This is a genomic window from Vibrio albus (genome assembly GCF_003144035.1).
Classification (GTDB): Bacteria; Pseudomonadota; Gammaproteobacteria; order Enterobacterales; family Vibrionaceae; genus Vibrio; species Vibrio albus.
The window spans coordinates 57,672-173,014 of the sequence record NZ_QFWT01000008.1 but is presented as its reverse complement, the minus strand read 5'-3'; the positions used below and the strand labels follow the sequence as shown (position 1 = coordinate 173,014).

Here is a 115,343-nt window from a genome sequence, read left to right as displayed (position 1 = left end):
TACTGATCGAGTTTTATGATGCGGACGCAATAAAAGTCAGTCGCAGTATAAAAGCGGATTTGACCCCGGATTGTACGGAGTGGCAACTGGATGGTGTTACAGAGAAAAACGCAGCCTATGGTCACTCTGTAGCCGATATTAAAGGCTGTTCGGTTAACGAAAACAATGAAATCAAAACGAAGCTGGGGGTCTACAATAAACAGAACCTGCTCGCTTATTTCAAACGTCAGCTTCCTATGTATGATGTGGAAGTTCACTCGACACTGATTCCATTTGATCCAAGCTTTACTATCGCGATCAAAGAGAAGAAAGTGCACTACTGAAAATAACCGTAAGCTAGCTCCGAAAAACGCGTAATAAAGAAGCCCGAAATATTCGGGCTTCAATATTTTAATTTTCAAATAAAACAGACCATTACGGCAAAACCGTCAGTGCCTGTTCAAGTGTCACGCTACTGCCATCAGGGTTGGTCACTGTGATATCCCAGTACCGGGCACGTGGCGGCCCTCCGGCTTTGGCAAGCACGCTCGCCGTAATCGTTTGTCCATCAGCCGAAACCACCACACCGCTCACTTCCGGTGTCGGACCACTGCCTCCGCTGAAACTGATATTGGCACCATTCAGAAAACCACTGCCAGATACAGTAAGCTCAACAGAGGAGCCACTATTGATGGTATCAGGAGTCATGCCGGAAATAGTCAGTCCGGGATCAACAGGCTGAGTAACCGATACCGTCTTACTGACAGAGTCCGATGCTCCGTCATTGTCGGTAACCGTCAGTGTCACGGTGTAGTTACCCTGAGCGGTATAAGCATGGACCGGCTGTTGTTCAGAAGAGCCATAACCGTTACCAAAATCCCAACTCCACCCCACAATACTACCGTCAGAATCAACAGAGTTATCGGTAAAGGTACAGACCAAATCCGAGCAACTGAACCCAAAGTCTGCATTCGGGGCAACATTATTGCTGTCACCGGTACTGACCAGCACCGGCACGATACTGCTTACATCCAGCAAGGGTTCCTGTTTACCGTCACCAGAATCATCGGTCCAGTCATTATTACTGGCGGCCACCAGCCCACTGAATACAGCCGCAACACCATTTCCGTCAGTTGGAGGATTCGCACCACTCACTAACAGAGCCGCGGCCCCGGCAACATGCGGTGCCGCCATCGAAGTGCCACTAAGCACACCATAAGAACCATATTCAAGAGGAACCGTTGAATTAATACAGGAGCCCGGAGCGGCGATATCGACAGCACTACCCCAGTTACTGTAGTAAGCCAGTGTATCGTCTTCCCCGGAGTAACAACCTGACTGAGCCAGATACCCCGGTAATCCGTCAAAATCTTCTAGTGCCGATACGGTAATCGCACTCGGTACAAAAGCAGGAGAATAATAATTTGCATCATCACTCTCGTTACCTGCTGCCACTACAACGACAACCCCATTCGCCACCGCACTATCAATAGCATCTTTAAAGGCTGTACTGACTCCGGGTCCACCGATACTCATGTTAATGACTTCAATATCACCATGGTCGATGACCCAGTCAATACCCGCAATAATACCGGAGTCATAACCAGAACCGCCTGAATCCAGAATTTTAACCGCCCAGAGCCGCACACCCGGAGCCACACCGACCACGCCGACATTATTATCCAGTGCGCCAATAATACCAGCGACATGCGTACCGTGATAATGGTCATCATCACTGCTGACATTAGAATCACAGTAATAGGTACGTCGCCATGGAGGACCACCACCCGTAGTTTGCAGACAGTTCGCGCCACCCACGACATTTAAATCTCCATGCTGGAAATCTATCCCCGTATCCAACACAGCGACATCGCTGTCTACCCGGAAATCATCAACCGCATCAATACTCAGAGCAGCGTTACTGTCAGCAAATATTCTTCTGATGCCGGATGGAACAGATTGAGCAGACAACGTAACCTGCCGGTCAGGTTCGATATAATCCACATTAGGATTGTTTATGATGCCTGTTACCGCCTGGGGAGGAACGGTAATGGAGAAACCACTGAACACATGCTTATAAATATACCCCACCCGACCATGAGTCGTTGTGGCAACCTCTCTGGCTACCATTTCTGAGCCAGTTCCCGCTTTCAGAACCACAATATATCGTTCTGATGGAGGATTCTCTGCTGCCATCAACAAGCCCGGCCAAAAAAGGCAACTTAATAACACATAGATAAGAGTCCGCAACATGCTGATACTCCTTTATCCTGGGTAATAGTATGTCTGTAAAAACAGACCCGTTACCTGAATTCTAGTGTAAATACCAAGGAGTAATGCCAGGAGAACAGCCGCTTTCCAACCGTTCCGGATAAACGGTAAGAGCTTTTATCAGAAAAAACAGATAAGTAACATTGAGTTAATAAGCACTTATAAAACCAGACACTTATACTGATAGAAATGCAGACAAGGCACAATAAATTGTGCCTTGTCTTAAAGATGAGAATAAAATTGAGAATTAAACGCCAGCACGTTTCAGCAGACCAGCCATCAGAGGAGAGCTGGTTCGCACCTGCTTCGACTTATTCTGCAGAGCCTTAGCAAGGTTGCCATCACCAATATTCTTCGCGATATATGCCATAGAATGATAGAAATTCCCTCCGGTTGCGCTCGACTTTTCCTGTTGTAACGGAGACAACAACTGAGACATCTCTGATCCGGTCATTTTTTGCTTAATCGCATAAGCTTCAACAGAGTTGAGCAATCGATCAAAATCTTCCGTTGCTTCTGTGCTCTCCGCACCCAGCTTTTTCATCTCTTTCAGGTTACGTCTGCGAATTTGTTTAATCACAAAACGAGGGGTATTCAGTTTCTTCACACCAAAATACCCGGCAGCAGCCACAAGAAGAATTCCACCGAACGTATAACCCCAACCGGAGTTAAGCGTATCTAATACAGTCTGCATTATTGGTGTGGTGTTGGTTACATTTGTTGATACATCAGACATCAATCATTCCAGCCTTTTACTTACTACTTCAAAATACCCATTGGTAACGTACATTGCCCTGATAAGACCCACATTGCTATACATCAGGGTTTTGCTATTTAGCAATGTGTCTGTTACTCATTTCTTGGGATGACCCGACCACAATACAAAGGGAATGGAAAAATAAATAGGACTTTATATACAAAAGTGAGAAGTTGGTTACGAAACAATTGAACGAAAGCGTCCCATGTTTGTTTTCTGCACCAAAAGCATAGTGATCGTTACATATACCACGGTTCAATGATGACTATTCATCATCGACATTCGACCAGGCCAGTACACCGCGTACGGCGCGTCTCCAGCCGTTATAACGCTGAGCTTGTTTCTCCTGATCCTGAGCCGGAGTAAAGATTCTGTCGATTTCAGCCTTACCGGACACTTCTTCGAGGCTGCCCCAGAAACCCACCGCCAGACCAGCCAGATAAGCCGCCCCTAATGCGGTGACTTCCGTTACCTTAGGCCGTAGTACATCGGTCTGCAGAATGTCAGACTGGAACTGCATGAGGAAATCATTGGCCACAGCGCCGCCATCCACTCGCAGTGACGCCAGCTTAATGCCAGAGTCTGCCTGCATAGCGTCAATCACATCCCGGCTCTGATACGCAATACTTTCCAGTGTGGCCCGGATAATGTGATTCACCCCGGTACCACGGGTCATTCCGACGATCGTACCTCGGGCATAGGCATCCCAGTATGGCGCGCCCAATCCGGTAAAGGCCGGCACCACATACACACCGTTAGACGACTCCACTTTGGTCGCGAAATATTCAGAATCTTTCGCATCAACCAGCAGTTTCATTTCGTCCCTCAGCCACTGAATCGAAGCTCCGCCCATAAAGACAGACCCTTCCAGCGCATACACCACTTCACCTTTCGGCCCACAACCCAGCGTGGTCAGCAGACCATTTTTTGAGGTCACTTTTTCTTTACCGGTATTCATCAGCAGAAAACAGCCCGTACCATAGGTATTCTTCGCCTGACCCGGTTCCACACACATTTGCCCGAACAGCGCCGCCTGCTGATCCCCGGCAATACCTGCAATAGGAATACGGGTTCCCCCTTTACCACCGATATTGGTTTTGCCATAGATTTCTGAAGATGCCCTTACGTCCGGCATCATTGATAGCGGAATATCCAGCTCTTCTAGGATTTTTTCATCCCATTGCAGCGTATTTATATTGAACAGCAGGGTGCGGGAAGCATTCGTATAATCCGTCACATGCACCCGGCCCTGGGTCATTTTCCACACCAGCCAGGTATCAACCGTGCCAAACAAGAGCTTACCAGCGTTCGCCTGCTCTCTGGCACCTTCTACATTATCCAGAATCCACTTCACCTTAGTACCGGAAAAATAAGGATCCAGCAGCAGACCGGTGTTTTCTCTGACGTAATCCTCAAGACCCGCTCTGGTTTTCAGTTCAGCACAAATATCGGCGGTACGACGGCACTGCCAGACAATGGCATTATAAACCGGCTGGCCCGTTTCTTTATTCCAGACAATCGTGGTTTCACGCTGGTTCGTAATACCAATACCGGCCACCTGATCTGACCGGATACCTTTCTGTTCAAGGGCTTCAATCAGGGTCGAACTTTGGGTGGCATAAATTTCCAGAGGGTCATGCTCTACCCAGCCGGCTTCCGGATAGATCTGAGTGAACTCACGCTGAGCCACACTGACAATATTGGCATCGTGATCCAGCACAACGGCTCGTGAACTCGTGGTCCCCTGATCAAGGGCAACGATATATTGATTATTCATTGGTAGATCCTTGTTTCACTCTGGAGAGTTTGCGGTTTACTCACAATAAAACCAACCCAGAGCTGACATAAAATAGAATAACCAGACATTTATTATTTTATGCTGATTTATCCATTGGAATAATCAGCATATCAACATCTATAACCTCAGTATGGCAACCAAGATGTGCTTATAACTCATAATACATTCTCCATATCGGTTGTCAGGTAATTACAATTTAAGCGTAGTCGTTAATTTAGAATCTTATAAACTTTATTTAATTATTAATTAGTTATGATGTATATGAACTTCAAATTAATGAAATATATCATCTATCTTGGGGATGATTTTTTAATATAAGGGATGCTAGGGCACGCCCTAGATAAGTACGGCATGGCAGTAGTGCCTGAACTTGGTTCAATACCAGTGTCAATATCCTGCCTTCTGGAAAAATCCATCAGATATGCGAACCTTTCTCATTCATAGACACATTTTTAGTGCCACACTATAAAGATGAACTCTACTGGCGAGGTGGCAATGAAACCGACAGTACACTATGAAACCGACGTTGTTATCATCGGTGGCGGCGCAACAGGCACCGGCATAATGCGCGATTGCGCACTACGGGGTATCGACTGTATTTTACTGGAAAAAGACGACCTGGCATCCGGTACCACCGGACGCAACCATGGTCTGCTCCATTCAGGTGCCCGATACGCAGTGACCGATCAGCATTCAGCCAGAGAGTGTATACAGGAAAACCGGATACTGAAGAGCATCGCCCGGCACTGTGTTGAAGACACCTCTGGGCTGTTCATCACTCTGCCGGAAGATGACCCCGGTTTTCAGGGAACCTTTATTAACGCCTGTGCGTCCGCCGGTATTGAAACAGAGCAGCTTTCCCCTAAAGAAGCGCTCGCGTTAGAGCCAAATGCCAACCCTGGATTGACCGGAGCCGTGAAAGTACCGGACGGCACTCTGGATCCTTTCCGGCTGTGTGCTTCCAACGTACTGGATGCCAAAGAACACGGTGCCCGCCTGTTCAGCCATACAAGGGTCACCTCCCTGATCCGGGAGCGGGATCAGATCATCGGTGTCAACTGTATGCATGCCAGCACCAGACAGACCTTTCAGGTATTTGCCCATGAAGTGATCAATGCCGCCGGGATCTGGGGACAAGGCATCTGCGAATATGCCGATCTGGATATTAAAATGTTCCCGGCCAAAGGCTCACTCCTGGTCCTCGACTACCGAATCAACAACCTGGTGATCAACCGCTGCCGCAAACCATCAGATGCGGATATTCTGGTGCCGGGGGATACGATTTCACTGATTGGCACCACTTCAGAAGAGATTGACTACGACAAAATAGATGACCTGCATGTCACCGCCAGAGAAGTCGATTTGCTGCTGGAAGAAGGCATTAAGCTCGCCCCTATCATGGAAAATACCCGGGTACTCAGAGCCTATGCCGGTGTTCGTCCCCTGGTCTCCCTCGGCAGTGACAGTAGCGGACGGAGTATCAGCCGCGGTATTGTTTTGTTGGACCATGCTGAACGTGACGGTCTGAAAGGCTTTACCACGATCACCGGTGGTAAACTGATGACCTACCGTCTGATGGCAGAACAGGCTACCGATGTGGTTACCGGAAAACTCGGTAATACCACCCCTTGCACTACCCATAAAATCCCGCTTCCCGGCTCGGTGGAGTCACCCAAACAGGTCAGAAAAAATGCCAGTATCGCTAAACCAGTGTATGAATCCGCCATTGACCGCCACGGCGAACGGGCGCTTTCTTTCCTTTCCGAACAGCCCAAAAGCCAGACCATCATCTGTGAATGTGAAATGGTCACTGCCGGTGAAATCGAATATGCGATAAAAAAACTCGATGTGCGTAATCTGATCGACCTCCGCCGCCGAACACGGCTGGGCATGGGCCCGTGTCAGGGTGAACTCTGCGCCTACCGCGCCGCCAGCCTGTTTGAGGAATACGGTAGCCAATCCGGGTATGACTCCGGGCAGATGCTGGTCGAATTTCTGGAAGAGCGCTGGAAAGGTACCAAACCCATATTCTGGGGAGACGCACTCAGGGAGGCCGAATTCAGCTACTGGATATACGAAGGGCTGTTTGGTTGTAGTCATCTGACAGCACCACCCTCATCAGAACAACATACCAACAGGCAAAAAAACAAGAAAGAGGGGCAGGAATAGTATGCTGAATTATGATGTTATCGTTATTGGCAGCGGCATAGCCGGCTATTCCGCCGCCCTGAGATGTCTGGAACAGGGTCTGCGTACCGCCATTATCAGCAGCGGACAAAGCGCCCTGCATTTTTCATCCGGTTCCATCGATCTGTTATCCCACTCACCGGTCACCCATGAGCCAGTGCGGGATCCCTGGCAGGAAATCGAGAACTTGCCGGCCACGCTTCCACACCACCCGTATGCCAGGCTGGGTATAAGGGCAGTTCGTAATGGACTGAGCTGGTATCAGTCTCTGATGGACAAACAGGGGCTGCCGATGAGCAGCCTGAACTCACAGGAAAACCACTATCGGATCACGACTCTGGGAACGCTGAAATCAACCTGGCTTTCTCAGCCGTTTGTGAAGAAAATCGATGTCGACTTCCGCAATACCAGCCATATCAAACGGATTGTGATGATTTCTATCGACGGGTTCAGAGACTTTCAGCCCCAAATAGCTCAGGGAAACCTCCAGCATAATAATGCGTTTAACGATATCCCGGTTAAAACAGCGAAAGTGACGCTTTCCGCGTTCAGCAGGGTAAACCGGAACCCGCATGATTTCCGCTCCATCGATATTTCCAGAATTCTGCGTGACGACAACCCGTTTAAGGAATTCGCCGACCAACTGACTGCTGTCGCCACACCGGACGACCTGGTTATGATACCATCGATTCTCGGTAACGGAGACGGCCTGGAGCTGATGTACAAACTGACCCAATATACCAAGCTTCAGTTTCACGAAGTCCCTACCATGCCCCCCTCGTTACTGGGTATCCGTATTGAAGACACTATGATGCATACCTTCATCAGTCAGGGCGGCGCTCTGCTCAAAGGGGATCAAGTACTCGGCGGAGAATTCCGGGAAGACAACGGTGCGCTGACCCTGACCCACATTACAACGAAAAAAATGGCTGAAATCGGATTAAAAGCCAGACATTACGTTCTGGCGTCAGGCAGCTTCTTTAGCAAGGGGCTGATCGCGCACCAGAAAGATATCGAGGAGCCAATTTTCGGTCTGGATACCTCTGCCACAGGAGAACGAGCCAACTGGCATCAGGTCGGTTTTTTCAGCAAAACCCCGCACGCGTTCATGTCTTTTGGCGTAACGACCGACAACCGTTTTTTGCCATCCGTTAATGGCCGGACAGTAAATAACCTGTTCTGTGCCGGCTCCATTCTTTCCGGGTATAACCCGGTTGCACACGGTTGCGGAGGCGGCGTTGCCATCAGTACCGGCTATTTTGCTGCACAACAGATACTGGCTGAGCTACGGCAGGAAATGCAAATGAAGGAGGTGAGAGCATGAATATCGCCAGCAAAGACACCACCTTTGACCAGTGTATAAAGTGCACCGTCTGCACCGTGTACTGTCCGGTCGCCAAGGTCAATCCGGACTTTCCGGGGCCCAAACAGTGTGGCCCTGACGGCGAACGCCTAAGAATCAAAAGTCCCGAATATTATGATGATATGCTGAATTACTGCACCAACTGCAAACGGTGCGAAACCGCCTGTCCGTCAGGGGTTCGGATTGGGGATATTATTGCGGTAGCACGCGGCAAATACGGTAAGCGACCAAAGAATCCGAAACTGATCCGGGACTTTATTCTCAGCCATACCGATCTGCTTGGTTCTATTGCGACACCTGTCGCCCCGGTGGTCAATGCCACCACCCGTCTGCCACTGGTGAAAAAGCTGATGCATAAAACCATCGGTGTGCATGACCACAAATCACTGCCCCAATATTCCCACGGCACGTTCAGAAGCTGGTTTAAGAAAAACGCACCGGATCAGTCCGGTTTTCAGAAAGTTGTGAGCTATTTCCACGGTTGTTATGTGAATTACAACCACCCTCAGTTAGGTAAAGATTTCCTGCGGGTAATGAATGCCATGGGCATTGGCGTGTGTCTTCTGGACAAAGAAAAGTGCTGTGGTGTCCCCATGATAGCAAACGGATTTCATGATAAAGCCCGTAAAAATGCCGAGTTTAACGTCCGTCATCTGGAAGGTGCCATACAACAGAACAGCATCGCCGTACTCTCTACGTCCTCCACCTGTTCGTTCACGTTGCAGGAAGAGTATCCGCATGTTTTGGGTGTTGATAATGAAACTGTCGCAGACAAAATCCACTATGTTAGCCGGTTCCTGCTCAAGGAATTTATGAACGGTAACATACCCCCACTAAAACCGCTCAACAAGCGTATTGTTTATCATACCCCCTGTCATCTGGAACGCAGTGGTGGTTCTATTTTTACCATTGAAATGCTGAGGATGATCCCCGGGCTTGAGGTAATAGTGCTCGACAGTGAATGCTGTGGTCTGGCAGGTACCTATGGTTTTAAAGAGGAGAACTATGAGACCTCGATAAAAATCGGTGAAGACCTGTTCAGTAAAATCAACAACTCTGATGCTGATTACGCCATCACCGACTGTGAAACCTGTAAATGGCAGATAGAAGAGAATACAAAGCTGAGCTGTATCCACCCGGTCAGCCTGCTGGCAGAAGCACTGGCCTGATTTGTATTCTTCCACAAACATAAGCAGGCCTTACCCTATTCGGGTAAGGCCTGCTTATGTTGATAAAAATGAATGGCTGTTGATAGAAATTAATGGATATCGCTGATATTTTCCTTGGCCCACAGCAGTGCCTGCAAACGGTTTTTCGCGTTTATTTTTTTGAACACGTTATGCAAATGCGTTTTAACGGTATTTTCACTCACAAAGAGTTTGTCAGCAATCTGATGGTTAGAGTCGCCATGCCCCAGCAGTTTAATGATCTGCTGCTCTCTTTTCGTCAGGCTGTTATAGGCATGGCTGGTAGCCGCGGTATGCCTTCCTCTGAAGTATAAGATATATTCCTGCGACAACTTACGGCTCAGCCACATCTCACCCTGCATTATTTTGTCGATGCCACGGGTGAGTAAGTCCAGGTCATCAGAGACATAGAACACCCCTATAAGATGCCCCCACTGGGCCAGATCCTGATAGCACACATCTGTTTTGCAGTTAATCAACACCTCTTCCGCATCAGGAAAATACAGTGACCGATGGTCAGCATACGTCTCATGCATTTGACTGGAATAGACGGACATATCGATAATCACGATATCACTGACCGCCCCTGCCGTCTCAGACTCTTCATTTTTCATTACCGTTAAAGGGGTCAGTTTAATAATGACATTAAGGTGTTTTTCCAGAGATTCTTTGAGCAAAGATGCCTGTAAACTGTCCTCAGTAATGAGAGTAATCACTCTTTTTTCATTTTTTTTACCATCCATAACACCCTGCTTTATCATTGATTTTATCAAATTATCAAACACTCGAAGGTTTACCTAAAAAAGCAATTACTATTCAGCGAGAAACACTGATAATGATCATGATATACACTCTTTAAGCTAGCCTAAACACTAGCACTGTCAAGGAATGAGGAGGACTAAGACTAAGGTATTAGAGAAGTGATAAATCTATCTATAGGAGATCTATAAGGATATTTCAATATTCTCATATACAAGAATACCGAAAAATAGTTTCCCACTTTTGATCTCGGCTGTTCTAAGGCTTTTGGGTGAACTGTAGAGCCTTAACGTTGAAACAGGATTGAAGAGAAAAATAAAGCCGCCAACGGCGACTTTACTGTATCGAGTATAGAGAACTGATTTACACCATCAGAACTTAATGAACTGGCACGTCAGTTTCTGAGAAGAACTGGCCAAAGTGTTTTTCCAGCACTTCCGGTGTCAGCTTACCTTCCGCTTCAAGTTTTTTAAGCTCAGCAACGATCGCCTGTTGCTCTTCCAGACTTGGTAGTTTTACCTCTGGCTCATCTTGTGGCATCTGAGACAGTTGCTCCAGTTCTTTTTCAAAATCGCTCATTATCTTCACCTGATCCGTTAAAACTGGCACGAGTTTACCCATTTCATTCCTCTGATTCCAGAAAGAGTTTCTTACTGAATTCACCTGCCTATCTCCCAAACATCACAGGCAGGACCCTAACTGTCTGAAACTTATGCCACATTCCCACTGGATGGTGACATATCTGATTCACCTGCTTCTGAATAGTTTTGCAGCCACCCGGTTTGAACAGTAGGACTATTCACTTCAGACAATCGTGCTATCCGCTTCAGACAGTAATACCATTAGCGATGGAAGCCTCACAATTATATTCATTTCAACAGGCTACCTTGACAATGCTCTGGATATCCCCATATATAAACAGGTCAATACAGGAGTCTCAGGAATGCATTCGGATACCTTTCAACAGTTACAGCAGTATCTCAATTCTCAGATTATCGGGCAGAGCGAGCTGGTTAAACAATTGCTGGTCGCACTTCTGGCTGACGGGCATATTCTGGTTGAAGGTCCACCGGGACTCGCCAAAACCAGAGCGGTAAAAACGCTGTCTGACTGCATTGAAGGCGACTACCATCGCATTCAGTTTACCCCGGACCTGCTTCCGGCCGATTTAACCGGTACCGACATCTATCGCCCGGAAACCGGGGAGTTCACCTTCCAGCAAGGCCCGGTATTCAATTCGCTGATCCTGGCTGATGAGATAAACCGAGCACCAGCCAAAGTCCAGGCTGCCATGCTGGAAGCCATGGCAGAAAAACAGATCACCGCCGGACGAAAAACCTATCCGTTGCCGGAACTGTTTCTGGTGATGGCGACGCAGAACCCGATTGAACAGGAAGGTACCTACCCACTTCCGGAAGCTCAGTTGGATCGGTTCTTACTCCATCTGGAAGTCAGCTATCCGGATGCCGAAAGCGAGCTGGCGATATTGCGCCTGAACCGGGGTGAAGCGCTTGGTGAAACGCCACAGGAAAAAGTGTTTATTTCCCAGCAAGAGATATTCCAGGCGCGTGAAAGTGCACTTGCTGTACATATGGCAGAAGGCATCGAGCAGTATATCGTTCGTCTGGTGCTTGCCACCCGCGTGCCGGACAAATACAGCAAGCAGCTCTCAGATCAGCTGGAAATGGGCGTCAGTCCGCGGGCCAGTATCGCGCTGGACCGCTGTTCCCGGGCTCACGCCTGGCTAAACGGCCGGGACTATGTTACCCCAGAAGATGTACAAACGATGGCCTTTCCGGTGCTACGTCACCGCCTGCTGCTCAGCTATCAGGCTCAGGCTGAAGGGATACACCCGAATCAAATTGTGCAACAACTGATTTCTCTGGTGGGCAGCGCCTGAATAATGACCGCCAGATAAATCAGATTGAAACCAGAGATCCGATAACGGAACCAAAAACCAGGTTAGCAGGGAATACAGATGCAATATGCTTCATCTCATCCGGAAAAACTGCCTGAACATACCGACGGTGTCACACTGACGCTGAACGAGCTTCTGCAGTACAAAAGCCAGACGGTACGCTGGCTGCCACCCGGAAAAAGCCTCTGGTCACAATTGAGCGGTCAGCATCATAGCCGTCAGAAAGGTCGCGGTATGAACTTCTCTGAAGTGCGAAAATATCAGCCCGGCGATGATATCCGCAGCATAGACTGGCGGGTCACGGCAAGAACCGGAAAACCTCACACTAAACTGTTCACAGAAGAGCGTGAGCGTCCGGTTATTCTGTATCTGGACTTCAGTGCCTCCATGCGCTTTGGCTCGGTACTGATGTTAAAATCCGTACAGATGGCCCATATGGCCAGCCTGATCAGTTGGCTGGCTACCACCCAGAATGACCGTATCGGAGCCGTGCTGGACAGCGGCACACAACTTACCGAATTGCGTCCAACCTCCAGAAACAAAGGCTCGCTCCAGCTATTACATACCCTGACGGAACAGCACAACGACGCTTTACAGACATCACAAGAAGAACAGCAGCCCCTTGAGGCCGGCCTGAAGGCTCTGCAGAAATTATGCCCGAAAGGCAGCGACATCATTATACTGAGTGACTTTACCCGCTATAGCCCGGACGACAAGACAATACTGAGCCAGCTAAGGCGACATAACCAGCTACAATTTATCCATATTTATGATCCTCTGGAAACAGGCAATACCCGTTACCGGGGAACAGAAAAAGTGACGAATAATAACAGTGTACGGTGGCTGAACTTTTCAGCCCTGTCCACCCGAAAGCAACTGGAACAGGCTTTTCTCCGCGGACAGAACGACCTTCAGTCGCTCTGTGCCTCACTGGCCATCCCATATTATTCAATTTCCAGTGCTCAACCTTTAATCTCTCAAATCGTCGGAAAAACAGAATGACAGACATTGCATCAACGGTCAGCAAGCTATTACCTCTCGAAGCTCTTCACCTGCCGGCTCCACCCGGCTTCTGGCCTCTTGCCTGGGGATGGTGGAGCCTGCTGCTGACCATTATCCTGACTCTTCTTTTTGTCATACTGCTATGGAAATGGCGTAAAAAACGTCTCGCCCCCAAAAGAGCGGCCATTGCACTGCTGACTCTGGAAAGGCACACCATCAGCCCGTCCGGAGCCATGGAAATTGTCCGTCAGGCTGCCCTGAGCTATTACCCGAGACAGAGAGTCGCGCATCTTTCAGGCACAAAGTGGCTGGACTTTCTGGACTCACAGATAAATGGGCCTCTGTTCAAAACCAGTGAACGGGAATGGCTGAAAGCTTTGTATGAAAAACAACCGGAAATCGAGACTGAGCCCCTGATTGAACAATGTCAGGAATGGCTGACTCTGGCACTGCCCCCGAAAAAAGGTGGGAAACGTGGCTAGCCTGTTGCCCCACTTTGAGCTGGTCTGGTGGTGGATGCTGTTTCTGTTGCCTCTGCCTCTGCTGGTTTACTTTCTGGCACCTCCGGTAAAAGAGCGCTCTGCCGTTTATCTTCCCTACCTGCCGGATTCTGCCGCCGATCACGTTCCTGCGCACCTGCTGCCAAAAATACTGGCGACCCTTATCTGGGTGGCTCTCGTTACTGCAGCAGCCCGGCCGGTATGGTACGGCGACCCTATACAGAACCAGCCGAAACACCGGGACATGATGCTGGTCGTTGATCTTTCCGGCTCCATGGAGCAGAAAGATATGCTATCAGAAGATGATCAGTATATTGACCGTCTCAGTACTGTGAAGCTGGTATTGCATGACTTTGTGCAAAAACGAAAAGGCGACCGGCTGGGGCTGGTACTGTTTGCAGACCATGCTTACCTGCAGACCCCGCTGACGCTAGACATAAACACCATTACCACCCAAATCCGCCAGATGGTGCTGGGTCTCGTGGGTCGAAATACTGCCATTGGAGAAGGAATAGGCCTGGCCACTAAAACCTTTGTAGACAGTGATGCCCCACAGCGAGTGATGATCCTGCTGACCGACGGCATGAATACCGCCGGTGTACTGAAACCTGTTGAAGCGGCGGAGATAGCGCAGAAATATCACACCACCATCTATACCATCGGTGTCGGAGCCGGAGAGATGATAGTGAGAGATTTTCTCTTCCGCCGTAAGGTGGATACCGCCAAAGATCTGGACGAAGAGACCTTGCAAAAGATCGCGACTATGACTGGTGGACGATATTTCCGGGCCAGGAATAAACTGGAGCTGCAAAACATCTATGACACCATCAATCAACTGGAACCAGTAAGCCGGGCCAAACAACTCTGGCGACCACAAACAGAGTGGTTTTACGTACCGCTAACACTCGCTCTGATTTTTTCCTCAATACTGGTTTTTCTGAGAAGACATGATTAGTGAGAAACCCGACCATGGCTGACTTTGTTTTTCTTTATCCTTTCTGGTTTCTGGCACTGTTCCCTCTGGGACTTGTGCTATACCTGTTCGCGAAAAGCCGCCGTTCATCCGGGCTGATCGCCTCTCATATTGCCTCACGGCTGGGTATACAAACAACTACAGGTAAAACCACAGCCATAACGCTGATCAGCATCACCTGGGGGCTGGGAGTGTTCGCTCTGGCTGGTCCCAGTTTTCAGCACAGCACCGTTCCAGTGTTCAGTACCAGTGGAGCCAGAGTGCTGGTTCTGGATATGTCGCGCTCTGTCTATGCCCGTGATGTGAGGCCAGACCGGTTAACCCAAATCAAATACAAAGCACTGGATATGCTGCCGCAGTGGCAGGAAGGCAGTACCGGGCTTGTGGCCTACGCAGGCGATGCCTATACCATCAGCCCACTGACTTCGGATGCGGACACGCTTGCAAACCTGATCAAAAACCTCAGTCCTGAGGTGATGCCTTATCCGGGGGCCGATGCCGGTGCTGCTGTCAGGCTAGCCATCAGCACACTGACTCAGGCCGGCCACCAGCGCGGTGACGTCATACTGATTGCGGATGATATTGATGATAGGGAACGGTCTGCTATTGCATCTCTGCTGGATTCCACACCATGGCGGCTTTCCATACTGGCGGTCGGCACAGAAAGCGGGGCCCCGATTTCACTGCCTGATGGCTCTCTGCTCAGTAATCACGCTGGTACTCCCGTCGTCGCCAGAACCCATATGAAGAATATGCAGACATTGACGCTACAATCGGGCGGGGTCTTTGCCCCGCTGCAGAACGACAATAGCGATATAGAATCTATCACCGCGCTCTCCGTCACCCACTCTGCTGACACTGCCAAACAGCAGGGTCAGCACATCCAGAAACGAATTAACAATGGCTTCTGGCTGATACCCCTATTATTGATCCCCGGTGTACTGCTGTTCCGTAAGGGGGTGATTTTTCTTTGTATGTTAACACTTACTTATTCTTTACTGCCTACCCATGCTGAAGCATCTGCCTGGAAAACCGATAATCAGGCTGGCTATGAAGCGTATCAAAACAACGAATACCAACAGGCAGCAGACTTGTTCAGTGACGCAAAATGGAAAGGTATCGCTGCCTATCAAGCAGGTAATTTCCCTGCCGCTATTGAAGCCTTACAAGGGCAGAAAGATACCGAGTCCCGGTACAATCTGGCGAATGCCTATGCCCAGAATGGCAACCTGAAGAAAGCGCAAAAACTGTACGAAGATATTCTTACTCAGCACCCTGACTTTGCCGATGCAAAAACCAATCTGGATATTGTGAAAAAAGCACAACAGCAACAGCAACAGCAACAGCAACAGCAACAGCAACAGCAACAGCAACAGCAACAGCAACAGCAACAGCAACAGCAACAGCAACAGCAACAGCAACAAAATCAAAACAGTCAGGCAAACCAATCACAACCCGAACAGAGTACATCCGGCTCCAATCCCTCAGACCAAACATCAAAACCCGCTGACCAGGCCCCGTCTTCCCCTTCGAAACCACAACAGGATAGACAGTCAGCAGGCAAACCGGAGAATAAACAGCCACCCACACCTTCTTCCGATCCAGCCAGCAAACCTGAAAAAGAAGGTAAAACCGGTGAACAGCAAACCGCACAGACCAAAGAGCGGAACGATACCAGCTCTTATCCTCAAAGCGGCCAACGAGCAGAACACGAACGGCAGCAAGGACAGGCACAAACAGAATCGTTACCCCCTTCGGCCAATAGCCAGCCGGTTGACCCTGAATTTCGTAAACTTGAACAGGTTGAAAACGCCCGGGACCCTAGCCGCCTGATCAGAGCGCAGATACTTTTACAGGCCAGAGACAAAGGGGCCCCGGCACAACAAGATAAATCCTGGTAATCAACAGAATTAACGTAAAGATGACTATGATCAGAATAACACGCCCACTGTGGATACAAGCCCTGCTGTTACTGTCCGGGCTATTCAGCACCAGCCTTTATGCGGCCAGCGCCAGCGTTACGTCCAATAAAGTGGTACAGGACGAAGTCTTTCAGCTCAGAATTACGGCAGAAGAGCAGCTGGATTCTGATGCTGTCGACTTTTCCGTATTGAGTAAAGACTTCTATCTTGGGCGTCCTAACTTTGGCTCCTACACCAATTATGTGAATGGAGTAAAATCAGTACGCAGTGAATGGACTATTGCTCTGGCTCCTCTGAAAGCCGGTACTGTCACTATTCCGACCTTTCAGGTGGGCAGTGAAACCACCGAGCCAATACAACTGACGGTGACAACCGACGCAGATTCCTCGACCAAACCGGAAGATTTGGTTGAGTATCAGGTGACGATCAGCCGCCAGGAACTGTATCCGGGAGAAACCGCCCACCTTGATACCCGCCTGCTGATTAAAACAGAATTAAGACAGCTTAAAGACGCGAAAATCATTCAGCCGAAAATCGAAGGCGCGGATCAACAGGCAATTGAGTTAAAACCAAAAGGCAAAGCCAGCCAGTATCAGAGTATCCTCAACGGTGTTGAAGTAACCGTGGTCGACCAGAGCTACGACCTAATCGCAAAGCAAACCGGTAAATACATTATCAATGGCCCGCAGTTAAAAGGGGCGATCATTGCCCAAACGACTAATGGCAGCGCAAAACTGATGCCGGTGACCACCCAGCAAAAACTGCTGGTGATTGACGTATTAGACAAGCCAGAAAATTATCAGGGAGCCTGGTTACCCAGCCCGAACCTGACGCTCACACAACAATGGCTGGACGAAAACGGCAACGTTCTGGCTGCCGGAACCGACACCCAGCCCCTAAATGTAGGTATACCTCTCACCCGACAAATTACACTAACGGTAGAGGGGGTAGAGCAGGCGCAATTACCTGACATTCAGGTCACCTACCCCGAAACACTTCGGCTGTATGAAGAAAAACCGGTCTTCCATAAAGAGGAAAACCGGATAGTAATGACCGTAAAACAAGTACTGATACCGAAGCAGGAAGGCGAAATTAACTTACCGGACATTTCCGTTCCCTGGTGGAATACACGCGATAAACATCAGGCGACAGCCAAGGTTAAGGGCCTTCATCTCTCCGTAGAAAAGAGTAACACTCCGGCTCTGAGTATCAGCACACCTCAACCCACCCAACCAGCCAGGGAAGTGGTAAAAACCGAAACCATTACGGTTAATGATCCTGGTTACTGGCCTTACCTGACGGTACTGTTTGCTGTTCTCTGGCTGCTCTTTACCGGACTATGGTTTAACACCTGGCGCCAGAACAAGCAACGCCGGAAAACAGAAAAATCAGCAGATGATATCCCAGTTCTGACTCTGCTTACCAACGCGATAAAACAGAATGATACCATTCAGGCTCAGGCTCTGTTCCGGCGATGGGAAACCGAACCTTACAATCAGAATCAGACACTCCGGCAAAACATCCGAAAGGAAATGGAATTAATGATGGCGGCTGCCTATGATCCGTCTGGGAAGGAATGGAATAACCAGGATCTGCTGCGCTTGTTAAAAACAGCCTCTAAAGTCAGTCAGAAACGACAGGAAAAAGAGGGACTGGCCCCGCTATAGTCTACTAAGGTGAAGTCTACTGGGCTGAAACCTGCCGCGATGATAGTGTGGCTTTATAGTATTGAAAAAATGATAATAAACTCAATATGTCAGGAAAACCGACATATACTTATAACACACCCTTACAGAATTGATGGTATAAAATGAACATTGTCGCTGTTACATCTTGTATTAGTGGTGTTGCCTACACTTATATGGCCGCAGAACTGCTTGAACAGCAATGCCAGCAAAAAGGCATGAATATCTCGATAGAAACTCAGGGAGCATTTAGTTCAGGGGTAAGCCTCACAGACGAAGAAATACACAATGCCGATGTGGTTGTCATCATTACCGACACTGAAATCAAAGGCATGCAGAGATTTGCTGACTGCCGCCAGATAAAAACCGATATCACTGGCTTTTTAAGAAACCAGATTCCGGTTTTACAGGCCATCGAAAAGATTCTGGAGACGCCTCCGAATACTGTCAAAACAGTGTAAAAAGGAGATTATTACCCATTAAATCATTGCAAACATTGTGTATTCCGGAAAATTCTGGCTACACTGTATAGTGCTCTGCAATACAACAAACGCAAACAAATAAATATAGAAACAAGGAGTTTTTATGAACAAGACGTTATTATTAGCAGCAGGTCTCAGCTCAATGGTTTTATTAGCGGGCTGTTCATCTGCTCCTAGTGAATCAACCATGCAGGTCAGTCAGTTATCAGAGCAGGTAAACCAGTTAAGTCAGGATGTTGCTGCTCTGCAAAACAGTCTGTCCCGCACTGAAATGGCTGCACGAGAAGCACAAGATGCAGCAATGTCAGCGAAAGACGCCGCGATGTCAGCACAAGACGAAGCCGCCCGGGCAAACGAGCGCATTGATAACATTGCTCAGTCTTACACCAAGTAATGTAATAGTTTTCAGGGTGTGTTGATCTTTCATCACGCCCTAAGGTAGCTGGGCCCCGGGTTTGGCTACCTCTATCGGCACACCACTTTGAACGTAGATGGCCGCTCTTGCTTTATTCTCCGGCACATTGAACTCAGACATCCACCACTCAAGCTCCTGTGGTACCTTCAGCGCTTCCTGAACACCGTTGCTACGGGTAAGAGGTTCATGCGCCTCCAGAAACACACTTCTGTCTGGTTCCAGCGTCACCTTAACCGGATTGTTGACCACCCGAACCTTTTCTCCTCGATCGACCTGCTGAAACAGCCAGCGGATATCTTTCGGTTCCATCCGGATACAGCCTGAACTGACCCGAAGACCAATACCGAAATTCTTATTGGTACCATGGATAAGATAATCTCCGGCCCCATACCCCAGCCGTAAAGCAAATTCTCCTAACGGGTTGTCCGGCCCGGCAGGAACCACATCAGGCAGAGTCACGCCTTTACGGGCATATTCATTGCGGATGGACTGCGGAGGCGTCCAGGTCGGATTGGGGATCTTCTGGCTTATGTATGATTGCATCACCGGTGTATCCCGCCCAATGCGCCCTATACCGACCGGAAAAACATGCACGTTCTGACCATCTTTATCAAAATAGTACAGGCGTAACTCGGCAAGATTGATCACGATCCCCTGCCTGTCTTCCGTAGGCAGAATGAAGCGGGTCGGGATAGTCAATACAGACCCCGGCTGCGGAAGAAAAGGATCAATACCTTTATTCGCCGCCATCACGGCCAGCAACCCGACATCATACTGGCTGGCGATTTCTGCCATACTCTCGCCTTCTTCGACGACATGATACTGAATCTTCCCCACCAGCTTACTGTCGCCTTCAGGTAACTGATAACGACCGGCTGAACAGAAAAAACTGAATAGGATTCCTGCTGTCAGTACTAACGTCCGCATCATATACACTCACTTAATCTTGTTGTTCTCTTGCACTCTTGTACAGGGATAACGCTATCTCCCGCTGCTGCTTATGATCAACCATCGGGGGATAATAATCCAGTGTATCACAGTCACTCCATAACCAGGGCTTATGCAGGAACCGTCCGGGAACTCTCGACAGTTCCGGAAGCCAGTGGCGCACAAACGTACCGTCTGGATCAAACTTCTCCCCCTGGCTGACCGGATTAAAAATCCGGAAATAAGGCTGTCCGTCACATCCGGTTGATGCTGACCACTGCCACCCACCGTTGTTGGCGGCGAAATCTCCGTCCACCAGCCGCTGCATAAAATAGGCTTCTCCCCAGCGCCAGTCGATATGCAGATCCTTGGTCAAAAAGCTGGCCACCACCATTCTGAGCCGGTTATGCATCCAGCCAGTCCGGTTCAACTGTCTCATCGCAGCATCGACTATCGGGTAGCCGGTTTCGCCCCGTTTCCATTTTTCAAACCAATCAGGGTTATTACGCCAGACAAGCTGATCGCCCCATGCATGAAATGACGCTTCCCGGCTGATCCGTGGCTCCAGAGCACACAGGTGCTGATAAAATTCTCGCCAAATCAGTTCATTGAGCCAGGTTTCCGCTCCACTCTCAAACTCCCCTATCTGTACTTCCCGCATGGCCGCAACACACTGACGGGGAGATAATGCTCCGATAGCCAGGTAAGGAGATAGCTGGCTGGTACCGGAAAGGGCCGGAAAATCTCGCCTTGTGGCATACTCAGACAACGACACGCAGCAGTATTGCCGTAACCTTTGCAGAATATCCTCGGTAGCAGAGAAATAATCACTGCTGTTACAGCGTGGATAACTGAACGGAGACTGAGCAGTAAAGCGGGAAAAGCCAGCAGCGTATAGGACATCAGAGAACGACTCGATATCGAAAACGGACGCAATCGCAGGACAGCAAACTTCAGAAGACATACTGTAAAATTGCTTCAGCCACTGCTTTTTAAACGGCGTAAAGACCTTAAAATAGTGTTGTTGCTGGTTAAGCACACTACCCGGTGGCAACAGGCAGCGGTCATGAGAGAGGTGAACAGCAATGTGATGAGACTCCGCTAAACTGACCAGAACCTGATCACGAAGCTGCTCATTCAACTCATACTCCCGATTGGCAAACAGTCTACCCGCACCAAGCTGGGCGGCTAGCCTTAGCACCGCATGCACGCTTTTACGATAATCCGCCGTTTCGGTATACAGCAACGGAATATTCAGCTCTGCCAGTTCCTGCTGCAGGGCAAAAAGCCGGCGGACAATCAGATCGGCCTGTATCGGAGCCAAATTATGATGTTGCCACTGCTCAGGAGTGGCAACATACACAGCCACAACAGGCTGGCCATTCTCAGTCGCGGCTGACAGTGCCGGGTTATCCAGGGTACGTAAATCTCTTCTGAACCATACAAGCTGCATCATATCTGCACCAGACGATAAGTAAGTATTGACTGACATCACTCAAGCTGTGCGCCGGAGTGCTCAATCAGCCCTGAACAAATCACTGGGACAGACAATGCGGTCTCCAGCGCCTGAATATGCTCAGCTATCCGGGATGGAAGTGTCCGGTTCGCGAACAGCCGTATCTGTTGATAGTGCTCTTCTATCCCAGTCATGGTCGCCAGCCCGGAGACCTCTTCAACGCCATCAAGAAAAGTCACCCTCAAACCTTTCTCGGCCACTTCGGCGGCGGCAAACAACGCTCCAACGCTGCCCGGCCCGTCCAGGCTGACAAACAACACTGAACCTTTACCGGCGGCCCGGTTTTCGGCTTCAATCGCTGCGTGTAACAGGCGGTGAAGCAGTGCCTGAAACAGACCATTCTGCAGCGTTCGCCACGGGCTTTTCACACTGGCAAGAGCTCGCTGAACAGGCTCGACACACTGGCTCAGAACAATAGAGAAAGGGTACTCTTTAAGTACATTCGCCATAACCGACTCAGCTTTCCGTCCATTGAGTGCAGCAAGAGCCTCTAGCAGCACGGCCGTTTCTTCCAGCTCATCCGAGACGATGTTACTCTCCGCCTGCCGCTCATTCTCCAGCAGAGCTTTTACCTTGCCAATCGACACCCCTTTTGCCAGCCAGCCCTGTATATCACGTATCCGTTCCAGGTTTTCTTCCGAATACATTCTGTGTCCGGTCTCTGTTCTCTGAGGCTGGATTAAGCCATATCGTCTTTGCCACGCTCTGAGTGTCACGGGTTTAATGCCTGTCATTTCTGACACGTCCCGGATAGCGTATAACTTCATCTGCTGTCCTTTTATAAGTTGTACCGTAAACGTAATGCCTGTGGATAAGGCTCCAGATACCGCTGCTGCTGTAAGTAGTTATTCGGGTAGGCCTGCAGATAATGTTTGATCAGCGTTATAGGAGCAAGCACGGGCAGCTCTCCTATACGGTAATCCTGTATGACCCGCGCCAGCTCCTGCTTTTCCTGCCGCGACAGCATCCGCTTAAAATACCCCTGAATGTGCATCAGCACATTCGTCTGGTTATTTCGGCTGGCCCGGTAAGTTAACGCCTGCATCAATCCGAGACGGTAATCATAGAAAAACCGTTCGGGCTCGTAATCTCTGAACGTAGCCACCATCTGACCAAGCTGTTTGTACATTCGGGGGTTATGAGCCATCAGAGTCAGTTTATACCGGGAGTGGAAAGCCACCACATCCGCCGCATTTATCTTACTGGCTTCAGTTTCATACCCCACAGACTGATAGAAATCATGCAGGCAGTATATTCGGCTGACAAAGTTTTCCCTCAGGTAGGGGTCATTAAGCCTGCCGTCTTCTTCAACCGGCAGCCACGGCATTTGTGTCATCAGTTCGCGGGCAAATAAACCAACCCCTTCTTTATCCGCCCGGTTATGTTTGTACACCTTAACTCTTTCCATCCCACAAGTCGGTGATTTGGCACAGACAATATAGCCGCACAGAGCATGCTGACTCAGTTCTGCGACTTTCTGTCGGGCGTAATGCTGCATAGGAGCAGTAAAATCATTATCCGGATTTTTCGCCTCCACTAATGCAATACGCTGCTGATCAGAAATCAGGCGAATCGCAGGGCGAGGGACTGGCAGCCCGATACCGACTTCCGGACAAACAGGCAAAAACGAGAAATGACGCGTCAGCTCGTTGGCAACAAACCGGTTTAGTTTATGCCCGGAATCGAAACGAACTTTTTCACCGAGAACACAAGCACTGATACCGACATTGATCGTTGTACTTTTCATTGCAGTCACCCTATACAAAAAATAACCTTGTATAATTTTTAGCACAAGAGCTCACGTTGTACAAATAAAAATCTCGTATAACCACGATAGAACATCAATGTTCGTTCCAGCACAAAAATGCCAAAACAATGACGTCTTTATATTCCAATCATGGCATAAATTATGCTAAAAATAACGAATTAGGCTGGAGATAGCCAAAATCGGTATTCCACGAACATAACGGGTATAAACATTGGATAAAGCTCAGGTACAACTGGACAGTGAATTAGAGCGTCTGACTTCCCTTGTCGAAAAAGAGCCTGACACAACCTTATCTCAAGCTCAGCAGAGTCAAATCAGAGCCGATCAGACACTGTATCAGGAAGGAGGCATTCAGGCCGGTATTATCATTTCCCGTTGTTACTGGGAGCTGTCAGATTACCGCAGCGGGTTAAAAGCTATTAAAGATGTTCACACCCGCCTGAACCAACTGGATACCGACCAGTTTCTTCCTGAAATATTACATATCCATGCTCAGCATTACTGGGGACAAGAAAAATACATTTCCGCCCAACAGTATTGGATTAATGCTCTGGAACAAGCGGCTCTGGTTGGTGAAACTGACATTGAAATTGAAAGCCTGATCGGTCTGGGCAACGTCTGGCGCATCAGTCGCGAATACAAACTGGCCATGTCTACCCATACTCTTGCAGTAAATGTCGCCAACAATGCCCGTATCAACTGGCTGGAAGGTAAAGCTCGTATTGCCCTGGCGTGGGATCATTACCTGCTCAATGACTTCACTGAAATGTTATCGGTTCTGGACGGTGCAGAAGAGGTACTCAAACACTATCCAAACGATGCCTGGAAAGCTGAAATATGGGATTTCCGTGCCCTGGCACTGCTTGGCCTGGAGCGTCTGGAAGATGCTGAAAATGCCAGTGTCAGAGCCTATAAGCTGGCCGTCAAAGAAAACATCTCCTGGATGAAAACCCATTCTTTTATCAGCCGGGCCCGACTCGAGCTTATTCGGGGTAACCTGGACAGTGCTGAGCAAAGCCTGGCTCAGGCAGAGCGATCGGCTAAAAAGTTTGACAATGGTGAACTGCTTTCTCAGATTTGTTTCCAGCAATCTATTGTCGCAGAAAAGCAAAATGATTATGAAACCGCTCTGACCGCTTTCCGAAAATACCGCAAACACTCGGTAAAGCTTCTGAAAGATCAGACAAACCGGCTCAGTACCGATAAAGCACACAGCTCTAAACGTCAGCTTGATCAACGGGCAAGAAAGCTGATTAACCGGATACGTGGCCAGGTCGAGTTCCGCAATGATGGTAATGGTTACTCAAACCAGGTGTCAGAAACCTACTGGTGGGAGCAACTGGTTCTGTTCAAAAGTGAACTGAAGGCCACCACACATGTTGTAGTACTGATTTCTCATCAGGTTTCAGATTATCTGGACATCTGCATTGAGCTGGCACAATGCGTCTGTAACCGTAATGACCTGATAGCCAGACTGAGTGAAGACCGGGTCGGCATGCTGGTAGCAGAGAAAGGAGAAGCGGCTGATAAGCTTTTCCAGTTCTTAAAACAAATGATAAACAATTACCCATGGGACAGGCGCGGTCTGACAGGCCCTCAGCCAAAAGTCAGCCAGCATGACATTCTCACATTTCCGTTTACGCTCGAGCAACTGGAAGAAGACATGCATCAACCTGTAGAAGAAGAGAGTGATGGATAGATTACTAAAAAAAATTTCTGACGCCGGACTAGATCCGTCTTCGGTATCCGGAGAAGAAGCCATCACTTTCTGGGAACACATACGGCAGCATATTGCCGTATCACCGCAGGAAAAAGCCCGTTGTTACCTGATCAGTGCTGAGTACCGGAATAAATTCCGCCAGAACCAGTTAAGCATTGATGAGCTAAAAAACGCCCTCGCGCTGCTCAACCTTCCGGACGATGCTGAAGATATCATCACGATAAAAAATAACCTGTGTGACAGGCTGGTCGAACACGGCCACTACAGTGATGCTTTGCAGGAATACATTGAAATATCCACTCTCGCGGTAAAGTACAGCTCAATTGATGATTATGCATTGGCCGTGTTGGGGATGGGTAACCTCTGTGATGCTTACGGCGATCATGCCAGAGCACTTCGCTATTATCAAAAAATAGACAGTATCGATCATGCCCTCAGTAGCCGGACCTTAAGGCTGAGATATAAGCTATACATGGTGGCCTGCCTGACTTATCTAAACCGTATTTCAGCAGCAGAGAGTCTGCTTAAAGAGTGTGATGAGCTGAGTATTCTGGTCAGCGATAAGGTTCTGACAGGTCAGGTGATCCTGTACACCGTCCAGATCCTGAGACGTAAAAAGCAATATATGCAAGCTCTGCACACCCTGGCCAATGCCCATCTGTCCATAGGTGGTATCAGAGCTTCCTGGCTATCTAATATGTTGCGTCTGGAACAAGTTCTCTGCCTGAGTAAAATAGGCAAAATTGAGCTGGCGAGTATGCTGCTGGCCAGTACCACCAATCGTATACAGCAAAATGCATCTCCGGTCCTGTTGAAAAAACTTTATGATACGCTGAGTTATATTTTTACTCAGCAAAAAGCGTTTGCTCAGGCTTTAACCTATGAGAAAAAAAGCTACCGTATTGAAGCTGACCTTATCAAAAGCATCCCTATCAGTGATCTGGGTTCATTCCAGCTGCGACGTCTGGCACGTTTTGAGCTTCAACTGAAACTGATCATGTCAGAGCAGGAAAATCGCGAGCTAAAAGAAACCACTGAGAATCAAAAAAATGCCGTAGCCCAGTTACAACAGGATGTATTTACCGATCCTCTGACTCAACTGCATAACCGACGCTGGCTGGAGGTAAAACTAAAAGATTTACTGCTGCATGAAACGCCGTTTGCTTTTCTGGTTATCGATATTGATCATTTTAAATCCATCAACGACGAACTCAGCCACCTTGTCGGGGACAAAGTCATTGTTAATGTTGCTCAGGAGCTAAAAAACCAGTTTAAGTTTAAAGGGGCATCCTGCGTCCGGTTCGGGGGGGAAGAGTTTCTGATCATAGTAGAAGATTCCACACTTGAACGGGCTGAGATGCTGGCAGAACAACTGAGAGAAAGAATTTTCCAGTTCAGATGGTATGACATTCTCGGTGAACGCGGACTTACCATTAGTATCGGGGTAACCCTTCACAAATCAGGAGAAAATACCCAGAGAACCTTTTATCGTGCAGATAAAGCGTTGTACCGCGCCAAAGCGAATGGCCGGAATCAAGTATGCTGTGAATGAGACTAAAACCATACCAACAGATAAAACTCAGCCCTATCCGGTTGCAAAACTGCCGTTTTTAGATTTTTATTATAATAATAAATAACTAAGCCATTATCGCTAAACTCACAGCTACGGATATAGACCTGATGCCCCTGATAAATTCTGACTATAATGCATTTCTCATTCTTTCCGTTGTGTGCGGAGGGCTGATCATTGTGATCAGTCTGTGTTATATCCATATTCTCAGATCACAGATACAACAAAAAAGTCGGGCGCTCACAAAGCAGGCTCAAACCAACCCTCAAACCAGCCTTTATAATCGCACTAAGATAGAGTCAGTTATTGCTGACGAGCTCAGACGCTATCAACGATATCAGCGTGTGTTTTCCGTTATTTTACTGAATATTGATCCCCTGACGCCGCCAAATCACTCAGACAAGCAAGCCGGTGATGAAGTCTTACTTAGTCTGGCTTCACTGCTTACTGTCAATATCCGTGCGACCGATAACATTGGTCACCTGAATAGCGAAACATTTATCATTGTCTGTCCCGAGACCACCCAGCAACAAGCAATGAAACTGGCGGAGAACCTGCAAAAAGCCGTCGCATCCTGCCAGAATCCGCAAAACAAGCCATGCAGCTCCAATGTTGGCGTTACTCAGGTTATGTCAGACGATAACTGTCATACACTGCTTCTTCGGGCAGAAAATACACTGGCGCTATCGAAAGATAAGAAAAATAGCCGGGCGAAATCTGCCCCCACCATGTCCTGATAACACCGGACGTGGCGGAAGCGGCGCTCTGTAACAAACCATGACGACTAAAATGCTCTGCTACAACGGATTCGCTTTTTTCTCGATACTGAACTTATCGGCATTAAGCCCACACTTCCAGTAACCTACGGCATGTATACAGGTACGAGCAATACCGAACTCTTCCTGCAATACCGGACGCAGGCTACGAATGTTTTTGGCTTCCAACCCCATAAAGACTTCGGTATCTTCTGGCAGGTCCTTACCTATCTCTCTGACCATGTCGACGACAGAAATATCCATCTCATCTTCCACTAACCAGTGCACGCTGTGCATGTCTTCAATATCAAGCGCGATCGCATCGTCCCGTGTCGGTACAATAATGATCACCTGAACATTGGCGTCCTGATTAATTCGGGGAACATACCCGTTAATGGCATTCACAGAAGTGATATCGCCAATAAGAAGATAATTCTGAGCATCGAAATGGGTCAGTTTGACAGGGCCGGGACCGGCAATACCGACATAGTCGCCTTCTTTTGCGGTTTGAGCCCAGTTGGTCGCAGGACCGCTATGACGGTTGACCACAAAATCCATCACCAGCCTCTTATGCTCTGAATCAAATGAGCGAATGGTATAAGAGCGCATCACGGGTTTTTCCGGTCCCTCAAGATCCAGGCATGGCATCTCTTCCCCTTCTTTCGGCGGAATAACTTTGACGTAGGCCCCTTCCTGGCCCACAGGAAAACCAGCCAGGCTTTCTCCGGATACAGCGATTCTTCTCAAATGCGGTGAGAGTTCAATCACTTCGACTACCTGAGTCAGACGAGCCTTTCGTTTCATATACATTCCTTTTTTTATAAATATTATACTTTACTAATATCTGTATTATGACGTAAAAAATCCGGTTTGACGACAGCTAATGAGTTTTATTCTCAAATAGAAATAATACCAACATATACAAAAAGAATAGCAGCTCTCAGCCTGACTCAGAATTTGAATATAATTTGATTCTATACGGGAAAGAGACTTAGAATTTCGCTAGTATTGTTATTAATCGTATAGATAAGATAGATAGGCTCCTATTCCTTTGGCGTTGGTATGAATAAAGAAGAATTCCAAAAATCGACCGAGAACCTGCGTAAGGCTGTGCCTCTGATGATTAAAAATCAGGTACCGACAACTCCAACCAACTATGCCCTGTGGTATACCTATGTTGACGAAGCACAACCAGAATTAAATCTTGAGCTTGATAAAATTGTCACGGAATACGGCCTGTGTCCGCCCAGCAGCTGTGAGTATCTTTACAAACACTTTATCGCCGATAAAGCAGAAACCGACGTGCAGGAGCTTCGATCTAATCTGGAGATTCTGGTCAATGAGATATTCATGTCGATGAAAGATACACTGGCTAACACTCAGGATTTTCAGGACATGCTTGATAAGCATCTGGGTAGCCTGGAACAGGTTGATCGGGAAAGCGTGTCATTCGAAGAAGTGATCGGCCTGTTACAGAACTTCGTGTCCGAATCTCATGAAATAAAAAATTCCACGCATTTTTTCCATCAACAGCTAAACAACGCCAGTAAAGAAATCACCGAACTGAAACAACAGCTGGAAAAAGTACAGAAAGATGCGCTGTATGACAGCCTTTCCAGTTTACTCAACCGCGGGGCATTTGACCGGGATCTCGCTACGATGTGTCAGGCGGATAAACAGAAATTACCTCTCTGCCTTATCCTGCTTGATATTGATCGCTTTAAAGATCTCAATGATAAGTTCGGGCATGTCTTTGGGGATATGGTTATAAAAGCAATCGCCAAACGGTTACAGCTTGGTTGCCGGGAAGGCATTACGGCATACCGGTATGGCGGTGAGGAGTTCGCACTGCTGGTTCCTAATAAATCCCTGAGAAGCGCCATTCAGTTCGCGGACTCTATTCGCCGTTCGATAGAAAAAATATCGATAAAGGATAAGCGTACCGGTGAACAGGTTGAAAACATCTCCGCGTCATTCGGGGTCGCGGAACTGAATGAAGGAGAACAACCCATCAACTTAATAGACAATGCAGACCAACAGCTATACCAGGCAAAAAGTTTGGGAAGGAACCGGGTAATGCCGGTTTGATAATACGCCGGCCTTATGCCATTTTTTTACCTTTTGCCCGGTACATACTTCGGTCAGCCATACTCATTAACGCATCAATATCCATACCATACTGATTGTAAATGGCATAACCGACACTGACACGGACAGGAATACTGGTATCGCCGATATTAACCGGTGTCTCCATCAACACCTGTTTTAAGCTTATCAATATATGCCTGATATCTTCTTCTTCCTGTACTCTGGGCAAAATAGCCAAAAACTCATCCCCGCCTACTCTGGCAACAATATCTGACCCTCGCAATGCCTTTCGGATACGTCCGGATATTTCGATGAGTACTTTATCACCAGCTGCATGACCATAGGTATCATTAATGACTTTGAAATCATCCAGATCTAAATTGATCAGGGTAAATCCCTGTCCCTTTTTATAGACGTTATCGACCTGCTGTTCGAGGGTATACATAAGGTAGCGACGGTTTGGTAACCGGGTTAACTCATCTTCCAGTGAGTGCCTGTGAGCCTGATGATATAGCCGGTATATAGTGATAAAAGCAGCAAGCAGAACAAACAGAACCGGATAACCAATCAGGCGGGCAACATTTTTTTGTACCCAGGGTAAGCTGTCATACAATGTGCCTGGTGCTATCGCCATGAACCAGGATCCTGATGGAAATTTTACGTTTTCACTGGCAAAGATATCATCAAACACACGCTCATTACCGTAGAAAACTTTTCCTTTTGCACCCAGACCATCGACGCCACGTATCGCAAACGCATACTTTTCCGCTAACTGCTTTATTCCGACATCATCAAACAGCCGACTCACATCAATCACGGCACTGCAGCTTCCCCAGTACGCGCTATTGAGCGGTGGATCCGTAAATATTGGTGTGCGAACAATCAACCCTACACCGCCCTGAACCAGATGTACGGGGCCGGCCAGAAACGTAGACTGCATTTCCCTGGCTCTTTCTACCGTTCTCCACTGTTCTGGCACCTTACGAAAATCAGTACCTAATGCTTTTCGGTTCCCTTTCAAGGGGTAAACAAAGCGGATAACATCGTCAGGTGCTATCGCAACGTTTCTCAGGTAACTGGAATGACGAAACAATTCGGCAGCAACCTGCGACCAGAGATCTCGGGTTGAATCGGGACTAACCGTAATAAGAGTTATCAGGCTATTAGCGAAGAATATATCCGAATAAATGGCAGATTCGAGTTCTGAACGGAGAACGGCAAGCTCTTCTTTAGCAGCCAGTTGCAGGTGTTCAATTTGCAGTTGCTTTTGGCGCTGATGAGTCAGCTCAACAATAAATAAGGACAGTACTGCCACGAGCACTATTCCGACAAATACCGACAGCCGCATACCTAAAACAGATCTCATTTATTCATCCCGAAGCCGAAAAAAGCCATACACTTAGCGGAAAAATCTGAACATTCATACCATTATTAATGGTAACGGAGAGACTTCCATATACATATACAAAGATAACACAATGATAGACTACACTGTTGGAGACCGAAATAACAATGGCAGAAGGTTTAACTCATTCAATTGTTGGCTATAGTGCCCTGGCTATATTTATATTCGCCTACCTCCTTGTAATGGCTGAAGAGTACCTGAAGCTGCGTAAATCTAAACCTGTTTTACTTGCAGCAGGCCTTATCTGGATTATTATCGGTTACGCCTACCACCAGCAAGGGGAAATGGAAGTCGCCAGGCAAGCTATCGAGCATAACCTGCTGGAATACGCCGAGTTGCTGCTGTTTCTTCTGGTTGCCATGACCTATATCAGCGCGATGGAGGAAAGGCGGCTGTTCGATTACCTGAGAGCCTGGATGGTGGGTAAGGGCTTTACATTCCGATCGCTATTCTGGATGACGGGGTTTCTGTCCTTTTTTATTTCCCCTATCGCCGATAACCTGACGACTGCACTTTTGATGTGTGCCGTGGTGATGAAAGTGGGTGGCAACAATATAAAATTTATTAACCTGTCCTGCATTAATATCGTTATCGCCGCCAACGCCGGCGGTGCATTTAGTCCCTTTGGCGATATCACAACATTGATGGTCTGGCAGGCTGGTCTGCTTTCTTTCACCGAATTCGCCAACCTGTTTATTCCCGCGACAGTCAATTATCTCTTCCCGGCCGTCATCATGTCGATGTACGTACCCGACATTAAACCAGAATCACTCCAGGAATATATTGAACTGAAACGCGGGGCAAGACGGATCGTCGGACTGTTCATTCTCACCATTATGACCGCCGTCGCTTTCCATGGGGTATTCCATTTTCCACCAGTTATCGGAATGATGATGGGACTGGCTTATCTTCAGTTATTTGGGTACTTTCTGCGCAAAACCCTGCCTGCCTCGCTGGCCAAAAAACGGGCCAGAGCCATTGCTGCACACGACGAAGCCGCTCTCCGACGCCTCGGCTCCATCATTCCGTTTGATGTATTTAAGCGAGTATCGCATGCAGAATGGGACACCTTACTATTTTTCTATGGGGTGGTCATGTGCGTTGGTGGCTTAGGGTTGATTGGCTACCTGGATCTGGTCTCTCATATCCTCTACACCGAGTGGAATCCGGTATGGGCAAATGTCGCGGTGGGGGCACTGTCTGCCATCGTGGATAATATCCCGGTCATGTTCGCGGTGCTGTCTATGCAACCCGATATGTCGCACGGGAACTGGCTGTTAATCACCCTGACAGCCGGGGTAGGCGGTAGTCTTCTGTCTATCGGTTCTGCGGCTGGCGTGGCACTGATGGGGGCGGCACATGGTAAATATACCTTCATTAGCCACCTGAAATGGACCCCCGTCATTGTACTTGGCTATATCTTCAGTATCATCGTTCATCTGGTACTTAATGCTGGGATGTTCTGACGCTCACCAGGCCTGTATGTAAAACACGACAGTCTGCCCCCTTAGAATGCAAGGGCTATGCAGACTGTCTGTAAATGACTAGGCTACTTCGCTAACATAGCTACTTTTTTCAGAAAACTATCACGCAAATGTTCTTGATCATATTCAAGATGATAAGTGTTATGGAAGCCGACTTTCAGTTCCACACCATTACCACGCATATACACGTTGTAGCCATCATAATCAGAAAACGCTTCCACCCCCTCGTAAATTTTACCGTATTCGGTGGGTGTTCCTTTCTCCATTACCATTTCATAGGCTTTCAACAGTCTTTCGGGATCCAGTTCGTTTTTCATAACACGTACCCTGTCTTCGTGTCACACACCTTAAGTATGGGCAGAGTTTTCCATCTTCACCACTAAAAGTAATACCAATAATTTGAAGCAAGGAGCGATCGGTACCCGCGTTTTCTGATATATAAAGAAGAGGTATAAAGCTATTATGCTCATATACCGATAACAATAATAAATCTACATTGTTAGCTGTCGTATCAGCGAAAAATTATTAGGATATCACCATGAATTTTACCATTAAGACCAGACTGTATACTCTGGCGATAGTCCCCATTTTGATTATCGCTATCAGTATGATGTTTTTTACCTACTCTGAGCTGCAAGAGTTAAATGCAATCCATGTGACGTCATCTCAACAACGCTTAATGCAAACCAAGCAAGATGAACTGAAGTCATACCTACAGATAGCAGAGTCCGCTATCGCCGATCTGAAAAATAACCAAGCCTCTCGTGAAGTGGTCATTGAGCGGCTCAAACCGATCAAATTCGGGGAAAATGGTTACCTCTTCGGTTATGACTCCAAAGGTGTCAGACACTTACTTGGCAGCAGTGATAAAGGCATTGGTGAAAATTTCTGGAATCTGCAGGATACCACCCAGGCCTACATTATTCAGGATATCGTTAAACAAGCGAAGAGAGGGGATGGCTTTACCACTTATTACTTCCCCAAACCAGGAGAAACCGAATCATCGCCAAAACTGAGCTATTCTGTCTATCTGCCAGAGTGGGATTTAATTTTAGGCACCGGTTTTTATATAGATAGCGTTGATAAAATGATCGCCCAAATGGAAGCTACCGCCACACAGCAGGCTAAAGAAAGCGTAACCTCAATTGCTCTGATTTCCTTTGTCATTGTTATACTGGCTGGCATCTTAGCAATCATCATTAATCAGAGCATAATCCGCCCTCTCAAAACCTTTGACCGCTCTATCGCTTCTTTTGCCAGCGGAGACGCCGATCTGACTGCGCGTATGGAAAATTATAATATTCCTGAGTTCGCCATGCTGAGCCAGAATTTCAATACATTTGTTGCCTCGCTGCAATCCATTATAAAAAGTGTTTCGGATGTCAGCACCGAAGTCTCTGACGAAACGCATAATATGGCAGGACGCGCTTCTCAGGTAAGCCAGCTCATCGAAGCCGAAAAACAGGAAAGTGAACAGGTCGCAACCGCGATGACCGAGATGACTTCGACTGCAGGAGAAATTTCCAATAATGCCAATCAGGCTGCATCCGCCGCCAAAGAAGCCGAAGACACCACCGCAGAAGCGACTGAAATATTTATCTCCGCCAATGTTTCTGTTCAGGCTCTGGCTGCAGATGTCGCGAAAGCAAATGAGGTGATCTCTGAACTGGAAGGTAATGTACAGAACATCTCCTCTTCACTGCTTGTTATCCAGGATATTGCAGAACAGACAAACCTTCTGGCTCTTAATGCTGCTATTGAAGCGGCCCGGGCCGGGGAACAGGGACGCGGATTCGCGGTTGTTGCCGATGAAGTTAGAAAGCTTGCCAGCCGGACACAAGAGAGCACACAAGATATTCAGCAAGTAATAGAACAGCTGAAATCCGCGTCTGATGCGGCGGTTAAAACCATGGAGACAGGCCAGAACCGCAGTACGGAAACCGTGGATAAAACCGAGCTGGCCAGAGCCGCTTTAGACAAAATACAGAGTTCAATTAACGTCATTATGGATATGAATTCACTAATTGCCACAGCAACCGAGGAGCAAACTCAGGTAGGCAGTGATATATCCCAGCGTATTGAATTTATTTCAGAGCAGAGTCGCCAGACTTCCGATATTGCGGCTCAAAACCAGGCTGGCGGTGAAAACCTCAGCCGGAAAGCCAGAAGCCTGGCTGAGCTTGTAGACCGATTTACCGTTTAGACCTTGATTTACACTGTAAATAAAACAGCCGGGCATAATGCCCGGCTGTTTTATATCAGTCTACCCGTTTTGCAGATTAACCTTCTGGAAGCTCCGCATTGTGGTATACCTGCTGAACATCATCGCAATCATCCAGCATATCCAGGAACTTCTGGAACTGCTCAACGTCTTCTCCTGAGAGCGGAGTATAGTTCTGTGGTACGAAAGTAATTTCTTCGACATCCAGAGTCACATCCGACATCTGCTCATTCAGCGCCGTCTTGACCTTGAAGAATTCGGTATTCGGTGCAAATACAGTGATAACGCCGTCTTCACACTCAATATCAGAGACATCCACATCTTCCATCATCAGCATTTCCAGTACGGCTTCTTCATCGTTGCCTTTGAACTGGAAGACCGCCTGGTGATCGAACATGTGTGATACCGCGCCCGGGCTGCCAATTTTCGCGCCGTTTTTAACAAAACACTGGCGAACATCCTGGAAAGTACGGTTACCGTTGTCTGTCAGACAGTCAACAATAACGCTACAACCGCCAGGACCAAAACCTTCATATCGTGCAGGCTGGAAGTCTTCACCGCCGCCGCCGCTGGCTTTATCCAACGCTTTATCAATCACGTGAGCTGGCACCTGATCTTTCTTAGCTTTGGCAATCAACTGCTTCAAAGACAGGTTAGTATCCGGGTCTGCGCCGCCGTTTTTAGCACAAACGTAGATTTCCTTACCGTATTTAGAATATACCTTAATTTTTGCGCCCTGAGTTTTCGCCATAGAGGCTTTGCGCACTTCAAAACTTCTTCCCATCGGGAGTTCTCTCTAATCCAATTTCGTTTTATTAATGCAAAGAGCAAAGAAACGGGAGGGGCTTACACAAACTAAGCCACCCCCATCATCTTTTTATATTTATCAACTGACTGCTGGAACCATGCCTGTTCCTGCTCGTCACGAATCTTAGTAAACGTTGCTGTGATATCATCCGGGCCCGCCTTTGCTTGCTTCATTTTCCATACGAGAAATGACGCCTGCTTATCAAGCTCGATTTTGTTCTTCTCACCAGGTGGAAGCAGGGATAGATTAATAGACACGATAACCGTCTCAGTCAGTCTTGTAACATGATGCAGGAATATAACACAAATAGTGTTATTGGGACAAAATAAGGGCGACATTACGTCGCCCTTATCAAATCAGCTCAGACATCTCTTATTTAGCAATTAACAATACCGTCCTAATCAAGAAGTCCCATCTCTTCAGCTTCTTCCATTGTTAATCCACTTTCCCGAAGATCCCTCATCATCTCTATGCGCCGGCGGGCGTCTGCTGATTTCACCTGGCCGGTCGATAGTTTGGAGTCTTCATCCTTAAAATCCCAGGTTGATGCTCTATCTGACATTTCCTCATGGTTTAGAGAATTAATAGACATATACACCTCCGAATAAAACCACATCAGGGATAATGTCTATTTAGCAAAGGGTATTATCGGTTGTTAAGTAAAACAACAACAGAATGTGAAGCAGACATAACTTCCGGAAAATAACCATCAAATAGGTCACTAAGGCTTTGCACATTCGTGTATTCAGGATTACCTTTAAAAGATTGACCTTACGTAAAATGGATGAGATCCAGATCGCTTTCTGCTTTCTATTTTCGGCCTCCCGTCCCACTCCCCTTCCCGATGACAGTGAGCAAGGATTCAACACATCGTCTAATAAACCGACAAATTTGAAGTGCGTCGAAATACTCATCATAAGCAACCCCTTGTTTATCGAGGCACATCACTTTTTAACCAAACACTTCTTTTCCACCACGAAATAACCAGCAATGATGAACACTCCTAAACCTATTTGTGAGTATACGTTATGAGCAACAAGCATCCAGAAGCATACCATCCGGATCCACTCATTCAGATCCGAGATTTATCTGTAGACTACATCACTGACCATGGCGATTTCCGGGCAGTCAAATCCGTAAGTTTTGATATCGGAAAAGGCGAAATATTCGGCCTGGCGGGAGAATCGGGCTGTGGTAAAAGTACCATCGCCTTCGCGATCAACCGCCTGCATAAGCCACCAGCCTATATTTCTGAAGGCAGTATTATCTTTGATGGCAAAGACCTTCTGACTTTGTCTGACAAAGAGCTAGGGGTGATGCGCTGGAGTGAAATCGCTATGGTGTTTCAGAGTGCGATGAACTCTCTCAACCCGGTTATCACCGTTGAGGAACAGTTCGCCGATGTACTGCGTCATCATAGGGGGATGTCTGATGAACAAGCCAGAGACCGGGCAGAGAAACTTCTTGATCTGGTGAATATTCCCAGAGAACGCCTGAAGGAGTATCCGCATCAATTCAGCGGAGGAATGAGGCAACGGCTTGTGATCGCTATCGCGCTCAGCCTGAACCCTCAGCTTATCATTATGGATGAACCAACAACGGCACTGGATGTTGTTGTACAGCGTGAAATACTGCAGCAAATCTATCAGCTCAGAGAAGAGTTCGGTTTCTCCGTCCTGTTTATCACCCACGATCTGGCCCTTATGAGCCAACTTTGTGACCGTATTGCCGTGATGCGCTTCGGTGACATTGTTGAAGTGAACAAAGCCTATCAGATCCGTAATCACCCTCAGCACCCATACACACAAAAACTATGGGCATCATTCCCGAATATTCATGAGTCGCAGCACGGCAAAACAACCGACACCACACAGGAGGAGACAGCATGAGCCAGCCAATCATTCAGGTCAACAATGTGGTAAAAACCTTTAACGTTGGTGGAGGGTTTGCCAAGACGGAAACATTCCGGGCGCTGCAGGGAGTCAGTTTTAATCTGCATGCAGGCAAAACTCTTGCGCTGGTTGGAGAATCGGGGTGCGGTAAAAGCACCTGTGCACGCTTAATTACCAAGGTGTATCCGGCAACAGAGGGAGAGATCCTTTACCGGGGAAGAAATATCAACGAAATAACCAAACGTAAAGAGCTTTTGGATTATCGCAGTAAAGTACAAATGGTTTTCCAGGATCCGTTTGGCTCTCTCAATCCCACTCATACTATCGCTCACCACCTGACCCGCCCCCTGAAGATCCACAATCAGGTTAGTGATGCCTCCCAAATCCCGGCAAAGCTAGATGAGTTACTGGATCTGGTGGAACTTGCGCCCGACACCTTGGGTAAATTTCCGCACCAGCTAAGCGGCGGTCAGCGTCAGCGGGTGAATCTGGCCCGTGCTCTGGCGGTGGGTGCAGAAATGATCCTGGCCGATGAACCGACCTCCATGCTAGATGTATCCATCCGCCTTGGTGTACTTAATCTGATGCAAAAAATGAAAACTGAGCTTGGAATAGGCTTTTTGTACATTACGCACGATTTAGCCACTGCGCACTATATCGCTGAAGAAACGGCGGTAATGTACAAAGGACAAATTGTCGAGTGGGGTGATACGCAGTCGATACTCAGAAATGCGCAACACCCTTACACCAAGCTGTTGATCTCTGCTGTTCCGGATCCGGATCTTCCATTTGGTAACCTGGTACAGAGTGAACCTGACTATTCGGTTAATGCCGATAAGATCCGGAAAACCAGTGGTATTCTGCAACCCGAATCCCGTCAAGTTGGTCCAAATCACTTTGTCCGTCTGTGGGATAACGCTGCGTAAACACCTTGATCGACAAAGACAGGAAGCATGATCAAGGAAGGTGACCGTAGTACTGACATCATCCTTGATCATTGTTCCGGATCCGACCGTAATGGGAAGATAGCAGGACACCTTACTGGGCCTGATATGATTGAACGATCTGAAGACAAAAAAATAGCGAGTCAATCTGACTCGCTGAATCTCATCTATCATGGATGTGTCATAAGCCTAATCTGCTTAACACAGAGGGCTTTAAGGTTGTCTATTCAGGAACCATATTAGCCCAAACCATGACGCCAATGTCAGAACACTGTCAACGTTCTGTCCGAAGTGTTCGGCTTACAGCCCGACGGCAACCTCTTCCAGTACCCGGAAGACATCTTCGCTAATGTGACCTTCAAATACCTGCTTGCACACTTTTCGCCTTACGGCTAATCCGGAAATCAGCCTCTCGATAGACAAATGCTTGGACTTCGACTGATGATTGAATAATTCAATCGTTTTACTAAGCGTTGCATAAGAAACGACTTCTCCGCCGACCCTTAACCAATCGAGCTTATCAATGAGCTCCTGACACTCTTCTCTGATTGAGTTAGGGGAATGCCCAGTCATTGCAGAAAGAGCCGTTATACTGCGTTCCAGCGCCTCTGAAGAGGTATATTTGGATAGGGTGATAGTCAGTTCATCAGCATTGATCTCAACCAAATGCTTTCTCTGTTTCACTCTGCGCCCCAGATTACCAGTGGATGACGGGGTCTTACGCTGAACGGGTTCAAACTCACCATCAATAATCTCAGCAAATTCATCCAATTTCTGTCTGGAAACCAATTCGTTACGTAATGGGTTCGGTAAGGTCGGAGCCATATTACGTTTACCAGCATTGGTTGTTCTGGCCCGGGAAAAGCGCAAAACTTCTTCCACATCACACCGAATGTCTACTTGATAGTCACTGACTTTGCCTTTTGTGTCTGCTTTTGTCAGTGTCAGGTGGTAACCCCATAAATTCACGACAAACAGCTCATCACTCCCCTTCCCTTCTGACAGCTTTCTCAGCTCTCTGACCAGTTCAGTAGAAAAGCGTCGCCATTCGATATTTCTAGCCAATTTTTGATTTAACTCACTCAGGAGCATGGTATCAGTAAAACGTCTGGACATACGGCTACGGAAAAATGAGTAAAGCTGAAACACAAGCGTGTGTTGTCTTAGGATCTCTGGTGGAAACAGAAAGAAATAATCCCGGGTTAAAAGCTCTTCATAGAAGGAAGGTTCCCACACCAGAATGTATAAATTTGGTTTAATTCGTATTTCACCCGCCGCATTTTCAGAGGGGGCTTCTTCAGACGCTGTGATTGTTCGGGCCAGAAAACGGAACCGATCACTTTTGAACCCTTCTGGCATATTTTCACTTAACCAGCGTCCGGCAAGTTCATGTAGCTGAAAATCCGTAAACTCAATTCGATCAATACTGTCCCGAATAGAATCCCTGGCAGGACCACTGTCTTTTTTCCCCCTCATAGAGAGAATATCGGTGATATAGAGTGGTGTTTTGTTCGGGATCTGACTGGCGTTTAGCTGATAGTTGTCCTGATGGTGTTCATGGTACTGAACAGTCAGGGTAAACAGAGCAAACAGCGTCATAAGATCGTCAACCGTCATAATATTTTTAGACGATCTTGTCTCGATCACCGCACGGGTTCCAGATATTGAAACCATTGTTTTCTGGTAGTTTTTGCGTGTTCTGGGTGGAGCCAGGGCCTGATCAATGATCCCTGCCCAATTGGTTGGCGAAACAACAAACTGATCTTTTTCGTCTTTCATTGTCGGAGGCGTATTCAAGCCGTACTCATTAAGCAGTCGTCTGTTTACCTGAGTCTGAGCAAGTGCCTTTGAACGTTTTTTCTTTTCCGTTTGTTTAGTCGATTCAGTCATTAAGCTGGTGGCTCCCAGCATAGAAACCAGCTGACTCGGATTTACAAAGCGGTGTAGCATGGTTTTACCTGCTAACCCTTCTTCGAACCTGACTGGTGTCTGTTTAAATAAGCCAATATTGACTGCAGCGCGCAAACGTTGCTGAATTGCAGCTCGGGTCAATCTTCTGTCAGTAGCTTCAACCAGTTCTGTCGTTGAGACGTATCCATCGTGACTGTTTAATCCTTGTAATGAAATAAGGTTAAGTAGTTCAACGATGCTTTTTGTTACGCCTTTAAAATGTTGATATTGCTCTATCCAATCAATGATCTGGTCTGATACTTCAAATAAATGACCATCTTTATGGCAACGTGGAGATTTGATCAGTATCTTTTCATCTGACTTCATTCTATTGTCCGTTATTCATTAACCGTAATAGTGCTATCGTTCCAAGAGAGTAAAGAAAAAAAGATCATAAATAAAGAAAAAAACTGTTTTTTTTAATTAACTGATCTTTTTGATTATTATGATCTAAATTGATTATATGATCTATTGATCTGAATGAGTTTTTGCTTCCATCTCTCTGTTTCTTAACGATTATTTTTTTTCTTCTTCAGAAGCATGATCAAGTGCTATCAGGAAACATGATCAAATAGTTACCGCAACTATGATCAATGAAGTCTGAAACTATGATCATGATAACTACGGAGCCATGATCAATGGGCTAACGGAGCGATGATCATGGCTGATACACAATTTATCCACAAGCCCGTGGTGTAAATAACCTGTCTTTGTTGTTCTGTTTGAGTTGGATTACTATCGGAATGATGATCAAGGAAATGGTTTATTGTCTCTTCTTTACTGTTTGATTAATTTATCACCGTTACTTGTCGTTCGTCTATGTATCCCGTGCCACTCTTCACTTTCAGCCTTTTTACGTAAGCATGATCAAGGTGTATTTCAACCTGATTGTATTTTTGTCGAGTCTCCTTTTTTCTTGGTTAGAGTACTGAATTCTACGGTATGCCGCATTCTATATAGCATCCACCGTAACTTGTCCTTATATTTTCATGCTTCCGGTATAAGGCTTTCCTTGATCATTGATCCGAACTCGGGATCTTAGTCTTAGCGTCTTAATTCACCTGTAAATGCCCTTGATCATTCTTCCTGATAGGCTTGCTTTAACTGGAACGATGATCAAGTACTCTCCTTGATCATTGTTCCAAGACGTGAAGGTCCAAATTCTTTCTCCACTTTGTGTTTCCTATGTTTGTCGGAATTATCTGGTGTGCCGGAGGAGATGCACCTGCAGTGGTTTTCTTTTTCATTTTTCGCTTTGTCCTGGATGAGAGCCGGTTGTTTTGTCTGGAATTTCCCTTCTGTTTTGGTTTGTGGATGACGGCGTGTTCTTAATCGTCTGAAATTTTATTCAGATCCCCCCTTTTCTAACTTACTCTCCAATCTTTATTACGAGACCATTCTGAAACTTTGTTTACTGTGTTTAGCTGTTTTTGTAAGTTGAAATTGCAATAACCGTAAACTAGTGTTGCTTTATAATCGTTCCGGTTATTTTATTTAAATATAGTGTTTTACAGTGTAAATGGGTGACACCGTAACATTTTAAATGTTTGTTTCTTTCAGCATGAGATATTAAAGAATTATAGGCGCTTTTTGGTTGATTTTTGTTCTTGTTTTGTGTTTTATCAGCAATAAGGGGTAAACATTATTTTAAGTTGTGATATCCCATCAAAATGTACGTTCAGCTTTTTATTGTTTTTAATATTTTTTGTTGTACAATCAATTAAAACTTACCCTTATCTGGAAATAGATGATGAAACGAGATAAAACGATTGAAAATCTTTACCAGTTGGCTGAACAAACAAAACAGGTACAGTCTGACCGGATAGAGATAGTTCTGGAAGAACGCAGTGATGATCATTTTCCTCCAATGTCTAAGGCATTGATGGAAACTCGTTCTGGTTTAACCAGAAGGAAGCTAGATGACGCAATTGCAAAACTGGAAAAGCAAGGTCACCAGTTTACGAAAAATAATGCGAATCATTACTCTATTTCTTTGGCTGAAGCCCATATGTTAATGAGCGCAGCAGGAGTGCCGAGTTTCCATGAGCGTAAAAAGGGGGCTGGACATAAGCCTTGGATTATTAACGTTCAGAACCAAAAAGGTGGCACCGGTAAGTCCATGTCTGCGGTACACTTAGCGGCATGCCTTGCTTTGAATCTGGATAAGCGTTATCGCATTTGTCTTATCGACCTTGACCCTCAGGGTTCTTTACGTTTATTTCTAAACCCACAGATCAGTACAGAGGATCACGATAATATTTATTCTGCCGTCGATGTGATGCTGGATAATATTCCGGAAGATACCGTTGTTGACCGGGAGTTTTTAGAGAAAAATGTTTTGCTCCCAACTCAGTACCCTAATTTGCAGACAATATCGGCATTCCCTGAGGATGCGATGTTCAATGCAGAAGCGTGGCAACATCTTTCTAAGCATCAGTCTCTGGATATCGTTCGTTTGTTAAAGGAGAAGTTGATCGATCCTATTGCAGATGATTTCGATATTATTATGATTGATACCGGTCCTCATGTGGATCCTCTGGTCTGGAATGCGATGTATGCCTCAAATGCCCTTATCATCCCATGTGCAGCTAAGCGTTTGGACTGGGCGTCGACGGTTAACTTCTTCCAGCACCTTCCAACGGTTTACGAAATGTTTCCTGAGGATTGGAAAGGGCTCGAGTTTGTTCGTCTGATGCCTACGATGTTTGAAGATGATAATAAAAAACAGCTGTCAGTATTAACCGAAATGAACTATCTGCTGAATGATCAGGTGATGATGGCCACCATTCCACGCAGTCGGGCATTTGAGACTTGTGCGGATACTTATAGTACTGTATTTGATTTAACGGTCGGTGATTTCGAAGGCGGTAAGAAGACGCTGGCCACCGCTCAGGACGCTGTACAAAAAAGTGCTCTGGAGCTAGAGCGTGTGTTACATAGCCATTGGCCATCACTGAATCAGGAGTAATATCAGATGGCAATAAAAACCTCAGATTTAAATGCGAAACTATTTGGCAAGGCGGATAAGCGCCGAGCTACGACACCGGTAGAGGCTCAGTCTGCGGCTAAAGCACGGGCCCAGATAATTGAACTTGCTGTTGCTGGTCAGGACGTCGTCGAATTTGAATTGACGAAAATCCCTGCGGATCAGGTCGAGCTGAAAACCACCGTATTTTCTGATAATGCTCGGGAACAGGCTTTTCTGACTGAATATGCGTTATCAGATATCCTTGTTACTCTAAAGGAGCGAGGCCAGCAATACCCTGCTGTTGGCCGTCGTATGACGGACGGGAAAATTGAAGTTCTGGACGGCAGTCGTCGCCGCAAATCTTGTATCCTGGCGCAGAAAGACTTTCTTATATACGTTGCTGATAATATCACGACAGAACATGCTAAGTTTCTGTCGGACGTAGCAAATGCGCATAAACCGCTTTCACTTTATGAGCGTGGTAAGGAAATGCAGGAGAAGCTGGATAGCGGTGAGGCCAGTGATCAGAAAGCGTTGGCGCAAATGTTCCAGTGTAGTGAAGCACTGGTCAGTGGTGCTTTGAAGGCGGCAGCTTTGCCTTTAGAGCTTTTACAGGCATACCCGAATGTCGGAGAGCTTGGCCGTCCGACCATTGTGAGGTTGCATAAGCATTTTACTTCTCTCTCTCCTGAGCATCAGCAGGCCATTATTGATAAGTGCCGGGACGGTGATGGCTACGTATGGCAGCGTAGTAGTGCCCAGGGCGTTGCCCGTCTGACCAAAGATGTCTCTGAACAATTGGAAAGCTGGATAAGTGAACTTACCCCACCGAAACCAAACAAAGCGGAGAAGCATGAGCTAATCAAAGGGCGGGCGTCTTTTACCAGAAAAGGGGCCAATATGACCATTAATCTGAAAAAGATAGATGATGGAATGATGGAAGACATTATTTCTTTTCTTACATCCAAGCTCAGCTAATTATCGTTTCAGTATAATTTCTAAAAGCCGCTATACAGCGGTTTTTTTGTGTCTGTATGTCAGAATAGCTGTGATACCATTTCCTTATTCCATAGCGACTTGAATTTATGCCCCATGAATGCCTCCCTTCAATTTTTATCTGATTTATCTCAATGTGCGCAGCAGCGAAACCATCGTTTTATTGTCCAGCTTGAAGGTGATATAAGTTGGTGTTCAGGGTTATTGAATCAATTTTTGAAAAGGAATCATCAGCTCAGATCGTTAAAGTTAGGTGGCCAAGCAATCGAGGGTGCCGAGACACACAATCATAAAGCGGGTTCCAGATACCTTGGAATGGAATTTGACTGTCTGATTTATGATGACAGTGAAGGGATTGATGCAAACAGCCTGACAGCCGCAACCGGCGCTTTGGTTGGGGGAGGGCTGCTGTTCCTCATTCTCTCCGAGAGAGAGAGCCATTTTGGTCAGTGGTTACAGGTTCATCTTCGTCGAGCTCAACAGGCGAAACAGTGTTTTCGGTTAAGTCAGTTTGGGCTCCTTCCAGAGTTACCGGTCGATTCAGTTGCCAATACCACTAAGCCGGCGTTTTCCGATCAACAAGAAGCCATTACCGCTATACAAAAAGTGGTTACCGGACACAGAAAAAGGCCGCTGGTTATCAGCGCTGACCGAGGGAGAGGTAAAAGCACGGCGCTGGGGCTTGCTTCCGCCAGGTTGATGAATAACAGAAGCATCCATATTCTGGTCACTGCACCGGCGAGAAAGGCGGTTAATCCTGTGTTCTTACATGCCAGAGCACATTTAGATCATGTGTTACATCATACAGCCAGTCATATCAGTACTGAGCATGCCTCTTTATCTTTTATTTCTCCGGATGAATTGCTGAAGGATCTTCCAGAATGTGATTTATTGATTGTCGATGAAGCATCGGCGATTCCTATTCCAATGCTGAAAGCCATGGTAGGCCGGTATCACAGAATGGTTTTTTCTACTACGGTACATGGGTATGAAGGGTGTGGGCGAGGGTTTACGCTTAAGTTTACTCGTTGGTTGGATGAACACCGGCCTGGATGGCGTCTGACTCAGTTGACCCAACCGATTCGTTGGCAAATGAATGACCCGCTTGAGCAGTGGGTATTTGACACCTTTCTACTCAATGCTGAATTAAATAGCCAAGGTACTTCGGTTACGCAGACTGAAACTCGTTTTTCTTATATTGATAAGCGGTCTCTGTTAACCACCGAGTGGTTACGGGAGTGTTTCGCTCTTCTGGTTAATGCGCATTATCAAACGTCACCGAATGATTTAGTTCATATCTTGCAGGATCCTTGTGTCCACCTATTTGTGAGTTTGAAGGATGACGGCACCTGTATCGGTTGTATGTTGGTTACGGTCGAGGGAGGGGTTGAACCACCATTGGCTGCGGAGATTATGTCAGGAAAAAGACGGCCGAAAGGGCACTTGGTCGCGGGTACGATCGCTTGTCAGCTCGGTTTTAAAGAAGGCGTTTTACAAACCGGTTTGCGTATTATGCGAATTGCCGTTCATCCAGACTATCAGCAGAAAAAAATCGGATCATGGATGTTGAATCAGCTACGGATGCAGAAGAATCTGCCTTTTGACTATATTGCTACCAGTTTTGGGGTCACAATCGATTTACTGAATTTTTGGTGTAAGAATGGTTTTTCACCTGTACGTTTAGGGGCTAACAGAGATCAGGCGAGTGGTACTCATTCCTTATTGATGATTGACCGTAATATCCATCAGGGGTGGGTTGAGGAATGTTATTCCGGATTCATTGATGATTTTTCCGGACTGCTTAATGACGCTTTTTCAGACCTGGAACCTGAGCTTACTGTCGCCATTCTTTCAGCTTCAGCTCAGTATTTCACACGGCTAAAGCGTCGACAGACAGAACTGGTTCAAAAGTATTGCCAGGGCGATTGTTTGTATGAGAGTGTATATTCCTATAGCCGAGAGCTGGCACTTAGCTTGCTAAGTGGTAGTGATAATATTGAGAGACAAAGTGTTTTAGTCATTGTAGCAAAACTGCTTCAGTCGCGTTCATGGCAAGAAGTGGCGACATTGTTTGGATTGTCAGGACGGAAACAGGCTGAGCAACAGCTGAGGAATCAACTTCATCAGTTATTGAAATTTACAGTGTAAATATAGGTATAGATTTACACTGTAAATTGAACAGTGATGATAGTTGGATTATCGACTATTCATTAAGTCATTTTGTTTGGAATTAGATAGACTTAGGATCAGGTTGTCTGTAGCAGGGTGTCAATATGTGGAAGGAATTGGTTCATCTTTCTGATGATGGTGCAAGTGTCATAGCGAAACTTCCGGCTGGTGAAGAAGCTAGCCAACATCTAAGTAATGATGGACTGGATCGTGAGCTTGAAGTTCTGGGCGTCGGTCGTTATTTAATGGATAACGAGGCGGTCACCCGGTTCATCAATGCTGCGAAAGAAGGAAGTGGCTCTGCGTATGAGGGGATAGAGATTGCCGCACAGAAAAATGCGCAGGTAGAAATTTCCCTTTCTGATCACGATATGATTGCCAACATGAAGGTAACAGGAGCTTATGGAGGCCGGGGTGTAAATGGCCCTGAAATTCTGCGGGCCCTCGCGGAAGCGAAAGTCATAAAAGGCATTAACAAATTAGCTTTGAAAAAAGTTCTGTCAGTCAGTAGAGAACTCGGTCCCGGGGAGTCTTTCACTCAGCCCGTTGCTCAAGGGACGCTTCCTGAACAGGGGGAGGATACAAAGTTTATTCCTCAGGTTCCAGATGTTAACCAGCGAGTATTATCGCCACAGGAAAGTAATTCAAAAACAGGCAAAGTGGATATGCGTAACTTGGGGGAAACGATCACCGTGGAAGAAAATGATCCCCTAATGAGGCGTATTCCAGCAACAAAGGGGCGACCTGGCTTTACTGTTTTAGGAGAGGTGATTCCACCCAAACCGGGTCATGATAGTCAGTTGAAACCGGGGAAAGGCTCTGCTATCGATAAGGCTGACCCTAACTTGCTTGTGGCTACCCAGCCTGGTATGCCGATGATAAAAAATAACAGCGTTGATGTTGATCCTGCACTGTGTCTTTCTAAAGTGGATGCAACAACCGGCCATGTTAAATTTAAAGGCAGTGTCGTGATTTCCGGTAATGTTGAACCCTCTATGGTGGTGAGAGCGACAGGGTCAATTACTATTGGCGGATTTATTGAATCAGCGGATGTGCAGGCGCAGGAAGATATTATTGTTGGTCAGGGTATTATTGGTCACGCTGTCGATGATGATCAGGAGCGCGTATGTTCAGTAAAAAGTAATGGAAGCATCCGTACGAAATATGCGCAATATGCACAACTTCAGGCAGCTAAAGATATTGAAATGGAGATCCACTGTCTCAGTAATGACGTGAAATGTGGTGGAGATCTTACCGTTTGTGATGCCAGTGACCGGAAGGGTACTCTAAGTGGTGGTAAGGCCGTTGTAGGGGGCAAAATCATCTGTGTGAATCTGGGGGTGGAAGGTGACACTGCTACCTTTGTTCAGGCTTTCTCTCGTTATGGTCGATATAAGGAGCGTATTGAGGCACTCAGAGACAGTTACAGAGTGGCTCAAGATGAAACGATGAAGGTGGTTCGAGCTGAGATAAACCTTAAGAAAAAACCGAAAGCAGAGCGAACTCAGGAAGATATTGACGATGTAGACAAGCTGAAGCTGGAAAAAAATCAGGCCATGGAACAGGCAAAATCAAAGCTTGAGCGGGCGGAAAGTGAATTCGAGTATCTCCTGAAAGAAAACGCTGTGATTGCCCGTAGTAAAGTTTATACAAGAGTGACGGTTCAGTTTGGTGAATCTACGGTTATTACGAAGCGTGAACATGCCGCTTGTACTTTCAGTTTTGACCAGTATCAGATTAAGTGTCGTTCAATGGTGGAAGGGGTTGGTGATGACGAGGACGCATAGGCCTAATGAGCACTGATTACGTTCAACGTCGTTGACAGGAAGTACAGCCCCGGCAGGCTGAACGAGAATGAGGGTCCAGACGACCTCTCTGTACCTTACAATAGGCATTCTTTAATGCTCGGCGAGCAGAAAACCAGTCATCCGGTTTTTCCAGCAATAAATACCCATTAAAACGCTTCACCAGTTGGGTTCGGTATTCGTTGATAAAACGACTATCGAACTCAATATCAAAATAGTCTAGTGCTTGTTCTATCGACGTAAAGCTTTCGATAGTCTGCTGAATATCTGTCTGACTCATCACTTAAACCGGAAAAAGATGGATACCATCTAACATAAGGTAAAGTTTCCGCTATTTCTAGTTTAATAAATTAAATTCTACTTATCATAGTAAAATGCATAATATTCCATTTATTACGCTAATCTGTTTCATTTTGATATATCACAACTATAGTGTTGCTCTGAACCGTGAGAGGCCTGTATTAGGGGGTTATCCGACAGCGTGAACGTCGCCTTTTTTCAAGGCCTCTATCACTTGTTTTTTAGGACCGTCTGCAATAATACTGCCTCTGTCCATCAGAATGATCCGGTCAACGACGTCTATCATGGAGCTTTTGTGTGTAATCACGATAAGAGTTTCGTTCTTTCTGAGTTGTGTTAGCTGATGTTTTATATGCATTTCTGTCCGGTTGTCCATAGCACTGGTTGGCTCATCCATCAATAGTATGGGGGGCCTTCCCAGCATGGCGCGGGCAATGGCGACAGACTGGCGCTGTCCGCCGGAAAGCAGCATGCCGCCTTCGCCGACCTGTCTCTCCAGACCGGCCGGGTCTAATTGAGTAAAGTGAGTTACCCCCGAGCGGCTGGCTGCTTCCATTATTGCTCTGTCATCTGCCAGTGGTTTTCCCAACGTAATGTTGTCCCGGATGGAACCATAGAACAACACACTTTCCTGGGGAACACAGCCAATATTACGTCGTACATCGACATGGTGTAACTGATTAATGTCTGTATCATCGAGCCGGACATTTCCCTCGGTCGGACGGTAAAGCCCCATAATAAGTCTTTGAAGGGTTGTTTTGCCTGATCCTACTCTGCCGATAATAGCGATTCTTTCACCCGGTTGGATCGTCAGGGTTACATCCCGAATAGAAGCATATGGGGAATCCGGATAGTGGAAGGTGACTTTTTCCAGCTCTATTTTCCCATGAATAACAGGGCGGTGAATATAGCGTTTTCCTTCTTCCTGCTCGTCAGGCATAGCCATAACTTGTTCGATGATAGTCATAGACGATTTAGCCTGGTTATAACGGGTAGACAGGAGTGAAAGCTGGACAAGCGGGGCGATAGCTCTGCTACTTAGCATTGTAGCCGCGATGAGTCCGCCCATGGTGAGTTTGCCCTCTGCAATAAGATAGACCCCCAGAATAATCATGCCGACACTGCTGGACTGCTGTACAAAGCTAGCCATGCTCTGGATGGTGTTGCTTATTTTATGGCTTTTAATATTCCAGTTAGCCATATGTGCAACCGCTTCTTCCCAGCGGTACTGAAATTGAGAGGCTGCACCAAAAATTTTGACGGATTCTAGTCCGGCAAGGCTTTCTATCAGGTTAGCGTATTTTTGTGAGGCTAAGCGCGACCCCTCTTCAATGCTTTGTTTTAATGGTCCCTGAATTAAGAGTGCGTGTATGATCAGGATGATGGCTCCTGTCGTCGGAATATAGACAAGATCGCCGGTCAGAAGCCAGATAATCACCAGAAACATAATGGCAAAAGGCAGGTCTATCAGTGCAGATATGGTAGCAGAGGTGAAAAATTCACGGATGGCTTCAAATTCTTGTAGGTGTCTTGCAAAGGCTCCGACTGATGGAGGCCTGCTTTCCAGGCGTATCCCCATAACCTTGCTGAAAAGTCGTGAAGAGATCAGTATATCGGTTTTTTTTCCTGCAATATCAATAAAATAACTGCGTAATAGTTTCAGGATAAAATCAAAAATAAACACGACGAACACACCAGATGCGAGTACCCAGAGTGACTCAAAGGCTAGGTTAGGAACTACTCGGTCATAGACTATGCGGGTAAACAGGGGCGCAGAAATAGCAAATACGTTAATCAGCAGCGAAGCAATGAGTACGTCCCGGTAAATCTGTTTAGATTCAAATAACGTTCCCCAGAACCAGTGTCCCTGACGCGGCTTTAAAATTTCGGGTGAGCGCTCATCGTAATGGAACTGTTTTTTTACCAAAAAGTAGCGGCCGATATATTGTTGCGAGAGCTCATCGAGAGGAAGGGTGATGGGAAGCAAGTGAGAGTCAGTCGTAACCACTTCCGCCTCTTGTTTATTCTGGTCGATACTGACCAGCACACAAGCGTCTCCTTCTTTCAGCAGCAGAACGGCCGGGAGTATCAGCTCGGATATTTTTTTCAGAGGAGCCCGATTTTCTCTGGCCACCAGTCCACCCCTTTCTGCTGCTCGGGGAAACAGAAACGGCGTCAGTCGGCCATCCCCAAGCGGAAGCCCGTTAATAAGGGCTTCCGGTGAGTTAGCCAGTCCGTAGTAACGGCTGACATAAACCAGTGAAGTCAGTAAAGGATCGAGCATCGTTCTGTCACCTCTTATGTGTTGTTATTGGACTTGCCTCTATTCATGGTCGACAATAAATCCTTGGTATACTTCAACAAAATGCTCAGACAGGAAATCTAGCTGCGTCTGAGTTTCTACCCGTGATGCGATGGTGGTAATGCCCAGATCATGTGCGGTCCGGGAAATGGATGTCAGTGTATAGCGCTGCTTTTCATCCTCTATCTGGTGTGTATACAGGTAGTCCAGCTTGACATAATTCGGCCTGAATTCGTTGACATAATCGAGTGAATAGAAATGTCGACCATAGTTATCTACCCCGAATTTCGCTCCGTTGGTGCTGATAGCATTACATAGCAGGGCTGTATGATGCTGGTGATGTATAAAGCATAGCTCCGGAATTTCAAAGTGCAGTTTAGAGGCGACTTGCTGATGGCGGTGCAGTTCTTTACTCAGCCAGCGAATAAAGCTTGGCGCAATGACGCTACTGACAGTCAGGTTGATAGCCAGCGCTTCTTCCAGAATGCCCTGTTCCAGCTTTTCAATCATGTTGCTGATAACGTACTTATCAAAAATAAAGCCAGCATTCAGCTGTTCCAGAGCAAACAGGTACTGGTTCGCTGTATAGCGCTTACCATCCATTTCTATGGCAGAGAACACTTCTTTGTGGAATATGGTGCCTGCAGCGTTGCTGGCTGACTGGAACTTGAAGTGAACAGCATGATTGGCGATGGCTTCTTCAACCAGGGCCCGCCACTGTTGTTTGCCCAAAGTGGTCTGTCCGTCTTGTTCGGTAATCAATCCGTAGTCTTTTTCTGGTGAGGAGTGTGCCTGAGATATCGCGTTATCCATCAGTGACAGAATCTCACTGTTGTTTTTCGGTTCACTGTTATACACCACCCCCAGTATGGCATTGTCCGGAGCCGATCCTGTCGGGTTGGTACAGACATTTTTGGCATGGCTGATAATATCTTCCGCAATAATCCGAAGTTCCTGTTCACTAATGTTCGGGAAAATAAAACCGAACTCTTCTGTATGGAGTCGGGCAATGGTAATGGCAGGGGAGGGGGTCGCTGCTTTTAGCTGATTAGCCAGTTCCTTGACTAAACGGTCTCCACTTTCATACCCACTTTCATCATACGCGTCTTTAATAAACTGTACCTGCAGCAGAGCCACACCCCCGTTAGCGGATTCATTCAGCCACTGACTGAGCTGAGCCATAAAGAAAGCGCGATTACCTAAACGAGAAACCGGATCCAGGTATGCGCGCTCGCGCAGTTGCTGTGCCTCTTTTGCTTGCGCTTTAAAACTTTTTTCTATTTGTTGCGACATACTATTGATGCCGTTGACAACCGGAATCAGATCTTTTGTTTTGGGTTGCGCCAGAGGCTTGCCAAATTTGTTTTCGGCGATCTCTTTCATTTTTTTGATGATCATGTCTAACGGCTTCAAAGAGCGCTTCAACATGAAAGCGATCAAAATTAAGCCGACGATGATGGCGATACCGAAAGCCAGCAGAAGGTTGATTAATGCGTCCCAAAGCTGTTCGTATGCATCACCCGGGTGGCTGACTATTTCGATTTCAGCCAGTTGCAGCCAGCCGCTGGTGATAATACGGCTATCATGTTGTTTGGTAAGAAAGTTAAGGTCGATAAACCACTGCGGCACCCCATGAGCCATCACTTTATATGACCGGACTATCTCTTCATTGGTATCAAGCAGTGTCAGTTTCACTACGGAATAAGAGCTACCGTCAAATAAGGCATTGATGACCGATTCCGCAGCTACCGAATCCTTTTTTTCCAGATAAGGTGAAAGAGCCAGGCCGACTGTATTCATGGTGTTATTCATTTCCGAGCGTTGTTGTTGCTCGAGAAAGTTACGGGTAGTCGTGAACTCATTGGCCAGTACGGAACCTATGAGCAGTAAAAACACGGCTAACATCCCCGTGACAAGCTTGTTATATAATGTCATGGTGTTTTCTCAAAATAGTCGTCGAGATTGATTACTGGTTTATTCAGGGTTAACGCATCTTTGCGCGAACGTAATTCATTCCATAAGCTTAAACGGGAAGATTTACCTGCGAGTTTACCGCCGGTTTTTTCTTTCATCAGCCACAGGTTCTGACCATTGAAGCTGTATATCGGCAGCAAATCGGTACGCTGGCTGGCAGGTAAGATCACTGGATTAATATTATCCAGTACCAGTGGAACCGCACTGGGCTTGGAATAATAGGTTAATACCATATGAAACTCATTGAGTTTAAGCGCTTTTACGTAAGCCAGACGGAGTTTTTTGTCAGAAACGCCCAGCTCAAGCAAAGAAAAATATTTAGAAATAGTGAAGTCTTCGCAGTCACCGCCATAGGCACCGAGAAATTCCAGAGGTGTCGCCCAGTAGTCTTTCTTTCCCCACAAATAAATATCATTAACAAAGTGCTGCTTATTGAAAAAATCATTGACCCCGGTTAGCTTCTCCATTTCGGAAGCTGAGGCCAGGTTTCCTATCGTTTTCCGCCACCCTTGAACTCTGGAGCCTGACTTGCCTCCATAGGTATCCTGAACAACATCGACCCACTGTTGTTCCTTAGTATTTAAGGCTACTGAGGTCATCGAAAGACCGATCAGTAATATGAAAACAAACGTTTTCTTTATCATATAACGGATGCCCGCTTATTTAGGCCTGATGTTGTAATACGTTTGTGTTCTTGCCGTTTTGTCGAAAAACCGGTAGTTATCCATAGCGTCTCCATCCTTATTCCCGGAAAGCGGTGTATCGGGCTGTGATAATAGGTTTCAGTATATAGTCTAGTACAGTGCGCTTTCCGGTGATGATATCCACTGAAGTGGTCATTCCGGGAATAATGGGGAGTTCTCCGTTGGTGCCAAATTCGTCTTTATCGGTTCGGATGCGGACCAGGTAGTAGCTATTGCCTTCTTCATCCTGAATAGTATCGGCACTGATGTGTTCCAGCTCGCCTTCTAAGCCCCCGTACCGGGTAAAATCATAGGCGCTGAATTTAACGATGGCCGGTAGTCCCGGCCGCAGAAACGCAATATCTTGTGGTGCTATCTTGGCTTCGATTAAAAGCGAGTCTTCAGTAGGAACGATTTCGACCAGGTCCATACCGGGCTGTATGACGCCTCCAACCGTATTGGTATACAGCTTCTGAATGGTGCCCGTCACAGGTGAGACTACGGTGGTACGGTTAACCCGGTCTTCCAGGCCAACGGCCGATTCTGTCAGCGCCGAAAGCCGGTCCTGCTCCTGATTCAGCTTTTCCTGTTGTTCTGAGCGAAATTTCAGGGCTACATCAATACGGTTAAACATGGCTTCACGTATTGCTGCATTGAGTACCGGAATTTTTAACTGAGCGGAGGTCAGTTCTCTACGTGTATCGTTAAGTTGACGTTGGAGTTTGAGTAGCTCTATTTTAGGTACGACCCCTTCATCTGCCAGAGGCTGGGTAATCTCCAGCTCTCTTTTGGCAAAGTCATAACTGGTCTTAAGGTTTGTTGCCCGGGCTCTGATTTCGACCAAATCCTGTTGTTTCTGTTTAACCTGCTGGCTCAGAACGGACAGTTGGTTTTGCAGGTTTTCCAGATCCTGGCGATATTCATCGGTTTGTCTTTTGACCAGTGCGGGTTGTGCTTCTTTGAGGGAAGTGGGAAACGTCAGTCTATTAAAATTGATGGTTACACTGTTTTCCCAGTCTTTGGCATTCAGTTTCTCCTGAATATTAACACTGGCGATGGACGCAGAAAGCTGGAGGACGTTTGCCGTCAGGTTTGTGACCTGTTGCTCTCTTTCCCGAAAATCAGAACGGAACCGGGTATCGTCAATCAGCAGAAGTTGTTGGCCTTTCTGAACCTGCTGGCCTTCTCTGACGAGAATTTGTTTGACCAGTCCGCCCTCTAAATTTTGCACTACCTGCAGCTGAGAGGATGGGATGACTTTTCCTGTACCCACGGTGACCTTATCTATTTCTGCCCAGTATGCCCAGCCAACAGCGGCAATAAAAAAAAGCACAACCATCCATAACAGTAGCCTTGCACTGCTGGGTGTATTCAGAAGCAACGCGGCGGTCTTATCGTCTATATAATCGAGTTCTGTTTCGTTGAGCTTATGGTATTGTTTACTGCTCATTCGGATTCCTTGTATAGCGACAAGCTAAAATATAGCGTTCTGAATATAAGCTTATGTGTAGATTACGAAAAAGTTAAGTGCAACCATAGTGTTATCTTCGAGACATTCAGGTAATTTGTGTATTGTCCTTGCGTTACGCCACTGGACGGAGCACAATCGGGGAAAAAATGAGGAGTAGAAATGGAACTGTCTGATATTCGCCGGGAATATACGAAAGGGGGCTTACGCAGCAAGGATCTAAAAGCGGATCCTATCGACCAGTTTAATTTGTGGTTACAGCAGGCTATTGATGCAAAGCTGCCAGACCCTACCGCGATGACTGTCGCAACGGTAAACAGTAACGGGCAGCCATCCCAACGTATTGTACTGCTAAAACATGTAGATAAAGATGGGTTTGTTTTTTATACCAACCTGGGTAGCCGTAAATCGGAAGATATCAAAGGTAACAGCAAAGTGAGCCTTCATTTCCCATGGCATTCTATCGAAAGGCAGGTGGCCATTACGGGAACAGCGGAAAAGCTGACCGCGATGGAAAATATGAAGTATTTCTCTTCTCGCCCGAAAGAGAGTCAACTGGCTGCATGGGCGAGTAAACAGAGCAGCCGCATTTCGACCCGTGGGGTGCTTGAAGGTAAGTTTCTCGAACTAAAAAATAAGTTTGCCAAAGGTGAAATCCCGGTACCATCATTTTGGGGGGGATACCGTATTCGTCCGGAAACCATTGAGTTCTGGCAAGGGGGAGAGCATCGCCTGCATGACCGCTTCTTATTTACCCGGCAGGATGGGCATTGGGACGTCGAAAGACTGGCACCTTAGTCCGCTGACGTTATCTATCGCGCATAAAAAACGGCCTTCTGCATTTGCAGAAGGCCGTTTTATTTTGGTTTACTGAGTAAATTACAGCTCTCTGAGGATCCGGAAACCGACATAGTTGGAGGCCGTATTCGGATCCAGGAATAAGCGGCTTTCTGCGGCAGCCTGATTAGGTGAGAAACTCCAGGCTCCGCCTTTGGTTACGCCACGGGCATCGCTGGTCCATTCCCATACATTTCCTGCAATGTCATACAGGCCGAAACTGTTGGCTGGGAAGCTTTTCACCGGAGAGGTGCTGACGTTGGACCATTTGGTGCCCCCCCAGCCGGTATTCGCGTTACCCGTACCAAACTGGTTACCCCACCAGTAAGTGGTTTTGGTTCCGGCACGGGCTCCGATTTCCCACTCATCTTCGCTTGGCAGGCGATAGTTAAACCCCGTCTCTCTGGACAGCCATTTTACATAAGCCTTCGCATCGTTTTGGCTGATACAAACCGCTGGTGAGTCAGACGATTGTCTGAATCCCGGGTTTCTCCAGTAACTGTCTTTTACCGGAATAACCTGCGAGTCATTCACTGTTGTACAGAGCTTTTGTAGCTCCGCATCTGTCTGATATCCCGTGTTGTTTACGAACATTTCAAACTGGGATACGGTAATTGGGGTCGCCGAGAGCGCGTATGCATCGGATACTGTCACCAGTTTGGCGGCATGTTCTCTGGTCAGGTACTCTCCCGCGCCGATAACCACCATTTCGGGGGCTTTGGCCTTACTATTCAGAGCGTCGGCAAAGACTTTTCCTGAGTGAGGAAGGTTTTGCGTTTCTCTTAATATGGCTCGCAATGTATGATCACTGTCGATCTTAAGTTCCTGATGGAAGGAGCGATAACCTTCTTTCTGTACCGTGACCATGTGTGGGCCGACCGGAAGCATCACATCCACCGGAGTATTGCCGTAGTTCACACCATCAATAGACACAAGATCTTTATATTGGTTGGAGCGTATAGTCAGGGTTACCCACTGGACTTCTTTTTGTTGGCCCTCTTCCGCTGATTTTGTTCCTTCATCAAAACAGTACTGAGAGCCGATATTAAGTAGCTTACAGGGCGTATTTTTAGCAGGACGAGCTTCCAGAGTCATATTCAGGACGGTTTGGTGTTTATTCTGATCGTAGAATTTAGATACAGAGGTGTTGTGCCCAACCACATGAATGTTCAGAGAAGTATTGCCTAAGTGCTGTTTGATCAGTTTGGATTCCGTTGTATCGGAAATCAGTTCATCCTGAAACTGTCCTACCGCTTTTTGCATGGCAAGGTTTTTGGTTTGCTCGCGACATTGGCCTAGCGTCATGTTCGGTTTACAGGTATTGGTAAAACTCACTTTCAGCTGTTTTTGTTGAGTAAGCTCACCACGCAACCTTTCGGCTCGCGTTCGCCGTTTGTGCTGTTCTAATGTTTCCAGCTCAGTTTTGATGTGTTTGAGCTTGGTTTCTCGCTGAGTCAAATCGGCATACATTTCCTGCAGGTCTTGCTCGGCCTCCAGGCGTTCCTGTTGATTCTTTTTCACGTCAGCCCAGGCATTTTGATAAGCCCCCTGACTTGGTCGGATATCAAAGTCTGGTTCATTCAGAATACGGCTGTAGTCCCGGTCCAGTACTTTTTGCGCTTGCGCCAGTTTTTGATCCAGCTGTTCGGCTACTTTTTCCAACCGGTTTTGGTTTTCCTGAGCCAGCCGGATAGAAGCCTTTTTATCAGCGACTTTCCGTGAAGCTTTTTCCATTTCAGTTCGCTGAGTAAACAGTGCATCATCAATCCTTTGTACTGTTTCTACAGGCGTACTTATGTTTTCCTGGGGCGTTTTGTCTACAGGCGTATCAGCTGCCATTGAGGGAGCCAACGCCAGGCACGGTGTCAGTGCTATCAGTAGTGCAGGTAATCCTTGTCGCATCTTAGAAATACTACTTTATTGATTAATTGGGCAATTTGTTTATTTTATACTAAAAAGCCACTTTGTCAGAATATCGTCAAAAGATAAACAGACAAAGTGGCTTTTTAAGATCCGCTTTATGAATTTTGGCTTAATTTAATGCCAAAACACTTAGCTTTCTTTGTTTGGCATCAGTTTTACCCAGACCGTATCATTACCATTCACTGTAATCACACGGTTATAGGTCTCATAGCCATCTTTGGATACCGTCACCTGATGTCGGCCAGTCGGAAGAACTATCTCAACCGGAGTGCTGCCGTATTTTACGCCATCAATGGTAACCGCATCATTGTACTGATCGGAACGTACGGTGACATTAGCCCATTGTTTGTCCTTGTTCTTACTCGATTTTGCCTGACCTTTAAGGCAATAGCGGGCTTCAACATTCAGCAAGCTGCACGCTGCCACTGCTTCTGGTTTGGCCTGAAGCTGTGCCTGCATTTGTGTAAAGTAAGCATTGTCGCCAGAAAAACCACTTTGAGTGATCTGACTTTCCTGTACATGAATGTTCAGTTGAACGCCTTCAAGATTTTGCTTTGCCAAAACCGACTCGGTAAGGTTAGAAAGCAGTTTCGATTTAAAGGTTTTCACCGCTTTCTGTTTAGTCAGGTATTTACCCTGACTGATACATTCGCCCAGAGTCATCGTTGTAGAGCAAGTCGTCGTATAACTGGTTTCCAGTACATCGCTTTCTCTTAACTCTGCGTTGATGCGTTTGACTCTGGCTTCAACTCTGGCTTCTTTCAGATTTTCCAGCTCATTACTGAAACGGGCTTTCTTTTGCTTTAGCTGTGAAAGACGCATTTCTGCTTCAGTGATGTCCTGGCTGTTCGTTAGTCTGTTTGACTGGTTTTCCTTTACCGCATTCCAGGCTTCCTGATACTGCTTTTGGAAGCTGGTCAGATCGGTTTCCGGGTCATCAAGTAAGCGAGCATATTGTTTGTCCAGTGTGGATTTTGTGCGATTACGCTTCGCTTCCAGTTCACCACCTTCTCTCTGTAATGCTTCCTGTTTTTGAGTAAGCTGTCTTAATGTTGCCGACTCAGAAGCAGATTCTTCGTTTACGGCGTTTATGTCAGCCTTTTTCTGATCGATTTTTGCGTCAATTGTGACAACAGGATCTACGGGTTGTTGTAGCTCCTCTGCCGAAATTGATGCCGACAGCCAGAAAGGCGTTAGCGCAAGCATAAGCGCTGGGATACGGCGTTTAATCATAAGTCCCTGCATTGTATTTCAAAATTAAAAAATCAGTCCTTTACCTGTTTATCTTTTAATGATTAAAGCCGGTTGTACATTGACTTCATCAGGTTAAGGAGATGAAAAAAATAAGTAATAACAGTCAGATACTGTTTCTTGATAACACAGATCTCGCGATATTGCTATCCATTGTAATGTGAGTTATCTCATCCGAATAGAGCTTATCATCTTTAATATAATAAATGTGATATTAATCGACAAATTGAGCCGTAGAAAATATTTTTACACAGAGATATCAATTAGGTAGCTTTTTATGCGGTGCGTGTCTGAGAGTATTGTGATTCTGCATGCATTGATGTTATCCAATCGTGCTTTGGAATGAACACACAATGACCGTAGTTTATTCTCACTTGATCATTGTTCCGGTAAGGATCATGACCAATTTTGACAAATCTTTTGTTGGTGCTCAGAATACCCCCCTCGTTTAAACCTGGGTCTCAAGCTGACTACTATAAGGCTTTACCTTCATGTACGCTGCGGAATGCCGCGAAAGTCGGGCCTTTGAGTATTTGGCTGGTGACCAGATTCATAGTGCAAACACAACCTTGATCATGCTTCCGAATTATACGGAAAATGGCAAGAGTATAAGTGGATAGCAAAGGAGCGCTATTTGCTGCCGTCTCTGTCCATCGTCACTTTTGCAGGATAGAAGAATAATAAATAAGAGGATATTAAAATGATAGACAATAGCTTAGCTATTACTGCGACATTTTTTGGCTATCTGGCCATGATGCTTGCTATCGGTTACTGGGCATATCAGCGCACCGTTAATTCCAGTGACTATTTCTTGGGGGGGCGTTCGCTGGGCCCGTGGCCTGCGGCTCTGTCTGCGGGTGCATCGGATATGAGTGGCTGGCTGCTTCTGGGGCTGCCAGGCTATGCCTATGCTGCAGGGATAGAATCTCTTTGGTTGGCTGGAGGATTATTAGTGGGCACCTGGGCGAACTGGCTAATAAGTGCTAAGAGGCTGCGCACTTACAGTATTACAACAGATGCGCTGACTATCCCGGAGTTTTTCTCTCGCCGCTTTAATGACGAATCCAAGCTTATTCAGATTATTTCTGCCTTTTTCATTCTGTTGTTTTTCCTTTTCTACACGAGCTCTGGTTTGGTAGCCGGCGGTAAGCTATTTGAAACGGTATTTGGCCTGGATTACACCACCGCATTAGTTATTGGTACGTTATGTATTGTTTCTTACACTTTGTTTGGTGGATTTCTGGCCGTGTCCTGGACAGATTTAGTTCAGGGATTATTGATGGCTGCTGCACTTTTGATTGTGCCTATTTCGGCGATGCAGGGCGGGATAACACAATTAAGTTCTGATCTGGCTGACATCAACCCTGAGTTGCTGACGCTATGGGATAACACTAAAGGTGAGCCTTTAAGTGCTGTAGCTATTATTTCTCTTGTCGCCTGGGGGCTTGGCTATTTTGGCCAGCCACATATTCTGGCCCGATTTAAAGCTTCGCGTACTAACCGAGAGCTTACGACAGCTCGCCGAATCGCGGTTATCTGGACCGGTATTTCAATGGCTGGTGCGGTGCTTGTCGGTCTGGTTGGCCTGCTGTATGTTTCTAATCATCAGGGGCTCAATCTGGCTGATGGTGAAAAAATATTTATGTTGCTGGTGAACGCTGTTTTTCATCCTGTTATTGCGGGTATTTTACTGGCGGCTATTTTGGCAGCCATTATGAGCACGGCTGATTCGCAGTTGTTAGTTTCTTCTTCTGCGCTGGCAGAAGATTTTTATAAGCAGCTTTTTCATAAAAAAGCCTCTTCTGAACAGGTGGTTAAGGTGGGGCGCTATGGTGTAATAGCGCTTTCTGTGGTTGCTTGTTTGTTGGCGGTTAATCCTGATAGCTCAGTGCTTGGGTTGGTCTCTTATGCGTGGGCTGGTTTTGGTGCCGCATTTGGTCCTGCGATTGTTCTGAGCCTTTATTGGTCGCGTATGAACCGCAACGGTGCTCTGGCTGGTATTCTGGTGGGGGGCGTGACGATTGTTATCTGGAAGCAGCTGACAGGAGGGTGGTTTGATCTCTATGAGATTGTACCGGGGATTATCTTCTCTACACTGTCGATTGTTGTCGTAAGTTTGCTGACAACAAAGCCTGATAACAAAGTAACCAATGACTTTGCTGATTTTAAAGAAAGACTAAAATCTTTGGATTAACAGTCAGTTAACATTATGTTTTCTTTAGTTAGGCAGCCCCTTGTTGTTGTGGTAGACGACAAGGGGCTTTTTGGTGTGATCTATATCTATTTTTTGATTTTTGTTTGTTGGTCAAGTTGAGTTTTTACACAAAAAACACGCTTTTTTGAAAAAAACTTTTTATTATTTGATGCGTTAAATAATTCTTTACAGAAAAAGGATTATTTAGAATTTAATATAACCAGTTGTGAGGTAAAGGAGTTCCCCAATGCCAGATCTGTACTGCGAAGTATGCAAAAGAGTGACACCACATAAGTCGGTAATGCGTCGTAGTCAGGAGGAGGAATTGCTCTCGCTTACTCAAAAACTAACCTTGCTTACCATTAAGATTTTTACCGGTAAAAACCATTATAAATTAGAGCAGCAACATTTTTGCCGGCAGTGTAACTGCCAGACGGTTGCTGCAGGTAAAAAGACGAATGCAGTGAACAGAGAAAAGCCTATCGTTGTAAAGGGCAAACCAGAGCAGGTTGGGGCACTTTAAATTCCGTTTAAGTGCTTAGATAATAAAAACTTGGCGAGATATTTTTACTCTTTCTGAGGCTCACGTTGATAAGACCTCCTGCTTATGGCAGGAGGTCTTATCATTTACAGTGTAAAGTGAAGAAATCATACCCTCAGGCCTACACAAAAAAATCCCTCGGTTTTCACCGAGGGATCTTTGTTAGAAAGTCACGATCTTATTGCTATAATTAGTTGCTGGAACATGCTGCAAGCAGCCCGGTAAATTCTAGCAATTCATAAGTGCTGTCACCTTCGGTATAGGTAAAGTCACAACTGATCTCAACTTCATCCAGGATTGACTGATAAGCCACGTCGTTAAAGAACGTAACCATATAATCGTTGGTTTCATTGGCTTTCTCTACCGCACCCCGGATAACGATTCCATTGTTTTCAGCAAACAAAATGGTGGCCGGATCATCATACCAGGCATCACCAAATGCCAGTATAGCTTCGTCGGTGACGGTGAGCTGATAAACCGTTTTACCACCCATCTCACTGCTGGTCCAGGTTGTTTCACCAACCTTGCTCGTTTCGTAAGTGGTATCGTCGGTTTGGTAGAAATTAGCGGTTCCGTCTTCAACTAACTCAACGCCGATATTCCAGCCAATATAAATAACCTTTGCCTGAGCTGGATCTGTCGCTGCAGATGCCGAGGTCAGATCAGCCAGCGTGGTTGCCTGAACGCTATATGGACCGCTAGCGGTTGCTCCAACAACTTTTACATGGACGTCGGAGTCGGTCCAGAGAGAATAAATATCCTGGGCAGCGATTGGGGTAAACTGTAGAGCTTGAGCCCCTGTCGGGAACGTGGCGCTGTCGGTTTTATACGCCGACCAGAACGGCAGGTTCGTTCCGTTAATGGCTTCATCTGTCAGATCGGTAATCATTGGCGTTCCAAGTGAATATTTGATTTCAGCATATCCGGTTGGGTATGCTTCCGCCGTGGTACCTGAAATATCCAGAGTGTAGCCGGTCGGTGTTACCCAACTGGAACCTGCGAGTATCAGTTGCTCATCGTCATAGATAGCACTTCCCAGAGTACTGTCAGGCATGACGACCTTAAAGCCCTGTGATATCGCATAGCTACCGTTTACAGCGAACGTATCTACAGTCAGGATATCGATACTGTTTTCACTTTCCTTATCGAACTCATGCAGACCACTGTTAGACTCAACGAGTTGAACGATATCCGCGTTAGTTGCACTGGTTGTGCTCCCTACTCCTTCTGCAAGAGCCGGAAGATCTTCATAGCTATCACTGGTGTTATCTGAGCTCGAGTCTACCGTATCAGAGCCAGTAGAATCGGTGTAGCTACCGGTATCTGAGCCCGTACTATCGGTGGTGGTACTTGTGTCACTGTCGGTGCTATCTGTGTATGTGACGCTGACATCAACTTGCTCAAGAATGGCTGACTTAGCGGTTTCGTTAAACAGATAGATCACTTCATCAAAGCTGGTTCCCTGTTTTTCGACTGAGCCCATATGGACATAGCTGCCGCTTCCGTCATCGTAAACACTGGCAAAGAGTGTTGAGGAGTCCTCATCCCACTGGTCACCATAAGCCGACACTACGCCGTCTGGTACAGTGAACTGCAGAATATCTTCTCCATTGATAACACTGCGTGTCCAGGTGCCGCTGCCGACATTGATCAGGCTGTCTCCAGTGATGTAGTAGTTCGCGGTTCCGTCTTCCACCAGTTCAACACCCATATCCCAGCCAAAATAAACTAAGTTTGGATAGCCGGTTGTCGACGTCGAATCTACGGCCGTTGCTGAAATCAGCTGATCCAGCGAGGTTGCCGCTGTGTGATACGGTTCGGTATCGGTACTGATATGGACTTCAGAATCGGACCATAGCGAGTAGATATCCTGAGCCGCAACAGGGGTAAATTTGACCGCCTGAGAGCCGCTTGGGAACTGAGCCGTTGTGGAGACAAAGTCAGACCAGAACGGTACAGTCGTAGGTGAAATGATTTCTCCGGACAGATCGACCAGCTCCAGAGTCACATTCATTTTGCTGTCTGGTACGTTGGTCGGATAGACGATCGGCGTATCGGTGGTCGCATCCAGTGTGTGGCTGGTCACTTGTACCCAACCATCAGCAGTCAGAATGAGATCTTCATATTTTTCGGTAACATCGGAAAGGCTGCCATCAGGGTTGACAACCTGAGGAGTCTGAGTGACGCCAATATTGCCGTTTATCAGTATTGAGCTGACAAACAGGTTTTCATACTCAGTACCATTCTCATTGTGGTTGTCCGAGTGAAGCTCATATAGTGCATCGGCATTGCGTACGAATGCCAGAGCGTCTGATGCCGTGTCCACACTGCTTGTATCAGTGCCTGAGTCAGTAGTACCAGTGCTTGAGTCAGTAGTATCAGTGCCTGAGTCAGTGGTATCAGTGCCTGAGTCAGTGGTATCAGTGCCTGAGTCAGTGGTATCAGTGCCTGAGTCAGTGGTATCAGTGCCTGAGTCAGTAGTATCAGTGCCTGAGTCAGTAGTATCAGTACTTGAGTCAGTAGTATCTGCGCCTGATGTCTCTTCTGTGTTGTCAGTTGATGATGCACTGATAACAACCTGATCAAGAATGGCTGACTTAGCGGTTTCGTTAAACAGATAGATCACTTCATCAAAGCTGGTTCCCTGTTTTTCGACTGAGCCCATATGGACATAGCTGCCGCTTCCGTCATCGTAAACACTGGCAAAGAGTGTTGAGGAGTCCTCATCCCACTGGTCACCATAAGCCGACACTACGCTGTCTGGTACAGTGAACTGCAGAATATCTTCTCCATTGATAACACTGCGTGTCCAGGTGCCGCTGCCGACATTGATCAGGCTGTCTCCAGTGATGTAGTAGTTTGCGGTTCCGTCTTCCACCAGTTCAACGCCCATATCCCAGCCGAAATAAACTAAGTTTGGATATTGAGTTGTTGATGTTGAGTCTATAGCTGTGGTTGAAATCAGCTGATCCAGAGACGTTGCTGCTGCGTGGTACGGTTCAGTGTCGGTGCTGATATGGACTTCAGAATCGGACCATAGCGAGTAGATATCCTGAGCTGCAACAGGGGTAAATTTGACCGCCTGAGAGCCGCTTGGGAACTGAGCCGTTGTGGAGACAAAGTCAGACCAGAACGGTACACTCGCTGATGAAATGGTTTCACCGGACAAATCGACAAGCTCCAGAGTCACATTCATTTTGCTGTCTGGTATGTTGGTCGGGTAGGCGATCGGTGTGTCGGTGGTCGCATCCAGTGTATGGCTGGTTACTGGTACCCACCCGTCGGCAGTCAGGATGATATCTTCATATTTTTCGGTAACCTCGGAAAGGCTACCATCAGGGTTGACGACCTGAGGAGTCTGAGTGACGCCAATATTGCCGTTTATCAGTATTGAGCTGACAAACAGGTTATTATATTCAGTACCATTCTCATTGTAATTGTCCGAATGAAGCTCATACAGCGCATCAGCACTGCGAAGGAACTCCAGGGCTGTTAACTCTGAATTATCTCCAACGCTGCTTTCATCTGTGTCTGCTGTAGTATTGCTGTCATCGGTATCTGCGGTATTGCTATCATCGGTATCTGCATTGTCGCCGATACCATCACCATCACTGTCGACAGATTCCGTCGCGTCTGTCGGGAAAGCATCTGCGGCATCCAGAACACCATCGTTATCATCATCGGTATCAGCATTGTTGCCAATACCATCTTTATCGCTGTCGACCGACTCGGTTGCGTCTGTCGGGAACGCATCTGCGGTATCTAAAACACCATCGTTATCGTCATCCGTATCGGCATTGTCGCCAATACCGTCGTTATCAATATCCGTACTTTCTGATTCATCAAACCGGAACACATCGGCATTATCGCCTACGCCATCCCCATCGGAGTCCTTAAATTCACTGGCATCAGTCGGGAATTTATCGGAATTATCGCCCACGCCATCTTCATCGCTGTCTGTCGATTCTTTCGGGTTGTAAGGGAACGCATCTTCCGTGTCGGCGACACCGTCGTTATCGTCATCGGTATCCGCATTATCGCCGGTACCATCACGGTCACTGTCTTTGGTTTCACTGGCATCCTCAGGGAAGGCATCATCCACATCCGAAACGCCATCATTGTCATAGTCACCATTTGATGTTCTCGAGGCATCTAGCGGGAAGTAATCGCGCAGATCGCTGTAGCCATCACCATCATCGTCGTTATCGGCATTATTACCGATATTATCGCCATCGGTATCGACGGACTCTGTCGGATCCAGAGGGAAGGCATCCTGAGCATCCGGGATCTTATCGCCGTCGTCATCGTCATCTTCTTCGTTACCGATACCATCTTTATCGGTGTCCAGAGATTCACTGGCATTAAGCGGGAATGCATCTTCAGCATCAACAACGCCATCGTTGTCGTCATCGTCGTCATTCACGTCGGCAATACCGTCATTATCGGTATCAACCGAGGCGTCTTTATCCCGTGGGAACTGATCATCGACATTCAGGATATTATCGCCATCAATGTCATCATCAGAGTTGTCCCCGATGCCGTCTTTATCTAAGTCACTGGTTTCATCTTTATTCAGTGGGAAAGCGTCCGCATCATCGGTAACGCCATCATTATCATCATCTTTATCGGCGTTGTTACCGATGCCATCTTCATCAGTATCAAGCCATTCTTTCGCATTTAGCGGCAGAGCATCTTCATCATTAGCAAACCCGTCTCCGTCGATGTCGTCATCACTATTGTTACCTATGCCGTCACCATCGCTATCCCGCCATTCACTGGCGTTGTCCGGGAAGGCATCAAACGCATTAGCGACGCCATCATTATCGCGGTCATCCGTTAGATCGTTAACTTTTTCGGTGTCTTCAACAAAATCCGGTAGCGCCAGAGTATCGAAATCCATGCTTGCAGCCGCTTCGTCTGACTCCGCCTCTTTAGCCTTTGTTTCAATGGCTTTTTGGGTTTGGTCACTCACCGCATCCAACTGATTCAGCAGGCTGGATGCGGTTGGATCGGTTTTTATTTCATCAACCGCTTCATCCAGTTCTTCCGGCTCCTGAGGCAGCTGTTTGGACTGAACGATAACCTTTGCTTCATAAGCAATACGAGCCGCTTCTCTGGCTGCCTCTTTCTCTTCATCTGAAGCGTCATCATTGACAGTCTTAGCGGCAACATAGTCACCCAGTACTAAATCAGGATCGAGGTTTTCACCAGCAACTTCATGAACCGCTTCTTGCTTAAGCGCTTCTATTTCATCATCCGTTAGCTCGGTTGCTGAAGCTTCCGCTTTTTTCTTTTCTAGAACCAGATTGACTTTCGTTGAAAGAGGAGTGACAGACGTTTCACCGGCTGGCGCTGACATAACATAAGAGGTTTCAACAGGGGTTCCGTCAGGGTTGTCTTCGGTAATCGTATCTTCATCTACGGTTTCTGATGTGGCTTGAACGACAACTGAATATTTAGTGGGGTCATCTATGCCAGAAACATCCAGTACGGCTTCACCGCCAGCGCCCGATATGGCTTTTGGTTCGCCTTCGTCCCACTGATAGTTTCCATTGATATCCAACCAAATAGTGGCGTTTCTTAAGTAACCATCAATCGCTTTTACTGAGTAGGACGTTGCCGATGTTGTCTCTGATGACGAGTCTCCCCCACCACAACCAGTCAGTAGGGTCGTACTTGCGACGCCTAGTGCTAATGCTATTTGGCTCTTTTTCATTATCACTCTCTTTATTTTAGAATAGACTATTATTTCTTTTTCAGCTCATTATTTATATTTTTAATAAGCCAAAAATGTATATGACAAAAAGTATTGGTTCGATTTTAACAGGATGTACATGTCTTAATTATTAAGATATCTCTATTTCATTGACATTTGTTATGACAATCAAGCTCTTTATTAGAGCTTCGATTCTAATTAGGAGGGGGTTATTCACAGAGTAAGTTGCCGTACAGCTTATATATTTATTTTATAATCAACTAATTAATTTATAGGTAAAAATATGATAGTTGATCCTAATTTTATTAATGGAGAAATGTGATATGCATTCAGTTTAATTGTTGTTCGCGGCGTAAATGAGATGTTGCTTCAGAAATAATGTAACGGAATAAATGCATTATAATGAAGTATTGCTACGGTTTCCTTGTTGCATAAATATATTTATATGGTTCTTATATATAGCCAGGAAACATTCTCAGAGAATTATTCTGGGGGATAAAATAGTTGCGCCTAAGTAACCTGACTCGATAAGGGGGAGGTAAGTTGGGGGGCTAAAAGCCTAAGACTGGAATGGCGACACTATACCGTATCGCCATTGGCTCATTAAATTTCTTTTAACTTATGGTCCTCTGAATGATCTTCGTCTGCACCTATAAAGCCTCCTGTCTGGTGTGCCCACAGGTGGGCATAGATGCCGTTACCGCTGATCAGTTCCTGGTGAGTACCCTGTTCGACTATCTGCCCCTGGTCCAGAACAATCAGGCGGTCCATAGCAGCAATGGTTGACAGACGGTGGGCGATAGCAATAACCGTTTTTCCTTCCATCAGCTCATTCAGACTTTCCTGAATGGCCGATTCGACTTCAGAATCGAGAGCGGATGTGGCTTCATCCAGAATCAGCAATGGCGCATCTTTCAGCAGTACCCGGGAAATAGCGACTCTCTGCCGTTGTCCGCCGGAGAGTTTGACACCCCGTTCGCCTACCTGTGCATCATAACCGGTATTTCCGTACGGGTCGTTCAGGGTTTCGATAAACTCATGCGCATGGGCCTGTTTGGTGGCTTTCAGCAGATCCGATTCCGACGCGTCCGGGTTACTGTACAGAATATTTTCCCGGATGGAGCGGTGCAGCAGAGAAGTATCCTGTGTGACCATGCCAATCTTACTGCGTAGGGAGTCCTGAGTCACATTCGCAATGTTCTGACCATCGATGTTTATCTGCCCTTCTTCGACGTCATGGAAGCGCAACAACAAGTTAACCAGTGTGGACTTGCCCGCTCCGGAGCGTCCGACTAACCCCACTTTTTCTCCTGGTTTGATGTGCAGGTTAAGGTGGCTGATGACGCCTTTGTCTTTGTCGCCATAGTGGAAACTGACGTTATTAAATTCAATTTCCCCCTGATGGACGTCAAGAGGTTTTGCATCTGAGGAGTCCTGGATACTGATGGGCTTGGAGAGTGTGGACATGCCATCCACTACGGTACCCATATTTTCAAACAGCCCGCCAATTTCCCACATGATCCATTTAGACATACCATTAATGCGCAGTGACAGGCTCATGGCGATAGCAATAGCACCAATGGTAATGGCATTGCTCATCCATAAACCGATAGAGATGGCGATAATGCTAAACAGGAGCAGATAGTTAGCGACTTCAACACTGATATTGAACCCGGTCACCAGGCGCATTTGGCGGTGTACGGTATCCAGAAACTCATCCATGCCTTCTTCGGCATATTCCGTTTCTCTTTTACTGTGAGAAAAGAGTTTGACCGTGGCAATGTTGGTATAACTGTCTACAATTCGTCCGGTCATCATTGAACGGGCATCAGCCTGTTCAGAAGAGACGGATTTTAGTTTTGGCACATAATAGAACTGGATGCCGATATAAGCGATCAGCCACAGAAGAATGGGCATCATCAGTCGCCAGTCTGCCTGGGCCAGCATGATCAGCATAGAGGCAAAGTACACCGACACATAAACAAAGACATCAAGCAGTTTTATCACGGTTTCCCGTATTGCCAGGGAGGTTTGCATGACTTTTGTTGCAATGCGGCCGGCAAATTCATCCTGATAGAAGGACAGGCTTTGCTTTAGCAGGTAACGGTGGGCCAGCCAGCGGATGGACATAGGGTAGTTGCCCAGCAAACTCTGATGTATCAGCATGGAATGGATAACGACCAGAGTGGGCATGACCACTAAAATGAGAAAGCCCAGCCCCCAGAGCGTGGTTTCATTTTCCTGTAAAAAGGTTTCCGGATTACTGGATGACAGCCAATCGACCAATTGTCCCATAAAGCCAAATAAGACGACTTCAATAATGGCGACGGCTGTGCTCAGTAAGGCCATGAATAGCAGAGGTTTTTCAAAGCCACGCGTATAGTGACGACAAAAGGCGATGATGCCTGTTGGTGGCTGTACAGGTTCTTCCTGAGGGAATGCCTGAGTAAACCCCTCAAATATCTTATACATATATGATCCTATGACTATTTCCCCACAGTAATAGCGCAGTGATGACTTAGAACTGCAGTCTGAGACATAAAGGCTATCGTTGTATTTATAATTTAAGAGTAAACCTGAGAAGAATATCAGATGGAGTCACAGTACAGTATGTCTATGAAAAAGCAACCAGCCTTTGTCATACCAAAGGCTGGTTTTTAGTGACGTTCATCGAAACGAAAAAGTGTATTTTTTAACGTTTTTTAATCTCTCTAAAAAAAGATATTTTTCTCTCTTTTTTTCTGGATTTCAACGGGCTGGTATTGACACTTTCTTCTACGGTATCTGCTTCTTTACCTTTCACTGGAGCAGATTCAGTATTTGCCTCCGCATGCAGTACGGCCATAGATGATGGGTCCAGTTGCATATCATTGCACATGGTCTGATTTGCAGTATCTCGATTGTGGATATCTTTATTGGTATCGCAAATGACGATCCATTTTTGATTTCTGTCGGTCGGCAGCTTAAAGCGAGCTTTGGCTGTGGACGGATTAATCAGATAGATCAGTTCATCGCCATCCTGATCAATTCCCAGATGCAGCGCAACGGCGTTCAGTTGGTTCCAGTCATCATGCTCCATATGCTTGCCATCCGGGCGTCGCCATCCCACGCGGTTCTGGTTTCTTTGCTCACCACTGAATGCCCGGATAAATGGCACCATATAGGTGTGACGGGCCGCCACCACTTCGCTGAGCCAGTGTTGAAAGCCGGTTTTCAGATCGGACGGTGTCCAGTCCAGCCAGCTCAGCTCATTGTCTTGACAGTAGGCATTGTTATTGCCATTTTGTGTGTGGGACAGCGTATCAACCGTAAGGATATGTGGAATACCGAACGCGAACAGCAGGCTGGCCATAAAATTACGTTTCTGCCTTTCCCTGACCGCAATGATCATCATATTGTGGGTATTGCCTTCTTCACCATAGTTGTCAGAGCGGTTGTCACCGTGACCGTCGTGGTTATTCTCGCCATTGGCTTCGTTATGCTTATGGCGGTAAGACACCAGATCCTGAAGGGTAAAACCATCATGATAGGTCACATAGTTAATGGTCAGTTTCTGTGGCCACCGGCTGGCGCTGTAGATATCCCGGGAGCCCATTAAGCGGGTGGCAAACTCTTTCAGAAAGCCATGGTCTCCTCGCCAGAAACTGCGGGTAATATCCCGGAATTTATCATTACATTCATTCCAGCCATCCGGAAAACCACCCACCTGATAACCATTAGGGCCAATATCCCACGGCTCTGCTATCAGTTTGATTTCTTTTAAGACCGGATCCTGAGCGACCGCTTTAAAGAAAGCAGAATGGTAATTGAACTGGTCACCATTACGGCCCAGCGTTGCTGCCAGATCAAAACGAAACCCGTCGACATGAAACTCCTCCACCCAGTAACGCAGGGAGTCCATTACCAGGTTAAGCGTTGGCTGATGAGTCAGATCGAGCGTATTACCACAGCCTGCAAAATTAGCAAAATGCTCACCATGGCGGATGTAATAACCTGAGTCCAGCGCCTTGAGGTTAAAAACCGGCCCTCCGGTTCCGCCTTCTGCGGTATGGTTATACACCACATCCAGGATCACCTCGATACCGTGCCTGTGCAGCTCCCGAATTGCCGTTTTCAGCTCTATCACGGCATCTCGCTTGGCATACCTCGGATCCGGTACCATAAAGAGGAAAGGGTTGTAGCCCCAGTAGTTCACCTTGTCCTGTTTCAGCAGGTGCTCTTCATGCATGCAGGCAGCAATGGGCAGTAGCTGTAATGAGTTAATATTCTGCTCTTTATAAAACTGCAGCATAGGTGAACTGGCCAGCCCCAGGTACCCCCCCTGTTGAGAAGGGTTCACTTCGGGATGCAGTTTGGTTAAACCTTTAACATGAGTCTCAAACAGAACCGTGTCTTCCCGGGGAATGCGGGGGGAATGGGTGTCCTGCCAGTCAAACTGGTTGTCGATGACAACACACTTACTGATATCCCAACTTTTTTTCGGGGTAAATGGAGGCTCATAATGCAATGGTTTTTCTATCGCTCTTGCGTACGGGTCGGATAACAGAACAGGACCCTCATTCACCTCTACTTTATAACCATATAACTGGCCTGCTTTTATTCCCTCTATGTAAGTGTGGCGGTGTCCCGCATAGTTTCCCTCAAGTTCGTGGGTCGTATATTCACCATTATTATCGAACAACACCAGCACAATATCGTTGTGGTGAGGTGCATAAATTGAAAAATTACATCCACTATTGTCTAGCGTAGAGCCCAGCGGATAAGGGCGCGAGCGCAAATGATTCATTATTGATATATTCTGGTTCGTTATCATGCTGAATTTAGTATCTTCTTAAGTGTAAGTAAACGCCCTGAGCGTTGAAAGATCAACCTCCTTTATCTCATCGAAATAAAAATATAATCAAAAAATTTCGCCTGAGATCAAAGGCGAAAGTTTGATGACAGTAACATTTTGCTGCCATATTTAGCGGTACTCCCCCTTAAAATCATCCCCTGAACAGTGACGAAACCGACAAAAAACTACGGGCCGTCATTTTCTCCACCTTTCTCCTCCCCCCTGAATTAGAAGAGGGTGGAGGACGTCAGCCTGTCTGTAAGCGCTTAAGATGCTCATCGTTGAAACAAAACGGTGGGAGGTAACTCCCAGCACATATATGTCCTTGCATAAACAACAACTTATTTTACTGCCTTGATAAGTTAGCCCTATGTAAAAGGAAATTAAAATAATGAATCGTTCAGGAGTTAGCGATATGAAAAAAGTTAGCGTACTTGCTGCAGCAGTGGCGACCGCACTGGTTACTGGTTCTGCTTTTTCAGCAGAAAAAGTTAATGGTACAGACGTTGTAACCGACGGTTGGGAAGTTCATGGTTATGCGTCTATGAATGTACGCCAGATCGACGGCCATACAACAGATAATGAATACGGTAAGCCTGATTATCAGACAGCCGGTACTTTAGGTAAGAGCACTAACCAGGTTGAATTTACGATTAAAAAACATACAGAGCATGCAAACGGCGTGTGGTCTGATTTTGTGGTTCGCTCTGAATTTGGTAACGGTAACTCATTTGCTTACTCTTCTTCTGGTGGTCAGAAAGACAACACAGATAGCCAATTTGAAGTAAAAGAAACGTTTGTTGAAATCGGTGCTCTGCCATATCTGGGTGAAGATACGTCTGTCTGGGCTGGTCAACGCTTCCTGAACCGTTCAGCCGGTCTTCTTTCTGGTGAATTCTGGAAACAGTCTTCAGGTGTTGGTGCTGGTATCCAGACTAAGATTTCCGGTAAAACAGCAGGTTTTGCTATTGTTGAAGCTGATCCAGGCGGTGAGATCAACGCGGCGACAGCATCCGATGATCGTACGACTCTGACTTCTCACGATTTCTATTTCTATGGTGTTGATGCCGGCATCGGTAGCATGGACTTTGACCTGAAACTGATGAAGCAGGCTAACAAAGACAGCGACAACAGCGAAGGCCTTGGTGCATCGGTAACTCTGAACTCAAGCTACTACGGCATGGACGGCTGGACTCAGACTGCACTTGCTTACGGTCAGGGTGTTGCTCAGAACCGTGGTGTTAACTTTGGTCAGTGGTCAGGCGGTGATGATAACGCGGAATCAATCTTCTTCACTTCTTATGGTGTAATGAACATTTCTGATAAATGGCAGATGGGGTCTGAAATCACTTATATGGCGGCACTGGATCAACTGTTTGGTGTTGAAGAGCTGAAGCGTTACATTGTTGCGGTTCGTCCTTCTTATAAAGTGAATGACAACCTTCGTGTAGAAATGACAGCGTCTTATGGTCATGAAGAAGGCCCAGAAGCAGGGTTCTGGAATCGCGCTGGTGATGGTACTGAAAGTAATATCATCAACCTGGAAATCGCGACTCCTCTGACTGTGAACGCAGACTACTTTGGTCGTCCACAGATCAAACCATACATCAGCTATATCAAAGCGGATGACGAAGCAAGCGCTGCTTTGATCAATATCTCTAACGACGACAAAGAAGTTATCGTTGGTGTACACGCAGAAATCTGGTTCTAATACCACTAAAATTACAGGCAGCCGTATGGCTGCCTTTTTTGGTTTTGAGACCAGTAAGAATGATATTCAATCACTGGCATTGGTATGAAGAGAAATAATTATGAAAACAAATAAAGCCATTCTCACCCTACTCCTCGGTTCCCTGTTAACAGCCTGCAGCTCAACGCCTCCGGCAACGCCTGCTGCAGATGTCGAACTTATTCCCTATGCCGATGTGTGCTGTACCCAGCTTTCACAGCTGCCTTTTATCAAGCTGGCCGCCAATGAAACGTTGGACTTTAGCCTGAATTCGGATACGGATGCAGCCGCATTTCAGGACGGTAACAGCTACTTCAGCGCGTTTGAATTTGCTGACCGATCCGCCATCGTGACCGTCAGCATCAGCAGCTTTATGGCTGACGGCAAGGTCTTTGCACCAAAAATGGTGTCACTGGATGAACACTTCCATCCGGTCGATTCCACTACGCTGGATCAGTTTGATATCAAAACTTCCGATGCATTTACCCAAACGCAGTATTCTGCGGACTTTAAAATTGATGCCCGTAAGACCCCTTACTTTGTTATCTATACCCCGGAAGACTATCTGGGCAAAGAGATCACCGTTGATCATCCGGCTAAAGTTCGGGCAAAAGAAATGGGCGAGGCTATGCCGATGGTGACCGATCCGCATTATGTGCATGCCAACAGTGGTAAGGTGTCGGTTAAAGTTAAAACGATTTCTTTTCAGGCGGCGAAACGTAAAGTCAGCCTACCAGTCGCCACTCAGGAAGAAGAACCATTAAACATGCCTGCCGCTCAAAAGGATCCTGTTGTTACTGAGGTTCAGCCAGAGACAGTGTCTTTTTATTATTCCGCTATTCAGAAAGCCGTTGCTGACAATAATATTCCGAAGGCACTCAGCCTGCTGGATGAAGCAAAAGCGCTTGGCGTTGAAGGGGCTCAACAGGCCTTTGTTGAGGCGATCAATATGACGCGATCGGAATAATCATTCGAGTAAGACGATAAGTAGAACAATAAATAGCGAGGCTTTACCCCAGGTCAGCCGTGGATTGAGGAAAACCCAAATTATTCCGAGATCAACGTAGCGGCGGCTCTGGAAGGACACTGCCTGATTAACAACTATGAACTACATGAACAGATAGAAAAAGAATTCAGCCTTCAACCGTTGAATCCTTTGTGATTCAGCTTGATGTATAGAAGAGAAATACAATGTCAGTAAAAACAAATTCTTACCTTCTCGCCCTTTTGTGCGTGGCAGGCACATCGGCCTCTGCCGCAGAGGTCACAGATACCTTTCAGTTTTTCAGCGGAGAAAAATATCAGCTCAGAGCGGTGGATGTATTCCGGATGGGGAAAGCCTATCCGAAAATGAAATTGCCTAAGAAACTGCGTCCTCTGTATAAAGAAGCGTTTTATTCTGAAGCCGCGTTCAGAACCGCTCTGGAAGAAGCTTTGGGTCGCCCCTTTACCCAGGCGCATTTTGCTGAACTGGCTGAAAAGTCACGCGCTGAGGCTCAGAAGCTGGTGGTAAAAACCTATAGCAACACTATGATTCAGTTGCTTTACCAGAATGCCGATGATGCGCAATTACCAGAACCGTCAGAATTTATAACGGTAGAGCGTGCGCTTACTCAACGTGATTTGCACATCGGCAGTTACTCTTTTTCTACCACCAGCCTGAAAGCGAATGTTGATAGCCGGACTCTGTGTGTTGATATTAAAACTCAGAATGGTCAGCCGATAACGATTATCTGCCCGGATCAAAGCAGTGGTCTGACGGTTAAGGCGGATCCGTCATACCGTCTGAACGGACTGGGGCAGGAGTTTCAGAATCCGGGTGTGATGGACGGCAGCTGGAATGGCAGAGTCCGTCACTCCGGCAATAAGATGGAAGCGTTTAATGGTGGTGCGACCGGAAACACTCAGTTCCCTGTGTTGTATGCGACGAACCCGGACAAGCCGGACTTCGCGCTTTATCTGGATAATATGTCGTCCGTGACATGGGATTTTAAGCAGCAGCCCTGGCATATTGAGCCGGCTGACGACAAACAGAGCCTGTTCCTTTTTACTGCCGACGATCTTCCTGAGTTAAGACACACCTACATGAGCATGGTGGGTAAGCCTCTGGTACCGCCAAGGAAGATGTTCGGTATGTGGCTGTCGGAATACGGCTTTGATAACTGGCAGGAGCTGGATGACAAGTTGCTTACCCTGAAACAGCACCATTTTCCTATTGATGGGGTAGTGATGGACCTGCAATGGTTCGGTAATGTCAGCAATGCCGATCCTATGAGCCAGATGGGCTCGCTAACCTGGGACCGGAAACACTTTCCCCAGCCTGAGAAGAAGGTGGCCAGCCTGAAAGAGCAGGGGATAGGCATGGTGCTTATCGAAGAATCTTATGTCAGTGAAGGGCTGAAGTCTTTTCAGGTGATGGGTGATGCTGGGTATCTGGCCCGGGATCCTGACACAGGGAAGCCAATTGATACTGACCCTGCCGGTATTGGCCACTGGTGGGGCAAAGGCGGAATGATCGACTGGACGAATCCTGAAGCCGCTAAATACTGGCATGACTGGAAGCGTGCGCCTCTGATCGATATGGGGGTGATGGGGCACTGGACGGATCTGGGTGAGCCGGAAATTTATAACGGTAAAGGCATTTACTATCAGGATAAAACGCACCCTGAGATCCATAATATCTACAACTATCGCTGGATAGAGAGTATCTACAACGGCTATCAGGCGCACGGAACACAACAACGCCCATTTATGATGACGCGCTCCGGCGGACCGGGTATTCAGAAATTCGGTGCGTCCATGTGGTCTGCGGATATCGGTTCGAATCTTGACAGCCTGGCAGTACATGCCGGGATGCAGGAAAACATGATGTTGTCCGGTATTGATTATTATGGTTCTGATATCGGTGGCTTTCATCGCAGTGGTCTGGGTGTGATTGGTGAAGGGAAAACCAAAGCACTGAACGAAACCTACACCCAGTGGTTTGCTTACAGCTCACTGCTTGATGTGCCTGTCCGTCCGCATACGGAAAACCTGTGTAACTGTAAGGAAACCGCGCCGGATCGCATTGGTGAAATTGACAGTAACCGCTACAATCTTGAGCGCCGTTATCAGTTGATCCCATACATGTACTCTCTGGCTCATCTTGCCCATCTGAATGGCGAGCCGGTATTTCCGAGCCTGAGTTACGAATACCCGAAAGATGTACAGGCAGTGCGGGCCGATCATAAAATGATTGGATCGGATCTGCTGACTGTTGCGGTTGCCAATTTGTGGCAAACCAGTACCGATGTTTATCTCCCAGCAGGCGTTTGGTTTGATTATGCCTCCAATCAGGTTTACCACAGTGAGAAAGGTCAGGTGTTATCCGATTATCCGCTGCGCAAGGATATTGATGGTGAGCTGGTTTACACATTGCCGCTGTTTGCCAGAGAAGGGGCTATTATTCCTTATAACCCTCAGGAAAAAGCATTAAGCAGTGAAGTGCCTGAAACGCTGGCACTGAAAGTGTTTGGTCTGGCTAAGCACAGTGAGTTTACCTTGTATGAGGATGACGGTAATACGACGGCTTATCTGAAAGGTGCGGTACGTCAAACGCACATCACCACTCGGGTGAATGATCAGTCTGCCAGCTTATCTGTTTCGTCAGAAGGAAGCTACGTCGGTGCTCCTGAATCCAGAGAGTTGCATGTTGAATGGATAATGCCGAACCGGGACATTGCGAAGGTTTTGCTTAATGGTCAGACGGTTAGTGAGTGGCACTATAACGATAACCTGTTGGTGATCGATGCCGGGCAGTTTCAGGTGAATGAAAATCAAAGGGTTGAGGTGAAGTTTCGCTAAGCAGGGTAAACCGTGAGTATGTCTGATAAGGAGAGTGATATGAATAATACAGAGAATAAGAACAAAGATTCCTGGGCGATAGGTGGCGGTATTCTGCTCGGTCTTGGTGTCGGTTTTTTCTTTCTGGATCAATCCGCGCTCTATTTTGTCGGCAGTATGATAGCCGGGCTGGGATTTGGCCTGGTTTTATCTTCAGTGCTCTCAAAATTTAAGTGACTTTATTCAGGGCATTGAGGTACCGATAACGAAAGCGGGTATCCATTGCCTTGACCCTCATCTTTAGCTCGAGCTGGCGGATTTTATGCAGTGTGTCTGTGTGCTGGTTCGAGTCTGCTTCAATTGCTGACTGGATCTGCCTTTCGGCCATTTGCTCGAGTCAATGACTCATCATCTTCCTTATTTTCAGAATCTTATCTATACCCACGTAATGACGGTTATCCACATTATAAATCGTGATATGTGTCACATTGGAGGAAATGGTTAACCAGAGAATTATCATTAGTATATTAGGATTGTGCAATTCGGCTTATATGTCCTCTTTTTTACGCCCTTTTTAATGGATTCTTCGCACAATGACTCGTAATAAGTTTACCTGGCTGCTGGTTAGCTTAATCTTATTTGGATTTATTATTACCAGTTTTGTCAGTTACCACGTCGCTCATAAAGCATTAGAAGAACAAATTAAACGTGATTCGCTGCCTCTGACGAGTGATAATATTTACTCTGAAATTCAGCAAGATCTGATTCGGCCTATCTTTATCTCTTCTTTAATGGCACAAGATACGTTTGTGCGGGACTGGACGTTATCGGGTGAGCGGGAACCTGAAAAAATCTTCCAGTACCTCGAAGAGATAAAACGTCAGTATGGTACCGTCACCAGTTTTTTTGTCTCGGATCGCACGAATCGCTATTACCACTATTCCGGCGTCCTTAAAAATATTTCAGAAGATGATCCCAGAGATGGTTGGTATTACCGGGTAAAAGCACAAAATCCGGGCAAAGATTATGAAGTCAATATTGATCACGATAAGGCGAACCCTGATCAGGTTGTTGTATTTGTTAACTACCGGGTCTATGACTTTGAGCATCGTTTCCTTGGTGTGATTGGTGTCGGGCTGAGTTCCAATGCGGTGGCCGGGGTTATCGAAAAATATAAGAAGCGTTATGAGCGTGAAGTTTATTTCATCAACGAACTGGGCGAAGTGACACTTCAAGGTGCACAGCGATTAGATTTTCATGCGATTCAGGAGAAGGAAGGGTTAAAAGAACTTGCTACCCAAATTTTGACGTCTCCAAGCATGAGTGGCAGTTATACTGCAGACGGAGAAGAGTTTTATGTCAGCAGCCGCTGGGTGGAAGAGTTTCAGTGGTACCTCATTGTTCAGCAAAAAGATAAATTTAACAGCAAGATTTTTGTTGAGACGCTGTTCAACGATTTTTCTATCAGTATTTTAGTTGCCGTCATTGTGATTTTTATTGCTCAGTTCAGTTTTAGGGGATATCAGGCCCGGTTAGAAAGAATGGCAACGACGGATAAATTAACGGGTACTTACAATCGTCAGGCGTTTGATGACATTGTGAATAAGTGCTTCAAGGATACCGCTCAGTCAGGTGCGCCTTGTTCTATCGCTTTACTCGATGTTGATCACTTTAAATCAGTGAATGACAGCTACGGTCATCAGATTGGGGATCATGTGTTACAACGAGTTGCGCACGAGTGTCAGAGACGACTGACTGATTCTGGCTTCGTATGCCGCTGGGGAGGAGAGGAGTTTATTATTCTTCTCCCAAGGTACGATGCAAAACAAGCAGAAAAGGTTCTGGAAGAACTCCGGCAGTCGATTGAACAACAGCATATGAAGCCGAAAGTGAGCGTCAGTATTGGTGTTGCTGAACGGATTGCCAATGAAAATATTGACACCCTGATTCACCGTGCGGATACCGCCATGTATCAGGCCAAGGAACATGGTCGCAACCAGGTTCGTGTTGCCTGGCTATCAGAAGAACAGAGTTCACCATTGATTTGATGAGAGGCCGGCGTGGTTACGAATACAAAAGTGGTTACAAAAACAGAAATGGTTACAAATACAATGGTGCCATTTGTCGCCAGTAGCGCCCTCGGTGAGCCCGTCCCTTCCATTCATACATCTGGTGAGTGACACCTTTTTGATTAAGGATATGACTCAGCAGATGGTTGTTCTCCAGAAATGGATCAGCATCACCGATAGTAAAAGTAATATCGCTATTCATTATATGTCGCAGATGGTCTTCCCGGTTCAGATTTTGTAGAAAGTGGGTTGGTGTATGGTAGTAAATATCGTCACTATAAAAACCGTCAAACAGATCGGAAAATGATTCGACCTGCCAGGTCAGGTCGTAGCGTCCGGAAAACGCAACTAACTTATTAAACAGGTGTGGGTGGCGGAAGAAGATATTGGCGGCATGGAATGCGCCAAGTGAGCAGCCGTGAGCAATGGTATAAGGGTGGGTGTTCATCTCCGTCATTAGCGGCAGCACTTCCTGCAGGATATATTCTTCATATTGTATATGACGTATGATGCGCCCGTGGGGGTGAGCCCAGAAGCAGTACATGCTTTCTGCATCAATACTGTCAACGCAGTACAGTTGCAGATAGCCAGCGTTAACCTTGTCGGCCAGAGCGTTCACCAGCCCAAGGTTTTCATACTCAAAAAAACGCGCTCCCCGGGTTGGGAATATCAATACCTTAGCCCCACCATGACCAAAGATAAGCATCTCCATGTTTCTGGATAGGTTAGGGCTCCACCATTGATGGTATTCACGCTGCATGTCCGGCTCCTGATTTTGTAAAAAATTTTTCCACTAACTGACGTAATTCCCGGAGCTGACGATGCTCATCTGGATAGGAGAAATGGCCCGCCTCGAGCAGATAAAGTTGTTTATCACCGGGGCAGGCATTGTAGATACTGAATTGCCCGGGCGGGGCAACAAATGGATCAAACAGCGCCAGAGCCCAGTAGCTGGGGTGGTTAAGGTACCGGGCCGCGCAGGACGCATCAAAGTAAGGCAGCGTCTCTGCCACTATGTCCGGATGAGTCAGGGCAAACTGACGCAGCGAGTGTGTACTGCCGACGGTCGGAAGAGTCATCCGGATTTCCGGATTACCGAAAGTCGGAACATGGAAGTGGCTGCGGGTGATTCTGGGATCAAAAGCACTGGCGAACACACCCAGGCCCGCCCCGAAGCTACTGCCGATAAGCCCGATATGATCGCTTACCTGAGGAAACAGAGTCAGCAACGCAGAAATACCACACCAGATATCCTGTACACATCCCCCGATAATATACCGCTGTTTATCTTGTATGTTATGCAATACATGCCATTCAGGTTGACTGGATATTGGGCTTTTTCTGCTGCGGCCGATCCCCCTGCTGCATGGAAACAGTATTGCGGTATTCTGGAGGTTCCAGCTTGGATCCGGAGCCTCAAGCCCGCCATACCCGTGTGCCCAGACTAATGCGTTATTGATGTTTCCGTGAGCAGGAAGCAGAAGCCAGCCACCTATCTGTATGTGATCCGTTGTATGATAATAACAATCCAAGATCCGCCAGTGGTTAAATACTTCGCCGGTATCCTGCAGGCTTAATCTTGGGGTCGTATCTAGTGCCTGCTGATATTTTCTGGTCCAGAATTCAGCAAAATCCGCCGGAGGGTTACCTGGCGCAGCCGCCAGCAGGGTTTTGGTGCTATAGCCATAGCTGGGATCAAAACTGTAGTTGTGCTGAAAGGGGGCTGCCATAGTCAATATGCATCTCTGAGTTTATGGTTAACGGTAAGCCATTAATGTTACAGGTATATAACGATTACAGAGATCAATAGTTAGTCGATCAATGCAGGTTGTCAAGTTGGCGTTAGCCTTTAAAACCTCTTTTATAGTATGGTTTTTATCTTTAATCCGTTTTAGAGTGTTTTTAAACCGATATTTGTTGTCAGCCCGGGGTTGGCTGAATAATCAAAAGGAGTGAGTATGGATGTTGCTCAGGCACAGGGAGTGCTGCCCGTTCAGGAAAAATCGAGAGGATGTTTAATAGGGCTCGCCGTTGGTGATGCTGTCGGTACGACACTGGAGTTTCGGCCACCGGGCACTTTTAAGCCGATAACGGATATGGTCGGAGGCGGACATTTTTGCCTGAAAAAAGGGCAGTGGACGGATGATACCTCAATGGCTCTGTGCCTGGGACATAGTCTGGTGACATCGGAAGGGTTTGATGCTCACGACCAGATGCTGCGTTACTGTGACTGGCTGGACAATGGGTATATGAGCAGTATCGGTATCTGCTTTGATGTCGGGATGAGTGTTTCTTCCGCTTTACGCCGTTTTCAGAAAACCGGAGAGCCATTTTCCGGCTCTAAAGCACGCTGGAGCTCCGGTAACGGTTCAATCATGCGGTTGGCCCCTGTTTCCATCTGTTATCAGCAACAACCTCATCAGTCAGTGTACTACGGAGGAGAAAGCTCAAGAACGACGCATGGATCGCCTCTCTGTATCGATGCCTGTCGTTATTTGTCATTAGTGCTGACCAGTTTAATCAATGGTGCAGAGAAGAGGATTGTGACCACACTGGACTACGAGCCGCAGACTGAAGAGCTAAAAGAGCTTCAGTCTGGAGCCTTTCTGGCCAAACCCTACGTGGAGCTGACCGGAAGTGGTTATGTAGTAGAAAGCCTGGAGTCAGCGTTATGGTGCTTTATGAATACCGATTCTTTTGAAGACTGTGTATTAGCTGCAGCCAACCTGGGTAACGATGCCGATACGACGGCAGCGGTGGCCGGACAGCTGGCCGGAGCCTATTATGGCCACCAGGGAATTCGTCAGGACTGGCTGGAGGCGTTGCACCAGCACGATGATATCTGTGCATTGGCGGATGCACTATATAACCAGTCACACCAGCAAACAGGAAGTATTGCCCATGATGTCTGATTCTTGTTCTGCGGATACGTCGTTATATACTCCTGGTGACGCTGAAGCGGAGTTGTTACATCGGATCACTTTTCCTCTCAATTACTGTAATGTGCCTTCCTGGCTATTGGCGAGTGTAGCTTATCAGGATAACCCTATTCCGTTAGAGCTGGACGGTATCAGTACCTGGTACCCCCGTTTATTTGACTCTTTAAAAGGGGAGCAAGACCCTGTAGCCAGGGCCAGATCCTTTAATGATTTTATGACGGCTCGTTTTCATCTGGCGAAAGTGAAACCGCAGAATCAGGATATGGACGATTCTCCACCCCGGCCCAAGGTCAATTATCGTCGGCTACTGTTAGGGTGGTTGTTTGATTCAGACAATGAACAGGGAGCAGCGTGGCGAAGCTGGGTTGAATCCCGGTTTGGTCTGGTCACCTGCTTTCATAAAGAGTCAGTGTCTGGCCCGGACAGCCCTGAATATCTTCGGTTCCGACAAACGTGTACCCGTGCCATATACAATACCAATGAGCTATACAGTCAGCTTGATCTGTTGTATTGCTTTTGTCAGCAAGAATTACGCCTGCGTTACCCCGGAACTAACCATTTAACCCTCTACCGCGGGTGTGCCGAGTTACCAGAACATACGCTGGATGGTCAGTCGGTGCGGCTGTTTAATAATCTCAGCTCATTTACCGCTGATCCGGAATCAGCGTTACGCTTCGGATCTCAGGTTTATGCCGTGAAAGTGCCTTTTCAAAAGGTTGCCTGTTTTGAGTCGTTGTTACCACAGGGTTTGCAGGGAGAGCAGGAATTTATGGTGCTAGGCGGGTTATATCGGGCGGAAAAAGTCAGGCTGTTGGCGATATAATTCAGCCCGCTGAGAAGGCGCGGGCTGAAGTCGTTATCACAGAAGAGAAGTGATTATTTGATCATTTGCTTTTCTGCATCAGCCAGAGCGTCATCAACGGTTTGGCGATCATCAACGATATTGATAATGGCATTTTTAACCGCACCCCAGAAGGCATTCATTTCTGGGATATTTGGCATGATTTCACCATTGATAGCGTTGTTCATTGTTGCAGCAATACGCTTATCTTTATCCAGTTCTTTTTGGAATGATTTAAGCGCAACGGCACCCAGAGAGGTATCATTGTTAATGGTACGCAGACCGTCATTAGTTAACAGGTAGTTTTCCAGAAACTCAATGGCCAGATCTTTGTTTGGCGACGCAGTACTGATACCCGCTGTTAATACACCGACGAAAGGCTTAGATGACTGACCATGGAATTTAGGCAGTGTTGTCACACCGTAGTTAATTCCTGATTTGTCAATGTTAGCCCAAGACCAAGGACCGTTGATTGTCATTGCAACATGGCCCTGGTTAAATTCAGCTTCTGATACTGAGTAATCCATATCCGAAGAGATAATGCCTTTATTAACCAGATCTTTTACAAAGCTCATAGAAGCTTTCGTTCCTGAGTTTGCTACGCCGGTATCTTTTACGTCGTAACCATCAGTCGTGTATTTGTAGGCATAACCACCATCAGCCGCCATCAGAGGCCATGTGAAGTACGGTTCTTTCAGGTTCCACATAATGGCTTTTTTGCCATCTTTCTGTAGTTTTTTATCCAGAGCTTCGACTTCTTCCCAGTTTTTAGGTGGGTTAGGAACCAGGTCTTTGTTGTAAATCAGAGACAGAGATTCAACAGCGATAGGGTAACCGATAAGCTGACCTTTGTATTTCACTGCATCCCATGCGAAGTCAACAATACCATCTTTAATATTTGCGGAAGGCTTAACTTCTACCAGTAGACCTGCTTCTGCGTACCCGCCAAAACGGTCATGAGCAAACAGCATAATATCCGGGCCATCACCCAGTGCAGCAGTTTGCGGGAACATGTCTTGAACAGCACCAGGGTGAGCAACGGTTACCGGAATACCGGTTTCTGCTTCAAATCGTTCCCCGATTTCAGCCATTCCCTTGTAGCCTTTATCACCGCTCATCCAGATCGTAAGTTGTCCCTCTTCAATAGCTGCATTAGCACTGATTGGGCTGATAGCTGCTAGGGTACTTAGCGCGATCATGCTTAAGGTCATCTTCTTCATAATTCGTTTCCATTTTATTGATATTGTCAGGCTTGTCGGCACGCAGTACCGTACACCAGACATATTGTGTCGAAAGATGGAGATATACTCATCCTACTATTCTCTACGCCCCCTATGATATGTTGTTTTTTTGTGAGTTCAGTTAACATCATATAAAGAAATGGTCAATTGAATATGCGCTCAGTCACAAATATAGCCGTCATGGAAAACGGTAATGTGATGTTGCCCTGGATCGCGCTGATTTCTTCTACTCCCCCCTCCTACTCTTACAGGGCAATGTAGGGGATGAGGTTTTTGTCTTCTCGACCATCCATAATCAGACTTTAAATACAAGGAAGTACGGCTACAAGCGCCAGAACATTCCCTCTATTATATATATATTTTCTTGCCCTGAGGACGCTAGCATGGCACAGCTTACCGGTGATCTTTATCGCCCGAGTTTTCATTTTTCTCCGCCGTTCGGTTGGATGAACGATCCGAATGGACTGGTCCGTATTAACGACGAATATCACTTGTTTTATCAATACCATCCTTTCGATACAGTTTGGGGCCCCATGCACTGGGGGCATGCTGTTTCTGAGGACTTTATAAACTGGACCCATATGCCTGTTGCTCTGGCTCCTGATGAGCGTGGAGCCTGTTTTTCCGGTAGTGCTGTGGTTGACCGGAACAACTCGAGCGGGTTGTTTGATGAGCAGGCTGAACAACCCGGAGTGGTTGCTTTTTATACGGCCAACTATGTGCCTGAAGATGGCTCAAACTGGATTCAGAGTCAGCATATCGCCTGTAGTCAGGATGGCGGAATCAAATGGGACAAGATAGAGAGCAATCCTGTCGTGGATAACCCCGGACTGAAAGATTTTCGTGATCCTAAGGTGTCTTATCACGATGAATCGGGGGCATGGATTATGGTGGTTTCCGAAGGTCAGGATATCGGCTTCTACCGCTCTGAAGATATGCTAAGCTGGGAAAAAACCAGCGTATTTGGTGCGACGGCTGGTGCTCATGATGAATTTGCTCTGGAATGTCCGGATCTGTTTTCATTACAGCTTGATGGAAAAACACACTGGGTATTAGTTGTCGGCGTTCAGCAGTGCGGTCCGGTGGGTGGTACTGGTACTCAGTATTTTGTCGGTACCTTTGACGGTTATCAGTTCGTGAACGCAAATACTGATGATACGGTTTTGTGGCTGGACTTCGGGCGGGATTTTTATGCTGCTCAGAGCTGGTCAGACGTTGCCGATAACCAGCGAATCGCTATTGCCTGGATGAATAATAACCTTTATGCCAACGGTATTCCTACAGCGCACTGGCGCGGGGCGATGAGTATACCGAGAAAACTGCAATTAGCAGAAACTCAGGAAGGCGTTCGGTTGGTCAGTAAGCTTCCGGATGAGTGGAAAGGCTCGTATTCTCCAGTGCTTAACGAGAGTCGTACTCTGGTGGAGAAAGAAAGTCTTCAGTTACCTACTGAGACTCTGGTTGGTATAACTAAGTTGTCGCTAACCATGCCGGTGGACAGTGAAGTTGAATATCGTCCATTGGGTAATGACGCTATCAGCTATACATTCAACAGAGATGAATCAGGTATTCACCTGACAACGAAACGAAGCACGCTTGACTCTAACGGAAGTGATGAGTATCAGGCGCTCTTTGCATTTGAAAGTGTGCTGGAAATACCTGATAGCGACGTCATTGATTTCGTTCACATCTCGGATACCTGCTCCAGCGAGCTGCATCTGTGTGGAGGGTTATATACCCTGACTAATCTGGTTTTTGCGCCAGAATCAAAGGGCTCTCTGCTAACCTGTTGTGCCGGAACGGTGACGGTGAATGAGGCTGCTTTTTGTTCTTCTGAGCAGATTATTTCGTAATACATTCCAACCACAGGTGATAGTAGAGGCTGCTACCACCTGTAGTTTTATAAAATATCAAGCTGTCCATAGAAGAATCGGGATAACAACTGGTTCTGGTGTTTACTACCTGTTTTTTTCAATAGCTGCTTTATTTGGCTACGGACGGTTTCTTTAGATACATTTCTATGACGGGCAATCTCGCTACCGTCCAGTCCTTGAATAAGGAGTGATAAAACCGCTCTTTCTGATGGCGTAAGGCTCTGATTTAACTTTGCTTTTTGTCTATAAGAACTCAGCTTTTGCCACTGTTGATCTAATTCCTTATGAGTTACCCAACTGTTTGCCCAGTGAATCATAAATTGCCAGAACTCATAGAGTTGCATTTGTTGTTTGACGGTGGGTTTACGTGCGGTATAGGAGCTAAAAAAGAACATATGTTGATAGGTTAGTGTATGTAAGCCAGCCATCGAATGTTCGATTTTCAGTGCTGGAACTAAAATATCGCAAAAAATCTCATTATTTATATTCTTGCTTGGTATTAGTTCTTGTAAATATTGCAGTTTCCCAAACTTTCCTTCTTTAAAATAGCTGTTCATATAAATATCGTGATTCATATATTTAACATAAGTATCAAGCTGGTGTTGGGTAAATCCCCGATGATAGCGAAAGACCGGATTATGCTCTGAATCCAGAATAATAATTACGCACTGAGCAAACCCCATATAATTTAGCTCGTCTTCAATGAGCTTCTCTATTGCTTCTTCAGTAGCCAGAGAAACACTATTAAGAACATTGTTTGCTTGATTGATGGTGATCATCGAAGACTTTTATCCAAGAAAATTTATTAAGCTTTAATAGGATAATTATCATTCATTGGGGTAATAAAGCGAATTCTATTAAGAAATTTAAAAGAATGTAATTTGATTAATATCAAATAATATATCTATTCATATGTGTTTTCACCCATATGGGTGATGCATGAGTACATGGTTCACAAAATAATTAGATTTCTAATTCTAGGTTGTCTACTCAATTTTTATAAATAGGAACGAATCATGAAACGTACTCAGTTGGCTCTGGTTATCGGGGCGCTTTGTTCTACCCAGTTAGTTGGATGTGGCGGCGGAAGCAGCAGCTCTTCTACAAATACTACTCCATATGCATATTATGTTGACGCCGCAGTTGCTGGTATCAATTATACGTGTGGCTCTGAAACAGGTACCACTGATAGTAATGGTAAATTCTTCTTTGAAGAGGGTGCAGACTGTACTTTTTCTATTGGTTCAATCGCTTTAAAGACCATTTCTTCAACTGTGCTGGAAGATGTTGCTAGTGGTGAAACGATTCAGGAAACAGATACTGCAATTGCACAGATACTGCAAAACCTGGATGATGATGGTGACCCAACTAACGGTATTGATGTTAGCGTTGATTCTGACTCTGATTCTGACTCTGATACTCAGACTAAAGCTGAAGCTTTTGTTGCAGCTATGACTGAAGCCGAAATTACTGATATTTCAACGGTTGATTTAAGTGATGACACTGACACTACTGCTACAGCGGTAAGCAGCACAGTGACAACGGTTGTCGAAGACGCTGGTGATGTAGTGATCTCAGAAGCCGAGGCTACGACTCACTTAATCAATACCATCCTGTCAGATAGTAAAGGTCTACTAGATGTCGGCTATGATGGTGATCTTAGCTATGGAAAAGTACTATTTTCAGTTGATAGTGATGGCAATGTCACGTCTGCTACTTATACCGATCAAGTTGGTAGTGACAATGGAGAAGCCTCAATTACGCTCAGTACTTCTCAAGATGATAGTATTACCTTAACTATCGCCGATACTGAAAGTAGTGAGAGCAATACATATACTCTCGAATTAGTAAAGGTTGATGATAACTCTCATTATATAGAGATGACCAACCAAGCTGATAGCAGCAATGTTGAACGTCTTTACCCACTAGCAGATAAAGCTGCAGCAGAAACGTATCTGATTAGACAGCGTTTGGCTGGTAATACTACATATGCGGTCGTCAGCGATACTGACGCATTTATGGAATCGTGGACATTTAGTAGTGACCTGTCCACTGGTGAGTGGGTTAATGAAAATGATGGTGAAAGTGGAACCACAACCATTACTTTCAAAGACCTTGAAATGGTTGTCACTGATGATGACGATGCTTCTGTGAATACACTGACGTTTACAGATATCCAAGCAAATTATTTTGCATTCAGTTATGAATACACTGAAGACGGTTCAACAGTGAGCGGTTCTGGCCGGATTTATCATGATGAAACCGAAGCGAGCGAATACTTAGCTTCTCTTGAGTCAGATGATTCTTCGGACACGGGGGATACCGGTACTTCTGATACCATTGCTATGACGAATGACATGGTTAGTGGCCAGACCTGGTATGCCGACGATTTCTACAAGATTACTTTTGGTTCTAACTACACATTAACTAGTCTTAATATGCTGAATCCTGAACAAGATGATGGCAGTGAATCTATTCCATACGTAATTAATGCTAGTGGTCAGTTAGTTGCCGGTGTTGGAAGCGAACTAACAACGATTACTCTGTTAGGTGAAGGCAGTGACTCTTATTCTGTTGAAATCACAGAAACAGAAGATGGTGGTGAGACTTATGAGACGTACGAACAAACGTTGTACACCAACCAGTCTGCACTTGAAGCTAGCCTTTATTCGGACCTGTCTTCTGAACGAGAAGTTCTCGATGAAACCGATGATTCAACTAATGGAGCTCACGCTGGCTTCGAGTTATTGTCAGTCAGTGCGGTGGAAACATCTGATGCGAAGCTTCAGGTTACGGTCACTGCAAATGGTGATATTCAAGAAGCGTTAAATTCGGAAGCACCAGCCGGCTATAGCCACATACTCTGGATTGGCATCAATGAAAATATGGAATTCGGTATGAACGCCAATGGTTCATGGGTGAACACCGATTACTGGTCTAATGGTGATTATATCCCTGGAACACATGTGTCAACGGATTACTACTCTGTATCTATTAATGGCGCTTCGGTAACATTTACACTTGATGCCGATCAGGTGCCAACCAATGATTATGGTTACCTGTATGTTGATGCAACTGTAGGTCAGGATTATAACGGTGATGGAGATGAAGAGAATGATGACTCTACTTATGATGAAGTCGCTCTTGGTGCAACTTGGTCTTATACCGAGTATGAAAACCTGCTGACAGGTGCATGGGTGTATAGTGAACCTGGTGCTCCTATGGCCGCTGTTGCAGTTATTGTGGATAATGAAAACTATGTTGGCGCTCAACAGACTCTGGGTGCTGGTGGCGTTATAGGTGGTGTTGAAAGCGGGACTTATAACTTGAACACTTCTGATACGGAATCTGTTTTTACCAGTGCATCTCCGGTTATCAATTCTAATGCTGACGATACTTTAGTGGGTGCGACACTTACTGTTACGTCTGGTGCCTCTACAGCGATGACGCTTAGCAGCGAGGATGGATCTGGAGCCTTGACTAAAATAGTCAGTACTACTGACCACCCGGAAGCAGGTGCATGGTATGTTGAAAACCCTGATGAGATCACTCTTATCGTTTTGGATGGCAATGGCAACTATATGCATGTTGACCTGAATGAGAGCTATACCGGTTTTTACGATGAGGATTATGTATCAGATAGTACACCATCAGAGCCGAGCATTGATCAGTTGCTGACTGCCGTTAATTATGGTCACGCAATCGTTAATGCGACAGAGTTTGGTACGTATACGCTTAACGAGAGTGCCATTACTTTCACTCCAGCAGCTACAACCGATTTCACAGCCGTTTGTGAAGACGATGGTGATGCCGGTTGTGATACGGTAGCGGGTAATAGCAATGGTGATGCTGGCCCGAGTGGTTTTGCTGCAAGTGTGACATTGCCATATAGTTTTTCTGATAGTGGTCTAACGCTTGATATGTCTGATTACGGTGAAAGTACTGAAACATTTTCGCGTATCGACTAATTTCGATAATTGAATCATATACAATCCAAGCCCACTTATTGAAGTGGGCTTTTTTATGATTACTTTTTAAAGCAAAAAGCCAAAGCTGCCAGAGGTGGCAGAGTGAGCCTTCCCGAAACCTTGCTGTTTTTCCTCTCTAATTCGATTTTACTTTCTCCCATAATCATTTCTCTAAAACAATAATTGTTTTCTGTTAACCCAAGTTCTTCCGGAATCAGCACCGGAAAATGAAAGCTTTCCTCAGGGTGAAAATTGACCGCCACAATCACTACCTGCCCATCCAATTTTCGCGCAAACAAAAAGCAGTGATCTCTGCCGGTACCCATGTTCTCCTGATTTACAGTGTAAAGGTCATGATAACTGCCAGTCAGAGCCTTGGTATTGAGGGTAAAATTCAATACTGACTGATAAAAGAACCGTAGAGATTTTTCTTGCTCAGATAGCTGTCCGCCATCAAATTTACCGTTATTCATCCAGCGCTGGTGGGCAGGCACACCAATATAATCGAATATCGAAGTGCGTGATGGCTGGCCGAATCCTGCGTTTTCGGCTCCGGCTTCACCGACTTCCTGTCCAAAGTAAATCATTGTCGGAGAACTGCTGAGAGTCGCACTGAGTAATATCGCAGGTTTGGCAAGTTCCGGATGACCGGCAAATTCCGGAGAGGCAATACGCTGTTCATCATGGTTTTCCAGAAAATTAAGCATGTGGTGTTCGATATCAGCCAACTGCCGTTGTACTTCAGTTATCCGGCTGGTTGAGGATTTTTGCTGGATGATGTTTTTCAGCAGATCGTATAAATCGACTTTGTCATACAGATAATCCATTTTTCCCAGATGGATGTAGTCACGGTACAGGTTCGGCTGGTATACCTCTGCCAGCAGAAATGCCTCTGGCCTATGCATCTTGATTGACGAGTTCATAAAGCTCCAGAACTCGACCGGCACCATTTCCGCCATATCATAGCGAAAGCCATCGACACCTTTATCCAGCCAGTAGAGGGCGATATCGCGAAATTTTTTCCAGGAATCCGGCACTTCTTTATCTTGCCAGAACTCATGATGTTTTCTGTAATCATGCTGTGAATAGTCGTCGGGCAGTTCGGAAAAATCTTTGCTACCATCCGGACGAATGCCGTAGTTGATTTTGGCGGTTTCATACCAGTCATCAAAACCTGGTTTTGCCTCTCTTGAACCATTCCCGGTCCACTTTGCCGGAAATTCACGGTAGGATGGAAAAAGGGATTCGTTGATTAACGGCTGGTAGCTGTCTGGTATATCGGGAACCTGAAACTCTTGCTGCGGAATGTAATAAAAATTATTATGCCGGTCATATTCAGTCTGGGTATTGTCGTTCGCGCCCAGATCAGAGATTCCGTCAGGGTTGTCTTGTCCCTGATAGCATCTGGCGACATGGTTCGGAACAATATCAATAATGACCTTTAAGCCGTGAGTATGAGTACGTTCAATAAGGGCTGCAAATTCCTCCTGCCTTTGGGCCGGATCGTCTGCAAGATCGGGGTTTACCGAGTAATAGTCTTTAACGGCATAAGGGGAGCCGGCGCGCCCTTTGACTACTGCGGGATGATCATTGGTGATACCAAACTCCCTGTAGTCTGCGAGCAAAGCGTGATGGGGAACACCGGTATACCAGATATGGGTAACGCCTAACTCTTTAATTGCTTTTAGTGCCTGGTGGGTAAAGTCGCTGAATTTGCCGAGGCCATTCTGTTCTGCTGTTCCCCACGGGGTATTGGTTGTCCGGGTATTGCAGTAAACACCTGATAGATGACGAACTTGTGCTGCATATCTTTGTGTCCATTCTGCTTCAGAAAAAAGTATATACCCATAGTAAGGAAAAGAAATAATGTGGGCTTCCTCCCTGTTCGGTGACCGGGGGCGTAGAACCTATTGATTTTTCTCTGACTGGCTCAGGAAATCATTTATGATGGTTAGGGCTCGCCCTAAATGGAAAGAAGCTTAACTTTTCAGCCTTATGGCCGTTATAGATTATTGAAACTCTGAGATTAAAAGATACATGTCATGAATATCGCTATTTTTATTGCCGGTTTTTCTCTCCTCTCCATCTTTATCTGGATGGCGATGCTGTCTTCGAAGAAGAAAAAGATGGCAGAGAAAAAAGCTGAGCGCGAACGGGCTTATCGAAAAGCGATTGAAAGGCAGCAGGACGAAGAACGTAAGGAACGAATCTTTAAAGCAGACACCGGGCATGTTCCCACTCAGTTGTACCTTGCTAAAGAAGCGGAGCGTTCCAATCCGGCTGAAGCATTACATTGGTATGAGCGAGCAGCGTTACTGGGTAGCGAGGTGGCAATGTACGGTGTCGTGCGGGTCTGTGGCAGAGCCAAAGATGACATCATTTTAAAAGAAAAGGCTAAATTCTGGCAGCTGGCAATTGATGCTGCTGAAGGAAATAAACACGCTCAGTTTAAAATGGGTAAGGCTTTTATTGCAGGAATTGGTGTCGAACAGGATATTGATAAGGGAATCGGCGCTATTGAAGAGCTGGCAGAAGAGGATATGACCGACGCCCAGGTCTTTATGGGGGACTGGTACATGGCGGAGTCTAACCTGAATCCGGATCTGAAACTGTCGGCCGAATGGCACTTTCGTGCGGCAATGGCTGGCAATGCTGACGGGCAATTAAAAATGGGGCATCACTACCGTGATGGCGCGGGTGTGCCTCATAATCATACCCGGGCGTCTTACTGGTATGAGAGAGGTGGTGAACAGGCCAACGCAGAAGCTCAGTATCATGCGGGAGAAATATGGGTTGGAATGGGGTCTAAAGGTAATGCCATCGCTTATATCTGGCTATTTTTATCGGCTCACTTTGGTCATGACGAGGCGCGGCATCGGCGTGATGATGTCGGTAATTTACTCGGTGTGGATTCCGTAGTCAGCCTGCAGGCAATGCTAAAACCGCTGATACGGAAGATGGATACAGGGTCCTTAGGCACGCACTCTCTGATAAAAGCATTGAATAAGCTGTATAAGCGCGAAAGCTATTTTCCTGATGTAGACGGCAATGAATTTATGGTGTTAGAGCAGCAGGAAGAAGAGGGTCAAGAAGAGGAGTTGTTTCAGGAAACGGAAAGCAAACCGGAACCGGATCACCTTGATTTCAGCCACTCACCGATGGACAGGCATTAACGCGTGTTTGCAGATAAAAAATAGCCCGAATGGTCCGGGCTATTTCATTTCATACTACCGCTAGCTATTTTTCTGATGTTCCGCTTTACACACTGCAGCGGTAAATACCACGTCAGTAGAGCTGTTCAGCGCAGTTTCAGCAGAGTCCTGCAGAACGCCGATAATAAAGCCCACACCAACGACCTGCATCGCCACATCATTTGAAATACCGAACAGGCTACATGCCAGAGGGATAAGCAGTAGAGAACCACCGGCAACACCAGAAGCACCACAGGCTGATACTGCAGCAACAACACTAAGAAGCAGTGCGGTCAGCATGTCGACTTCAATTCCAAGAGTATGTACAGCTGCCAGTGTCAATACGGTAATGGTAATTGCAGCACCCGCCATGTTGATGGTTGCACCCAGAGGAATAGAAACAGAATAAGTATCTTCGTCCAGATCCAGTTTTTCACACAGAGTCATGTTAACCGGAATGTTCGCCGCACTTGAACGAGTAAAGAATGCGGTAACGCCACTTTCACGCAGACACTGAAGGACAAGCGGGTAAGGGTTCTGTTTGGTTTTCACATATACGATAACCGGGTTAACCACCAGAGCAATGATAAGCATAGCGCCAAGAAGAACCGCAAGAATTTGTGCATACCCGGCCAGGGCAGAAAAACCGGTGGTTGCAAAGGTAGAGGCTACCAGACCAAAAATACCGAATGGTGCCAGACGGATAATAAAGCGAACGATCTGCGACACGCCATGACTCAGGTCTTCAAAGACGGCTTTAGTGGTACCGGAAGCATGGTGCAGAGCGATACCCAGACCGATAGCCCACACCAGAATACCAATGTAGTTGGCTTCTCTCAGTGCATTAATTGGGTTATCTACCATTTTGAACAGCAGCGTGTTAAGAACTTCTGCAATGCCCTGTGGCGGGGTTGTTCCTTCAGCACCCGCAACCAGAGTCAGAGTGGTTGGGAACATAAAGCTTAGCACAACGGCAGTAAAGGCTGCTGCCAGAGTACCAATTAGGTAAAGCGTCACGATAGGGCGCATATAGGTATGTTGATTCCGGTTTTGATTCGCAATAGAAGCTGCAACCAGAATGAATACCAGAATGGGTGCTACAGCTTTTAGTGCGCCAACAAAGAGTTGGCCAAGCAGGCCAGCATTGGTGGCTCCTTCCGGAGAAACCGTTGCCAGAACAATACCGAAGACGATACCGACTAAGATTTGTATTACAAGATTGCCGCTGGCGTATCTTGCAATGAGAGTGTTGCTGTTTTGCATGTCTTTTCCTGTAATGAATTATTGTGTTGTCTCAGCCTGATAGAATAGTTAATTTGGCTGCGTTGCACAGTTTAATCATTGAAGAGCATGTGTCTAGCAATAACCGAAATTTGTCCGACGAAAATGCAAGAAATGATGAGTATATAGACAAAAATGTTGAATATATGTTGATTTTAAGTAAAAAAAGAAAGGAAAGGGGGTTGATTGAATTTTAGACAAAACCCCCTGGTAATGGAGCGACGAAGAAATATTAAACTGCTTTTATTTCTGCACTTATTTTTATTTTTTCATAGTGTGACTTTCCTTTTCTCTATTACGGCCTTTCTTTTTTTACGCTACGACATAGTTTGCTGAATTGTCGTTCTTTGGCTCTTAACTCCGCTAGGGAAGCACTATTTCTTTCCTGTTCCCTTAATAATTTGAGATAGTTTTTCAGGCGTCTGGGGTCCAAATTACCACTTTCCACCGCTCTCTGTACTGCGCATCCAGGCTCAGTCTGATGATGACAGTCAGAAAACCGGCAACGAGTTGCCAGCGCTTCTATATCTGAAAATGTCTCACGGAGCCCATGCTGGCAATCGGCTAACTGCAGTTCCCGCATACCAGGCGTGTCCAGCAGGATACCTCCCCGAGGGAGAAAGTGGAGTGAACGGGAGGTCGTGGTATGACGGCCTTTATCATCGTCAGCTCTTATCCCAGCCGTTTTCTGTTCATTATGACCCATGAGTGTATTAATCAATGTGGATTTACCTACACCTGAAGAGCCGAGAAATGTGACCGTCTTACCTTTTCCGCACCATTGCATCAATGGCTGTACGCTTTCCGGTTCGAGGCTATTAACACACTCTGTCATCAGCATCGGGTCTAACTTCTGTACCTGTTGTCGTTTACTCTCTGCGTCAGTGCAGAGATCCGCCTTTGTCAGTACAACGACTGGCTCCACCTGTGCTTCACGGGCAAGTGTCAGATAACGCTCTATCCGATTCAGGTTAAAGTCCTGATTCAGCGAACAGACGATAAATACCGTATCAACATTCGCGGCGATATACTGCTCCGCGATTTTGGTCCCGGCCGCTTTCCTGCTAAACAGAGAATGTCTGTCCAACAGGCGGGAAAACCGGTTCTGTTGATCTAATAATACCCAGTCACCCACCGTCATTAGTGGCATCTGGCTGAGAATAGGTAATGTGTGTCTGCCTTGCTTGGTTAACAGTTCATAACCGGAACGGTGATGAGCGATGACTCGGGCAATAACAGCCTGTTCATAATCTTCAAGTGTCAGTTGCTGCTGGAAAAAAGGTTGCCAGCCAAGTTGTTGTAGGGTTATTGGTTGTAAGTTAATGGTGTTTTGCATGGTCTGATACCCTGGACAGCCGTTATCTGAACCTTAAGCGGAGGTTTGTATAACGGTATCGACATAAATGGTATTTGGGGCAGGTCAGATACGACAAATGCCCCGGATCAAATACTCACCGGGTAAGAAGGAAGAGGGGAAAGTGAAAGAGTAAAAATGCAGTAAGTGGAATTACCCTTACTTAAGCCGCTTCGTTTACCGGGTGGGTGTGGCTTACAATCATCTTTTATCCTCCATTGAACGGCATAACTGGTTAAAGAATAGCAGAAAGCCTGACAGAGTTGCCAGGCTTTGTTTCACAGTATCGGCTATTTTATCTGTTTGTCTGCCAGTATTAATTATCCGCAAACTTCTCCAGTACCAGAACAATACCGATACCGGCCAGCATCATAATAATGGCCAACAGTAACTGATGAGGTTGTGAAGTGATCGCCTCAAAGTCGAATGGCGACAGGTTATGCTGTAAAAGGGGAACCTGTTCACCATGGGAATTGGTTCTCCATGTCAGTGTTTCTTTCCATGGCCAGATTTTGGGGAGCGTGCCGGCCATCACACCCGTAAGAAACATCAGGGTGGAATCCCGGTGGTGTTTAAGAAGCCAGGACAGCACGTGGGAAAAGCAGAGCAACCCAATAACACAGCCTGCGGCAAACAGCAGTAAAATATCAACCTGCAGGGAATTGGCTGCCCCCAGAATTGGCGTATACATACCAATAAGCAGCAGGATAAAACTACCGGAAATGCCTGGCAGGATCATCGCGCAAATGGCGATAGCACCAGCCAAAAGCACATTAATATTGGTTGGATCCATCTCCAGAGGCTTTAGCACAGTAATAGCGTAGGCAAATCCAATACCCAGCAGGGTGAATAGGCCGCGGATAAGATCTCGCTGCTCTATCTGACGTACGATATGGTAAACAGATACCAGTATCAGGCCGAAGAAGAATGACCAGAGTGGGATTGGATGGGCAACCAGTAACCAGGAGATCAATTTCGCCAGAGTCAGAAGACTGCAGATAATACCACTGAACAGGCTGATTAGGAAAAAGCCGTTGATATGACTGAATACGGCTTTAAACCCATCCCGCTTCCAGATACCAATTAACGTTGGGTTCACCCGGCGAATGCTTTCCAGCAGAGTGTCATAAATTCCGGTAATAAAGGCAATGGTGCCTCCGGAAACGCCAGGAACCACATCTGCGGCTCCCATAGCCATTCCTTTGAAGAAGGTGATCAAGTAACTCATGTATTTTGCACTTAGTAACGTCGATAAGAAGAGCCAAGTATACAAGAACTTTTATGCGTGTATCCGACTCATTGATAGGAAATGCATAAAGTCCCTATTAATATCATGTCATTATGCATCGCCTTCGCATAATGCAAATGCATAATGCGAAAGTTTAGTTGCATTATACCTACAAAGTATTAGATTTTACTTAATTATGGTTGGTTTTTATGCAAAACTAATGAGGAAAAAAAGTTGGCATGCTATGTGCTAGTTATATATCGACCCTTCTTAAAGCCGAGGGTCACCTAGCCAACTGACGTTGTTAGTGAATATAATTTGTTCACACTATCTATAAGCCAATCGCCGATTTTTGCGATTGGCTCTTTTTTTATTTAAGGCCCATACTTAAATTCTGAAGCTCTAAAATGCCCACCAGAAAGCCTGATAAAAAGCATCCTTAGCGTTCTGTTCGACAATTAACCCATTCGAAGAAAGCAACCGGTCAAACGGCCATGTCATTATTTCCTGCACAGAGAGTCGTAGCCGGTTCATCTGGGTGATATGCGTTCTATCCGAATCGGGGTAGCATAGCTTCTGATCAAGTCCTTGTAACCTGGCCAACAGTTTTTGTCCTGTTGGCAAGTGAGGCTGAGCCGCCTGAAGGTTGTCCGCTAGTATCAACGTATTACTTTGCGGATCACAGAACACAAATTTTCGGGGTTTATCTGAGCCGAGAAGGGGCGTTTGTAACAGCTCTCCTTTCCAGGTCGCCGGGCTATGGCTGGAAAGGGCACCATCAAAATTGATATCGGAGCGCAGACTGATCAGGGACGGGGTGGCATAGAACATCGCCTGTGAATAGGTAAGCCACCATTCAGACAGCGTCTGGTGGTAAGTCATCGAAGGAGAAATAACGGCACTAACCTTTCCCAGCCTGGTTAGTTCAGTTTGCAGGTGTATGGTCAGTTCAACCGGGTTATGAATGATCAGCGAGCCATCCTGAAGCTTGATGACGATCATTCTGTGAATATGGGACATGCCATACTTTTTGTATGGCATGTCCATATACCAGAGCCTGTTTGTTTCCCATTCAGTGAGCATGTTCCAGTCCATTATCCCAGCTCTTAGAGAGAAGGCCTTAGTATCCCTATCAGCTTTAATAGCCCATCAGCTTTAACAGCCCTTCAGCGGTTTCGATAGCTTCTTTACGGTTAGCGATATTCAGTTTCTGATACAGGTTACGAATATGAGTTTTAATGGTCGTTCCGGCAACATCGAGCTCCTGAGCGATCTGCTCATTACTGAAGCCTGAATAGATAAGCCCCAGAACCTGCCACTCCCGTTGAGTTAGCGGACTGGTTCTGACCAGTTCAGGAATATCCGGATGATTAATCAGTCGGTCGACAAACTCTTCGTCAAAATGAACAGAGCGACTGCGCTGTTTACTGGAGATATTTTTGACCAGTTGTTGTGCCCGGTGTTTTTCCAGATCGCCAAGCCCCGTTTTACTGCTTATTTTCTCAAGCAGATAGCCTATACTTGCACCATCGATAAGGAAATTACCAATCATTCCTGTCTGGTTGGTCATATGCAGGGCCTGTTTCAAATAGTCAGCGGCCAGACCTTCATCTTCTTTTCTCGCTGCCAGTACGGCACTCAGAATCAGGTTCCGGTTATGATCGGTCGTTAATCCGTACTTTTCCGTTTCCTGATACAGAAAGTTGAGTGTTTCTTCTGCCTGTTCCAGTTTGCCAAGGGCCAGCTGGGCTCTGGCAATATTTCGCCACTGCAGTTGTAAAAAGTGGTTACTTGCTTCCGCCGGCCGCTGAGTGGTGTCCAGCCAGTGCGAGAGTGAATCGGTATCGTCTTTGGCTTGCCAGTATAGGACCAGCGACATAGAGGCATTCGCTGCCCAGTCAACATGGTAGGTGGTTTGCAGCAGCAGATGCTGGATTTTTTCAATAAACCGGGCCGCTTTGTCCAGTTCGCCCCGGCCTATCGCAATGCGCGCAAGCATTGAGTAGCTATGGAGGTGGTCTTTTTCATTCGGGCTATCAAGTACTTCTATACCTTTATAGGCACATTCTTCTGCTTCGTCCAGCCGGTTCCAGCACCAGTAGATCTGGGCCCGGATCCGTAACAGAAATTCATGCAAAGGCAATTGCTGTAATCTCTGTTCTTCTATAAATTTAAACGCGTTGTCCTGCAGCTCATAGGCGGCCTGAACAAACCCCTGTGCTACCAGAATCTCACTCTGTTGCAACATCGCCCAGAGCGCCTGGTGAGAGAGCTCATATTGCCTGGCCAGTTTTTCTGTCTGTTGCATCAGCGGCAATGCCCGGTCGAGTTGCCCCTGAACGTGGTAAACTTCGCCGACAATCGAAGTGGCGACCACCCGGCTGCGGTATATCGCAGGGTCCAACTGACTTAATGCCAGCTCAGCCAGTTCCAGTGCTCTTTGAGGGTCATTTTTATTGATGGCAATCTGTGCCAGAAGAACGTTAACCTGGCCCTCTTCATTCGCGGTCAGGGTGACATGTCGCTGGCTTATTTCTTCTTTCGATTCTCTGAGCATATCTTCGACATCGTTATACCGATGCTGACTCTGTGCCAGCCATGCTCTTAATAGCGGCAGTTTCATATCCACATAGAGAAACTCTTTATCCAACTGGGTAATGGCGTTTTCCATCACGGCCAGTTCACCATGGTTGAACATACGCCAGCCTTTATCTCTTAGAATCTGAGCCGCGAGTGCATCGTCTCCGGACTGTTTGGCATGGAACAGTGCCTGGTGGGGAATGTTTAGTTTCATCCATGCCTGGGCTGCCAATTGGTGAAGAGACTTCTCTTCCTGAGGAATACAGGTATGGCGCTGATGAGTGAGAAACTCGGCAAACAGGTGATGAAAACGGAACCAGTTTTGCTCACCTTCCAGCGGGTAGATAAACAGACCATAGCGGTTTAACGATTCCAGCATGCTCAACGCGTCTTCGCGCTGAGTTACCTGCGCCACCAGTTTGTCGTTAAAGGTTGACAGGACAGAGCACTGCATCAGGAAGCGGCGCATGTCCGGATCGAGCAGATCAAAGACTTCTTCTACCAGATAATCCCAGAGATGGGCATGGTTAAACTGTGAAACAGACTCTGCCGACTGAGCCAGCGTTTTTCGGTGGTGTTGGGCCTGAAGCGCGATAAGTTGTAAAGCCGATGGCCAGCCTTCTACATAGGTCCGTAAGTTACTGGCGGTTGCATCATCGATGCCGTCAGCAACCCGTTGATTAAAAAAGCGAGTCGTTTCTTCTGTGTCGAAGGCAAGCAGCTCGTTGTCGATTTCCATCATTAAATCACGGACCCTGAGATTCGCCGTTCCCAGTGGAGGTGTGGTCCGGCTGGTGATCACCAGCGTAACGTTGTCTGGCTGGTTTTTCAGGAAAAAGCGAATGGCCTCATGGATCTCTTCATTATCAATGAGGTGGTAATCATCCAGGACGATGTAAAACTTATGGTGATACTGAGACAATTCAGAAAACAGCTCACTGAGCAGAGAGCGCAATGAGGAAAACTGTCGTCGCTCCGCTAATGTCTGCGAGTTTGGACAGCAGTTATCTGTTGCTTTATTAATTGCCTGAAGGAAATAGTTGATAAAGCGGAACGTATCGTTGTCACTCTCATCCAGGCTGTACCATCCGACATGAGGTTTGTCTGCCAGCCACTGAACCGCCATGGTGGTTTTCCCGTAGCCGGCAGGCGAGCGGAACAACACCAGTTTATATAAAGGGGCTTGTTGTAAAATATCCAGTACCCGAGGTCTGACAATAGCGTTATGCAGTCGGCCGGGTTTCGTTAATTTTGAAGGGATCCACATAGTCTGCCTTTATAATTACGTCTACTTTTTTATACCAAACAGGCTCTTCTTTCATGCCTTATGTACTGTGTGATCCGGCAATACACCGCCGGATTCTAGATTAGTGAAAGAAATAAGACACGCGAAAGCGTAAAACAGCTTCCCGTCTACGAACCATGATCAATCTCTTATATGCATAAATTTTTGAGCCATGGCTCGTTCTACGCCTTTGATATGTGATTGATGTCTCATAATGTTCGTGAAAATGGCCAAATTTTACCGTATGCCTATACAAGAGTATGTGGGTGTAATAAACCCTATATAAGGTAGCCAGAGACATTTTTAGGTTGTATTTGTCGGATTGGCAGGTGATGAGAAGCTGAAGTCGCCGAGGAACTAATCTGTGATCAAAGTGGCATTTTGGTGGATTGTCAGCTTTTCTTTAATATGCCGTCTCTGTTTCTCATGAGGTGTGTGAGGAGAAGAACACATAGGAATAGAGTCGTTGCTCGTGATCTTTGTCACTCTTTTGATGCAGGAAGCGTCGAATATTGTGATATCGATCTTGAGGCGAATGTCAGGGGCGTAGCTACGCCCTGAGTACTCCTCCTTGCCTCGGTTTTGGTTAGGAGGATGTTCTGCTTTGTATGTCGATGCAGGATAGACAGCAGTTGGATTAAGTCAAATTAACGAGATTTCACTATGAAACCTACTGAACAGAAAAAGTTTGATAAAGCATTATTTCAGGCTGATGTGAAGAAACACCTATCAGCAACTTACGCTAAAACAGAAGAGACCGCCGATGCTCATGCATGGTACCTGGCCATGGGGAAAGCTCTGGCTGAGCATACGACACTGGATCTTTTGCAAACAGAAAACGATGACAGAATTAAAAATGCGAAAAGCGTTAACTACCTGTCTCTGGAGTTTCTGATTGGTCGCCTGACAGGGAACAACCTGATCAGCATGGGACTGTACGAGCAGATCACCGAAGCAATGGCTGAGCTGGGACAAAACCTGACCGACCTTCTTGAAGAAGAACGAGACCCATCTCTGGGTAACGGTGGTCTTGGCCGTCTGGCTGCCTGTTTTATGGATTCTTGTGCCGCACAGGAATTCCCGACTGTAGGTTACGGTCTGCACTATGAGTATGGTCTGTTTAAGCAGTCTTTCGAAAATGGTCACCAGAAAGAAGCACCAGACGCATGGCGCGGTGTGGAAGGTTACCCTTGGGAAGTGGCTCGACCTGAATTTGCTCAGGAAATCGGTTTCTATGGTCATGTAGAAGCTGTATACGAGAATGGTGTTGAGAAACGCAAATGGGTTCCTGGCATGTTTGTTAAAGGTATGCCTTGGGATTTGCCAATTGTTGGTTATGAAAGCAACACTGTATACCCACTGCGTCTTTGGGAATGTCAGGCTATTGCTCCGTTCTCTCTGGAAAGTTTCAACAACGGCGACTACTTTGAAGCGCAGCACGCACTGATCGATTCAGGTAACATTACTAAAGTGCTTTACCCGAACGACAACCACGAGAAAGGCAAAACACTTCGCCTGATGCAGCAGTATTTTCACAGTGCAGCGTCGGTACGCGATATCCTTCGCCGTCACGACGAAGCAGGCCACAAGCTGGCAGATATTCCTAAGTACGAAACCATTCAACTGAATGATACGCACCCGACTATCGCCATTCCTGAACTGATGCGCATTCTGATTGATGAGCGCGATCTGAGCTGGGAAGAGGCATGGGAAATTTGTTCTCATACTTTCGCCTACACCAACCACACACTGCTTCCAGAAGCACTGGAAACCTGGTCAGAATCTTTGATTCAACGCCTGCTTCCGCGTCATATGGAAATCATTTATGAAATCAATCACCGCTTCCTGAAAGAAGTACGTTCAAGATGGCCTGGTGATGTTGAGAAGCAACGCAAGCTGTCGATCATTGAAGATGGTTTCCACCGCATGGTTCGTATGGCTAACCTATGTGTTGTAGGTTCTTACGCGGTCAATGGTGTGGCTGCACTGCACTCTGAACTGGTGAAACGTGACCTGTTCCCAGAATTCAACGAACTGTATCCAACGCGTCTGCAGAACGTGACCAATGGTGTGACTCCACGTCGCTGGCTGAAGTTCTGTAACCCTGGTTTGTCTGCGCTTATTACCGATAAAATTGGTGATCAGTGGCCGGCGCACCTGGAACAGTTGTCTGATATTGCTCAATATGCCGACAATAAAGCTTTCCAGAAGCAGTACATGGCAGTGAAAAAAGCCAACAAACAGCGTCTTGCTGACTGGGTTCAGGAAAACATGGGTATCGAGCTGAATACAGATGCTATCTTCGATGTTCAGATCAAACGTCTGCATGAGTATAAGCGTCAGCATCTGAACCTGCTGCACATCTTGTCTATGTATCATCGTCTGAAGAATGATCCGACATTCGATATGGCTCCGCGTGTGGTCTTCTTTGCAGCGAAAGCGGCACCTGGTTACCACCTGGCGAAAGAGATCATCTACACCATCAATAAAGTGGCTGAGAAGATCAACAACGATCCAAGTATCGCTGACAAGCTGAAAGTCGTCTTTATTCCTGATTACCGCGTTAGCATGGCAGAGATCATTATCCCGGCTGCGGATGTCTCTGAGCAAATTTCTACTGCGGGTAAAGAAGCATCGGGTACCGGTAACATGAAGATGGCTCTGAACGGTGCTCTGACTATCGGTACGATGGATGGTGCGAACGTTGAAATCCGTGAAGAAGTGGGTGACGAAAACATCTATATCTTTGGTTTGGAAGTCGATGGCGTAGAAAAATTAAAAGCGAGCGGCTACAACCCATTTGATTACTACAATGCGGACCACCTGCTGAAATCATCAATGGATTTGCTGCTGGGTGACGAGTTTACTCCGGGTGAACCAGGAAGATTACGAGCGGTTTACGACTCGCTTCTGGACGGTGGAGACCCTTACCTGTGTCTGGCGGACTTCGCTTCTTATGTTGAAGCGCATGAAGCCATGGATAAGCAGTATCGTGATCAGGAAGGCTGGGCACACAAAGCCATTCTGAATACGGCGCTGGTTGGTAAGTTCAGTTCCGACCGTAGTATTCGTGATTATGTAAATAACATCTGGAAGCTGGAAGCTGTCCACCGTTAATCCGTTATTGATGCATAAAGCCGGAGCATTTCGCTCCGGCTGATACCGAAACCACTAGCAGTTTTCCTTTCTAAGGTTATGACAATCATAATAAAAGCAAACTATTACTGGATTTGGTATCCCTACAAAAAATGAAGGTGTGGTGACCCCTTCGGAGAGAGCGATGAAAGAACAATCAGTATTAAAACAACCATCAGCGTTAAAGCAAGTCGCAGATATGGCTGGGATTGCAGACCGTTATATAAGCGCGTGGGGAGACGAAGCCTATGTGGAAGATGACACTATTCTTCGTTTGCTTGCATCATTAGGCTATGACACATCCAGTGATGAAAATCTGCTTAAGTCAGCAGAAAAGAAGCACAAAAAGGGTGTCCTGGCCCCTGTGCTGGTCGTAAGAAGTGGCGAGCCGGTAGAAGTACCTTTGCATCTTGGTGTTAGCGCCAGAGAAAGCGAATTCAGTTGGCGTCTGGAAACCGAGCAGGGAAACGTTCTTGAGGGATACCTGCAGTCACAGATTGTACGTGATGAACGTGCAGAAGGTGGCGATCTTGTATTTCAACTTCCTCAGGATCTGGAGTGGGGTTATCACAAGCTACTGATTAGCCGAAAACGTCGCAAAACTCCATATACTATGACCTTAATCATCACGCCACAGTCTTGTTTTAAGCAAAGTGCACTGGAAGAAGGGAAGAAAATCTGGGGGCCAAGTGTTCAGCTTTATACATTGCGCACCCAGTATAACTGGGGGATTGGTGACTTTGGCGACCTGAAACAACTGGTCACGGAGATCGCTTCTCGTGGTGGTGATTTTATCGGCCTTAACCCGATCCATTCTCTGTTCCCGGCTAACCCGGAAGGGGCTAGCCCTTACAGCCCATCTTCCCGTCGCTGGCTGAATATTCTGTATATTGATGTGAGCTCTGTACCTGAGTTTTCTCTGAGTGCCGAAGCCCAGCAGTTGGTTGGCAGCGCTGAATTCCAGAAACGCCTGCAACAGGCACGTGATACTCACTGGGTGAATTACAGCGAAGTGTCTGATCTGAAAATGAGTGTATTGCCGCTGCTGTACACGGAATTTAAATCCCGTCACCTAGACACCGGTTCTGATCGAGCAAGACACTTCCTGGACTTTGTTGAAGAAGGGGGTGAAAGCCTTCTGCATCAGGCGGCTTTTGATGCCTTGCACGCTGAGCTGCACGCTCAGAATTCAGATATGTGGGGCTGGCCAGCCTTCCCGGAAGAGTATCAGACGTTTGACAGTCCGGCGGTCACTAAGTTTATAGACGAAAACCGTGATCAAGTGAATCTGTATATGTATATGCAGTGGATTGCCGATGGTCAGATCAAAGAAGCTCAGTCTCTGGCTGAAGAGAAAGGGATGACGGTTGGCCTTTATCGTGACCTTGCCGTTGGTGTAGCAAACTCTGGTTCTGAAACCTGGGCAGACGAAGGTAACCTTCTGCAGGACGTGAGCATTGGTGCGCCACCGGACATTCTTGGGCCTTTGGGACAGAACTGGGGATTACCACCGCTGAACCCGCAGGTACTGACGGAGACCAGCTACGATGCGTACATCAAGCTGCTGCGTGCCAATATGAAGCACTGTGGTGCACTGCGTATTGACCATGTTCTCGGTCTACTACGTTTGTGGTGGATACCAGAAGGCGAAGGCGCGACGAAAGGCGCGTACATGTATTATCCGGTAGAGGATATGCTGGCGATTCTGGCACTGGAATCTCATCGCATGCAATGCAGCGTGATTGGTGAAGATTTGGGTACGGTTCCGGATGAAATGGTTGATATTCTGGCGAAAGCAGGTATCCACTCTTATAAAGTGTTCTTCTTTGAAACGTCTGAAGATGGTGGTTTTTACTCCCCATCCCACTATACAGAACAATCTATGTCTGCCTTGTGTACGCATGATATGCCGACGTTACGCGGATTCTGGCACTGTGATGATTTAAAAACAGGCCAGGAGCTGGGTCTGTATCCTGACGAAGAGCAGTTAAAAGGGTTGTTTGATGACCGCCTGAAGAGTAAGCAGGAGATTCTAAACAGTATTGCCTGGCACGGACTGCTTCCTGAAGGGGTTGGAATGGATGCGAAGCTGGTACCTATGGATCATTATCTGAGTGAAGCATTACAGCTACATCTGGCTGCGGGTGCCTCTGCTTTGCTAAGTGTTCAGCTTGAAGACTGGCTGGAAATGGATCAGCCGGTTAACATTCCGGGTACAGTGGATGAATACCCGAACTGGCGACGTAAACTGTCGGTTAACTTAGATCAGCTGTTTGGCCGTGAAGAAGTGAACCACATTGCGAACCGGTTGACGGAAGTGCGTCGAGACACAAGCCAGTAAGCGAAACACCGTTCTTTAACATTAGGGCGTGTTTATCTTTCATAACCAAACCTTCAGCAGGGACGGTGACGAAAGGTAAGCACGCTTTCGTCTATTCATTGAAACTTTTAGGTTTTTTAAGCTGAGAATTGAAGTTCTGTCACTCTATGTTCGTATAGAATTCGTTAAAATAATGTTTACGCTATTAATACCCGCTGTGTAGCGGGTATTTTTTTCGTTAAATTTAAGTTATCGTTTTGATTTGTTATTTTTTACAATTATTTGCATAATCGTTGCCAGAATAAAAAATGGCACAGGAAGTGTTTGTTTTTTTTATCAGAATTAATTTTAAGATAGATGGGAGACGTCAGTTGAAAACAGCAACTATTTCTAGAGAGAAGAAAAATTACAGTAAGCTTGAAAAGGCTGCTTTTTCAGATCCTTTTTCCTTCCTGGGTCCGTATGACCGAACTAATGGTGTTGCTCTGAGAGTGTGGATGCCAGGGGCAGATAAGGCTGAACTGATTGTTGGTGATGAGCCAAGAATAGAGCTTGAGAAAGAAGAAAAGGGTGGTTTCGTTCTGAAACAGGAACGGGATTTAAGCTTTACCCATTATAAATTGGCATTTCACTGGGGGGAAGTGGAGCAGATTATTGATGACCCATACCAGTACCATGCTATTTATGCGGAATATGATGATCTGCATACGCCGGTTAATATGTACCACCATCTGGGCTCCCAGTTTATCACCCTTGAGCGTGATGGTGATCAGGTTTCGGGTACCCGTTTTCTGGTGTACGCACCACATGCCTCTTCGGTGAGTCTGATTGGTGATTTTAACTACTGGGACGGCCGTCGCCAGCCAATGCAGAAGCTGGATTACGGTATCTGGGGGATTTTTGTTCCTGACCTGCCGGAAGGCACTCAGTACAAATATGAGATAAAAGGCCCGCATGGCGAAGGCCTGCCGCATAAAGCGGATCCTTGGGGATTCTACGCTGAGCAGCACCCGTCTTTTGCCTCTATTACTTATGATCATACCCGTTATCAGTGGAAGGATGAGACATGGCAGAAGCGTCCGGTTACGCAAAAGCCGAAAGAAGCACTGTCTTTCTATGAACTGCATGTTGGATCATGGAAGCTGGATGAAAATGGTAACTTCCTGAATTACCGGGATCTGGCAAAAGAACTGATTCCGTATCTGGTGGATATGGGCTACACCCATGTTGAGTTGATGCCGGTATCCGAATACCCGTTCTATGGGTCATGGGGATATCAGCCGGTTGGCCTGTTTGCGCCGACCAGTCGTTTTGGTTCTCCGGATGATTTCAAATACTTTATTGATCAGTGTCACCAGGCTGGCCTTGGTGTGGTTCTGGACTGGGTTCCTGCGCACTTCCCGGCGGACGGTCACGGGCTGGCCAACTTCGACGGAACACCTCTGTATCACGATCCTGATCCGCGCCGTGGCTGGCATCAGGACTGGAACTCATTTATCTACGATGTGGGCCGCGAAGAAGTAAGACGCTTCCTTGTATCCAATGCCCTGTACTGGTTTGAACAGTTCCATATCGATGGTATTCGTGTGGATGCAGTAGCTTCTATGCTGTATCTGGATTATTCACGTAGCCACGACCAGTGGATACCAAATATTGACGGTGGTAACGAAAACTACGAAGCCATCGCCATGTTCAAGTGGGTGAATGAAGAGATATACAAATATTACCCGAACGCAATGACGATTGCGGAAGAATCAACGGCGTTCCCGGGTGTCTCCACGCCGACCTTCCTTGGTGGCCTGGGCTTCGGTTTTAAATGGAACATGGGTTGGATGCACGACAGTTTGTCTTATGTTCAGGAAGATCCGGTACACCGTAAGTATCACCATAATACCATTACGTTCCCGTTGATTTACGCTCACAGTGAGAACTATGTGCTTTCTCTGTCGCACGACGAAGTGGTCTATGGCAAGCGTTCAATCTTGGACAAAATGCCGGGCGACGAGTGGCAGAAGACGGCTAACATGCGTGCTTATCTGGGCTATATGTATGGTCAGCCTGGTAAAAAACTGAACTTTATGGGCACCGAATTCGGCCAGACGGCGGAATGGAATCATAATGATCAGTTGCAGTGGTTCCTGCTGGATTATGAGCGTCATCAGGGGGTTCAGAATCTGACCCGTGATCTGAATAGGTTGTATCGTGCAGAACAAGCCCTGCACGATCAGGACTGCGATCCGGCTGGTTTCGAGTGGCGTCTGCAAGATGAGCGCGACGCAAGTATCCTGGCTCATGAACGGATCAGTGAATCCGGTGAGCGTATTCTTGTGGTGACCAACTTTACCCCGGTTCCTCATGAACGCTTCCGTCTGGGGGTACCAAACAAAGGTGCTTATGAGCTGATTCTGAATACGGATGATGAGAAGTATCACGGCAGCGGTTTTGAAGTGTATAAGACAGTGAAAACGGAAGCCAAAGAGAGTGAAGGTCTGGATCAATCTCTCGCATTGAGACTGCCTCCTCTGGCAACGGTCTATTATAAGCTCAGCAAATAACCGTTGAACACTAGATAGGATAAAGGCCCGAGCCATTAAGGTTCGGGTTTTTTTATTGCATAGCACTTTCCTTTTCCGGCATAAAAAGCACTCATTTTCTTAAAACACAACCATACTTAACGCAGGTAATACTAGGGCGAGAGGTAAATGGATGTTTAAAGCAAAGGATGTGTTAACCCCTGAATTTATCGGGCAGCCTCTGGATAAATTATGGCCGATGATTTCGCCCCTCTATATGGTGGACGAGTCAGAATTACTATCAGAGCTGCTTCCCCTGGCGACGCCTTCTGAGCAAGAAAAGGCGGAAATGGCGCTAAAAGCCACCACGCTGATCCAGAAAATCCGGGCAGATAAGAACGCGGTTCAGATGATAGATGCTCTGCTGCTGGAATACAGCCTGGATACTCAGGAAGGTATTTTGCTGATGTGTCTGGCTGAAGCTCTGATGCGTATTCCAGATGCGGCCACTGCAGATGCGCTGATCCGCGACAAGCTCGCCGTGGCCGACTGGAAATCCCACCTTAAACACTCTAATTCGGTTTTTGTAAATGCGTCGACCTGGGGGCTGATGCTGACAGGCAAAGTGTGTGGGTTAGACGGGACCAAAGATCCGAGCCCGGTTTCGGCGATCAGCCGTCTGGTGAATACACTGTCTGAGCCGATCATTCGTCAGGCAATGAATCAGGCGATGAAAATACTCGGCTATCAGTTTGTTCTGGGCAGAACCATTGAAGAGGCGCAGAAAAACGGACAACCTCAGCAGGAAAAAGGGTTCTGTTATTCTTTTGACATGTTGGGAGAAGCCGCTCTGACGATGGGGGATGCCAGACGTTATGCCAATGATTATATGGGGGCGATTGAGGCTATCGGTAAAAGGGCAGAAGGCAACAACCCATCCATTTCGTCTATTTCGATGAAACTGTCTGCGCTTCATCCCCGTTACGATGTAGCGAACGAAGATCGGGTGATGAGTGAATTGTTTGAAACTCTGCTGACTTTGGCCAAACGTGCGCGTGAGCTGAATGTACCGCTGACGATTGACGCAGAAGAAATGGATCGTCTGGAGCTGTCTCTGCGACTGTTTGAAAAGCTGTACCGTCATCCGGTAGTAAAAGGCTGGGGACAATTTGGTCTGGTGGTGCAGACTTACGCAAAACGGGCTCTGCCGGTATTCGCGTGGCTAAATCGTCTGGCGGCAGAACAGGGCGATATGATCCCCGTACGTTTGGTTAAAGGGGCTTACTGGGACAGCGAAATTAAACTGGCTCAACAAGCGGGTTATGATAACTACTCAGTGTTTACCCGCAAAGAAGGGACGGATGTTTCTTATCTGGCCTGCGCCCGGTTTGTGCTGAGTGAACACGTTAACAGGAACCTGTATCCTCAGTTTGCCAGCCACAATGCTCAGACCGTCACGGCTATTGCCGTGATGGGTAAAAACAGGCAGTACGAATTCCAGCGCCTGCATGGTATGGGCGAAGCCTTGTATAACCAAGTAAAAAACGACTATGGCTCGAAGGTACGGATCTATGCGCCGGTGGGAAATCACAAAGATCTGCTGCCCTATCTGGTGCGGCGTTTGTTAGAAAACGGGGCCAACAGCTCTTTTGTTCATCGTCTGGTCGATGCAAGGTGCCCGGTTGAGTTGCTGACTCAGCATCCGGTCGATGTGTTGCTAAGTCAGCCATCTCTCGACAACCAAGCGATTCCGCTCCCACCGGATATCTATCCGGACAGGAAAAATTCGCAAGGAATAAACATTGATATTGACAGCGAATCAAAGCCGTTTACTGATGCTGTATCACAGTATATAAAACGAACCTGGACTGCCGGCCCTGTTATTAATGGCCGCTGCTATTTCGATACTATGCATCTGTCTGGTCGTCAGCCTGTTGTTGCCACAGCCCCTTATGATCGGGATATTAAGGCCGGAGAGGTTATCTATGCCGATAGCCGCCATGTTGCTCAGGCGGTGGAATCCGCGGAGAACGCTTATAGTACCTGGCATCAGTTCCCGGTATCTGAACGCGCGGAATACTTAAGAAAATATGCGGATCTTCTGGAAGAGAACTGGTTCGAACTGGTCGCTATCTGTCATAAAGAAGCCGGTAAAACCATTCATGATGCCATCGACGAGGTACGGGAATCGGTCGATTTTTGCCGTTATTATGCGAATCAGAAAACGGTATTTCTGCCGGAGCGGTTAGCCTCCTTTGATGGCCGTATGATGACCGTGACCCGTAAAGGAAGAGGGGTGTTTGTCTGTATCAGTCCGTGGAACTTTCCTCTGGCGATATTCACTGGCCAAATTGCTGCGGCATTAATGGCGGGCAATACGGTGATAGCGAAGCCTGCAGAACAAACGTCGCTTATTGCAGCTAGAGCGGTGGAACTGATGTTGTCGGCTGGTTTTCCTGACGGGGTTATTCAGCTTCTGCCGGGCAAAGGAGCAGATATCGGTCAGGCTCTTACTTCGCATCCGTCTATTGCCGGTGTCGCTTTTACTGGTTCAACAGTGACAGCTCAGCGCATTAATCGAACCCTTGCTGAACGTGACGCAGCACCGGTACCGCTGATTGCTGAAACGGGCGGCCAGAACGCCATGATTGTCGACAGTACAGCGCTGCCAGAGCAGGTGGTGCGTGATGTGTTGCGTTCTGCATTTGCTTCTGCCGGTCAGCGGTGCTCTGCTCTGAGAGTTCTGTGTGTGCAGGAAGATATTGCCGATCACATTATTGAGGTTATTGGCGGTGCAATGGAGGAGCTGTCTGTAGGGCTGCCTTATCTGCATAAGACGGATGTTGGCCCGGTGATTGATAAACAGGCTAAGCAGAAATTGCTGGCGCATATTGAAGAGATGAAAGAGGGCCAGACACTGATTAAGCAGCTGGCACTTGATGAATGCTGTTCTAATGGTGATTTTGTGGCCCCGTGCGCCTTTGAAATATCCGATATAGGCTGTCTGACCGAAGAACATTTTGGCCCTGTTCTGCATATTGTCCGTTATAAAGCGAGTGAACTACCGCAGTTGCTTGAGGCGATAAACAAGACCCGATATGGCTTAACCATGGGGGTACATAGCCGGAATGAAACGACGTATCGTTGGATAGAAAAACATGCCCGGATCGGAAACTGTTATATCAACCGGAATCAGGTTGGCGCTGTGGTCGGTGTGCAGCCGTTTGGTGGTCAGGGGCTTTCCGGTACGGGGCCTAAAGCTGGCGGTCCGCATTATCTGTATCGTTTTACTCAGATCGCTTATGAAAAAGCGGAGCAAACAGCCGACAAGGAAGGAGCGGTACTATGAACCAAACAGGAAACCTCTATACGCGCTCATATACGGTCTGGGAGTCCTGGAATCTTTTGGATTTTCGGGAACAAAGAGAGTCGGTTCTGGCTTTAGGAGAACAATTTACCGGTGAGCTAAAAACGGTGTTTGACTACCAGCTTTCACATGGCTCACAGATAGCGGGAGCCACACATCACTTGATCAGCCCGACTGGGGAAACGAACGAGTTATATACCGCTGGCAGAGGCGTAGGTCTGTTGATCATTGATTCTGACGAAAATGCCGTTGCTAAACCGGCTGTCGCGATGCTCTCAGCGATGTTGATAGCGGGAAACAGCCTCATTATCTGTTGTGACAACAGTATGCTGAACGGCATCATTATGACGGCCGGAATGGGGGCGGGCATACCTGAGGGCTTGATACAATTCGCACCGGCAGAGGCTTATAAGTCTCTGTTTGAGCATGATATTCGTACTGTTGCCTTTGTCGGCGAAGAATCAGCATCATGGAGAATGAACAAGTTGCTTGCTGCTCGGCCTGAGGTGATTGTGCCGCTGGTGGCTGAAACGGATTTTACATCCATGCCGGTATGCTGTGACCCGATGCTGGTTCTGCGATTTATTACAGAGAGGACCCGCACGACGAATATTACGGCTGTTGGCGGTAACGCCATGCTGCTTGAATTAAGTAATGAAAAAACTCCGAAGGCCGCTATCTAAAGATGTCGTCGTCACTACTAAAACAGTGTAAAGGGGACTACAATTTTAGAAGAGAGTCTTTGGCTGGTATGCAGGAGTAGTATGCATTTATATACTTATGCGTTACCGCTTCTATTTCTATTATTCAGAATAGGAGAGAAAAATGGCTACCGTAGAAAAGGTTGAGGCTGCTTTGGAAGTCTTTTCCAGTAAAAAAGCGATTAAAGATATGGGTATTAGGGTTACTGAGCTTGAGGCGATACGTGACCGGATCAATGTTGTGATCGCAGAGATGAAACAAGCTGCAGCCCATATGGGGCTATATGAGATTAATGGCCGGCAGTTCAAAGAACCCATCAAGGGTATGGCATCTCCGGCATTGCAGGCAGAGATTGACATCCATAACGAACATACAGGCGATGAAATCACAAAACGTGACTGCCTGATAAGTGTGATTGACGAATAACCCTGTGTACTGATGTACACCTTATAATTTGGAAGTGACCACTTCCTGTTTGATATAAAAAAGGTCGTTAAGGCATGCCTGTGGCGATGCTTCAGCGACCTTTTGTCATTTAAATGGAAGGCATACTCACTTCTGAAGCTTTTCTTTGGCCTCTTCGACTTTTGAGAAATCCAGCCCTAGTTCTTTTACCGCATCTTCAATCAGCGCAGGGTTTTGCATTACCTGGCCCATCAATGCCTGAAGGCTTTCCTGAGGTAGCCCCAGCTGACTGATCGTTGCCATGGCGGCAAGAGGGTTTTGTGTCAGTGCCTGAAAAAGTTCACTGACCTGTTCGTTGCTAATATTGTTTTCTTTCAACATTGCAAGAATTGGATTCATCACTTTACCTTTTAACTACGGAATAAAATAGAAATACAGTGTACCACCGGACTCTGTCTGGTGGTATGGCATAAAATATACAGTAAATCATGTAGCTTGGTCATAAACAGAGCCCGCTATTGATTGTTACAGAAGATCCGGTACAAATAGAACCCAAAGCGTACGATAGGGCGTGCCTGGCCTTAGTCAAAGGAAAACAGACAACCATGAATTTTTCTCAGATAGAAGCATTTTGCCGTGTGGCGGATTCGGGATCCGTTTCCGAAGCGGCAAGACAACTGGAGTGTAACCGTACTAAGTTGAGTATGGCCATTAAGTCTCTGGAAAAGGAGCTGGGGATTGAGTTGTTTGTCCGCACCGGCAACCACCTTAGCCTCTCTGAAGCGGGTAAAGCGATCTACAAAGATTGTGACAGCATGCTGGTGACCGCTGCCCGGATAAAGCAGACCTGCTTACAGGTTTCCGGGGAGTTTAACGCTGAAATCTGGATTGGGCGGGATGACTCCTTACCAGGTGATTTGTGGCAGGAGCTGTCGCACAAGCTGAATAATAAATTTCCGGCTACCTCATTTAATATTGTGCTGGCATCCAGCGGGGATTTGGCTAACTTAGTTGAGACGGGTCAGGTGGACTATGCGTTTGGGGTTGATTATGAACGGATTGATGATCCTCGCCTGATTTATCAGCCGCTGGGAAAAATTAGAATGATGTCAGTGTGCAAAGCCAATCATCCACTGGCTAAAAAACGCCGTGTAACGGATGAAGATTTACTCAATGCGATGCAAGCCTCCATGGCTTACCTGAATGAAAAAGACAATCCCGAGTTGCAGCCTTTTTCCCGTCAGTATATCGGTTTTTCCAGCTTCGATATTATGTTGAATACTATTTTGCAG

80 protein-coding genes and 1 pseudogene (2 of these 81 cut by a window edge) are annotated in these 115,343 nt (G+C 46.7%); 44 read left to right on the top strand and 37 right to left on the bottom strand.

Annotated elements, in window-relative coordinates:
- A protein-coding gene (locus DI392_RS14730) for a hypothetical protein (RefSeq protein WP_109320448.1) crosses the window boundary here: on the top strand, positions 1–323 show its 3' end. Its footprint begins 379 nt before the window's first position; the window shows 323 of its 702 coding nt (coding positions 380–702); its start codon lies off the left edge, out of view; its stop codon occupies positions 321–323.
- A gap of 91 nt (positions 324–414) precedes the next feature.
- Here DI392_RS14730 and DI392_RS14725 read toward each other — a convergent pair whose 3' ends face one another.
- From DI392_RS14725 to glpK, 3 genes are all read right to left on the bottom strand, one after another.
- The gene (locus DI392_RS14725; RefSeq protein ID WP_109320447.1) at positions 415–2,232 is read right to left on the bottom strand and encodes a S8 family serine peptidase; all 1,818 of its coding nucleotides are present in this window, start codon (positions 2,230–2,232) and stop codon (positions 415–417) included.
- Between the two features lie 265 nt (positions 2,233–2,497).
- Positions 2,498–2,986 carry a hypothetical protein gene (locus DI392_RS14720; protein ID WP_109320446.1) on the bottom strand — a complete coding sequence of 163 codons (489 nt, stop codon included), beginning with the start codon at positions 2,984–2,986 and terminating at the stop codon, positions 2,498–2,500.
- 286 nt (positions 2,987–3,272) lie between these two features.
- Positions 3,273–4,784, bottom strand: a complete 1,512-nt coding sequence (glpK, locus tag DI392_RS14715; RefSeq protein ID WP_109320445.1) for a glycerol kinase GlpK — start codon at positions 4,782–4,784, stop codon at positions 3,273–3,275.
- Positions 4,785–5,300: 516 nt separating this feature from the next.
- Here glpK and glpA point away from each other — a divergent pair.
- Genes glpA through glpC form a run of 3 tightly spaced genes read left to right on the top strand, consistent with a single transcriptional unit; the run spans position 5,301 to position 9,524 of the window.
- Positions 5,301–6,974 (top strand): anaerobic glycerol-3-phosphate dehydrogenase subunit A, encoded by a 1,674-nt coding sequence (gene glpA / locus DI392_RS14710; RefSeq protein WP_109320444.1) that lies wholly within the window; start codon positions 5,301–5,303, stop codon positions 6,972–6,974.
- A gap of 1 nt (position 6,975) precedes the next feature.
- A complete protein-coding gene (glpB, locus tag DI392_RS14705; protein WP_109320443.1) occupies positions 6,976–8,316 on the top strand; it encodes a glycerol-3-phosphate dehydrogenase subunit GlpB in 1,341 nt (446 codons plus the stop codon).
- Positions 8,313–9,524 (top strand): anaerobic glycerol-3-phosphate dehydrogenase subunit GlpC, encoded by a 1,212-nt coding sequence (gene glpC, locus DI392_RS14700; RefSeq protein WP_109320442.1) that lies wholly within the window; start codon positions 8,313–8,315, stop codon positions 9,522–9,524. The genes glpB and glpC overlap by 4 nt, the downstream gene beginning before the upstream one ends.
- A gap of 89 nt (positions 9,525–9,613) precedes the next feature.
- Here the strand turns inward: glpC and DI392_RS14695 are convergent, their stop codons facing one another.
- Together DI392_RS14695 and DI392_RS14690 are read right to left on the bottom strand one after the other, a co-directional pair.
- Positions 9,614–10,285, bottom strand: a complete 672-nt coding sequence (locus tag DI392_RS14695; protein WP_109320499.1) for a LuxR C-terminal-related transcriptional regulator — start codon at positions 10,283–10,285, stop codon at positions 9,614–9,616.
- 394 nt (positions 10,286–10,679) lie between these two features.
- A complete protein-coding gene (locus DI392_RS14690; RefSeq protein ID WP_109320498.1) occupies positions 10,680–10,880 on the bottom strand; it encodes a restriction endonuclease subunit S in 201 nt (66 codons plus the stop codon).
- 364 nt (positions 10,881–11,244) lie between these two features.
- On the opposite strand from DI392_RS14690, the gene DI392_RS14685 reads away from it, so the two are divergent.
- The 8 genes from DI392_RS14685 to DI392_RS14650 all read left to right on the top strand — a co-directional run bounded on the left by DI392_RS14685 (position 11,245) and on the right by DI392_RS14650 (position 19,177).
- A complete protein-coding gene (locus tag DI392_RS14685; RefSeq protein WP_109320441.1) occupies positions 11,245–12,201 on the top strand; it encodes an AAA family ATPase in 957 nt (318 codons plus the stop codon).
- A gap of 78 nt (positions 12,202–12,279) precedes the next feature.
- Entirely contained in the window at positions 12,280–13,221 is a 942-nt protein-coding gene (locus DI392_RS14680; RefSeq protein WP_109320440.1) for a DUF58 domain-containing protein, read from the top strand.
- Positions 13,218–13,703 (top strand): DUF4381 domain-containing protein, encoded by a 486-nt coding sequence (locus tag DI392_RS14675; protein WP_109320439.1) that lies wholly within the window; start codon positions 13,218–13,220, stop codon positions 13,701–13,703. The genes DI392_RS14680 and DI392_RS14675 overlap by 4 nt, the downstream gene beginning before the upstream one ends.
- Positions 13,704–13,707: 4 nt before the next feature.
- On the top strand, positions 13,708–14,676 hold the full coding sequence (locus tag DI392_RS14670) for a VWA domain-containing protein (protein WP_109320497.1): 969 nt from the start codon (positions 13,708–13,710) through the stop codon (positions 14,674–14,676).
- Between the two features lie 14 nt (positions 14,677–14,690).
- A complete protein-coding gene (locus DI392_RS14665; RefSeq protein WP_109320496.1) occupies positions 14,691–16,595 on the top strand; it encodes a vWA domain-containing protein in 1,905 nt (634 codons plus the stop codon).
- Positions 16,596–16,621: 26 nt separating this feature from the next.
- Positions 16,622–18,283, top strand: a complete 1,662-nt coding sequence (locus tag DI392_RS14660; RefSeq protein WP_181388429.1) for a BatD family protein — start codon at positions 16,622–16,624, stop codon at positions 18,281–18,283.
- 143 nt (positions 18,284–18,426) lie between these two features.
- Complete coding sequence (locus DI392_RS14655; RefSeq protein ID WP_109320437.1) at positions 18,427–18,762, top strand: fructose PTS transporter subunit IIB; 336 nt, start codon at positions 18,427–18,429, stop codon at positions 18,760–18,762.
- A gap of 124 nt (positions 18,763–18,886) precedes the next feature.
- Complete coding sequence (locus DI392_RS14650; protein WP_109320436.1) at positions 18,887–19,177, top strand: Lpp/OprI family alanine-zipper lipoprotein; 291 nt, start codon at positions 18,887–18,889, stop codon at positions 19,175–19,177.
- A 39-nt stretch (positions 19,178–19,216) separates the two neighbouring features.
- Here the strand turns inward: DI392_RS14650 and DI392_RS14645 are convergent, their stop codons facing one another.
- Genes DI392_RS14645 through DI392_RS14630 form a run of 4 tightly spaced genes read right to left on the bottom strand, consistent with a single transcriptional unit; the run spans position 19,217 to position 23,388 of the window.
- Positions 19,217–20,128 carry a L,D-transpeptidase family protein gene (locus DI392_RS14645; RefSeq protein WP_181388428.1) on the bottom strand — a complete coding sequence of 304 codons (912 nt, stop codon included), beginning with the start codon at positions 20,126–20,128 and terminating at the stop codon, positions 19,217–19,219.
- Between the two features lie 10 nt (positions 20,129–20,138).
- A complete protein-coding gene (phrB, locus tag DI392_RS14640; protein ID WP_109320494.1) occupies positions 20,139–21,578 on the bottom strand; it encodes a deoxyribodipyrimidine photo-lyase in 1,440 nt (479 codons plus the stop codon).
- Positions 21,579–21,616: 38 nt separating this feature from the next.
- Positions 21,617–22,408, bottom strand: a complete 792-nt coding sequence (locus DI392_RS19935) for a MerR family transcriptional regulator (RefSeq protein WP_109320435.1) — start codon at positions 22,406–22,408, stop codon at positions 21,617–21,619.
- A gap of 11 nt (positions 22,409–22,419) precedes the next feature.
- On the bottom strand, positions 22,420–23,388 hold the full coding sequence (locus DI392_RS14630) for a YbgA family protein (RefSeq protein WP_109320434.1): 969 nt from the start codon (positions 23,386–23,388) through the stop codon (positions 22,420–22,422).
- Positions 23,389–23,620: 232 nt separating this feature from the next.
- Between DI392_RS14630 and DI392_RS14625 the strand changes: the two genes are divergently transcribed.
- The 3 genes from DI392_RS14625 (at position 23,621) to DI392_RS14615 (ending at position 27,436) form a co-directional block, all read left to right on the top strand.
- The gene (locus DI392_RS14625; protein WP_109320433.1) at positions 23,621–25,108 is read left to right on the top strand and encodes a tetratricopeptide repeat protein; all 1,488 of its coding nucleotides are present in this window, start codon (positions 23,621–23,623) and stop codon (positions 25,106–25,108) included.
- Entirely contained in the window at positions 25,101–26,681 is a 1,581-nt protein-coding gene (locus DI392_RS14620; RefSeq protein ID WP_109320432.1) for a GGDEF domain-containing protein, read from the top strand. Before DI392_RS14625 ends, DI392_RS14620 begins: the two co-directional genes overlap by 8 nt.
- 128 nt (positions 26,682–26,809) lie before the next feature.
- On the top strand, positions 26,810–27,436 hold the full coding sequence (locus tag DI392_RS14615; RefSeq protein WP_109320431.1) for a GGDEF domain-containing protein: 627 nt from the start codon (positions 26,810–26,812) through the stop codon (positions 27,434–27,436).
- A 60-nt stretch (positions 27,437–27,496) separates the two neighbouring features.
- On the opposite strand, the gene DI392_RS14610 is transcribed toward DI392_RS14615, so the two are convergent.
- Complete coding sequence (locus DI392_RS14610; RefSeq protein WP_109320430.1) at positions 27,497–28,258, bottom strand: siderophore-interacting protein; 762 nt, start codon at positions 28,256–28,258, stop codon at positions 27,497–27,499.
- Between the two features lie 258 nt (positions 28,259–28,516).
- Between DI392_RS14610 and DI392_RS14605 the strand changes: the two genes are divergently transcribed.
- Positions 28,517–29,542 carry a GGDEF domain-containing protein gene (locus DI392_RS14605; RefSeq protein WP_109320429.1) on the top strand — a complete coding sequence of 342 codons (1,026 nt, stop codon included), beginning with the start codon at positions 28,517–28,519 and terminating at the stop codon, positions 29,540–29,542.
- 13 nt (positions 29,543–29,555) lie between these two features.
- Here DI392_RS14605 and DI392_RS14600 read toward each other — a convergent pair whose 3' ends face one another.
- The gene (locus tag DI392_RS14600; protein WP_245884078.1) at positions 29,556–30,908 is read right to left on the bottom strand and encodes a diguanylate cyclase; all 1,353 of its coding nucleotides are present in this window, start codon (positions 30,906–30,908) and stop codon (positions 29,556–29,558) included.
- A gap of 155 nt (positions 30,909–31,063) precedes the next feature.
- Here DI392_RS14600 and nhaD point away from each other — a divergent pair.
- A pseudogene (gene nhaD, locus DI392_RS14595) lies at positions 31,064–32,413 on the top strand (sodium:proton antiporter NhaD); the annotation flags it as partial.
- A gap of 83 nt (positions 32,414–32,496) precedes the next feature.
- On the opposite strand, the gene DI392_RS14590 reads toward nhaD, so the two are convergent.
- On the bottom strand, positions 32,497–32,748 hold the full coding sequence (locus DI392_RS14590) for a DUF3081 domain-containing protein (RefSeq protein WP_109320427.1): 252 nt from the start codon (positions 32,746–32,748) through the stop codon (positions 32,497–32,499).
- Positions 32,749–32,969: 221 nt separating this feature from the next.
- On the opposite strand from DI392_RS14590, the gene DI392_RS14585 reads away from it, so the two are divergent.
- Entirely contained in the window at positions 32,970–34,634 is a 1,665-nt protein-coding gene (locus DI392_RS14585) for a methyl-accepting chemotaxis protein (protein ID WP_109320426.1), read from the top strand.
- Between the two features lie 76 nt (positions 34,635–34,710).
- Here DI392_RS14585 and DI392_RS14580 read toward each other — a convergent pair whose 3' ends face one another.
- The 3 genes from DI392_RS14580 to DI392_RS14570 all read right to left on the bottom strand — a co-directional run bounded on the left by DI392_RS14580 (position 34,711) and on the right by DI392_RS14570 (position 36,052).
- Positions 34,711–35,436, bottom strand: a complete 726-nt coding sequence (locus tag DI392_RS14580; protein ID WP_109320425.1) for a YebC/PmpR family DNA-binding transcriptional regulator — start codon at positions 35,434–35,436, stop codon at positions 34,711–34,713.
- A 71-nt stretch (positions 35,437–35,507) separates the two neighbouring features.
- Positions 35,508–35,717, bottom strand: a complete 210-nt coding sequence (locus DI392_RS14575; RefSeq protein WP_109320492.1) for a DUF3283 family protein — start codon at positions 35,715–35,717, stop codon at positions 35,508–35,510.
- Positions 35,718–35,857: 140 nt separating this feature from the next.
- Positions 35,858–36,052 carry a hypothetical protein gene (locus DI392_RS14570; protein WP_109320424.1) on the bottom strand — a complete coding sequence of 65 codons (195 nt, stop codon included), beginning with the start codon at positions 36,050–36,052 and terminating at the stop codon, positions 35,858–35,860.
- Between the two features lie 436 nt (positions 36,053–36,488).
- Between DI392_RS14570 and DI392_RS14565 the strand changes: the two genes are divergently transcribed.
- Complete coding sequence (locus DI392_RS14565) at positions 36,489–37,349, top strand: ABC transporter ATP-binding protein (protein ID WP_109320423.1); 861 nt, start codon at positions 36,489–36,491, stop codon at positions 37,347–37,349.
- On the top strand, positions 37,346–38,278 hold the full coding sequence (locus DI392_RS14560; protein WP_109320422.1) for an ATP-binding cassette domain-containing protein: 933 nt from the start codon (positions 37,346–37,348) through the stop codon (positions 38,276–38,278). The genes DI392_RS14565 and DI392_RS14560 overlap by 4 nt, the downstream gene beginning before the upstream one ends.
- Positions 38,279–38,596: 318 nt before the next feature.
- Here DI392_RS14560 and DI392_RS14555 read toward each other — a convergent pair whose 3' ends face one another.
- Positions 38,597–40,573, bottom strand: coding sequence for a replication initiator protein RctB domain-containing protein (locus DI392_RS14555; protein ID WP_109320421.1), 1,977 nt, complete (start codon positions 40,571–40,573; stop codon positions 38,597–38,599).
- Between the two features lie 1,423 nt (positions 40,574–41,996).
- Here DI392_RS14555 and DI392_RS14550 point away from each other — a divergent pair.
- From DI392_RS14550 to DI392_RS14535, 4 genes are all read left to right on the top strand, one after another.
- Positions 41,997–43,214: a ParA family protein gene (locus DI392_RS14550; RefSeq protein WP_109320420.1), complete on the top strand. Its 1,218-nt coding sequence runs from the start codon at positions 41,997–41,999 to the stop codon at positions 43,212–43,214.
- 6 nt (positions 43,215–43,220) lie between these two features.
- Positions 43,221–44,192: a ParB/RepB/Spo0J family partition protein gene (locus DI392_RS14545; RefSeq protein WP_109320419.1), complete on the top strand. Its 972-nt coding sequence runs from the start codon at positions 43,221–43,223 to the stop codon at positions 44,190–44,192.
- A gap of 114 nt (positions 44,193–44,306) precedes the next feature.
- Positions 44,307–46,358 (top strand): tRNA(Met) cytidine acetyltransferase TmcA, encoded by a 2,052-nt coding sequence (locus tag DI392_RS14540; protein ID WP_109320418.1) that lies wholly within the window; start codon positions 44,307–44,309, stop codon positions 46,356–46,358.
- Positions 46,359–46,483: 125 nt separating this feature from the next.
- Positions 46,484–48,166 carry a flagellar assembly protein A gene (locus DI392_RS14535; RefSeq protein ID WP_109320417.1) on the top strand — a complete coding sequence of 561 codons (1,683 nt, stop codon included), beginning with the start codon at positions 46,484–46,486 and terminating at the stop codon, positions 48,164–48,166.
- A 22-nt stretch (positions 48,167–48,188) separates the two neighbouring features.
- Here DI392_RS14535 and DI392_RS14530 read toward each other — a convergent pair whose 3' ends face one another.
- The 5 genes from DI392_RS14530 to DI392_RS14510 form a co-directional block, all read right to left on the bottom strand.
- Complete coding sequence (locus tag DI392_RS14530) at positions 48,189–48,464, bottom strand: nitrogenase-stabilizing/protective protein NifW (protein WP_109320416.1); 276 nt, start codon at positions 48,462–48,464, stop codon at positions 48,189–48,191.
- Between the two features lie 189 nt (positions 48,465–48,653).
- A complete protein-coding gene (locus DI392_RS14525) occupies positions 48,654–50,768 on the bottom strand; it encodes a type I secretion system permease/ATPase (RefSeq protein ID WP_109320415.1) in 2,115 nt (704 codons plus the stop codon).
- 39 nt (positions 50,769–50,807) lie between these two features.
- A complete protein-coding gene (locus tag DI392_RS14520; protein ID WP_109320414.1) occupies positions 50,808–52,721 on the bottom strand; it encodes a bifunctional diguanylate cyclase/phosphodiesterase in 1,914 nt (637 codons plus the stop codon).
- Complete coding sequence (locus tag DI392_RS14515) at positions 52,718–53,401, bottom strand: transglutaminase-like cysteine peptidase (RefSeq protein ID WP_425445696.1); 684 nt, start codon at positions 53,399–53,401, stop codon at positions 52,718–52,720. The genes DI392_RS14520 and DI392_RS14515 overlap by 4 nt, the downstream gene beginning before the upstream one ends.
- A 100-nt stretch (positions 53,402–53,501) precedes the next feature.
- The gene (locus DI392_RS14510; RefSeq protein WP_109320412.1) at positions 53,502–54,893 is read right to left on the bottom strand and encodes an HlyD family type I secretion periplasmic adaptor subunit; all 1,392 of its coding nucleotides are present in this window, start codon (positions 54,891–54,893) and stop codon (positions 53,502–53,504) included.
- Positions 54,894–55,073: 180 nt separating this feature from the next.
- Between DI392_RS14510 and pdxH the strand changes: the two genes are divergently transcribed.
- The gene (gene pdxH, locus DI392_RS14505) at positions 55,074–55,709 is read left to right on the top strand and encodes a pyridoxamine 5'-phosphate oxidase (RefSeq protein WP_109320411.1); all 636 of its coding nucleotides are present in this window, start codon (positions 55,074–55,076) and stop codon (positions 55,707–55,709) included.
- A gap of 81 nt (positions 55,710–55,790) precedes the next feature.
- Here pdxH and DI392_RS14500 read toward each other — a convergent pair whose 3' ends face one another.
- Positions 55,791–57,650 (bottom strand): SUMF1/EgtB/PvdO family nonheme iron enzyme, encoded by a 1,860-nt coding sequence (locus tag DI392_RS14500; RefSeq protein WP_109320410.1) that lies wholly within the window; start codon positions 57,648–57,650, stop codon positions 55,791–55,793.
- A 150-nt stretch (positions 57,651–57,800) separates the two neighbouring features.
- On the bottom strand, positions 57,801–58,904 hold the full coding sequence (locus DI392_RS14495) for a PEGA domain-containing protein (RefSeq protein WP_109320491.1): 1,104 nt from the start codon (positions 58,902–58,904) through the stop codon (positions 57,801–57,803).
- Between the two features lie 721 nt (positions 58,905–59,625).
- On the opposite strand from DI392_RS14495, the gene putP reads away from it, so the two are divergent.
- Together putP and DI392_RS14485 are read left to right on the top strand one after the other, a co-directional pair.
- Entirely contained in the window at positions 59,626–61,116 is a 1,491-nt protein-coding gene (gene putP / locus DI392_RS14490) for a sodium/proline symporter PutP (RefSeq protein ID WP_109320490.1), read from the top strand.
- Positions 61,117–61,363: 247 nt separating this feature from the next.
- Positions 61,364–61,639: a hypothetical protein gene (locus tag DI392_RS14485; RefSeq protein WP_109320409.1), complete on the top strand. Its 276-nt coding sequence runs from the start codon at positions 61,364–61,366 to the stop codon at positions 61,637–61,639.
- Positions 61,640–61,847: 208 nt separating this feature from the next.
- Here the strand turns inward: DI392_RS14485 and DI392_RS14480 are convergent, their stop codons facing one another.
- The 3 genes from DI392_RS14480 to glgX all read right to left on the bottom strand — a co-directional run bounded on the left by DI392_RS14480 (position 61,848) and on the right by glgX (position 72,159).
- Complete coding sequence (locus tag DI392_RS14480) at positions 61,848–67,373, bottom strand: thrombospondin type 3 repeat-containing protein (protein WP_109320408.1); 5,526 nt, start codon at positions 67,371–67,373, stop codon at positions 61,848–61,850.
- Positions 67,374–67,976: 603 nt separating this feature from the next.
- Positions 67,977–69,845 carry an ABC transporter ATP-binding protein gene (locus DI392_RS14475; RefSeq protein WP_109320407.1) on the bottom strand — a complete coding sequence of 623 codons (1,869 nt, stop codon included), beginning with the start codon at positions 69,843–69,845 and terminating at the stop codon, positions 67,977–67,979.
- A gap of 220 nt (positions 69,846–70,065) precedes the next feature.
- Positions 70,066–72,159 carry a glycogen debranching protein GlgX gene (gene glgX, locus DI392_RS14470; RefSeq protein ID WP_109320406.1) on the bottom strand — a complete coding sequence of 698 codons (2,094 nt, stop codon included), beginning with the start codon at positions 72,157–72,159 and terminating at the stop codon, positions 70,066–70,068.
- A gap of 463 nt (positions 72,160–72,622) precedes the next feature.
- Here glgX and DI392_RS14465 point away from each other — a divergent pair, with 463 nt between their 5' ends.
- The 5 genes from DI392_RS14465 (at position 72,623) to DI392_RS14450 (ending at position 79,806) form a co-directional block, all read left to right on the top strand.
- Positions 72,623–73,918: a carbohydrate porin gene (locus DI392_RS14465; protein WP_109320405.1), complete on the top strand. Its 1,296-nt coding sequence runs from the start codon at positions 72,623–72,625 to the stop codon at positions 73,916–73,918.
- Positions 73,919–74,018: 100 nt separating this feature from the next.
- Positions 74,019–74,903 (top strand): MalM family protein, encoded by an 885-nt coding sequence (locus DI392_RS14460; protein ID WP_109320404.1) that lies wholly within the window; start codon positions 74,019–74,021, stop codon positions 74,901–74,903.
- A gap of 224 nt (positions 74,904–75,127) precedes the next feature.
- Positions 75,128–77,779 carry a TIM-barrel domain-containing protein gene (locus DI392_RS14455; protein WP_109320403.1) on the top strand — a complete coding sequence of 884 codons (2,652 nt, stop codon included), beginning with the start codon at positions 75,128–75,130 and terminating at the stop codon, positions 77,777–77,779.
- Between the two features lie 39 nt (positions 77,780–77,818).
- On the top strand, positions 77,819–77,995 hold the full coding sequence (locus DI392_RS19650; protein ID WP_181388426.1) for a hypothetical protein: 177 nt from the start codon (positions 77,819–77,821) through the stop codon (positions 77,993–77,995).
- Positions 77,996–78,351: 356 nt separating this feature from the next.
- Positions 78,352–79,806 carry a sensor domain-containing diguanylate cyclase gene (locus DI392_RS14450; RefSeq protein ID WP_109320402.1) on the top strand — a complete coding sequence of 485 codons (1,455 nt, stop codon included), beginning with the start codon at positions 78,352–78,354 and terminating at the stop codon, positions 79,804–79,806.
- A gap of 52 nt (positions 79,807–79,858) precedes the next feature.
- Here the strand turns inward: DI392_RS14450 and DI392_RS14445 are convergent, their stop codons facing one another.
- Together DI392_RS14445 and DI392_RS14440 are read right to left on the bottom strand one after the other, a co-directional pair.
- Positions 79,859–80,587: an esterase family protein gene (locus tag DI392_RS14445; RefSeq protein ID WP_109320401.1), complete on the bottom strand. Its 729-nt coding sequence runs from the start codon at positions 80,585–80,587 to the stop codon at positions 79,859–79,861.
- On the bottom strand, positions 80,577–81,557 hold the full coding sequence (locus DI392_RS14440; protein WP_109320400.1) for an acetylxylan esterase: 981 nt from the start codon (positions 81,555–81,557) through the stop codon (positions 80,577–80,579). The genes DI392_RS14445 and DI392_RS14440 overlap by 11 nt, the downstream gene beginning before the upstream one ends.
- 228 nt (positions 81,558–81,785) lie before the next feature.
- Between DI392_RS14440 and DI392_RS14435 the strand changes: the two genes are divergently transcribed.
- Both DI392_RS14435 and DI392_RS14430 read left to right on the top strand, forming a co-directional pair.
- On the top strand, positions 81,786–82,739 hold the full coding sequence (locus DI392_RS14435; RefSeq protein WP_181388425.1) for an ADP-ribosylglycohydrolase family protein: 954 nt from the start codon (positions 81,786–81,788) through the stop codon (positions 82,737–82,739).
- A complete protein-coding gene (locus DI392_RS14430) occupies positions 82,729–83,589 on the top strand; it encodes an NAD(+)--dinitrogen-reductase ADP-D-ribosyltransferase (RefSeq protein ID WP_181388424.1) in 861 nt (286 codons plus the stop codon). Before DI392_RS14435 ends, DI392_RS14430 begins: the two co-directional genes overlap by 11 nt.
- Before the next feature lie 53 nt (positions 83,590–83,642).
- Here the strand turns inward: DI392_RS14430 and malE are convergent, their stop codons facing one another.
- Complete coding sequence (gene malE / locus DI392_RS14425; RefSeq protein ID WP_109320398.1) at positions 83,643–84,827, bottom strand: maltose/maltodextrin ABC transporter substrate-binding protein MalE; 1,185 nt, start codon at positions 84,825–84,827, stop codon at positions 83,643–83,645.
- A 404-nt stretch (positions 84,828–85,231) separates the two neighbouring features.
- Here malE and DI392_RS14420 point away from each other — a divergent pair, with 404 nt between their 5' ends.
- Complete coding sequence (locus tag DI392_RS14420; protein ID WP_109320397.1) at positions 85,232–86,701, top strand: glycoside hydrolase family 32 protein; 1,470 nt, start codon at positions 85,232–85,234, stop codon at positions 86,699–86,701.
- A 47-nt stretch (positions 86,702–86,748) separates the two neighbouring features.
- On the opposite strand, the gene DI392_RS14415 is transcribed toward DI392_RS14420, so the two are convergent.
- On the bottom strand, positions 86,749–87,501 hold the full coding sequence (locus DI392_RS14415; RefSeq protein ID WP_109320396.1) for a helix-turn-helix transcriptional regulator: 753 nt from the start codon (positions 87,499–87,501) through the stop codon (positions 86,749–86,751).
- A gap of 237 nt (positions 87,502–87,738) precedes the next feature.
- On the opposite strand from DI392_RS14415, the gene DI392_RS14410 reads away from it, so the two are divergent.
- Positions 87,739–90,690: a hypothetical protein gene (locus DI392_RS14410; RefSeq protein WP_109320395.1), complete on the top strand. Its 2,952-nt coding sequence runs from the start codon at positions 87,739–87,741 to the stop codon at positions 90,688–90,690.
- A 59-nt stretch (positions 90,691–90,749) separates the two neighbouring features.
- Here DI392_RS14410 and DI392_RS14405 read toward each other — a convergent pair whose 3' ends face one another.
- Positions 90,750–92,531: an alpha-amylase family glycosyl hydrolase gene (locus tag DI392_RS14405; RefSeq protein WP_109320394.1), complete on the bottom strand. Its 1,782-nt coding sequence runs from the start codon at positions 92,529–92,531 to the stop codon at positions 90,750–90,752.
- Between the two features lie 201 nt (positions 92,532–92,732).
- Here DI392_RS14405 and DI392_RS14400 point away from each other — a divergent pair, with 201 nt between their 5' ends.
- On the top strand, positions 92,733–93,863 hold the full coding sequence (locus DI392_RS14400) for a tetratricopeptide repeat protein (protein ID WP_245884076.1): 1,131 nt from the start codon (positions 92,733–92,735) through the stop codon (positions 93,861–93,863).
- Between the two features lie 60 nt (positions 93,864–93,923).
- Here the strand turns inward: DI392_RS14400 and sstT are convergent, their stop codons facing one another.
- The 5 genes from sstT to malT all read right to left on the bottom strand — a co-directional run bounded on the left by sstT (position 93,924) and on the right by malT (position 101,591).
- Positions 93,924–95,144, bottom strand: a complete 1,221-nt coding sequence (sstT, locus tag DI392_RS14395) for a serine/threonine transporter SstT (protein ID WP_109320392.1) — start codon at positions 95,142–95,144, stop codon at positions 93,924–93,926.
- A 313-nt stretch (positions 95,145–95,457) separates the two neighbouring features.
- Positions 95,458–96,498, bottom strand: a complete 1,041-nt coding sequence (gene rsgA, locus DI392_RS14390) for a ribosome small subunit-dependent GTPase A (protein WP_109320391.1) — start codon at positions 96,496–96,498, stop codon at positions 95,458–95,460.
- Between the two features lie 334 nt (positions 96,499–96,832).
- Positions 96,833–97,744, bottom strand: a complete 912-nt coding sequence (locus DI392_RS14385; protein ID WP_109320390.1) for a polyprenyl-phosphate transporter — start codon at positions 97,742–97,744, stop codon at positions 96,833–96,835.
- Positions 97,745–98,146: 402 nt separating this feature from the next.
- Positions 98,147–98,839 (bottom strand): DUF4336 domain-containing protein, encoded by a 693-nt coding sequence (locus tag DI392_RS14380; protein ID WP_245884074.1) that lies wholly within the window; start codon positions 98,837–98,839, stop codon positions 98,147–98,149.
- A 43-nt stretch (positions 98,840–98,882) separates the two neighbouring features.
- Entirely contained in the window at positions 98,883–101,591 is a 2,709-nt protein-coding gene (gene malT / locus DI392_RS14375) for an HTH-type transcriptional regulator MalT (RefSeq protein WP_109320389.1), read from the bottom strand.
- Positions 101,592–102,272: 681 nt separating this feature from the next.
- Here malT and DI392_RS14370 point away from each other — a divergent pair.
- The 6 genes from DI392_RS14370 to DI392_RS14345 all read left to right on the top strand — a co-directional run bounded on the left by DI392_RS14370 (position 102,273) and on the right by DI392_RS14345 (position 114,072).
- Positions 102,273–104,726 (top strand): glycogen/starch/alpha-glucan phosphorylase, encoded by a 2,454-nt coding sequence (locus DI392_RS14370; protein WP_109320388.1) that lies wholly within the window; start codon positions 102,273–102,275, stop codon positions 104,724–104,726.
- Positions 104,727–104,889: 163 nt separating this feature from the next.
- On the top strand, positions 104,890–107,085 hold the full coding sequence (malQ, locus tag DI392_RS14365) for a 4-alpha-glucanotransferase (protein ID WP_109320387.1): 2,196 nt from the start codon (positions 104,890–104,892) through the stop codon (positions 107,083–107,085).
- A 350-nt stretch (positions 107,086–107,435) separates the two neighbouring features.
- Positions 107,436–109,619 (top strand): 1,4-alpha-glucan branching protein GlgB, encoded by a 2,184-nt coding sequence (gene glgB / locus DI392_RS14360; protein WP_109320487.1) that lies wholly within the window; start codon positions 107,436–107,438, stop codon positions 109,617–109,619.
- Between the two features lie 151 nt (positions 109,620–109,770).
- The gene (gene putA / locus DI392_RS14355; protein WP_109320386.1) at positions 109,771–112,926 is read left to right on the top strand and encodes a bifunctional proline dehydrogenase/L-glutamate gamma-semialdehyde dehydrogenase PutA; all 3,156 of its coding nucleotides are present in this window, start codon (positions 109,771–109,773) and stop codon (positions 112,924–112,926) included.
- Entirely contained in the window at positions 112,923–113,627 is a 705-nt protein-coding gene (locus DI392_RS14350) for a 1-pyrroline-5-carboxylate dehydrogenase (protein WP_109320385.1), read from the top strand. The genes putA and DI392_RS14350 overlap by 4 nt, the downstream gene beginning before the upstream one ends.
- Positions 113,628–113,769: 142 nt before the next feature.
- Complete coding sequence (locus DI392_RS14345) at positions 113,770–114,072, top strand: hypothetical protein (RefSeq protein ID WP_109320384.1); 303 nt, start codon at positions 113,770–113,772, stop codon at positions 114,070–114,072.
- Positions 114,073–114,198: 126 nt separating this feature from the next.
- Here the strand turns inward: DI392_RS14345 and DI392_RS14340 are convergent, their stop codons facing one another.
- Complete coding sequence (locus DI392_RS14340; protein ID WP_109320383.1) at positions 114,199–114,450, bottom strand: DUF2999 family protein; 252 nt, start codon at positions 114,448–114,450, stop codon at positions 114,199–114,201.
- 206 nt (positions 114,451–114,656) lie between these two features.
- Here DI392_RS14340 and DI392_RS14335 point away from each other — a divergent pair, with 206 nt between their 5' ends.
- Positions 114,657–115,343 carry the 5' portion of a LysR family transcriptional regulator gene (locus tag DI392_RS14335; protein WP_109320382.1) on the top strand. It continues 192 nt past the right edge of the window, so 687 of the gene's 879 nt are visible here — the first part of the coding sequence; its start codon is at positions 114,657–114,659; its stop codon lies off the right edge, out of view.

Excerpts from the sequence above, each read along its gene's own strand:
- DI392_RS14725 (WP_109320447.1), bottom strand. The coding sequence starts at position 2,232 with ATGTTGCGGACTCTTATCTATGTGTTATTAAGTTGCCTTTTTTGGCCG.
- DI392_RS14720 (WP_109320446.1), bottom strand. The coding sequence starts at position 2,986 with ATGTCTGATGTATCAACAAATGTAACCAACACCACACCAATAATGCAG.
- glpK (WP_109320445.1), bottom strand. The coding sequence starts at position 4,784 with ATGAATAATCAATATATCGTTGCCCTTGATCAGGGGACCACGAGTTCA.
- glpA (WP_109320444.1), top strand. The coding sequence starts at position 5,301 with ATGAAACCGACAGTACACTATGAAACCGACGTTGTTATCATCGGTGGC.
- glpB (WP_109320443.1), top strand. The coding sequence starts at position 6,976 with ATGCTGAATTATGATGTTATCGTTATTGGCAGCGGCATAGCCGGCTAT.
- glpC (WP_109320442.1), top strand. The coding sequence starts at position 8,313 with ATGAATATCGCCAGCAAAGACACCACCTTTGACCAGTGTATAAAGTGC.
- DI392_RS14695 (WP_109320499.1), bottom strand. The coding sequence starts at position 10,285 with ATGGATGGTAAAAAAAATGAAAAAAGAGTGATTACTCTCATTACTGAG.
- DI392_RS14690 (WP_109320498.1), bottom strand. The coding sequence starts at position 10,880 with ATGAGCGATTTTGAAAAAGAACTGGAGCAACTGTCTCAGATGCCACAA.
- DI392_RS14685 (WP_109320441.1), top strand. The coding sequence starts at position 11,245 with ATGCATTCGGATACCTTTCAACAGTTACAGCAGTATCTCAATTCTCAG.
- DI392_RS14680 (WP_109320440.1), top strand. The coding sequence starts at position 12,280 with ATGCAATATGCTTCATCTCATCCGGAAAAACTGCCTGAACATACCGAC.
- DI392_RS14675 (WP_109320439.1), top strand. The coding sequence starts at position 13,218 with ATGACAGACATTGCATCAACGGTCAGCAAGCTATTACCTCTCGAAGCT.
- DI392_RS14665 (WP_109320496.1), top strand. The coding sequence starts at position 14,691 with ATGGCTGACTTTGTTTTTCTTTATCCTTTCTGGTTTCTGGCACTGTTC.
- DI392_RS14660 (WP_181388429.1), top strand. The coding sequence starts at position 16,622 with ATGATCAGAATAACACGCCCACTGTGGATACAAGCCCTGCTGTTACTG.
- DI392_RS14655 (WP_109320437.1), top strand. The coding sequence starts at position 18,427 with ATGAACATTGTCGCTGTTACATCTTGTATTAGTGGTGTTGCCTACACT.
- DI392_RS14650 (WP_109320436.1), top strand. The coding sequence starts at position 18,887 with ATGAACAAGACGTTATTATTAGCAGCAGGTCTCAGCTCAATGGTTTTA.
- DI392_RS14645 (WP_181388428.1), bottom strand. The coding sequence starts at position 20,128 with ATGATGCGGACGTTAGTACTGACAGCAGGAATCCTATTCAGTTTTTTC.
- phrB (WP_109320494.1), bottom strand. The coding sequence starts at position 21,578 with ATGCAGCTTGTATGGTTCAGAAGAGATTTACGTACCCTGGATAACCCG.
- DI392_RS19935 (WP_109320435.1), bottom strand. The coding sequence starts at position 22,408 with ATGAAGTTATACGCTATCCGGGACGTGTCAGAAATGACAGGCATTAAA.
- DI392_RS14630 (WP_109320434.1), bottom strand. The coding sequence starts at position 23,388 with ATGAAAAGTACAACGATCAATGTCGGTATCAGTGCTTGTGTTCTCGGT.
- DI392_RS14620 (WP_109320432.1), top strand. The coding sequence starts at position 25,101 with ATGGATAGATTACTAAAAAAAATTTCTGACGCCGGACTAGATCCGTCT.
- DI392_RS14615 (WP_109320431.1), top strand. The coding sequence starts at position 26,810 with ATGCCCCTGATAAATTCTGACTATAATGCATTTCTCATTCTTTCCGTT.
- DI392_RS14610 (WP_109320430.1), bottom strand. The coding sequence starts at position 28,258 with ATGAAACGAAAGGCTCGTCTGACTCAGGTAGTCGAAGTGATTGAACTC.
- DI392_RS14605 (WP_109320429.1), top strand. The coding sequence starts at position 28,517 with ATGAATAAAGAAGAATTCCAAAAATCGACCGAGAACCTGCGTAAGGCT.
- DI392_RS14600 (WP_245884078.1), bottom strand. The coding sequence starts at position 30,908 with ATGAGATCTGTTTTAGGTATGCGGCTGTCGGTATTTGTCGGAATAGTG.
- DI392_RS14590 (WP_109320427.1), bottom strand. The coding sequence starts at position 32,748 with ATGAAAAACGAACTGGATCCCGAAAGACTGTTGAAAGCCTATGAAATG.
- DI392_RS14585 (WP_109320426.1), top strand. The coding sequence starts at position 32,970 with ATGAATTTTACCATTAAGACCAGACTGTATACTCTGGCGATAGTCCCC.
- DI392_RS14580 (WP_109320425.1), bottom strand. The coding sequence starts at position 35,436 with ATGGGAAGAAGTTTTGAAGTGCGCAAAGCCTCTATGGCGAAAACTCAG.
- DI392_RS14570 (WP_109320424.1), bottom strand. The coding sequence starts at position 36,052 with ATGTCTATTAATTCTCTAAACCATGAGGAAATGTCAGATAGAGCATCA.
- DI392_RS14565 (WP_109320423.1), top strand. The coding sequence starts at position 36,489 with ATGAGCAACAAGCATCCAGAAGCATACCATCCGGATCCACTCATTCAG.
- DI392_RS14560 (WP_109320422.1), top strand. The coding sequence starts at position 37,346 with ATGAGCCAGCCAATCATTCAGGTCAACAATGTGGTAAAAACCTTTAAC.
- DI392_RS14555 (WP_109320421.1), bottom strand. The coding sequence starts at position 40,573 with ATGAAGTCAGATGAAAAGATACTGATCAAATCTCCACGTTGCCATAAA.
- DI392_RS14550 (WP_109320420.1), top strand. The coding sequence starts at position 41,997 with ATGAAACGAGATAAAACGATTGAAAATCTTTACCAGTTGGCTGAACAA.
- DI392_RS14545 (WP_109320419.1), top strand. The coding sequence starts at position 43,221 with ATGGCAATAAAAACCTCAGATTTAAATGCGAAACTATTTGGCAAGGCG.
- DI392_RS14540 (WP_109320418.1), top strand. The coding sequence starts at position 44,307 with ATGAATGCCTCCCTTCAATTTTTATCTGATTTATCTCAATGTGCGCAG.
- DI392_RS14535 (WP_109320417.1), top strand. The coding sequence starts at position 46,484 with ATGTGGAAGGAATTGGTTCATCTTTCTGATGATGGTGCAAGTGTCATA.
- DI392_RS14530 (WP_109320416.1), bottom strand. The coding sequence starts at position 48,464 with ATGAGTCAGACAGATATTCAGCAGACTATCGAAAGCTTTACGTCGATA.
- DI392_RS14525 (WP_109320415.1), bottom strand. The coding sequence starts at position 50,768 with ATGCTCGATCCTTTACTGACTTCACTGGTTTATGTCAGCCGTTACTAC.
- DI392_RS14520 (WP_109320414.1), bottom strand. The coding sequence starts at position 52,721 with ATGACATTATATAACAAGCTTGTCACGGGGATGTTAGCCGTGTTTTTA.
- DI392_RS14510 (WP_109320412.1), bottom strand. The coding sequence starts at position 54,893 with ATGAGCAGTAAACAATACCATAAGCTCAACGAAACAGAACTCGATTAT.
- pdxH (WP_109320411.1), top strand. The coding sequence starts at position 55,074 with ATGGAACTGTCTGATATTCGCCGGGAATATACGAAAGGGGGCTTACGC.
- DI392_RS14500 (WP_109320410.1), bottom strand. The coding sequence starts at position 57,650 with ATGCGACAAGGATTACCTGCACTACTGATAGCACTGACACCGTGCCTG.
- DI392_RS14495 (WP_109320491.1), bottom strand. The coding sequence starts at position 58,904 with ATGATTAAACGCCGTATCCCAGCGCTTATGCTTGCGCTAACGCCTTTC.
- DI392_RS14485 (WP_109320409.1), top strand. The coding sequence starts at position 61,364 with ATGCCAGATCTGTACTGCGAAGTATGCAAAAGAGTGACACCACATAAG.
- DI392_RS14480 (WP_109320408.1), bottom strand. The coding sequence starts at position 67,373 with ATGAAAAAGAGCCAAATAGCATTAGCACTAGGCGTCGCAAGTACGACC.
- DI392_RS14475 (WP_109320407.1), bottom strand. The coding sequence starts at position 69,845 with ATGTATAAGATATTTGAGGGGTTTACTCAGGCATTCCCTCAGGAAGAA.
- glgX (WP_109320406.1), bottom strand. The coding sequence starts at position 72,159 with ATGAATCATTTGCGCTCGCGCCCTTATCCGCTGGGCTCTACGCTAGAC.
- DI392_RS14465 (WP_109320405.1), top strand. The coding sequence starts at position 72,623 with ATGAAAAAAGTTAGCGTACTTGCTGCAGCAGTGGCGACCGCACTGGTT.
- DI392_RS14460 (WP_109320404.1), top strand. The coding sequence starts at position 74,019 with ATGAAAACAAATAAAGCCATTCTCACCCTACTCCTCGGTTCCCTGTTA.
- DI392_RS14455 (WP_109320403.1), top strand. The coding sequence starts at position 75,128 with ATGTCAGTAAAAACAAATTCTTACCTTCTCGCCCTTTTGTGCGTGGCA.
- DI392_RS19650 (WP_181388426.1), top strand. The coding sequence starts at position 77,819 with ATGAATAATACAGAGAATAAGAACAAAGATTCCTGGGCGATAGGTGGC.
- DI392_RS14450 (WP_109320402.1), top strand. The coding sequence starts at position 78,352 with ATGACTCGTAATAAGTTTACCTGGCTGCTGGTTAGCTTAATCTTATTT.
- DI392_RS14445 (WP_109320401.1), bottom strand. The coding sequence starts at position 80,587 with ATGCAGCGTGAATACCATCAATGGTGGAGCCCTAACCTATCCAGAAAC.
- DI392_RS14440 (WP_109320400.1), bottom strand. The coding sequence starts at position 81,557 with ATGGCAGCCCCCTTTCAGCACAACTACAGTTTTGATCCCAGCTATGGC.
- DI392_RS14435 (WP_181388425.1), top strand. The coding sequence starts at position 81,786 with ATGGATGTTGCTCAGGCACAGGGAGTGCTGCCCGTTCAGGAAAAATCG.
- DI392_RS14430 (WP_181388424.1), top strand. The coding sequence starts at position 82,729 with ATGATGTCTGATTCTTGTTCTGCGGATACGTCGTTATATACTCCTGGT.
- malE (WP_109320398.1), bottom strand. The coding sequence starts at position 84,827 with ATGAAGAAGATGACCTTAAGCATGATCGCGCTAAGTACCCTAGCAGCT.
- DI392_RS14420 (WP_109320397.1), top strand. The coding sequence starts at position 85,232 with ATGGCACAGCTTACCGGTGATCTTTATCGCCCGAGTTTTCATTTTTCT.
- DI392_RS14415 (WP_109320396.1), bottom strand. The coding sequence starts at position 87,501 with ATGATCACCATCAATCAAGCAAACAATGTTCTTAATAGTGTTTCTCTG.
- DI392_RS14410 (WP_109320395.1), top strand. The coding sequence starts at position 87,739 with ATGAAACGTACTCAGTTGGCTCTGGTTATCGGGGCGCTTTGTTCTACC.
- DI392_RS14400 (WP_245884076.1), top strand. The coding sequence starts at position 92,733 with ATGAATATCGCTATTTTTATTGCCGGTTTTTCTCTCCTCTCCATCTTT.
- sstT (WP_109320392.1), bottom strand. The coding sequence starts at position 95,144 with ATGCAAAACAGCAACACTCTCATTGCAAGATACGCCAGCGGCAATCTT.
- rsgA (WP_109320391.1), bottom strand. The coding sequence starts at position 96,498 with ATGCAAAACACCATTAACTTACAACCAATAACCCTACAACAACTTGGC.
- DI392_RS14385 (WP_109320390.1), bottom strand. The coding sequence starts at position 97,744 with ATGAGTTACTTGATCACCTTCTTCAAAGGAATGGCTATGGGAGCCGCA.
- DI392_RS14380 (WP_245884074.1), bottom strand. The coding sequence starts at position 98,839 with ATGGACTGGAACATGCTCACTGAATGGGAAACAAACAGGCTCTGGTAT.
- malT (WP_109320389.1), bottom strand. The coding sequence starts at position 101,591 with ATGTGGATCCCTTCAAAATTAACGAAACCCGGCCGACTGCATAACGCT.
- DI392_RS14370 (WP_109320388.1), top strand. The coding sequence starts at position 102,273 with ATGAAACCTACTGAACAGAAAAAGTTTGATAAAGCATTATTTCAGGCT.
- malQ (WP_109320387.1), top strand. The coding sequence starts at position 104,890 with ATGAAAGAACAATCAGTATTAAAACAACCATCAGCGTTAAAGCAAGTC.
- putA (WP_109320386.1), top strand. The coding sequence starts at position 109,771 with ATGTTTAAAGCAAAGGATGTGTTAACCCCTGAATTTATCGGGCAGCCT.
- DI392_RS14350 (WP_109320385.1), top strand. The coding sequence starts at position 112,923 with ATGAACCAAACAGGAAACCTCTATACGCGCTCATATACGGTCTGGGAG.
- DI392_RS14345 (WP_109320384.1), top strand. The coding sequence starts at position 113,770 with ATGGCTACCGTAGAAAAGGTTGAGGCTGCTTTGGAAGTCTTTTCCAGT.
- DI392_RS14340 (WP_109320383.1), bottom strand. The coding sequence starts at position 114,450 with ATGAATCCAATTCTTGCAATGTTGAAAGAAAACAATATTAGCAACGAA.